At 46.4% G+C, this 111,861-nt stretch carries 133 protein-coding genes, 3 pseudogenes and 1 other annotated feature; of the genes and pseudogenes, 89 read left to right on the top strand and 47 right to left on the bottom strand.

Annotated features, from left to right (window positions below):
• The first annotated feature begins 102 nt into the window (after positions 1-102).
• The 6 genes from H9J30_RS00670 to purF all read left to right on the top strand — a co-directional run bounded on the left by H9J30_RS00670 (position 103) and on the right by purF (position 8,758).
• Entirely contained in the window at positions 103-3,384 is a 3,282-nt protein-coding gene (locus H9J30_RS00670; protein ID WP_240129257.1) for a FimV/HubP family polar landmark protein, read from the top strand.
• A gap of 102 nt (positions 3,385-3,486) precedes the next feature.
• Positions 3,487-4,272: a tRNA pseudouridine(38-40) synthase TruA gene (gene truA / locus H9J30_RS00665; RefSeq protein WP_240129256.1), complete on the top strand. Its 786-nt coding sequence runs from the start codon at positions 3,487-3,489 to the stop codon at positions 4,270-4,272.
• A gap of 53 nt (positions 4,273-4,325) precedes the next feature.
• On the top strand, positions 4,326-5,627 hold the full coding sequence (gene folC, locus H9J30_RS00660; RefSeq protein ID WP_240129255.1) for a bifunctional tetrahydrofolate synthase/dihydrofolate synthase: 1,302 nt from the start codon (positions 4,326-4,328) through the stop codon (positions 5,625-5,627).
• Positions 5,620-6,465, top strand: a complete 846-nt coding sequence (locus tag H9J30_RS00655) for an SPOR domain-containing protein (RefSeq protein ID WP_240129254.1) — start codon at positions 5,620-5,622, stop codon at positions 6,463-6,465. Before folC ends, H9J30_RS00655 begins: the two co-directional genes overlap by 8 nt.
• 109 nt (positions 6,466-6,574) lie before the next feature.
• Positions 6,575-7,063, top strand: coding sequence for a CvpA family protein (locus H9J30_RS00650; protein ID WP_240129253.1), 489 nt, complete (start codon positions 6,575-6,577; stop codon positions 7,061-7,063).
• Positions 7,064-7,243: 180 nt separating this feature from the next.
• A complete protein-coding gene (gene purF, locus H9J30_RS00645; RefSeq protein WP_011072962.1) occupies positions 7,244-8,758 on the top strand; it encodes an amidophosphoribosyltransferase in 1,515 nt (504 codons plus the stop codon).
• A 95-nt stretch (positions 8,759-8,853) separates the two neighbouring features.
• Here the strand turns inward: purF and H9J30_RS00640 are convergent, their stop codons facing one another.
• Together H9J30_RS00640 and H9J30_RS00635 are read right to left on the bottom strand one after the other, a co-directional pair.
• Positions 8,854-10,341: an alanine/glycine:cation symporter family protein gene (locus H9J30_RS00640; protein WP_240129252.1), complete on the bottom strand. Its 1,488-nt coding sequence runs from the start codon at positions 10,339-10,341 to the stop codon at positions 8,854-8,856.
• Between the two features lie 293 nt (positions 10,342-10,634).
• Entirely contained in the window at positions 10,635-10,922 is a 288-nt protein-coding gene (locus tag H9J30_RS00635) for a hypothetical protein (RefSeq protein WP_240129251.1), read from the bottom strand.
• Between the two features lie 199 nt (positions 10,923-11,121).
• Between H9J30_RS00635 and H9J30_RS00630 the strand changes: the two genes are divergently transcribed.
• Positions 11,122-13,245 carry a DNA topoisomerase III gene (locus H9J30_RS00630; protein WP_240129250.1) on the top strand — a complete coding sequence of 708 codons (2,124 nt, stop codon included), beginning with the start codon at positions 11,122-11,124 and terminating at the stop codon, positions 13,243-13,245.
• 246 nt (positions 13,246-13,491) lie between these two features.
• On the top strand, positions 13,492-14,661 hold the full coding sequence (locus H9J30_RS00625) for a porin (protein WP_240129249.1): 1,170 nt from the start codon (positions 13,492-13,494) through the stop codon (positions 14,659-14,661).
• A gap of 364 nt (positions 14,662-15,025) precedes the next feature.
• On the opposite strand, the gene H9J30_RS00620 is transcribed toward H9J30_RS00625, so the two are convergent.
• On the bottom strand, positions 15,026-16,552 hold the full coding sequence (locus tag H9J30_RS00620; RefSeq protein WP_240129248.1) for a sigma-54 interaction domain-containing protein: 1,527 nt from the start codon (positions 16,550-16,552) through the stop codon (positions 15,026-15,028).
• Positions 16,553-16,717: 165 nt separating this feature from the next.
• Here H9J30_RS00620 and H9J30_RS00615 point away from each other — a divergent pair, with 165 nt between their 5' ends.
• Genes H9J30_RS00615 through H9J30_RS00605 form a run of 3 tightly spaced genes read left to right on the top strand, consistent with a single transcriptional unit; the run spans position 16,718 to position 20,369 of the window.
• Complete coding sequence (locus tag H9J30_RS00615; RefSeq protein WP_240129247.1) at positions 16,718-18,271, top strand: flavocytochrome c; 1,554 nt, start codon at positions 16,718-16,720, stop codon at positions 18,269-18,271.
• A 35-nt stretch (positions 18,272-18,306) separates the two neighbouring features.
• Positions 18,307-19,944, top strand: coding sequence for an HAL/PAL/TAL family ammonia-lyase (locus H9J30_RS00610; protein WP_240129246.1), 1,638 nt, complete (start codon positions 18,307-18,309; stop codon positions 19,942-19,944).
• A gap of 41 nt (positions 19,945-19,985) precedes the next feature.
• The gene (locus tag H9J30_RS00605) at positions 19,986-20,369 is read left to right on the top strand and encodes a cytochrome c3 family protein (RefSeq protein WP_240129245.1); all 384 of its coding nucleotides are present in this window, start codon (positions 19,986-19,988) and stop codon (positions 20,367-20,369) included.
• 219 nt (positions 20,370-20,588) lie between these two features.
• Here the strand turns inward: H9J30_RS00605 and H9J30_RS00600 are convergent, their stop codons facing one another.
• Positions 20,589-21,878, bottom strand: coding sequence for an alpha/beta fold hydrolase (locus H9J30_RS00600; protein ID WP_240129244.1), 1,290 nt, complete (start codon positions 21,876-21,878; stop codon positions 20,589-20,591).
• Between the two features lie 179 nt (positions 21,879-22,057).
• On the opposite strand from H9J30_RS00600, the gene H9J30_RS00595 reads away from it, so the two are divergent.
• From H9J30_RS00595 to H9J30_RS00520, 16 genes and pseudogenes are all read left to right on the top strand, one after another.
• Positions 22,058-22,702 carry an MBL fold metallo-hydrolase gene (locus tag H9J30_RS00595; protein ID WP_240129243.1) on the top strand — a complete coding sequence of 215 codons (645 nt, stop codon included), beginning with the start codon at positions 22,058-22,060 and terminating at the stop codon, positions 22,700-22,702.
• Positions 22,703-23,348: 646 nt separating this feature from the next.
• A complete protein-coding gene (locus tag H9J30_RS00590) occupies positions 23,349-25,088 on the top strand; it encodes a methyl-accepting chemotaxis protein (protein WP_240129242.1) in 1,740 nt (579 codons plus the stop codon).
• Positions 25,089-25,299: 211 nt separating this feature from the next.
• Positions 25,300-26,313: an XdhC family protein gene (locus H9J30_RS00585; protein ID WP_240129241.1), complete on the top strand. Its 1,014-nt coding sequence runs from the start codon at positions 25,300-25,302 to the stop codon at positions 26,311-26,313.
• Positions 26,313-27,020: a nucleotidyltransferase family protein gene (locus H9J30_RS00580; RefSeq protein WP_240129240.1), complete on the top strand. Its 708-nt coding sequence runs from the start codon at positions 26,313-26,315 to the stop codon at positions 27,018-27,020. Before H9J30_RS00585 ends, H9J30_RS00580 begins: the two co-directional genes overlap by 1 nt.
• A 3-nt stretch (positions 27,021-27,023) precedes the next feature.
• Entirely contained in the window at positions 27,024-27,518 is a 495-nt protein-coding gene (locus tag H9J30_RS00575) for a (2Fe-2S)-binding protein (RefSeq protein WP_240129239.1), read from the top strand.
• Position 27,519: 1 nt separating this feature from the next.
• Complete coding sequence (locus H9J30_RS00570; protein WP_240129238.1) at positions 27,520-29,766, top strand: xanthine dehydrogenase family protein molybdopterin-binding subunit; 2,247 nt, start codon at positions 27,520-27,522, stop codon at positions 29,764-29,766.
• A 370-nt stretch (positions 29,767-30,136) separates the two neighbouring features.
• Positions 30,137-30,628 carry a DUF1097 domain-containing protein gene (locus H9J30_RS00565; protein WP_240129237.1) on the top strand — a complete coding sequence of 164 codons (492 nt, stop codon included), beginning with the start codon at positions 30,137-30,139 and terminating at the stop codon, positions 30,626-30,628.
• 113 nt (positions 30,629-30,741) lie between these two features.
• Entirely contained in the window at positions 30,742-32,196 is a 1,455-nt protein-coding gene (locus tag H9J30_RS00560) for a methyl-accepting chemotaxis protein (RefSeq protein WP_240129236.1), read from the top strand.
• Between the two features lie 444 nt (positions 32,197-32,640).
• Positions 32,641-33,021 (top strand): hypothetical protein, encoded by a 381-nt coding sequence (locus tag H9J30_RS00555; protein ID WP_240129235.1) that lies wholly within the window; start codon positions 32,641-32,643, stop codon positions 33,019-33,021.
• 31 nt (positions 33,022-33,052) lie between these two features.
• Positions 33,053-33,367: pseudogene (locus H9J30_RS00550) on the top strand (transposase); the annotation flags it as partial.
• A 1,291-nt stretch (positions 33,368-34,658) separates the two neighbouring features.
• A complete protein-coding gene (locus H9J30_RS00545) occupies positions 34,659-34,802 on the top strand; it encodes a hypothetical protein (protein ID WP_240129234.1) in 144 nt (47 codons plus the stop codon).
• 26 nt (positions 34,803-34,828) lie between these two features.
• Positions 34,829-35,176, top strand: a complete 348-nt coding sequence (locus H9J30_RS00540; RefSeq protein WP_240129233.1) for a hypothetical protein — start codon at positions 34,829-34,831, stop codon at positions 35,174-35,176.
• A 101-nt stretch (positions 35,177-35,277) separates the two neighbouring features.
• Positions 35,278-35,613: a hypothetical protein gene (locus tag H9J30_RS00535; RefSeq protein WP_240129232.1), complete on the top strand. Its 336-nt coding sequence runs from the start codon at positions 35,278-35,280 to the stop codon at positions 35,611-35,613.
• A gap of 231 nt (positions 35,614-35,844) precedes the next feature.
• The gene (locus tag H9J30_RS00530) at positions 35,845-36,885 is read left to right on the top strand and encodes a radical SAM protein (protein WP_240129231.1); all 1,041 of its coding nucleotides are present in this window, start codon (positions 35,845-35,847) and stop codon (positions 36,883-36,885) included.
• On the top strand, positions 36,882-37,325 hold the full coding sequence (locus tag H9J30_RS00525) for a hypothetical protein (RefSeq protein ID WP_088585403.1): 444 nt from the start codon (positions 36,882-36,884) through the stop codon (positions 37,323-37,325). Before H9J30_RS00530 ends, H9J30_RS00525 begins: the two co-directional genes overlap by 4 nt.
• A gap of 134 nt (positions 37,326-37,459) precedes the next feature.
• A pseudogene (locus H9J30_RS00520) lies at positions 37,460-37,651 on the top strand (IS256 family transposase); the annotation flags it as partial.
• A gap of 158 nt (positions 37,652-37,809) precedes the next feature.
• Here the strand turns inward: H9J30_RS00520 and H9J30_RS00515 are convergent.
• A pseudogene (locus H9J30_RS00515) lies at positions 37,810-38,124 on the bottom strand (exodeoxyribonuclease III); the annotation flags it as partial.
• A 57-nt stretch (positions 38,125-38,181) separates the two neighbouring features.
• Here H9J30_RS00515 and H9J30_RS00510 point away from each other — a divergent pair.
• Both H9J30_RS00510 and H9J30_RS00505 read left to right on the top strand, forming a co-directional pair.
• Positions 38,182-39,159, top strand: coding sequence for a transposase (locus tag H9J30_RS00510; RefSeq protein WP_240129230.1), 978 nt, complete (start codon positions 38,182-38,184; stop codon positions 39,157-39,159).
• Between the two features lie 523 nt (positions 39,160-39,682).
• Positions 39,683-40,459 carry a hypothetical protein gene (locus H9J30_RS00505; RefSeq protein WP_240129229.1) on the top strand — a complete coding sequence of 259 codons (777 nt, stop codon included), beginning with the start codon at positions 39,683-39,685 and terminating at the stop codon, positions 40,457-40,459.
• A 720-nt stretch (positions 40,460-41,179) separates the two neighbouring features.
• Here H9J30_RS00505 and xthA read toward each other — a convergent pair.
• The 10 genes from xthA to H9J30_RS00455 all read right to left on the bottom strand — a co-directional run bounded on the left by xthA (position 41,180) and on the right by H9J30_RS00455 (position 52,026).
• The gene (gene xthA, locus H9J30_RS00500) at positions 41,180-41,992 is read right to left on the bottom strand and encodes an exodeoxyribonuclease III (protein WP_099458346.1); all 813 of its coding nucleotides are present in this window, start codon (positions 41,990-41,992) and stop codon (positions 41,180-41,182) included.
• Entirely contained in the window at positions 41,992-42,291 is a 300-nt protein-coding gene (locus H9J30_RS00495; protein ID WP_011072939.1) for a YciI family protein, read from the bottom strand. The genes xthA and H9J30_RS00495 overlap by 1 nt, the downstream gene beginning before the upstream one ends.
• A complete protein-coding gene (locus H9J30_RS00490) occupies positions 42,291-42,836 on the bottom strand; it encodes a septation protein A (RefSeq protein WP_240129228.1) in 546 nt (181 codons plus the stop codon). Before H9J30_RS00490 ends, H9J30_RS00495 begins: the two co-directional genes overlap by 1 nt.
• A gap of 155 nt (positions 42,837-42,991) precedes the next feature.
• Positions 42,992-44,074: a siderophore-iron reductase FhuF gene (gene fhuF, locus H9J30_RS00485; protein WP_240129227.1), complete on the bottom strand. Its 1,083-nt coding sequence runs from the start codon at positions 44,072-44,074 to the stop codon at positions 42,992-42,994.
• 137 nt (positions 44,075-44,211) lie between these two features.
• Positions 44,212-46,434 (bottom strand): TonB-dependent siderophore receptor, encoded by a 2,223-nt coding sequence (locus H9J30_RS00480; RefSeq protein ID WP_240130034.1) that lies wholly within the window; start codon positions 46,432-46,434, stop codon positions 44,212-44,214.
• Positions 46,435-46,519: 85 nt separating this feature from the next.
• Positions 46,520-48,418 carry an IucA/IucC family protein gene (locus H9J30_RS00475; RefSeq protein ID WP_240129226.1) on the bottom strand — a complete coding sequence of 633 codons (1,899 nt, stop codon included), beginning with the start codon at positions 48,416-48,418 and terminating at the stop codon, positions 46,520-46,522.
• A gap of 4 nt (positions 48,419-48,422) precedes the next feature.
• Positions 48,423-49,061 carry a GNAT family N-acetyltransferase gene (locus H9J30_RS00470; protein WP_240129225.1) on the bottom strand — a complete coding sequence of 213 codons (639 nt, stop codon included), beginning with the start codon at positions 49,059-49,061 and terminating at the stop codon, positions 48,423-48,425.
• Positions 49,061-50,557, bottom strand: a complete 1,497-nt coding sequence (gene pubA, locus H9J30_RS00465) for a putrescine N-hydroxylase (RefSeq protein WP_240129224.1) — start codon at positions 50,555-50,557, stop codon at positions 49,061-49,063. The genes H9J30_RS00470 and pubA overlap by 1 nt, the downstream gene beginning before the upstream one ends.
• Before the next feature lie 576 nt (positions 50,558-51,133).
• Positions 51,134-51,418, bottom strand: a complete 285-nt coding sequence (locus tag H9J30_RS00460) for a DUF2798 domain-containing protein (protein ID WP_240129223.1) — start codon at positions 51,416-51,418, stop codon at positions 51,134-51,136.
• 182 nt (positions 51,419-51,600) lie between these two features.
• Complete coding sequence (locus H9J30_RS00455) at positions 51,601-52,026, bottom strand: glycerate kinase (protein WP_240129222.1); 426 nt, start codon at positions 52,024-52,026, stop codon at positions 51,601-51,603.
• Between the two features lie 554 nt (positions 52,027-52,580).
• On the opposite strand from H9J30_RS00455, the gene H9J30_RS00450 reads away from it, so the two are divergent.
• Positions 52,581-53,573, top strand: a complete 993-nt coding sequence (locus H9J30_RS00450; RefSeq protein WP_240129221.1) for an alpha/beta hydrolase — start codon at positions 52,581-52,583, stop codon at positions 53,571-53,573.
• Positions 53,574-53,681: 108 nt separating this feature from the next.
• Here H9J30_RS00450 and trpA read toward each other — a convergent pair whose 3' ends face one another.
• The 6 genes from trpA to H9J30_RS00420 all read right to left on the bottom strand — a co-directional run bounded on the left by trpA (position 53,682) and on the right by H9J30_RS00420 (position 60,675).
• Positions 53,682-54,518 carry a tryptophan synthase subunit alpha gene (trpA, locus tag H9J30_RS00445; protein ID WP_240129220.1) on the bottom strand — a complete coding sequence of 279 codons (837 nt, stop codon included), beginning with the start codon at positions 54,516-54,518 and terminating at the stop codon, positions 53,682-53,684.
• Between the two features lie 5 nt (positions 54,519-54,523).
• Positions 54,524-55,714 carry a tryptophan synthase subunit beta gene (gene trpB, locus H9J30_RS00440; RefSeq protein ID WP_240129219.1) on the bottom strand — a complete coding sequence of 397 codons (1,191 nt, stop codon included), beginning with the start codon at positions 55,712-55,714 and terminating at the stop codon, positions 54,524-54,526.
• A gap of 117 nt (positions 55,715-55,831) precedes the next feature.
• Positions 55,832-57,241 (bottom strand): bifunctional indole-3-glycerol-phosphate synthase TrpC/phosphoribosylanthranilate isomerase TrpF, encoded by a 1,410-nt coding sequence (gene trpCF / locus H9J30_RS00435; protein WP_240130033.1) that lies wholly within the window; start codon positions 57,239-57,241, stop codon positions 55,832-55,834.
• 77 nt (positions 57,242-57,318) lie between these two features.
• Complete coding sequence (gene trpD / locus H9J30_RS00430; RefSeq protein ID WP_240129218.1) at positions 57,319-58,362, bottom strand: anthranilate phosphoribosyltransferase; 1,044 nt, start codon at positions 58,360-58,362, stop codon at positions 57,319-57,321.
• The gene (locus H9J30_RS00425) at positions 58,362-58,970 is read right to left on the bottom strand and encodes an aminodeoxychorismate/anthranilate synthase component II (protein WP_240129217.1); all 609 of its coding nucleotides are present in this window, start codon (positions 58,968-58,970) and stop codon (positions 58,362-58,364) included. Before H9J30_RS00425 ends, trpD begins: the two co-directional genes overlap by 1 nt.
• Positions 58,971-58,980: 10 nt before the next feature.
• Complete coding sequence (locus H9J30_RS00420) at positions 58,981-60,675, bottom strand: anthranilate synthase component 1 (RefSeq protein ID WP_240129216.1); 1,695 nt, start codon at positions 60,673-60,675, stop codon at positions 58,981-58,983.
• Between the two features lie 51 nt (positions 60,676-60,726).
• Positions 60,727-60,834, bottom strand: a sequence feature (Trp leader region).
• 210 nt (positions 60,835-61,044) lie between these two features.
• Between H9J30_RS00420 and rnm the strand changes: the two genes are divergently transcribed.
• The 5 genes from rnm to H9J30_RS00395 all read left to right on the top strand — a co-directional run bounded on the left by rnm (position 61,045) and on the right by H9J30_RS00395 (position 65,540).
• Complete coding sequence (gene rnm, locus H9J30_RS00415) at positions 61,045-61,905, top strand: RNase RNM (protein WP_240129215.1); 861 nt, start codon at positions 61,045-61,047, stop codon at positions 61,903-61,905.
• Positions 61,902-62,522 (top strand): L-threonylcarbamoyladenylate synthase, encoded by a 621-nt coding sequence (locus tag H9J30_RS00410; protein ID WP_240129214.1) that lies wholly within the window; start codon positions 61,902-61,904, stop codon positions 62,520-62,522. The genes rnm and H9J30_RS00410 overlap by 4 nt, the downstream gene beginning before the upstream one ends.
• A gap of 188 nt (positions 62,523-62,710) precedes the next feature.
• Positions 62,711-63,499 (top strand): segregation and condensation protein A, encoded by a 789-nt coding sequence (locus H9J30_RS00405; protein WP_240129213.1) that lies wholly within the window; start codon positions 62,711-62,713, stop codon positions 63,497-63,499.
• A 3-nt stretch (positions 63,500-63,502) separates the two neighbouring features.
• Positions 63,503-64,099: an SMC-Scp complex subunit ScpB gene (gene scpB / locus H9J30_RS00400; RefSeq protein ID WP_011622248.1), complete on the top strand. Its 597-nt coding sequence runs from the start codon at positions 63,503-63,505 to the stop codon at positions 64,097-64,099.
• Positions 64,100-64,280: 181 nt separating this feature from the next.
• The gene (locus tag H9J30_RS00395) at positions 64,281-65,540 is read left to right on the top strand and encodes a tyrosine-type recombinase/integrase (RefSeq protein ID WP_240129212.1); all 1,260 of its coding nucleotides are present in this window, start codon (positions 64,281-64,283) and stop codon (positions 65,538-65,540) included.
• A 5-nt stretch (positions 65,541-65,545) separates the two neighbouring features.
• Here H9J30_RS00395 and H9J30_RS00390 read toward each other — a convergent pair whose 3' ends face one another.
• From H9J30_RS00390 to H9J30_RS00315, 17 genes are all read right to left on the bottom strand, one after another.
• Complete coding sequence (locus tag H9J30_RS00390; protein WP_240129211.1) at positions 65,546-65,758, bottom strand: hypothetical protein; 213 nt, start codon at positions 65,756-65,758, stop codon at positions 65,546-65,548.
• Positions 65,758-65,955: a hypothetical protein gene (locus H9J30_RS00385; RefSeq protein WP_240129210.1), complete on the bottom strand. Its 198-nt coding sequence runs from the start codon at positions 65,953-65,955 to the stop codon at positions 65,758-65,760. The genes H9J30_RS00390 and H9J30_RS00385 overlap by 1 nt, the downstream gene beginning before the upstream one ends.
• The gene (locus H9J30_RS00380; RefSeq protein ID WP_240129209.1) at positions 65,952-66,155 is read right to left on the bottom strand and encodes a hypothetical protein; all 204 of its coding nucleotides are present in this window, start codon (positions 66,153-66,155) and stop codon (positions 65,952-65,954) included. Before H9J30_RS00380 ends, H9J30_RS00385 begins: the two co-directional genes overlap by 4 nt.
• Positions 66,152-66,349 (bottom strand): hypothetical protein, encoded by a 198-nt coding sequence (locus H9J30_RS00375; RefSeq protein ID WP_240129208.1) that lies wholly within the window; start codon positions 66,347-66,349, stop codon positions 66,152-66,154. The genes H9J30_RS00380 and H9J30_RS00375 overlap by 4 nt, the downstream gene beginning before the upstream one ends.
• A 269-nt stretch (positions 66,350-66,618) precedes the next feature.
• Positions 66,619-66,825, bottom strand: a complete 207-nt coding sequence (locus H9J30_RS00370; protein ID WP_240129207.1) for a hypothetical protein — start codon at positions 66,823-66,825, stop codon at positions 66,619-66,621.
• Positions 66,812-67,123 carry a hypothetical protein gene (locus tag H9J30_RS00365; protein WP_240129206.1) on the bottom strand — a complete coding sequence of 104 codons (312 nt, stop codon included), beginning with the start codon at positions 67,121-67,123 and terminating at the stop codon, positions 66,812-66,814. The genes H9J30_RS00370 and H9J30_RS00365 overlap by 14 nt, the downstream gene beginning before the upstream one ends.
• Entirely contained in the window at positions 67,123-67,620 is a 498-nt protein-coding gene (locus H9J30_RS00360) for a hypothetical protein (RefSeq protein WP_240129205.1), read from the bottom strand. The genes H9J30_RS00365 and H9J30_RS00360 overlap by 1 nt, the downstream gene beginning before the upstream one ends.
• The gene (locus H9J30_RS00355; RefSeq protein ID WP_240129204.1) at positions 67,617-68,201 is read right to left on the bottom strand and encodes a hypothetical protein; all 585 of its coding nucleotides are present in this window, start codon (positions 68,199-68,201) and stop codon (positions 67,617-67,619) included. Before H9J30_RS00355 ends, H9J30_RS00360 begins: the two co-directional genes overlap by 4 nt.
• Positions 68,198-68,878, bottom strand: a complete 681-nt coding sequence (locus H9J30_RS00350; protein ID WP_240129203.1) for a hypothetical protein — start codon at positions 68,876-68,878, stop codon at positions 68,198-68,200. The genes H9J30_RS00355 and H9J30_RS00350 overlap by 4 nt, the downstream gene beginning before the upstream one ends.
• The gene (locus H9J30_RS21560; RefSeq protein WP_133179044.1) at positions 68,878-69,003 is read right to left on the bottom strand and encodes a hypothetical protein; all 126 of its coding nucleotides are present in this window, start codon (positions 69,001-69,003) and stop codon (positions 68,878-68,880) included. Before H9J30_RS21560 ends, H9J30_RS00350 begins: the two co-directional genes overlap by 1 nt.
• Positions 69,000-69,689 (bottom strand): S-adenosylmethionine-binding domain-containing protein, encoded by a 690-nt coding sequence (locus H9J30_RS00345; protein WP_240129202.1) that lies wholly within the window; start codon positions 69,687-69,689, stop codon positions 69,000-69,002. Before H9J30_RS00345 ends, H9J30_RS21560 begins: the two co-directional genes overlap by 4 nt.
• A complete protein-coding gene (locus tag H9J30_RS00340; RefSeq protein ID WP_240129201.1) occupies positions 69,686-69,913 on the bottom strand; it encodes a hypothetical protein in 228 nt (75 codons plus the stop codon). Before H9J30_RS00340 ends, H9J30_RS00345 begins: the two co-directional genes overlap by 4 nt.
• A gap of 36 nt (positions 69,914-69,949) precedes the next feature.
• Entirely contained in the window at positions 69,950-70,090 is a 141-nt protein-coding gene (locus H9J30_RS00335) for a hypothetical protein (protein ID WP_240129200.1), read from the bottom strand.
• Entirely contained in the window at positions 70,087-70,305 is a 219-nt protein-coding gene (locus H9J30_RS00330) for a hypothetical protein (protein ID WP_240129199.1), read from the bottom strand. The genes H9J30_RS00335 and H9J30_RS00330 overlap by 4 nt, the downstream gene beginning before the upstream one ends.
• Complete coding sequence (locus H9J30_RS00325; RefSeq protein ID WP_240129198.1) at positions 70,302-71,018, bottom strand: hypothetical protein; 717 nt, start codon at positions 71,016-71,018, stop codon at positions 70,302-70,304. Before H9J30_RS00325 ends, H9J30_RS00330 begins: the two co-directional genes overlap by 4 nt.
• Entirely contained in the window at positions 71,015-71,734 is a 720-nt protein-coding gene (locus H9J30_RS00320) for a hypothetical protein (RefSeq protein WP_240129197.1), read from the bottom strand. The genes H9J30_RS00325 and H9J30_RS00320 overlap by 4 nt, the downstream gene beginning before the upstream one ends.
• Complete coding sequence (locus H9J30_RS00315; protein WP_240129196.1) at positions 71,731-72,318, bottom strand: ead/Ea22-like family protein; 588 nt, start codon at positions 72,316-72,318, stop codon at positions 71,731-71,733. Before H9J30_RS00315 ends, H9J30_RS00320 begins: the two co-directional genes overlap by 4 nt.
• Between H9J30_RS00315 and H9J30_RS00310 the strand changes: the two genes are divergently transcribed.
• Positions 72,317-72,490, top strand: coding sequence for a hypothetical protein (locus tag H9J30_RS00310; RefSeq protein ID WP_240129195.1), 174 nt, complete (start codon positions 72,317-72,319; stop codon positions 72,488-72,490). The two genes, H9J30_RS00315 and H9J30_RS00310, sit on opposite strands and share 2 nt — an antisense overlap.
• A 37-nt stretch (positions 72,491-72,527) precedes the next feature.
• On the opposite strand, the gene H9J30_RS00305 is transcribed toward H9J30_RS00310, so the two are convergent.
• From H9J30_RS00305 to H9J30_RS00290, 4 genes are all read right to left on the bottom strand, one after another.
• Complete coding sequence (locus tag H9J30_RS00305; protein WP_240129194.1) at positions 72,528-73,040, bottom strand: hypothetical protein; 513 nt, start codon at positions 73,038-73,040, stop codon at positions 72,528-72,530.
• Between the two features lie 67 nt (positions 73,041-73,107).
• Positions 73,108-73,845: a beta clamp domain-containing protein gene (locus tag H9J30_RS00300; protein ID WP_240129193.1), complete on the bottom strand. Its 738-nt coding sequence runs from the start codon at positions 73,843-73,845 to the stop codon at positions 73,108-73,110.
• A gap of 58 nt (positions 73,846-73,903) precedes the next feature.
• The gene (locus H9J30_RS00295; RefSeq protein WP_240129192.1) at positions 73,904-74,182 is read right to left on the bottom strand and encodes a hypothetical protein; all 279 of its coding nucleotides are present in this window, start codon (positions 74,180-74,182) and stop codon (positions 73,904-73,906) included.
• Positions 74,175-74,597, bottom strand: coding sequence for a hypothetical protein (locus H9J30_RS00290; RefSeq protein ID WP_240129191.1), 423 nt, complete (start codon positions 74,595-74,597; stop codon positions 74,175-74,177). The genes H9J30_RS00295 and H9J30_RS00290 overlap by 8 nt, the downstream gene beginning before the upstream one ends.
• A gap of 459 nt (positions 74,598-75,056) precedes the next feature.
• On the opposite strand from H9J30_RS00290, the gene H9J30_RS00285 reads away from it, so the two are divergent.
• Positions 75,057-75,437, top strand: a complete 381-nt coding sequence (locus H9J30_RS00285) for a hypothetical protein (RefSeq protein ID WP_240129190.1) — start codon at positions 75,057-75,059, stop codon at positions 75,435-75,437.
• A gap of 231 nt (positions 75,438-75,668) precedes the next feature.
• Positions 75,669-76,316, top strand: coding sequence for a tail assembly protein (locus tag H9J30_RS00280; protein WP_240129189.1), 648 nt, complete (start codon positions 75,669-75,671; stop codon positions 76,314-76,316).
• 67 nt (positions 76,317-76,383) lie between these two features.
• Here the strand turns inward: H9J30_RS00280 and H9J30_RS00275 are convergent, their stop codons facing one another.
• The 5 genes from H9J30_RS00275 to H9J30_RS00255 are packed head-to-tail and all read right to left on the bottom strand — an operon-like array spanning position 76,384 to position 80,032.
• On the bottom strand, positions 76,384-77,235 hold the full coding sequence (locus tag H9J30_RS00275; RefSeq protein WP_240129188.1) for a DUF3037 domain-containing protein: 852 nt from the start codon (positions 77,233-77,235) through the stop codon (positions 76,384-76,386).
• Entirely contained in the window at positions 77,232-77,951 is a 720-nt protein-coding gene (locus tag H9J30_RS00270; RefSeq protein ID WP_240129187.1) for a HipA family kinase, read from the bottom strand. Before H9J30_RS00270 ends, H9J30_RS00275 begins: the two co-directional genes overlap by 4 nt.
• A 2-nt stretch (positions 77,952-77,953) precedes the next feature.
• Positions 77,954-78,850 carry an exonuclease domain-containing protein gene (locus H9J30_RS00265; RefSeq protein ID WP_240129186.1) on the bottom strand — a complete coding sequence of 299 codons (897 nt, stop codon included), beginning with the start codon at positions 78,848-78,850 and terminating at the stop codon, positions 77,954-77,956.
• A 19-nt stretch (positions 78,851-78,869) separates the two neighbouring features.
• Positions 78,870-79,295 (bottom strand): superinfection immunity protein, encoded by a 426-nt coding sequence (locus tag H9J30_RS00260; protein WP_240129185.1) that lies wholly within the window; start codon positions 79,293-79,295, stop codon positions 78,870-78,872.
• Positions 79,296-79,321: 26 nt separating this feature from the next.
• Positions 79,322-80,032, bottom strand: coding sequence for a S24 family peptidase (locus H9J30_RS00255; RefSeq protein WP_275679475.1), 711 nt, complete (start codon positions 80,030-80,032; stop codon positions 79,322-79,324).
• A 107-nt stretch (positions 80,033-80,139) separates the two neighbouring features.
• Here H9J30_RS00255 and H9J30_RS00250 point away from each other — a divergent pair, with 107 nt between their 5' ends.
• The 51 genes from H9J30_RS00250 to H9J30_RS00005 form a co-directional block, all read left to right on the top strand.
• Positions 80,140-80,343 (top strand): Cro/CI family transcriptional regulator, encoded by a 204-nt coding sequence (locus H9J30_RS00250; RefSeq protein WP_240129183.1) that lies wholly within the window; start codon positions 80,140-80,142, stop codon positions 80,341-80,343.
• Positions 80,344-80,376: 33 nt separating this feature from the next.
• Positions 80,377-80,961, top strand: a complete 585-nt coding sequence (locus H9J30_RS00245; protein WP_240129182.1) for a phage regulatory CII family protein — start codon at positions 80,377-80,379, stop codon at positions 80,959-80,961.
• Complete coding sequence (locus H9J30_RS00240) at positions 80,954-81,148, top strand: hypothetical protein (RefSeq protein WP_240129181.1); 195 nt, start codon at positions 80,954-80,956, stop codon at positions 81,146-81,148. The genes H9J30_RS00245 and H9J30_RS00240 overlap by 8 nt, the downstream gene beginning before the upstream one ends.
• A complete protein-coding gene (locus H9J30_RS00235; protein ID WP_240129180.1) occupies positions 81,148-81,525 on the top strand; it encodes a hypothetical protein in 378 nt (125 codons plus the stop codon). The genes H9J30_RS00240 and H9J30_RS00235 overlap by 1 nt, the downstream gene beginning before the upstream one ends.
• 56 nt (positions 81,526-81,581) lie before the next feature.
• Entirely contained in the window at positions 81,582-82,664 is a 1,083-nt protein-coding gene (locus H9J30_RS00230; RefSeq protein WP_240129179.1) for a replication protein, read from the top strand.
• Positions 82,645-83,196: a replication protein P gene (locus H9J30_RS00225; protein ID WP_240129178.1), complete on the top strand. Its 552-nt coding sequence runs from the start codon at positions 82,645-82,647 to the stop codon at positions 83,194-83,196. Before H9J30_RS00230 ends, H9J30_RS00225 begins: the two co-directional genes overlap by 20 nt.
• Positions 83,180-83,569, top strand: a complete 390-nt coding sequence (locus H9J30_RS00220; protein ID WP_240129177.1) for a hypothetical protein — start codon at positions 83,180-83,182, stop codon at positions 83,567-83,569. Before H9J30_RS00225 ends, H9J30_RS00220 begins: the two co-directional genes overlap by 17 nt.
• Positions 83,566-84,081, top strand: coding sequence for a hypothetical protein (locus tag H9J30_RS00215; RefSeq protein WP_240129176.1), 516 nt, complete (start codon positions 83,566-83,568; stop codon positions 84,079-84,081). Before H9J30_RS00220 ends, H9J30_RS00215 begins: the two co-directional genes overlap by 4 nt.
• The gene (locus H9J30_RS00210; RefSeq protein ID WP_240129175.1) at positions 84,072-84,656 is read left to right on the top strand and encodes a hypothetical protein; all 585 of its coding nucleotides are present in this window, start codon (positions 84,072-84,074) and stop codon (positions 84,654-84,656) included. The genes H9J30_RS00215 and H9J30_RS00210 overlap by 10 nt, the downstream gene beginning before the upstream one ends.
• Entirely contained in the window at positions 84,657-85,223 is a 567-nt protein-coding gene (locus H9J30_RS00205; protein WP_240129174.1) for a TIGR02642 family protein, read from the top strand.
• The gene (locus tag H9J30_RS00200; RefSeq protein WP_240129173.1) at positions 85,223-85,486 is read left to right on the top strand and encodes a hypothetical protein; all 264 of its coding nucleotides are present in this window, start codon (positions 85,223-85,225) and stop codon (positions 85,484-85,486) included. Before H9J30_RS00205 ends, H9J30_RS00200 begins: the two co-directional genes overlap by 1 nt.
• A complete protein-coding gene (locus tag H9J30_RS00195; RefSeq protein WP_240129172.1) occupies positions 85,483-86,082 on the top strand; it encodes a hypothetical protein in 600 nt (199 codons plus the stop codon). Before H9J30_RS00200 ends, H9J30_RS00195 begins: the two co-directional genes overlap by 4 nt.
• Positions 86,082-87,317, top strand: a complete 1,236-nt coding sequence (locus tag H9J30_RS00190) for a tyrosine-type recombinase/integrase (RefSeq protein ID WP_240129171.1) — start codon at positions 86,082-86,084, stop codon at positions 87,315-87,317. The genes H9J30_RS00195 and H9J30_RS00190 overlap by 1 nt, the downstream gene beginning before the upstream one ends.
• Before the next feature lie 60 nt (positions 87,318-87,377).
• Entirely contained in the window at positions 87,378-87,644 is a 267-nt protein-coding gene (locus tag H9J30_RS00185; protein ID WP_240129170.1) for a hypothetical protein, read from the top strand.
• Between the two features lie 5 nt (positions 87,645-87,649).
• Positions 87,650-87,850: a hypothetical protein gene (locus H9J30_RS00180; protein WP_240129169.1), complete on the top strand. Its 201-nt coding sequence runs from the start codon at positions 87,650-87,652 to the stop codon at positions 87,848-87,850.
• The gene (locus H9J30_RS00175) at positions 87,850-88,068 is read left to right on the top strand and encodes a hypothetical protein (protein WP_240129168.1); all 219 of its coding nucleotides are present in this window, start codon (positions 87,850-87,852) and stop codon (positions 88,066-88,068) included. Before H9J30_RS00180 ends, H9J30_RS00175 begins: the two co-directional genes overlap by 1 nt.
• Positions 88,068-88,277, top strand: a complete 210-nt coding sequence (locus H9J30_RS00170) for a hypothetical protein (RefSeq protein WP_240129167.1) — start codon at positions 88,068-88,070, stop codon at positions 88,275-88,277. The genes H9J30_RS00175 and H9J30_RS00170 overlap by 1 nt, the downstream gene beginning before the upstream one ends.
• Positions 88,274-88,597, top strand: coding sequence for a DUF4406 domain-containing protein (locus tag H9J30_RS00165; RefSeq protein WP_240129166.1), 324 nt, complete (start codon positions 88,274-88,276; stop codon positions 88,595-88,597). Before H9J30_RS00170 ends, H9J30_RS00165 begins: the two co-directional genes overlap by 4 nt.
• A 158-nt stretch (positions 88,598-88,755) precedes the next feature.
• On the top strand, positions 88,756-89,382 hold the full coding sequence (locus H9J30_RS00160; RefSeq protein ID WP_240129165.1) for a hypothetical protein: 627 nt from the start codon (positions 88,756-88,758) through the stop codon (positions 89,380-89,382).
• A gap of 87 nt (positions 89,383-89,469) precedes the next feature.
• The gene (locus tag H9J30_RS00155; protein WP_240129164.1) at positions 89,470-89,826 is read left to right on the top strand and encodes a hypothetical protein; all 357 of its coding nucleotides are present in this window, start codon (positions 89,470-89,472) and stop codon (positions 89,824-89,826) included.
• Positions 89,827-89,916: 90 nt separating this feature from the next.
• Positions 89,917-90,210: an AcrF10 family anti-CRISPR protein gene (locus H9J30_RS00150; RefSeq protein WP_240129163.1), complete on the top strand. Its 294-nt coding sequence runs from the start codon at positions 89,917-89,919 to the stop codon at positions 90,208-90,210.
• A 40-nt stretch (positions 90,211-90,250) separates the two neighbouring features.
• Entirely contained in the window at positions 90,251-90,604 is a 354-nt protein-coding gene (locus tag H9J30_RS00145; RefSeq protein ID WP_240129162.1) for an Aca2/YdiL-like domain-containing protein, read from the top strand.
• Between the two features lie 63 nt (positions 90,605-90,667).
• Positions 90,668-91,183, top strand: coding sequence for a hypothetical protein (locus H9J30_RS00140; RefSeq protein ID WP_240129161.1), 516 nt, complete (start codon positions 90,668-90,670; stop codon positions 91,181-91,183).
• Positions 91,184-91,415: 232 nt separating this feature from the next.
• Complete coding sequence (locus H9J30_RS00135) at positions 91,416-91,679, top strand: hypothetical protein (RefSeq protein ID WP_140906798.1); 264 nt, start codon at positions 91,416-91,418, stop codon at positions 91,677-91,679.
• Positions 91,680-91,682: 3 nt separating this feature from the next.
• Entirely contained in the window at positions 91,683-92,195 is a 513-nt protein-coding gene (locus H9J30_RS00130; protein WP_240129160.1) for a glycoside hydrolase family protein, read from the top strand.
• Between the two features lie 152 nt (positions 92,196-92,347).
• Positions 92,348-92,872, top strand: a complete 525-nt coding sequence (locus tag H9J30_RS00125; RefSeq protein WP_240129159.1) for a hypothetical protein — start codon at positions 92,348-92,350, stop codon at positions 92,870-92,872.
• A complete protein-coding gene (locus H9J30_RS21730; protein ID WP_427915895.1) occupies positions 92,787-92,975 on the top strand; it encodes a hypothetical protein in 189 nt (62 codons plus the stop codon). Before H9J30_RS00125 ends, H9J30_RS21730 begins: the two co-directional genes overlap by 86 nt.
• Before the next feature lie 13 nt (positions 92,976-92,988).
• Positions 92,989-93,258 (top strand): HP1 family phage holin, encoded by a 270-nt coding sequence (locus H9J30_RS00120; RefSeq protein WP_240129158.1) that lies wholly within the window; start codon positions 92,989-92,991, stop codon positions 93,256-93,258.
• Complete coding sequence (locus tag H9J30_RS00115; protein WP_240129157.1) at positions 93,251-93,610, top strand: hypothetical protein; 360 nt, start codon at positions 93,251-93,253, stop codon at positions 93,608-93,610. The genes H9J30_RS00120 and H9J30_RS00115 overlap by 8 nt, the downstream gene beginning before the upstream one ends.
• Positions 93,607-93,936: an HNH endonuclease gene (locus tag H9J30_RS00110; protein WP_088211494.1), complete on the top strand. Its 330-nt coding sequence runs from the start codon at positions 93,607-93,609 to the stop codon at positions 93,934-93,936. Before H9J30_RS00115 ends, H9J30_RS00110 begins: the two co-directional genes overlap by 4 nt.
• An 11-nt stretch (positions 93,937-93,947) precedes the next feature.
• Positions 93,948-94,460, top strand: a complete 513-nt coding sequence (locus tag H9J30_RS00105; protein ID WP_140906804.1) for a phage terminase small subunit P27 family — start codon at positions 93,948-93,950, stop codon at positions 94,458-94,460.
• A complete protein-coding gene (locus tag H9J30_RS00100; protein ID WP_240129156.1) occupies positions 94,417-96,156 on the top strand; it encodes a terminase large subunit in 1,740 nt (579 codons plus the stop codon). Before H9J30_RS00105 ends, H9J30_RS00100 begins: the two co-directional genes overlap by 44 nt.
• A gap of 163 nt (positions 96,157-96,319) precedes the next feature.
• Positions 96,320-97,573, top strand: coding sequence for a phage portal protein (locus H9J30_RS00095; RefSeq protein WP_240129155.1), 1,254 nt, complete (start codon positions 96,320-96,322; stop codon positions 97,571-97,573).
• Entirely contained in the window at positions 97,564-98,514 is a 951-nt protein-coding gene (locus H9J30_RS00090; protein ID WP_240129154.1) for a S49 family peptidase, read from the top strand. The genes H9J30_RS00095 and H9J30_RS00090 overlap by 10 nt, the downstream gene beginning before the upstream one ends.
• A gap of 66 nt (positions 98,515-98,580) precedes the next feature.
• The gene (locus tag H9J30_RS00085; protein ID WP_240129153.1) at positions 98,581-99,855 is read left to right on the top strand and encodes a phage major capsid protein; all 1,275 of its coding nucleotides are present in this window, start codon (positions 98,581-98,583) and stop codon (positions 99,853-99,855) included.
• 92 nt (positions 99,856-99,947) lie between these two features.
• The gene (locus H9J30_RS00080; protein WP_240129152.1) at positions 99,948-100,145 is read left to right on the top strand and encodes a hypothetical protein; all 198 of its coding nucleotides are present in this window, start codon (positions 99,948-99,950) and stop codon (positions 100,143-100,145) included.
• Positions 100,146-100,150: 5 nt separating this feature from the next.
• Positions 100,151-100,495: a head-tail connector protein gene (locus tag H9J30_RS00075; protein WP_140906809.1), complete on the top strand. Its 345-nt coding sequence runs from the start codon at positions 100,151-100,153 to the stop codon at positions 100,493-100,495.
• A gap of 3 nt (positions 100,496-100,498) precedes the next feature.
• On the top strand, positions 100,499-100,837 hold the full coding sequence (locus H9J30_RS00070; RefSeq protein WP_240129151.1) for a head-tail adaptor protein: 339 nt from the start codon (positions 100,499-100,501) through the stop codon (positions 100,835-100,837).
• A gap of 2 nt (positions 100,838-100,839) precedes the next feature.
• On the top strand, positions 100,840-101,301 hold the full coding sequence (locus H9J30_RS00065; RefSeq protein ID WP_240129150.1) for an HK97-gp10 family putative phage morphogenesis protein: 462 nt from the start codon (positions 100,840-100,842) through the stop codon (positions 101,299-101,301).
• Positions 101,298-101,666, top strand: a complete 369-nt coding sequence (locus H9J30_RS00060; RefSeq protein WP_240129149.1) for a DUF3168 domain-containing protein — start codon at positions 101,298-101,300, stop codon at positions 101,664-101,666. Before H9J30_RS00065 ends, H9J30_RS00060 begins: the two co-directional genes overlap by 4 nt.
• 94 nt (positions 101,667-101,760) lie before the next feature.
• The gene (locus H9J30_RS00055; protein WP_240129148.1) at positions 101,761-102,234 is read left to right on the top strand and encodes a phage tail tube protein; all 474 of its coding nucleotides are present in this window, start codon (positions 101,761-101,763) and stop codon (positions 102,232-102,234) included.
• An 82-nt stretch (positions 102,235-102,316) separates the two neighbouring features.
• Positions 102,317-102,811 (top strand): phage tail assembly chaperone family protein, TAC, encoded by a 495-nt coding sequence (locus H9J30_RS00050; RefSeq protein ID WP_240129147.1) that lies wholly within the window; start codon positions 102,317-102,319, stop codon positions 102,809-102,811.
• On the top strand, positions 102,706-103,002 hold the full coding sequence (locus tag H9J30_RS21725; protein WP_427915887.1) for a phage tail assembly protein T: 297 nt from the start codon (positions 102,706-102,708) through the stop codon (positions 103,000-103,002). The genes H9J30_RS00050 and H9J30_RS21725 overlap by 106 nt, the downstream gene beginning before the upstream one ends.
• Before the next feature lie 56 nt (positions 103,003-103,058).
• Complete coding sequence (locus tag H9J30_RS00040; RefSeq protein WP_240129145.1) at positions 103,059-105,803, top strand: phage tail tape measure protein; 2,745 nt, start codon at positions 103,059-103,061, stop codon at positions 105,801-105,803.
• Complete coding sequence (locus tag H9J30_RS00035; RefSeq protein ID WP_240129144.1) at positions 105,803-106,138, top strand: phage tail protein; 336 nt, start codon at positions 105,803-105,805, stop codon at positions 106,136-106,138. Before H9J30_RS00040 ends, H9J30_RS00035 begins: the two co-directional genes overlap by 1 nt.
• A 15-nt stretch (positions 106,139-106,153) precedes the next feature.
• Positions 106,154-108,268: a hypothetical protein gene (locus H9J30_RS00030; protein ID WP_240129143.1), complete on the top strand. Its 2,115-nt coding sequence runs from the start codon at positions 106,154-106,156 to the stop codon at positions 108,266-108,268.
• A gap of 2 nt (positions 108,269-108,270) precedes the next feature.
• Positions 108,271-108,930, top strand: coding sequence for a DUF4376 domain-containing protein (locus tag H9J30_RS00025; RefSeq protein WP_240129142.1), 660 nt, complete (start codon positions 108,271-108,273; stop codon positions 108,928-108,930).
• A complete protein-coding gene (locus H9J30_RS00020; protein ID WP_240130032.1) occupies positions 108,923-109,663 on the top strand; it encodes a phage minor tail protein L in 741 nt (246 codons plus the stop codon). The genes H9J30_RS00025 and H9J30_RS00020 overlap by 8 nt, the downstream gene beginning before the upstream one ends.
• A 10-nt stretch (positions 109,664-109,673) precedes the next feature.
• Positions 109,674-110,405 carry a C40 family peptidase gene (locus H9J30_RS00015; RefSeq protein WP_240129141.1) on the top strand — a complete coding sequence of 244 codons (732 nt, stop codon included), beginning with the start codon at positions 109,674-109,676 and terminating at the stop codon, positions 110,403-110,405.
• A gap of 50 nt (positions 110,406-110,455) precedes the next feature.
• The gene (locus H9J30_RS00010; protein WP_240129140.1) at positions 110,456-110,728 is read left to right on the top strand and encodes a hypothetical protein; all 273 of its coding nucleotides are present in this window, start codon (positions 110,456-110,458) and stop codon (positions 110,726-110,728) included.
• A gap of 1 nt (position 110,729) precedes the next feature.
• Positions 110,730-111,861 (top strand): hypothetical protein (locus H9J30_RS00005; RefSeq protein WP_240129139.1); only part of this gene is annotated, 1,132 nt, incomplete at its 3' end.

Genomic DNA, 111,861 nt, shown 5'->3' with positions numbered 1-111,861 from the left:
GCAGGGCTGGGATTTCTAGTTTATAGTAATCTCAATAAATACAATTGCCTAAAGCCTGTTATCAGCGAGATAACTTACATAGCGCTTCAAAGGGAAGGATTGATGAAATTTCGCACTTCGTATCTTCTTGGCCTAATGGCCACCGTTTTGGCTGTTTCTTCCACGACCTCTTTTATTGATCCTGCGATTGCTGCCGATACTCCCAAAATAAAACCTTTAAAAATCATGGGGCCAGACGGACAAATTCGTCAAGTGAATCACCAATATGGCCCTACGACTTCAAAAGACACGTTTTGGAGTATTGCGCAAAAAGTGCGCCCTGATGCCAGCGTCAGTGTTTATCAAGTGATGGCTGCAGTATTTGATGCTAACCCCCATGCCTTTAACTCCGATAGTTATAACAGCCTAGAACGTGGGATGATTTTGCTGATCCCTTCGAAAGAAGTGATGCTATCCATTCCTAATAGCGTGGCCATTGCCCGTGCTGAACGCAGTGATAAGCAAGTCCGTAATACCGCTAAAGTAGCGACTAAGCCGGTAACTAAGCCGATAACGAAGCCCGTCGTTGTTACTCCAGTGGTCGAAAATAAACCTAAGGTTGAAGTTAAACCTGAAGCGACTAAGACCGAAGTCGCTAAAACGGAGGTCGTGGCAACGCCACCCGCCACTCCCGTCGCGCCGAAGATGGCGAGTTCCGATGTGAATGCTCGCCTTGAGGCCGCGGAGAGCAAAAATTTATCTTTAACTGATGAGTTAGCCAGGGCACAAGATCAGCTCGCCGTGAGAAATGCCGATAATGAAGCCCTTAAAGCCAAAATTGAGGATTTAAATCAACAAATTGCAGTGTTAGAAGAAACTTTACAGGCGAGTAAAAAGCAAAATCTAGCACTGAAGGCCGAAGTAGAAGCCGCTCAAGTCCCATCAGAAACCGATGCGCAACCACAAATACCTTCTGAGCCTGAAGATGTGTGGCGTAACTTGATGAATAATCCGCTGCTTCTTGTTGCTGCGGCTGTGATCCCAGCATTATTGCTATTGCTGCTTGTGTTCTGGATGCTTCGTCGTAAGCGTAATAAAGAGCGCCGTGAGCTCGAAGCGCAGCAGATTGCTATGACCGCAGGCGCTGCAGGCATGGCAACGGGCGCATCTGTGCTGGCAATGGATGACGATGACATTAACGACATGGCTGTGCATTTAGATGGCGACCATGCCGATTCCATCGATAGCCTATTAGATGTCGGTAGCGTGAGTCTGCAACCCGAGCAGGAAATGACTGATGGGCATGAGCAGATGGATATTGCCTCTGAAATGTTTATCGACTCTGGTGCTAGTACCGAGGCTGCGCCGCAATTTGAAGAGGACGAAGGCCAATCCTTGGATGATCTTTGGGCTGAGGCCATGGGCGATCAAGAGGAAACCTTTGCTGAAGAAAAACTTAAATCAGGAAACATTCTTGAAGAAGAGGATCTTGATGCTTTATTGGCAGGACTTGGCTCAGATGTTAGCAATGAGCCATCAACGAATGCCGCTTCTGACACTGATAACTTTGACGAATCCGATGCCGAACTGGCAGCAGCGATTGCCGCAGAATTAGAGAGTGAACTTGAAAATAAACCGTCAGCTGAAACGGCTGACGATGATATTGATGCTTTGCTTGCAGGCTTTAACACCTCAGAAGTGACTGACTCAGCAACAGATTCTGAGGCAGACGACCTCGATGCTTTATTAGCGGATTTTGACAAGACGCCTGCTGAAGCGACGCCTGAGCTTAGCGATGAAATTGCCGCAGAATTGGATGATGACTTAGCTGCATTAGGGGTTGAGCAAACCGATGATATCGATGCCTTGTTGGCGGACTTTGATAAGCCAGCGGCGCCTGAACCGGATCTGAGCGATGAAATTGCCGCAGAGCTAGATGTCGATTTAACTGACATTGGTGTTAGTGAATCCGATGATATTGATTCGCTGCTCGCAAGTTTGGATGCTCCAATACAGCATGATCCTGTGGTTGCTGCTGCCATTGCCGCCGAATTGGAAGAAGAATTAAATACCGAGCTGCCCGTTAGTGATGATGACCTTGACCAGTTGTTGGCGGGTTTTAATGCCCAAGATACTGCTGAAGTTCAAACATCAGGTGATATAAACAACGGCCATAGCGATGAGATTGCCGCTGAGCTAGAAGCGACATTACCCGAAGAGTTGACTGCTGCAGATGATGATCTTGACTCCCTGCTCGCCGAGTTTGATGTGCCAGAGCAGGCTGAAGCCGACGCTGATGAGTTTAATTTCGACCTTGAAACCACACACCTAGATACAGAGGATAAGGCTGAGGAAGAAGACTTACTCAAAGGCATTGGTGCAGCCCATGCAATTGATGGTACGGATGATACCTTTGAGCTAAGCGACACGATTGCTGATCGTCGCGATGATGCTAACGAAGCGGCAGATGAGCCAACCTTTACGGGGTTTGCTGATAATGAAACGAATAACGTTGAGCTCGCGACTGCAACCTTAACGGCTGCGACTGCTGCCGCAGCTGCGGCTAAAGTCAAAGAAAAAGAGGCTTCATTCTTTAACGATTTAAAGGCGAACAAGAGCAAGGATCCCCATGTACTCGATTGGGATACTGAACTTAACTTTGCACCGACGTCTAGTGCAAAAAACGAGTTCCCTAAGTCTGAACCTGTGGCACCCGTGGAGCCGGCGCCCGTCGTTCCGCAAGCGGTTTCTGCACGTCAACCTTTGGAGTTTGTATTAGACGAGCCTATTAAGAAGGTAGAACCTACATTCACGGTTAACACTGATAAAAATGATGACATTGTTGATGTGGATTTAGGCCATGAGTTTGATTTAAAAGCTGGTCTAGATACTGATGATATTGATTTAACTGATGATAGTGTACTTGCCGCTTTCAGTGCCAATGTTGATATTGAGGATGAGGAGGTATTAACGCCTGAGGACAGCTTTGCCCTTGATGAAGAGCATACACTTACCGTTGATGAAGCATTAGCGGCACTGGATGCACAAGAATCTCGTAAGTCGAAGAAGTTTGTTCCTGAGCATGATTTAACCAACTTCCAAAACGAGCATGGATATATCGATATCGAAAAACTGCTTAACGATGCTGAGCAGGACAACACAGAGACAGATCTCTATCCTGAAATGGAGGTTGAGATGAGTGATGTGGGGGCGCTGATTGGTGATGCCGCGATGATCGATGTGGACGATGAAGAAAACTCCGTCAATGCCAAGCTTGATTTAGCCCGCGCCTATATCGAAATTGATGACAGTGACAGTGCTAAAGCGTTGTTACGGGAAGTTCAAATCGACGGTAACGATCGTCAGCAAGAAGAAGCTGCCCGCTTACTCAAAGAAATGAGTTAGTTTTTAGGGGATAGATTTAAGACAAACGGCGCGCAGAGCGCCGTTTTTTTTATGGGCTGCTGTGATAAAATGCGCCGCTAAATTAATTGTGAGGATGTGTGGATGCGGGTTGCATTAGGTATTGAATATGACGGGAGTGGTTATTTCGGTTGGCAGCGGCAGGCCGAAGTCGATTCAGTACAGGGGCAATTAGAACAAGCCTTATCTAAGGTGGCGAACGAACCCATCAGTTTGTTCTGTGCCGGAAGAACCGATGCTGGCGTCCATGCGACTGGGCAGGTGGTGCATTTCGATACCAACGCGGTGCGTAACGAAGGTGCTTGGACTTTAGGCGTGAATGCCAATTTGCCCGATAATATTGCAGTGCGCTGGGTAAAAGAAGTGGATGAGAGCTTTCATGCGCGCTTTTCGGCCACGGCCAGACGTTACCGTTATGTGATTTACAATCACAATCTTCGCCCAGGGATCCTGCGTCAAGGTGTCAGCCATTATCATGGCGATATCGATGCCGATAAAATGCATATCGCGGCACAGGCACTGCTCGGTGAGCAGGACTTTACCAGTTTTCGCGCCATTCAATGCCAGTCTAAAACGCCTTTTCGCAATGTGCACAGCGTTAAAGTGACTCGCCAAGGGATGTATGTCATTGTCGATATTTCGGCCAATGCTTTCCTACATCATATGGTGCGTAATATTGTCGGCTCACTGCTGGAGATTGGGCTTGGCAACCAGCCACTCACTTGGATGGCAGAGCTATTAGCATTAAAGGATAGAAACCAAGCCGCGGCAACGGCTAAACCGAACGGACTCTATCTTGTGGATGTGACCTATCCTGAGCCATATCAATTGCCCAAGTTGGCGTTAGGACCACTATTTATGCTGGATTAATCGTGCTAAGCCGTGTGAGGTTTTAAGCGCGTTTCGAAGGAAGGAATGAACAGATGACCGTAGCCCCGAGTGAACAGGCTTCAAGTGTAACCGTACCCAGTGCAAATGCGCCCCTTGAACAGTGGCTAGCGTATTTATTATCTATTCACCCGACGGAAATCGACATGGGATTAACTCGGGTTTCTAAGGTGGCACAGTGCCTTAATGTATTGGATTTAGGGCCAAGTAAAATTGTCACTGTGGGTGGCACCAATGGTAAAGGCACAACCTGCGCAATGCTGGAAAACATCCTGCGTTTATCAGGGCTGACTGTGGGCGTTTACAGTTCGCCCCATATGCTCAAATATAACGAAAGGGTGCGGATTAACGGTCAGGACGCCAGCGATGAAGCCTTTGTAGCGGCCTTTGAACAGATAGAAGCGGCGCGCGGCGAGATTTCGCTCACCTTCTTCGAATATGCGACCTTAGCAGGCTTAATCCTGTTTAAAGCGGCCAAGCTGGATGTGGTGATCTTAGAAGTCGGTCTTGGCGGCCGTTTAGATGCCACCAACATGATTGATGCCGATATTAGTGTGGTGACGTCCGTCGATTTAGATCACGAGGCCTATTTGGGCAATACCCGCGAGCTGGTCGGCCGTGAAAAGGCAGGGATTTTTCGCCAAGGTAAACCTGCGATTGTGGGCGAGCCAAACTTGCCCCATACCGTCAATGATGTCGCTCAGCAACTGGGGGCCAAGTTGTACCGCGTGGGTAATGAGTTTAGTTATCAGCAAAATGGCCAGACTTGGGATTACCAAGGGCAAGTGCTCAAACTTAAACAACTTAGCCTACCTACGCTGCCATTACCCAATGCCGCGACAGTCATTGCGATTGTCGAGCATGGCTGGCCAGAAATTGCCGCCGATATCATTGCCAAAGGTATTAGCAGCGCGCGCTTAACCGGACGCTTGGAGCAAGTCAGTGAGCAGCCGCTCATTCTGCTCGATGTGGCACATAATCCCCATGCCGCAAGGTTTTTAGTCAAGCAACTCACGCCCATCGTCGCGGGTAAGCGAGTGTTTGCCCTGTGCGGCATGCTAAAGGATAAGGATATTGGTGGTGTGTTGCCGGTGGTCTCGCCCTTAATTGATACTTGGTACTTAGTGAGTTTACAGGGAGAGCGCGGCGCGCATGCTAGCCTGTTACGCCAAACCTTAACTCAAGAGAGTAAGGCATGTGAATTTGAGGATATCGCCACCGCCTGGACGGCATTAAAAGTGCAAATTCAGCCCGATGATGTGGTAATTGTGTTTGGCTCCTTTTACACTGTGGCAGGTTTTAAGTCTCTCTTTAAGCAGGATAACCGTTTTGTCTAGCCAGTTTCATAATCGATTAGTCGGCACTGTGGTGCTGGTCGCCCTCGGGGTGATTTTTCTGCCGGATATTTTAGATGGTAAGAAAGAGCGTCAAGAGGAGCAATTTGCTGAAATACCCTTACGTCCTACGGCGATAACGCAGAAAAACACCGATGAAATGTTTGAAGTGTTATCTGCACAGGAAGTGGATGGTGAAGGGGCAGAACCTGATGAAGCATCCAGCAATGATGATACTGCGTTAGCGCAGGCGGTTGGTGCTGATTCTAAATCAGAATTGACGCCTGAATCTAAGCCTAAGCCTGAATCTAAAACTGAATTAGCGCAGGTTGTGGCCAAAGAGCAAGCTAAACCGCAGGTTGCAAAAGCTGAGCCCAAAGCTGAGGTGAAAGAGGCGAAAACGGAGACGGCAAAGGCTGAACCTAAAAAAGACTCGCCAAAGCCTGTGGTTGCGAAAACGGAACCGAAAAAGCCTGAGTCCAAGCCAACAACCGTCGCCAAAACCGAAAAAACTAAAACCGAAACCGCGAAAACAGAATCTGCAAAACCAGCCAAGGATGATGGCATAAAAGTGGTCAGCCGTGATTCATTAAAGCCTGGACTCACCCTGCAATTGGGTGCCTTTAGTAATGCGGCAAACGTGAAGTCATTGGTGGCTCAGCTGCGTAAAAGTGGTTACAAGGCCTACACCATTCCGGAGACACCTAAGGATGGCGTGTTGACGAAAGTGTTCGTTGGGCCGGATGTGTCTGAAGCTAAGTTGAAGAAAGTACAACAAGAGGTTGAAAATCTGACACGCTTGAAAGGCCGTATTGTGCCTTTTAATCCATTGGAATCTTAATCGCGAATACCGAGACTGAAATAATTTATTTGCCTCTCTAGGGGTGAGAATCGTTTCAGTCTCTGGTAGAATCGCGCCGTCTTAAAACCTATGCTGGAAAGCCATCTCAATGGTTTGGATTGATTACGCTATCATCTTCGTTATCGGGTTATCGACTCTTATCAGTCTGATCCGTGGATTCGCCAAAGAAGCCATGTCGTTAGTGGTATGGTTCGCGGCTTTCTTTGTTGCCAGCCAATTTTACCAAGACCTCGCTATCCATCTGACACAAATGAACGATGAGATGCTGCGCAACGGCGTTTCTATTGCCATTCTTTTTATCACCACCTTAATTCTCGGCGCCCTCGTCAATTACATTATTGGGCAATTAGTGGTTAAAACCGGATTATCAGGCACTGACAGACTGTTAGGTCTGTGTTTCGGTGCCATAAGGGGCGCGCTGATTGTCAGCGCGCTACTGTTTTTTATGGATGCTTTTACAGGTTCACCCAACACCCAATGGTGGAAGGACTCTGCATTAGTGCCCGAATTTGGCGTTGTGATCCAATGGTTTTTTAACTATTTGGAAAACACCTCCAGCTTTGTACCCAAACTATAAAAAGACAATAATTTATCCTAAGTGATGGAAGATAAGTCAGTGCTGAGCTCTGTAGCGCCATTGCAATAGACGCTCACAGAGGCGAAAAATGCTAGCCGAATGGCTGGGAATTTATTTCGTCTTTTACTTATATTTCAACATGAAAGGGCATAGAACATCTTACAATGAGGAAGCTTACCCATGTGTGGTATCGTCGGAATAGTTGGCCAATCATCGGTTAATCAGACCATTTATGATGCACTGACTGTGCTTCAACACAGAGGTCAGGATGCGGCAGGTATTGTCACCGTTGATCGTGGTGCTTTCAGACTACGTAAAGCCAATGGTCTGGTCAAAGACGTATTTGAAGTCAAACACATGCAGCGCCTACAGGGCAATGCGGGTATTGGCCATGTACGTTATCCTACTGCTGGCAGTTCCAGTGCGTCAGAAGCGCAGCCTTTCTATGTTAACTCGCCATTTGGGATTTCATTGGCCCATAACGGTAACTTAACCAATACACTTGAATTGGCTGAAGGCCTGATCAAAAAACGTCGTCATGTGAACACCACATCTGACTCAGAGGTGTTGTTAAACCTGCTCGCCGATGAACTGCAAAAAACCACGAGCCTCGATCTTACTGCTGACGAAGTGTTTGACACTATCGCTAAGGTTCATGAGCAGGCCCGTGGCGCCTATGCCGTTGTGGCCATGATCATTGGTCAAGGTTTAGTCGCATTTCGCGATCCTTTCGGCATTCGCCCTTTGGTGCTAGGTAAACATGAAACGCCAACTGGCACTGAATACATGGTCGCCTCTGAGAGTGTGGCACTCGATGCTGTAGGCTTTGAAGTCATGCGCGATGTGGCACCAGGTGAGGCGATTTATATTTCCCTTGATGGCAATCTTTACACCCGCCAATGTGCAAAAGAGCCAAGCTATTCACCTTGTATCTTCGAATTTGTGTATTTTGCTCGGCCTGATTCCACCATCGATAATGTCTCTGTTTACGCCAGCCGCGTAAACATGGGGGCTAAGCTTGGTGAGAAGATTAAGAAAGAATGGTACGACCATGATATCGACGTGGTGATCCCTATTCCGGAAACCTCATGCGATATCGCGCTGGAAATCGCGCGCTGTATGGATTTGCCTTATCGCCAAGGTTTTGTTAAAAACCGTTATATTGGCCGTACCTTTATTATGCCTGGTCAACAGGAGCGTAAAAAATCGGTACGCCGTAAACTCAATGCGATCAATACCGAGTTTAAAGGTAAAAATGTGCTGTTAGTCGATGACTCTATCGTGCGCGGCACCACCTCTGAGCAAATTATTGAAATGGCCCGTGAAGCAGGGGCGAAGAAAGTATACTTTGCCTCAGCGGCGCCGGAGATCCGTTTCCCGAACGTGTATGGTATCGATATGCCAACGTCAAACGAGCTTATCGCCCATGGTCGTGATGCCGATGAAATTGCTAAACTGATTGGTGCCGATGGCATTATCTTCCAAAATCTGCCGGATCTGATTGAAGCGGTAAGAATGGAAAACCCTGAGATCAAACGTTTTGAAACCTCAGTGTTTGACGGACATTACATCACTAACGATGTTGACCAATCCTATCTCGATCACTTAACACAGCTTCGTAACGATGATGCCAAAGCCGACCGTAATAAGGATATTGGTACTAACCTTGAGTTACATAACGTCTGTCATCCCTAGGTTGAGATGAATGCACTCATATTAACTGAGAGCATGTGTTAACTGATAAAAAAGCCAGTGACTAATCATTGGCTTTTTGTTTATATATCTGTAAGTTAGACTCGTTTTTCACTTTCGTTTGAGTGGTGGATAGACATAGGTTCATCCTGCGCATTTTTACGCTCAACCCAATAGTCTGCATGGGGGATCCCGAGTTTTTCAGGATCAAATTGCGGCTCAATTCCTTGTTTTTGTTGAGACTCATAATCTTTCAAACAAGTAAAGGCGACTTTTTGCAGCAGAATAATGGCAATAATGTTTAGCCAGGCCATAATCCCCACCCCAATATCACCCATGCCCCAAGCTAAGTCGGCGGTTTTTACGGTGCCATAAACGGTAGATGCCATGATGATAACTTTAAGCACAACAGTCAGCCAAGGACGATTCACTTTGCGATTGATATAGGCAATGTTGGTTTCGGCAATATAGTAATAGGCAACAATGGTGGTGAAGGCAAAGAAGAACAGGGCAATGGCTACAAACGTATTGCCAAAGCCTGGCATCATACTCTCCATGGCGGTTTGGACATAACCAGGGCCTGCTGCAACCCCTGCAATGCCAGTATAAAGCGCCGCACCATCTGGGCCCTGTACATTATACAGGCCAGTGATCAGTAGCATAAAGCCTGTGGCAGAGCAGACAAACAAGGTATCAACATAGACAGAAAATGCCTGCACGAGCCCTTGTTTCACTGGATGGCTTACCGCTGCGGCGGAGGAGGCGTGTGGCCCTGTACCTTGTCCCGCTTCGTTAGAGTAAATCCCTCGTTTTACCCCCCACATAATGGCGAGGCCTAAAATCGCACCAAAGCCTGCATCGAGTCCAAATGCACTCTTTAGGATCAATAGGATAATATCGGGTAGTTGACCAATATTAAGGGCGATAATCACACAGGCGACGATGATATAGCCCAGCGCCATAAAGGGCACCACGGTACTGGCAAACTGCGCGATACGCTTAACGCCACCAAAAATGATAAAACCTAATAGCATCGCGAGAATCGCTGCGGTGACATTTGGGTCAATATTGAAAGCGGTTTTTAAACTCGATCCAATGGAGTTGGCTTGTACGCCGGGCAGTAACACCCCACAGGCAAAAATGGTCGCAATGGCAAACGTCCATGCGTACCACTTCATGCCTAAACCTTTTTCAATATAGAAGGCTGGGCCGCCGCGGTATTCACCATTGATTTTTTCTTTATAGACTTGGCCTAAGGTTGATTCCACAAATGCGGAGCTCGCGCCTAGAAACGCCACCATCCACATCCAAAATAGGGCGCCTGGGCCACCAAAGGTAATCGCAGTGGCAACGCCGGCAATATTCCCTGTACCAACCCGACCGGCTAAGGTCATGGCTAATGCCTGAAAGGAAGATACACCTGCATCGGTGCTCTTGCCATCAAACATTAGACGGATCATTTCGGGTAAATGGCGTAACTGTACAAAGCGTGAGCGCAGGGAGAAAAAGAGTCCCACACCGAGACAAAGATAAACAAGTGCGGGACTCCAGACGATATTGTTGACCGCATTAACAATCTCATTCATATAATTCAACTCCAATATTCTGTTGTTTTTTGCAGAGTTTTTTAGATATTTGTTTGTAATTTTTGGTATTCGTAGACCAAATTGGCCTAAGATTAAGACTTGTGTGAACGTCTAAGAGCTTCAACATAGCGACTTTTTTGGTTGCTTCATAGTTAAAGTTGTTAAGCGCATGATAATTTGATGTTCTTTTTTGCGTAAGGTGTTTTGGGCGGTAAAGCTAACAGTTGCAAGTCTTCTAGATGGGGTGAACTTAGGCAAAGTTTATCGTGGCTTGAAATCCCGTGAAAATAGCGTTAGATAACGAGCCACAACAACATCCACAGTGCAAATAGCCAAGCTAAACTGCGGCGGCTAACCCTATGATTAAGCAGAAGTGATAGGCCCACTGCGGCAGGCATAAACAGAATAATACTCCAAGGGATCATTGGGGTATCAAGATTGAGTTTCTTCAACCCAAGCTCACATAGCAGGCTTAACGCTAATAGCATTAGGCTGTGAAATATGACCAATTGATTGAATTTTAATGCGAATGTGGGTTTGAACGCTGACTTTATAGGCAAGGTAGCTATGAGGGCTTGCATGGCATTCTCCTGATTTATCTCCAACCACTGACGTCATTTTAAATTTAGATGAGAATTATTCTCAACTAAATTTACACGGCTTTAGTTTTATCAGCGCATTGACCGAGATGAGGTTGCGTTAAAGTTGATACTGCGATTTGCACTCTCTCCTGCTTTGGGCTAAATTATACTGTAATTATATCCAGTATTTAGTGTAGATATGATCCTCTATATTGCCGAAAAACCAAGTCTTGGGCGTGCTATTGCCGATGTGTTGCCAAAACCCCATAAAAAGGGTGAAGGTTTTATTGAAGACGCAAACGGTAACTGTGTATCTTGGTGTGTGGGACATTTACTCGAACAGGCGGAGCCTGATGCCTATAATCCCGAGTTTAAGTCGTGGAAATTTGAACATTTACCCATAGTGCCTGAAAAGTGGCAGCTCAAACCTAAGGCTGCGACCCGCAGCCAACTCTCTGTACTGAAAAAATTAGTCAAGCAGGCTGATACCTTAGTTAATGCGGGTGATCCTGATAGAGAAGGCCAGCTATTGGTTGATGAAGTGATTGCCTATTTGGGGGTCACCGGTGATAAGTTGCAGCAAACGCAGCGACTCCTTATCAGCGACTTAAACCCTCAGGCGGTTAAGCGTGCCTTGTCGCAACTGCGCAGTAATCGTGAGTTTATTCCCTTATCAACCTCGGCATTAGCGCGCAGCCGTGCCGACTGGCTCTATGGGATGAATATGACGCGGGCCTATACCATCCAAGGGAAAAAGGTCGGCTATCAGGGCGTGCTATCTGTAGGACGTGTGCAAACCCCGCTCCTAGGGCTTATTGTTCGCCGTGATGAGGAAATTGCCCATTTTCAATCTAAACCCTTCTATGAAGTTTTGGCTCACTTAGTCACGGATAAACAGCAATTTTTTAGTGCTAAATGGCAACCTAGCGAAGCCTGTCAACCCTATATGGACGATGAAGGTCGTGTTCTTTCGAAGGGATTGGCACAAAATGTGGTTCGAAGAATTACCGATAGACCTGCCAAAGTGACCCAGTTAAGCACTAAAGACAAGCAGCAGAATCCGCCTTTGCCCTACAGTTTATCGGCGCTGCAAATTGATGCGGCCAAGCGCTTTGGGATGAGTGCAAAGGAGGTGCTCGATACCTGCCAAAGCTTATACGAGCGCCATAAACTGATTACCTATCCACGCTCCGATAGTCGTTATCTGCCTACCGAGCAACATGGGCTAGCAAGCGGGGTATTAGCGGCCATTACTGGCGGTGCGCCGGATTTAGTCGCACAGGCTGAGGCGCCGAATCCTCGGCTTAAATCTAAGGCGTGGGATGATAACAAAGTCGATGCCCACCACGCCATTATCCCAACAGAAAAACAGCCCAATTTAGGCAGTTTAAGCCAGCGGGAAAGACAGCTTTATCTGCATATTGCCCGCCAGTATTTGGCGCAGTTTTACCCTGCCTATTGCTACAGTGAAACGGCGGTTGAAGTGACGATTGAAGGTGGCCTTTTTAAAACCAAAGCAAGACAGGATAAGTCCCTTGGGTGGAAACAGTTGTTTGCTAGAGAAGAGGGCGAGCGAAAAGACACTACGACCACAGAGACCTTTGCACAAGACGACAACGATAAAGATGAAGGGGAATATGTTGGCCAGTTACCGCCTCTCATCTTAGGGAAAGTGCTTCATTGTCACCAAGGTGAATTGGTTGAGAAGCAAACCCAGCCGCCTAAAGCTTTTACCGATGCCACCTTACTGAGTGCCATGACGGGGATTAATCGTTATGTGACTGACCCTGAGATCCGTAAAATTTTAAAAGAAACCGACGGACTTGGGACTGAAGCAACTCGGGCGGGGATTATTGAGCTGCTGTTTAAACGGGGCTTTATTCAGCGTCAGGGTAAGTCGATAGTCGCTACTGAGGTGGGTAAAGGCTTAATTAATAGCCTGCCACTTAGTGCTACTACGCCTGATATGACGGCATTATGGGAGGCAAGCCTTAATGGTATTTGCCATAAAGACATCTCTTATCAAGGATTTATGCAGCCACTGCTAGGGACGCTTCATTCGTTGATCCAAAATGCTGGCGCCCAATTACCCTCAGCCCTTAATGGCCTAAAAGGACAAAACGTTAAACGCGCCGCACCTAAAAAGTCGGGGTATCGTAAATCGAGTGCTGGAGGTGCGGCAGGTGCAAAAAAATCGACAACTTTTGCGAGAAGTAATGCTTCTAAAACATCGACATTGACTCCCTCTGCCTCTAAATCTGCGAGTGCAAATTCAACAGCGCCGAAGCCACGCAGACATAAAGCGGCAGCGCCGGCTTCATGACACATGTGTGATTAAATTGTCATAGATGCAACCTATTGGGTAACGATATTTAATTTGTTCCGCGATATTTAATAACCGGCAATCACGGTATTTCGTGATTGCCGGATCCACTTCTAAAAAACACCTTGAAACTCAGCTTTTCCGCGCCGTGGCATGCTAACTGCTTTGTCTTGGCTGGATAATATAATAAGCCAATTAAATCATAAGATTATTTATGATTTAGCTGAATGAATAGGTGTAGATGATATGAAAAAGAAATTGCTTGCAGTGATGATCCCCGCGGTGCTGCTCACTGGTACAACTCAAGCGGTCGAGCTGTATAACGATCAAACCAATAGCGTCAATATGATGGGGTGGTTAGGCTTTGCGGCGTTAAATGATGGTCATGAAACTTCGGTTATCGATAACTTTTCTCGGGTGGGCTTCCGTTTCGATCGCCAAGAGAAAAACGGTTGGCATTCGTTTGCCCACACGGAATGGGGCATTAACATGGTCACCAGCGACGATGGCCTGATCTATACCCAAGGCCAAGGTGGCGGCCAATTATCGGCATCAAAAACCTCAGATTTCCTGTTCAACCGTTTAGGTTATGTCGGCATGGCACACGAAAAGTGGGGTACCCTCAGCTTTGGTAAGCAATGGGGTGCTTACTATGACGTGGCTTATACTACTGATGTGCTCAATGCGTTTACTGGCTGGTCTGTCGGAGCTTACACCTTCGGTGATGGTGGTCTGACGGGGGCGGGTCGTGCTGACGCGGCGCTGCAATACCGAAATACCTTTGGCAATCTACATATCGCTGTGCAATACGCTTCTAAGCAAAATAGCGATGTTGCACTCTATGACAACCAAGGTCATGCCTTAAATGATGGTTCAGAGCTGAGCTTCGACCCTAGCTATGGTGCGAGTGCCACTTACTACATTACCGATAAATTTAAGGTGTTAGCGGGTTTTAACCGTGGCGACTTTACTGGAAACCTCGCGGGTAAAGACGTAGATAATACCAATCAAATCATTGGTATTGGTGCGCAGTATGGTAGTTTCTATCAGTATGCGCCGGGTCGTGATGCCGATGGATTATATGTTGGTTTTAACGCCCATAAGAGTGAGCAAAATGAGTTAGTGGGTGGCGAGCTTTACGATTCTACAGGTGCTGAATTTATCGTGGCTTATCAATATGACAATGGCTTTGTGCCGAGTGTATTGCTGACCTATCAAGATCTCGATACTGATGAAAACACGGCAATTCAGGGTAAGTGGACTCGCCAGTTTGCGGTACTTGGTCTGCATTATCGTTATAGCCGCGACACCATTATGTACGCCGAAGCCAAGATTGACTTTAGCAACATGGACGATAAGGCCTATGAAGATCTGCAAGACAATAACTACGCCGTTGGTATTCGTTATTTCTTCTAAGCTCAATGGCTTGACCGACTAATTCGGTAGCACAAATCAAAGGCCACATTTTGTGGCCTTTTTCTTTACGATCCATTTTTGAGTGTTATACCAATCACATTAAATATCTAATCAGTTCAGAGCCTCATAGGCATTTCAATCCCAGGCGCATTGACGCAGAAATGGTCATTCCCTTTTAAGTCAATGCAACACCGGAGTGGGATGCCTGTGTGGCTCCCCAAGGGCGGCTGATGTTCAGTGTATGGCAACGCGCTTTATACTGCGTTTAAGGCTTAGGCAGAGCACCACTATGCCTTCACGCCTTCGCCTTGTCTAAAGCGCGTTGAATTCCCGCTGAATGAACAGATATTTAATACGATTGGTATTACACAATCCCTAACTTCTTCATTTTACTGCGTAGCGTATTGGCATTAATGTCCAATAACTCCGCTGCACCACCTGGGCCATACAGTTTGCCCCCTGTGATCCTTAAGGCATGGCTGATGTATTTTTTTGTCATCACATCCAGCGGCACTAATTTATCGGTGGCATGGCTTGGGTCGATAATCACGGTTTGATTGGATGGGGTTTTCACTTCTTCACAGCTTTGTGGTGCCAGAAAACGAAAGTCGAGTGGCCCAGCAGGATGCTGAATGATGGCGCGCTCAAGTACGTTGATAAGTTCTCGCACGTTGCCCGGCCAGCCATATTGATTGAGGATATTCAGTTGGTCTGGTGCAATTCTTGGCAACTGCGGCAAATTAAACTTGGCGCTCAGTTGCTCAATAAAATGTTGCACAAGTAGGGGAATGTCTGTGCGTCTTTGTCTTAATGACGGGATTTCGATCGGGAAAATCGCGAGTCGATACCAGAGATCTTCACGGAACACCTCTCTGTGTACCATGGCTTGAAGGTTTCTGTGGGTCGCCGCGATTATACGAATATCGAGTTGCACCGCATCGTGGCCGCCAACACGGGTGATACAGCTATTTTGTAATACTCGTAAAAGCCGAACTTGCGCTGAAAGCGGCAGCTCACCTATCTCATCTAAAAAAATCGTGCCACCATTGGCTTGTTCAAAGTAGCCAATCTTGCGGGATTCAGCACCTGTAAAGGCGCCTTTTTCATAACCAAACAGCTCGGAGTCAATCAAAGTATCAGGAATGGCGCCACAGTTTACTTTGATAAATGGTTTACCTGAACGTTCCGACAATTCGTGGATGGCATTGGCGATCACTTCCTTGCCGCAACCCGTTTCGCCCAGCATCAAGACTGTCGTATTGATTTTGGCGATGGATTGCACCTGTTGCATCACCTGTTTGAGCCCCGAGTTGGCACCCACAACGCCATTTTGAACATCTAAGGTGCGACGCAGACTGACATTTTGTTTCGATAGCGCTTCGTTTTCCTTGAGTAAATTACGGCCCCTTAGATTTAATGCCGTGATCAGCGCTAAGGTTTGCATATGCGGCGCAATGAGGTCGGCATGGCGTGGTCTAAATACGCCTGTGGTTTTGGCATAAAAGCCGACTATCCCAAGGTGAGTATTTTCTATCGACATTCGCAGAATAATCAGTGAGCGAATATGGTTTATCACTTTAGGTGCGACTAATGAAGTAACAGGATCATGCTCAATATCATTAACAATTCTGACCCTTGGGCGCTCGGGATCTTCTAGGAATTGTGCCATTTGTTCAGGGAGGGGAATGCACTTGTCTAAGGTGCAGCAATGGGTCTCATCAACATGGGCGATAAACTGTATATCATTAAATTGTTTGCGAAAAATATTCACATATAGCCCATCAATGGGCAATTCATCCCGAATAAACTCAAAGTAGCTCTGTAGGGATTTCTCCAGTTGCAGACTACTACAGAGCCTTAAGGTTGATTCGTAATAAAAGTGTTTTTCCATTGATATTTCATGTTAATCACTAAGTATCGTGATTGTAGATCTTTATATTTCGTGATTTTGTGCCTGCAATCAAAGTTCGCCACTTAAATACCTCCTTTTAGCTGCTTGGCACAGCACCTGCACTTTCAAGCTGACAAGTTCCAGTGATTATTGAAGGAAATCAGCATGAGTAAAACCCAAGATATTAATGCGGGGCGTCGCCAGTTATTAAAGGGAGGCATGGTAATGGCCGCAGGGCTGGGGGCAAGTATGGCGCTGCCTGCCACGGCAAGTTGTGCTTCAGCCCCTGTCAACTTTGATGAAATAGTGGATGTGCTGGTGGTTGGCAGCGGTTTTGCTGGAATGTCCGCAGCATTGCAAGCCCGAGAAGCAGGCGTCAGCGTGATGGTTATCGATAAGATGCCAGTGTTTGGTGGCAACTCTACCATCAACGGTGGCGCGATGGCTGTGGCGGGTTCTCCCTTACAAAAGCAGGCAGGGATTGAAGATTCGGTCGATGCTATGGTCGCGGACATGCTGCGCGCAGGTCGTGGCATGAACGATGTGGAAATGCTCAAACTGGTGTGTAACGGTACTGCCGAGTCTTGCCAGTGGTTGATTGATTACGGTGTTCATTGGAAACCCTTCGTGCAGCACTTTGGCGGGCACTCGGTACAACGGGTACTGCAAACCGTTGAAAGTTCCGGTGCTGGCATTATTCGTCCCTTGATCAAAGCCGCACGAGACAAGGGCGTTATCATGAAAAATCAGACCAAGCTCGAAGGCTTTGTACAAGATGATGCCGGACGGGTGATCGGTGTCGAAGTTCGTGAAGGTTTTTATTTTCCCAATGAGCGCACGGGTAAAATACGCCGCATCGGCGCGCGCCGTGGCGTGATTATGGCGACCGGTGGTTTTGGTCGCGATATTGAATATCGCATGATGCAATTACCTGAGTTAAACAGTGATTTAGATTCAACCAACCATGCTGGCGCAACCTCAGAGGCGCTCAAGCAGATGATGCTGATTGGGGCCAATCCCATTCATTTAGACCAAATTCAACTTGGCCCTTGGGCGTCTCCCGATGAGAAGGGATTTGGTACGGCATCCCAGTTCAATACGATTGCAACCTATCCCCACGGCATTGTCGTGGACGTGCGCACCGGAGAGCGTTTCTTCAATGAATTAGCTGATCGTAAGGCGCGGGCCGACGCCATTATGACCAGACGGGATGAAAAAGGGCAGCCTGTCTACCCCATTGGCTTTACTAATGCCACCGGTGCCAGCAAGGCGCAAACCCTTGATTGGGGCTTGAAATACAAGGTCATCAGCAAGGCCGAGACCTTAGATGAATTAGCCCAAATTTACGGCATGCCTGCTAAGGCGTTAAAGGCGCAAGTCGAGCGCTGGAACGAGGCGGTGAAGACTGGCGTCGATAAAGAATTCGATCGGCCAATGCAAGAGGCCATCGTGCTAGACAAAGGCCCTTGGTACGCGGTGCGTATGTGGCCGAAGGTGCATTACTGCATGGGCGGGGTGAAGGTAAACACCCAATCTGAAGTGCTGCATTTAGTTAGCAATAAAGCCATTCCTGGATTATATGCCGCGGGCGAGGCCACGGGCGGTATCCACGGGGCGAGTCGATTAGGTGCCTGTGCCGTGGCTGAAGGGGTCGTAACGGGGCGCAATGCAGGCCGAAACTGCGCCGCAGCGAGCGCGGTGGCACTCAAGCAAGCCTAGATTTTATTAAATATAACAAAATGTTGGAGATAATAATGAATAAATCAGTGTTGATGGCATCTCTCACCTTGAGTTTACTCTCAGGCAGTGCGTTAGCGATGGAACAAGTGGTGCTTGACGGTAAACATTTAACCCAAGATCAAGCGTGGGCAATTGCCGATGGTGCTAAAGTAAAAATTGCCCCACAAGCTAAAACCCAATTAGTGAAAGCTCACGAACTATTGATGGAAGCTGCGCGTCTTGGTAAACCCGTTTATGGTTTAACCGTCGGTGTTGGGCTTAACAAAGATCACAAGCTGTTTGATGCCAATGGCAAACTGAGTGATGCGGTGCTCGATGCTTCCAGAAGCTTTAACTTCAGCACCTTACGTGCACACAGTGCGGGTGTGGGGGAGGCTGCACCCATTCGACTCACTCGCGTAGCTTTAGCGGTACGTTTAAATACCATGCTGGCCGGACAAACCGGTGTGCAACCCGAAGTGGCTGAGCTTTATGAAGCCTATCTTAACAAGGGACTTACGCCTGTGATCCCAGCCAAGGGCACTGTGGGTGAGGCGGACATTCTACTTTCATCCCATGTTGGTTTAGCTATGATTGGCGAATGGGAAGTATTCTATAAAGGTCAGCGTGTTAGCAGTAAAGAAGCGATGGCCGATGCGGACATTACGCCATTAGTCCCAATGGGTAAAGATGCGTTGTCGATTTTATCTAACAACGCCTTTGCTGTGGCGTATGCAATGCAAGGTTACCGTGAGGCGAAACAATTATTGTCCGTGTCGCCAACTGTCTTTGGTTTAAGTTTGGAAGGCTTAAACGGTAACGTGGCGCCATTCTTGCCACAAACCAATGATATCCGCCCGTTCCCTTATATTAAAACTGCGACCAGTGACATCTTAAAACAACTTGATGGCAGCTATTTATGGCAGTTGAATGATGAGCGTCCATTGCAGGATCCGCTGAGCTTTAGAACCACGGCTTATACCTTTGCGGGTGCTGAGCAGGCGTTAGCCTCATTGGATGAAGTCATTAATATCCAAATTAACCATTCCGATGATAACCCTGCGGTGATCGTGGGCGCGTCAAACCAGTATGCGCAGTTCCCGCAGGTGGCTAAGTATATGGTTGAAGGACAGGGCGGGGTATTCCCAACCACTAACTTCGAACCTTTACCTGTGGCTCTCGCAGTGCAAAACTTGAGTGTGGCGCTGACCCATGTGTCCCATAACAGTGTGATGCGGACCATTCATTTGTCCGATGAGCACTTTACTAAGCTAACGCGCTTCTTAAGTGCGCCAGAAAACCAAGGCCATGCCTTTGGTGCTATTCAAAAAGCCTTTGTGGATATGCAAGTGCGTAACAAACAGTTAGCGACGCCAGTCTCCTTTGATGGCATTTCTATCGCCGGTGGCATTGAAGATACCTTTACTAACCTTAAGTTAGCATCAGATAACCTGATCCAAATCGTCGATAACACCCGAGTCATCTATGGTTTAGAGTTATTACACTCTACTCAAGCGATTGATTTACGTAAGCAAGCTAACCCAGATCTGCAACTAGGTAAAGCGACTCAAGCCATGTACAAGGCTTACCGTGCAAAAGTACCTTTTGTTGCAAAAGATCGCCCATTCACACCGGATATCCAAGCGTCTACTGACTTTATTACACATTATTAATTTGCGATGCGGGGCAGCATGCCCCGCCTAGGAAGACTCTGATGTTAAAACCCGTATTTATTCTATTACTCGGTTTCATGCTAGCTACACCTATGGCTGCTAATGCAATGAATATCAAGGATTACCATAAAGAGGTAATGACTGGAGCTGATGGTAAGGTCGATTGTGCGGCATGCCACGGTGATGCAAAACGTAAAACAGTTCCCGACGCAGCGACTTGCAGTAGTTGCCATGGTTCACCGCAGGAGGTGGCTAAACAGACTCAGCGCCCTGCGGATGCGGGTCACTCGGTTGAGCCTAATCCCCATGACAGCCTGCACTATGGTACTGACCTACCTTGTACTTACTGCCACCAGGAGCATAAAGAAAGTAAAGTCTATTGTAATCAATGCCATGAATTTACATATCCCCAGATGAAACGTTAATTTCATCCTTTTTAAACTCGCTCCCCTGCATTTTTTGACAGCTGTTGTCATGCACCCAACCTTGTTGGGTGCTTTTTTTCCAAAAAAAAGAGTAATCCAATTCGGATTACTCTTACGGAAAATAGGTCGTTGAACGTTGTAGCCAAAATCACTCATTTGGATGAGGAGCCTGCACACAATGACAGCTTTTACTTAATTAACCCTTAAAAAAATTAACATTTATCTTAAGATATCACCGCGGTTGAGGCTGATGAGCTTATCTAAGATCCGCTCGCCATCCATTCGAATACCATTGTGTTCATATTCTGAGGTTAACCAATACTTTAGGTTTGCAACTTGTTTGACGGTTTCAAGGCTATAGTTCATTTCGACATACATATCTTCACTGTAAATCGCCGCGGCAACGGGCACGCGGTTATGGCTAAGTTGCTCAAGGTTATAAAGCGCAGGCCAGTCTGCCTTATCGGCAAGGATTTCCGCAGCGGCTTTGAGTGGAACTAAATGGCTAAATTGCTCAAACATCCACGGGTAAATCATCTCACCAGTAAACAGGAAAGGCTTGCCAATCTTATAGTTAAATGCTGGATATTGTTCTCGTACTCGGTGTGCCGACCACTGTGAAGCGTTGTGTTGGCAATAAATGGCCTCGTGTAACAGGGCAAAAATAGGGTTAGTGTTGTAGTCGAGCAATTGGCAGAAATGATTTAAAAATAGGGGATTAACATATTCACCTTGTGGCGTGCGCACCAGTGCTTGTTCAAGCAAATAGTAAACCGACTCGGGGCCTTGCTCCATGCCTAAATTAATGCCGAGCAGTTGCAACATTTCGACAGTGAGGCGCTCACCCGTGGCTAAATATACCGAGTTCTCCAGTAAATGTTTGGCAAGGCGAGTAACGAGATGCTGTGCATCGTGGAAGCGATGAAAGAAGTCATTATTTTTAGCCAATACGCGCTGATAAGTCGCTTGATACACCTCATCACTGCTGCGTGTTAAGGAGGGAATGCCGCCAGTGATATAGGCTTCACTCACGCCTTGCGGCGCGGCGCTTAAATAATGCAGTACGCAGAAGCCACCAAAGCTTTGACCGAGGATTGCCCATTTATCCGCAGGACACAGCTGGCTGCGAATCGCTTCGGCATCACGGACAATATTATCAGCCCTAAAATGGCTTAAATATTCGGCCTGTTGTTGGGGAGGAAGGTGAGCAAGGCTTTGATAATTAATGGGGCTTGAAAGTCCTGTGCCCCGCTGATCGAGTAATAAGACTCTAAACTCTTTAAGTGCGCGGCGGATCCAGCCGCTATTGCCCGCTGGACGCATAGCAGCAAAACCTGGACCTCCTTGGAAAAAGACGATATAGGGTAATTTTTTATCTTTATTTTCAATGGCGCAGAGTTCTCGAGCGAACACGGTAATTTGCTCACCAATCGGTTGTTGGTAGTTGAGCGGCAGCGTAAAAGAGTGTTTTTTGGCGAAAACACCAGCGAGCATCATATCGGGTTTCATCAATTAACCTTAAGGGTAGGGCTTGTTGTTTATGGCAGATTGTATACAAAAGCCCTGTTGTCGCAAGTTAGGATTATTTGATTAGCCTTTGGTTGAGATCAATTTTTATTGTAAAAAATTGAGTCATGATAAGCCTCTTAGCGTAATCTATCGGCTATGGATAACACGAGATTGAAGCTATGAAGTACCAAATTATTCCTGTGACACCTTTCCAGCAGAATTGCAGCTTGATCTGGTGTGAAAAAACCCTGCGTGCCGCGGTTGTCGATCCGGGAGGGAATGTCGACCGTATTCTTGGCGAAATGGCCAAGTTGGGACTGACTCTGGAGAAAGTCCTGTTGACCCACGGTCATATCGATCATGTTGGCGGCGCTAAGTTATTAGCACAACAAACGAATGTGCCGATCATTGGTCCGCATGAGGCGGATAAGTTTTGGATTGAAAATCTGCCTAAACAGAGTCAAAACTTTGGTTTTCCCCACTGTGATGCCTTTGAGCCTGATCAATATCTGCATGATGGCGATACAGTTACTGTGGGGGAGCAAAGCTTAACTGTGCTGCATTGCCCCGGCCATACACCAGGACACGTGGCATTTTACTCGGCCTCATCCAAGCTTGCATGGGTCGGGGATATTCTGTTTAGAAGTTCGATAGGCCGCACTGATTTTCCACAGTCAAATCATCAGAGCTTGATCCATTCCATCACTTCTAAACTCTGGCCTTTAGGCGCAGATGTTGAATTTATTCCCGGTCATGGCCCTATATCCACTTTTGGTGAAGAACGTGAACACAATCCCTTTGTGGCGGATCAGTTATTGCTTTAAGTGCAGCGGCTTGGAGGCCGATATTTGTATATTGAAATAGTCCTCCCACAAATTGCACGTCGCTAAGTCAGGCACACATTTGGTATCTGGCGTGCCTAGAGCGTGTTGATGTTTCGAGATTAGATTTTGTTCGTTCTGGCAAGCACGTGCTCGCGAAACGAGGAATGATGTGTCGTTATTCTACTCAAATGACGAGCGGCTCTCATGACAGAAAGTAAGAGCAAGGGCTTGCCAGACGAGCCCTTCGGGCAGGGTTTGACTGGCGTTTCTGCTGCGTTATCGTCCGTTTATGTAGAATAACGACACTGCACAGACTTTGCCTTGCATAAATGCCAGTCAAACTGCTGCAAAAATAACCCTGAAACGTCAACACGCCCTAGCTAAATTAGCAATACAATTTCCCTGTTATAAGGTTGGCTAAACGCCATTTATGGCCCGATCTATTTTCTTTTGCGTATGACTTTTCATATTTGACTTCCATAGATATAAGCAGCTGGCACTGAGCTGCTGAATCATAGGCGATTTATACAAGTGATAATCGTTCTTAAATCAATACAATATTTTTCGAAACCTGCTTTATTTACCTTTTAGTTACATTTTTCCGACTAGACTTAATCCTGTGTTTGGATTTTCTATCGGGGTAACTATGAATACAAAAACGATGATGAGTGTTGTGTTTTTCACCATAGTCGTCAGTGCGGTTATTACGGCGGTACTGAGTTTTAATGTTAAATCTAAGATTGAACTCTTTAACGATGCGGCCAGCATTCGTTACCATTCTTATCAAATTGCCGATGAATTACGGCAAAGCTCCGATGATTTGACTCGGCTCGCCCGCACCTATGCGGTGACTGGGGATGAAAAGTACGAAAAAATGTATATGGATATCTTGGCTATTCGTAACGGCGAAAAACCTAGGCCGGAAAAATATCACCAGATTTATTGGGATCTTGTACTTAGTTATGGCGATAAACCTAAGCCAGACGGTGCTAGAGTGGCGATTAAAAGCCAAATGCAAGCCTTGGGTTTTTCCGATGAAGAATTCCATTACCTTGAACAGGCTCAGCAAAATTCTGATGCCTTAGTCGACCTAGAAGTTAAGGCAATGAATGCGGTAAAAGGGATTTTTATCGATCCCAATACCCAGACTTACAGCATTAAAGGTGAGCCCAATCTGACAATGGCGAGGGAGTTGCTGCATAGTGATCAATACCATAGAGAAAAAGCAAAAATTATGGAGCCTATTGATCAATTTTTTACCGCATTAGACAAACGCACCGATGCGCAGATGGATAATCGATTGGATTCTTTAAACATGGCGCTCAATAGCTCGCAGTTTGTACTGTTTTTAGTGATTTTAGTGGCCGTCGGCGGCTTTATGATTGTTAAGAGCAGGATTGTGACACCGCTGATAAAGACCTGTAATGAGCTACTCGATATTCAAAGGTCAAAAAATCTTGCCCGCAGGATCTCAGTCTCTACCCAAGGTGAGATTGGTGAAATCGTCAATCAAATCAACTTATTTATTTCCTCATTAGCCAGTTCTTTAGCGACAACAGATGGTATTGCTAAGGAGGTTGCTGATCTCGCTAAACAAACCAAGGCCTCGATTCAAGTCTCCCGAGAAAGCTCTAATCGCGTTGCCAAAGAGCTTGATGCCAGTGCGAGTGCTATGGAGGAAATGACCACCACCTTAGTGCATGTCAGTGAAAGTACTTCAAACGCCGAAATCCGTGCGGCTGAAAATGAAAACCATGTGGGAGTTGGTCAGAATACGGTTTCTGAGGCGCTTAATGCGATGTCTGTACTTGAAAGTGAATTTACGACTACTCAAGATTCGATGCAGCATTTAGTGAATGAGAGTACGCAAGTCAGTAATGTATTAAGTGTAATTAAAGCAATTGCTGAGCAAACAAACTTACTCGCACTCAATGCCGCAATTGAAGCTGCAAGGGCGGGAGAGCAAGGGCGGGGTTTTGCTGTGGTCGCGGATGAAGTTCGCTCACTCGCGCAGCGTACCCAAGATTCCACCAAGGAAATCGATGATATTGTCGCGAGCTTACAAAATCGCACCAATCAGGTGGGCAATTCAGTGACTCAAGCTGCCAATTTGATGCAAAAAGCCTCGGTTGAATTACAACGTATTGTGGCGGTATTTGATGATATTCGCCAAAGTACGGGTGCGATTCATGGGATCAATACCCAAGTGGCGGCATCAACCGAGGAACAGTCTTTGGTATCAAAGGATATCGCGACCAGTCTTATGGTGATCCGTGATAATTCCCGCGAGGTCTCACAAATTATTGAGCAAATTGAATCTACGTCCATAAGCTTAGATTATCAATCTCAAGCACTGCGGACTAAAGCAGGGGAGTATCAGTTTTAAGATTTAACTTTCGGCTATGGATTCGGTAATGCTGACAAGGATGTCTGCTTTTTCGTTTACCCATTTGCTGTTATTCCCGTCTTCCCCTTTTAAATTCAATTTTCCTTTGTTAGCTTGTTCTACATAAAGATAATATTTTAAACCGCTGATTTACGACAATCGGGGCATTTAACACATCAATTGGGTTAGCGAAATAGATGGGGAGTTGTTGATGGATCACCAAATGGAAGACTTATTAGAGCATTGGCTACCACTCGCAGACGATGCTTGGGTACTTGCGGTGATCACCCATATTCAAGGTTCATCCTACCGTAAACCTGGTGCCATGATGTTATTCCACGAATTTGGCCAAGGCGCAGGCATATTGAGTGGCGGTTGTTTAGAAGCGGACCTGCGCCGCCATGCACAAAATGCCATGCAGTCGCGTCAGATTGGCTGTGTTACCTATGATGCAACGGACGAATCCGATGCCAGCTACCGCTTAGGCTGTGGTGGTAAAGTCGATATCATGTTGATACCACTACTTAAAGAGAATCACGATCTTGGCCTAGTCGATATAGTGCAGGCGTTTCGCAAGGGGCAATCAGGGTTTTACCAATTGCCCTTAGTGTCCGCGGGAAGTGATGCTCGCAGTTACTCCGCGCAGTTTTATTCTTCTGAAAATGCGCCATTTTCTACGGAAGATTTTGTTAAAGCTGGCGTATTAAGTCAGCAATCAGGAGATGCATTGATCATCCCCATAAGACCGCGGTTTCATTTAGGGATTTTTGGTGGTGGAATCGATGCCAAACCTGTAGCTGCGATTGCCCACAGTTTAGGTTGGCAGGTAAGCGTGTTTGATAGCCGCACTGCTTACGCGAGAACGGCGGATTTCCCCCATGCCCATATCGTCAAACAAAGCCCAGATGATGCCACAGCCCTTATCGCAAACTTAGATTGCGCTGTGGTGATGCATCATAACCTGACTTTAGATGCGGCGGCATTAAAAGTGATTCAACCTTTTGCTCTAAAGTATGTTGCGCTTTTAGGGCCAGCCCATCGGCGGGATAAAGTGCTCAGCATCGCAGACCTTAATGTCGATTCATTTAGCGGTTTTTTCTCCGCGCCCGCGGGTCTTGCCCTTGGTGGTGAATTACCGAGTGCGATTGCATTAAGTATTTTAGCTCAATGCCATGGGGTACTTCATGGCGCGGCGTTTTCCACGCTCGATGGCATGATGCCTTAATGCAAAGCTGCCAAAGACTGCTAATTGCCGTGCTCGCGGCGGGCGAAAGTCGGCGTTTTCAGGGGATAAAGCTGGCGCAAAGTTTAGCTACGTCCACCAGTGAAGATCGTGGGCAAAGCCTATTGCAGCGCCATATTGCGTGTTTGGCTAATTTCATCTTATCACCAAAAGACAGGCGAGAATCCTTAGGCGCATTAGATGCCGAACTGCTGGTGGTGCTCGGTGCCCATCAAACATTATTGCGCCCACAACTTAAAGCCCTAGGGGCGGTAAAGCTGACGTTGCTTGATAATCCAAACTGGCAAACAGGTTTGGCATCGTCATTGCGGATTGCGGTGGACTATGCAAAAGCGCAGCAGTTTGATGGCATGTTACTCACCTTAGCGGATCAGGTTGCGCTGACATTTGAAGACTATCGGCAGTTGATTGAGACTTGGCAAACCAGTCAGCAATCTGTGGCCGCGCTTTATGCGAACGAAGCTGGGACCTTGAATGGACAAGATAAGTTGGATGAATTAGGCGCCCCTGCTATTTTTAATGCCTCAATACTCGATTTATTAACGGATTTGACCGGCGATCGCGGCGCCAAATCCATCTTAAAACAACTGGCAAATGTGGGTGAGTTAGTGGCTGTTCCCTTACCCCATGCCGCGATTGATATTGATACTAAAGCCGATCTTGCGTCGTGGTTGGCACTTAAGGAGTGAGTTATGGCAATACCATCCTCGGCGGCGAAGGACAAAAGTCTTACAACGACATCCCTAAACCTGACCATTAACGGCAGATCGTTTACTTTAAATACGGATCCCAATATGCCCATCCTCTGGGCGTTACGGGATATTTTAGGCTTAACGGGCACTAAGTATGGCTGCGGTGCAGGGCTCTGTGGCGCGTGTACCGTGCATGTAGATGGCCAGCCTGTGCGGGCTTGTTTAACCAGCGTGTCGCAGGCGCAAGGTAAGCAGTTAACTACGATTGAAGGGCTGGATAATCAAAAGCTTAAAAATGCTTGGGCTGAGCACAATGTGCCCCAGTGTGGTTATTGTCAGGCGGGGCAACTAATGTCGGCAGCGGCCTTAGTCACTCAGCATCCCAAACCGTCGGCTGAACAAATCGATGCAGCCATGTCGGGTAATTTGTGTCGCTGTGGTACCTATCCTCGCATCAAAGCGGCACTGCAAAGCTATGCCAAGCAGGAGGGCTAAGATGAGTACATTCACCGCAGTTGAAAATATTAGTCGCCGCGATGTGTTAAAACTCTTTGGCGCTGTCGGGGGCGGTCTCGCACTTGGGGCGAGTGGCCTCAGTTGGAGTCCAATGGCATTGGCACAGGATCAGCTGGCGCGGCTTAATCTGTTTATCGCCGTTGGTGAGGATGACAAGGTGTATCTCACCTGTCACCGCTCTGAAATGGGGCAGGGGATCCGCACCGGGATTTTACAAATTTTGGCCGAGGAACTTGAAGCCGATTGGGATAAAATCGTTCCTATCCAAGGGCTTGCCGACAAACGCTACGCCAGCCAAAATACCGATGGTAGCCGCAGTATCCGCGAAAACTATGACCGCATGCGTGAGATGGGGGCGATGGCCCGTACTATGCTTGAGCAAGCCGCTGCAGCTCGCTGGAAAGTGCCAGTGAGTGAAGTGCAGGCCAAAGATCATAAAGTGCTGCATGCCAAATCTGGCCGTTTTGCCCGTTTTGGTGAGTTGGCTCTCGATGCGGCCGCGTTACCACTGCCTGCTGCTGATTCGTTGCGATTAAAAGCTGTTAAGGATTTCAAGCAAATCGGTGCGTCGCGTCAGATCGTCGATATGCAGGCCATGCTCACGGGTAAAGCTGTCTATGGTTATGATATTCAAGTGGATAACATGCTTTATGCCTGCATTTCGCGCCCACCTGTATTGGGGAGCGATGTGGCAAGTCTTGACGATAGTGCGGCGCGCAAGGTGGCGGGTGTGGTCGATGTGTACCGTTTACCTACACCTAAGGGCGCTCCCGCCTTTCAAGCCTTAGGTGGCGTAGCTGTGGTAGCCACTAACACTTGGAGCGCCTTGCAAGGCCGTAAAGCGTTAAAAGTGACTTGGACTCAGTCGGCCAACAGCAGCCACGATTCTAAAGCCTACCTTAAAGAGCTGGTGGACAAGGTACAAGCTCCTGGCAAAGTGGTGCGTCAAGTTGGCGATGAGGTCAAAGCCTGGCCGAAGAACGATACCCTTAAGGCGATTTATACGGTGCCTTACCTTATCCATTCTTCCATCGAGCCGCCAGTGGCGACGGCCAATGTGACCGATAAGGGCTGTGAGATTTGGGCTTCGGCCCAAACACCGCAAAGTACCCAGCAAAATGTGGCTGCGGCTCTAGATATTGCTGAAGACGCGGTCAAAGTGAATGTGACGCTACTGGGTGGCGGCTTTGGACGCAAGTCCAAACCGGATTTCAGTGTCGAGGCGGCACTACTCTCCAAGCAATTTAAACGGCCGGTAAAGGTGAGCTGGAGCCGCGAGGATGAAATCCAAAACGGTTATTACCATGCCATTAGTGCCCAGTGTTATCAGGCCTTGTTCGATGCCAATAACAAACCCACGGCGCTACTGGCGCGTACAGGCTTCCCGTCGATCAGCTCCACTTTTGCTGAAGGGGTGGAATATCCGTCCGATGGGGAGTTGGATTTAGGTTTTGTGGACGTTCCTTTTGCTTTACCGCATTTGCGCTACGAGGCCGTTAAGGCCACAGCCCACAGCCGTATCGGTTGGATGCGCTCGGTATGTAATATTCAGCATGGGTTTGGCGTGGGCAGTTTTGTTGATGAAATGGCCCATAAAGCCAAGTTATCTTGTCCCGATATGTGGCGCAGCTTACTTGGGCAGCCAAGGCGAGAGACCTTTGAGAACCAAGGCTTTAAATATGGCAACTATGGTGAAGAGTTAACTCGCCATCCCGTCGATATTGGCCGTTATCTCAAGGTGATTGAGGCGGTAGAACAAGCACAGGCTAAGGCACCTAAAGCGGGTAAGAATCAAGGTTGGGGCTTTGCGGTGCACCGAAGTTTTGTGAGTGTGGTGGCGGTGGCGATACGGGTTGAGGTTGGTGATGATAAACAGCTTAAAGTGCTCAATGCCATTGCCGCCATTGATGCCGGCACAGTGGTTAACCCCGACAGGGTGAAAGCGCAGACCGAAGGTGCGATTGTCTTTGGTCTAAGCTTGGCGCTTATGGGGGAGATCAGTTACCAAGAGGGTAAGGTGATGCAGTCTAACTTCCATGATTATCCGCTTCTACGTTTACCTCAAGTGCCAGATATGGAGATCATCATTATCGACTCGGATGCTCCGCCTGCGGGAGTAGGTGAGCCAGGTGTACCGCCAGTAGCGCCCAGCCTAACCAATGCTATATTTGCCGCCACGGGAGTGCGGATCCGAGATCTGCCGGTAAATAAACAGTTAAAGGTGTAGTCCGTTAACAGAGCTGCAATGAGCAAAAAAGCGCCTAATAAGCGCTTTTTTCGTTTTTTTACCACAAATACATTGCTTGTTTGTAAATTTACGGGCATTAATGCCGAAAATTAGCAATAGATCAGGTTTTTGTTACCGAACTTGAGGTAATTTAACTAATATGTTTACTCAAGTGATTTAAGGTATGTGGACTCGCGTACACATTCATTTGAATCAGTTCCTAGTCGGCCTGTGAGTCAATCATTGATTGCAGATCCCTACTAAAAATTGAATGACACGGAAGTGAAGGGCGCTATAACACTAAAATACAGCCGCACCTTGAGCACATTTGAGTAGTTAACTTCCGTGAAAACAATACGAAGGGGTCATCATGGAAAATCGTTGGCAAGTCGCTATTTCAGCTGGGCTATTAGCCGCTGTCTGGTGTGGTATCGCAGATACCTTTCATCTCGTTACTTGGATTGGCTTTTTAGGCTGCAGTACGTTTTTTGCTCAGCCCAAGACGGGGTTTCAAGGCGTGATGATGGCCTGGTGTACCAATCTCTCTGGTGTTTTTTGGGCTTGGCTCATTATCAGCGGTAGCAGTTTTTTCGTCTCGCCTGTGGCGGGTTATGTGTTTACCGGTATTGCCACCTCGGCAATGTGCCTGCAGGCCAGTTATCAAAAACTCAGTTTTATTCCCGGTGCCTTTATCGGCTGTTGTATTACCTTTGCTATGGCAGGGGATGTCGCCAATATTGTGCCGCCTTTAGTGTTGGGTGCACTATTAGGTTTTTGCATGAGTTTGTTAACGGCGCAGTTAGTCACTCTTCGCCAAAAATGGTCAGCGTCAACGAGTTCTGAAATCGCCAGTGCCGATTAATCTTCCATCACTTTTATGCTCGCATGATAGCCATGCGGTAACAGAGTGATCGAATTGATGAGCTATAATGCTGATTTAGTACCCGATAGCTTTAGGTCTTAGGATATATCAAGATGAAACAAATCCAGTTTCGCACTATTGATGCCATATTGATCAAGTTCAGTCTCAACGGCAAATTTTGGATTGTCTGCTCTATGGTGGCGTTGATCACCGCGACCATTGCACTTATCAATTACCAACATGCTCACCGCAACCTCGAATCCGCTTCTTTAGCTCGAGTGCAGGCGACCGTCGATGCCTTTGCCCAAGTCGCAAATGCGCAAAAGTTGCAGGGCGATGCATTATCACAATTTGCCCGAGACAATGGGCTGAGTGTTGTCCCGCGCCAAACCGAGGCGCAGCGCCAAAGGGATAATGTAACCACTAGTGCCAGCGTGGCATCTGGCAGTGCGCTCGCACTGTCGCAAAATGTGTCCGAATGGGAAACTGATGCTCGCAGCGATGCCAACTTAATGTTTTGGCTCGCGTTAATCGGTTTATTGCCCTTATTCCAGTTAAGCTATTGGATTTCAACCTCCCTCGGCGGTGGTCTTTGGGATATGTACATGGCCATCAAACGCTTAGCAGATGGTGATTTGAGTTTTAGATTAAACTTTTTCGGTACCGATGACTTCAGCTTAATCGCCCGCGAAATTGACCGCTGCGCCGACAATATGAGCGAAATGGTGAGCGCTATCCGCAATAATGCCCAAACACTTTCCCTCGCCGCTGATGAGTTTAATCAGCAAGCAAAAATCAGCGGTGAGTTAATTGGTGCCCAGCATCAATTTTTAGATTCAGTGGCTGTGGCCATGGCGCAAATGACTTCGGCGATTGAAGAAGTGTCGGTTAATGCCAGTAACACTTCACTACAGACTAAGGACAACGCCACTCAAATGAACGCTAGCCAAGGGCGTATTAGCCATACGGTGGACAGTATTGGTTTGCTCTCAACCAAAATTGGTGCAGCCTTTTCATCGGTAGAACAGTTATCTAAGGATGCGGCGGCTATTGATGCCGTTGTAACAACCATCAATAGTATTTCTGGGCAGACTAACTTGCTGGCGCTGAATGCGGCCATCGAAGCGGCGCGTGCGGGTGAGCAAGGTCGCGGTTTTGCGGTGGTTGCCGATGAAGTGCGTACCTTAGCGGGACGTACCCAGCAGGCAACAGTTGAGATCCAAGCGATGATCGAAGGATTGCAATCAGGCACTCGTCAGCTCTCCAATATCACCACTGAGATTGTGGACCGCGCCGATGAAGGACGTAGCGCCATTATTGCCGTGGGCGACGATGTTGAAGGGATGGCGCAATCGGTTAATGCCGTATTCGATATGAGTAGCCAGATTGCCGCATCGGCGGAAGAGCAGAGCGTCGCGGCCCGCGATATCGCAGGCCAGCTTAATGAGATCCGCCATCAATCTGATACCATTAAACAAACGGCGCAGCGCAGTGTCACCCTCGCGCATGATTTGCAACATGCTTCGGTTGAACTCGAAGGGATCCTTAAGCAGTACCGCACTAGCTAAGCCGCGGCTTTTATGTAAGTGAGGTCGATTGGATCTCATGTGTATAAAAGCGAAAGAGTGGTTCGCTGGCGAGGCTTAGTCGCCAAATCTAAATAACTAAATACAAATGGCGGTTGCATCTAATGCAGTCGCCATTTTTTATGCTTATTTACATCCGTTATCGTTATTGCTTTGGCCGAGACACGCCAAAATTAACCAAAGCCTTACAGATTTTTATTTACCCTTACTGCACTGAAAATACAGTTTAGTTCTGACTCAAGTTGTTGTTAATAAAAGGTAAAAACTTTATCAGTCTAAAGCGTGACTTTGGTTTCATTATCAAAATACCGTTGGAGAGGCGCTGAAACTGGGGTAGGTTATCAGCCTTATATCCCCAGTGATTAGGGGGGGAAGGCATAAGAGAGATTTGACGAACATATGCAAAGGGTTGAGAAAGCAGCTTGCGTGGTTAAAGACACACTTGATGGCTACCAAGAGGAATTTGATGGCTTGGTGAGGGAATATGCGAATTTCTCCCATACTCAAGGTGAAGCTTACTGCGATTTTTTTGTTGATATAGCATCTATGATGAATGGTTCATGGCTATTAACGGCCGAGCTTGAGTCTGACACTATTGCTAATTTTAAATCGTTCGACTGGTACCGTATCTTGGCCATTGATGAAGCGCATACGCCAGAAGATGAACTGATCACATTGTTACAGACGGCCTATAAAGTCGGCTATCTCTGGCTAATAGAACGGTTGTCATCACTAAAACAGCAAATAGAGATGATTGAAATCCGGCTGTATCACAATGGCAGTCTTGATTATCAAGCTTTGAATTAGCGGAATGAGGTTGATTTTCCAAGCTCAATATCTGCCCTTTATTGGTAATGAGTGCGACAACCAACCCGATAGCATTGTGTTTTCATTAATGGATTATCCTCAATTGGTGGATGATACCGGCCGAATTATTCGCAATGATAAACGTGGATACATCAGTGAAAATAGCGCCAAGATACTGAACAGATTAAATATTCCCCATAACAATTGGCTCAAGCTAACCACCGAGTTTGGCAAGCTATTTCATGGTCCAGTGGGCACTCTGCAAGAACTGACCGATTATTGCGAACACTTAGAAAAGCGACGACGGCATTTTGCTAAATGCTGCCTGCACTTTTACAGCAACTGAAAACGGCTGACATCATTTCAAAAGCCCCATCCAGAGCACATCCCAAGCACTATAGGACAATTTATCTCGTCTGAAATACCCCATTTTTGAAGGGATTAGCGCAATTTATTGTCTTACATGCAGTCCCTACGACGTTGATGACTCCTACTCAAGTTATTTTAGCTCGCACAAGTTGTAGGTAAACGGAAAGTGCATTATGTTATTGATTTACTAATGGGTGGCCAGATTAAATTTAATAGGATTTTCTATAATATGAAAAAATTTATATCTCTAATCAGATGGAGGGGAATTAACTATTTTTCGTATATTTTATTAATCATTTTGATGACAATCATCGGAGCCAAGTCATTTATCAGGCCTATATACTTAACTTTTACTGATTTTAACTCGATAACTGGAAAATGTGACGATCTTTATCTTTACATATTTAGTTTTGGTTTCTGCTCGTTTGCATTTGGGTTAGGCGGAATGACAGTTTCATTAGTCAAATTATTCGCTAATTGGTCAAATTTAAGTAATCCTTCTTCGATTGCTGAAATTAAGGAGTACATTTTTATGGGCAGTGCAGTTGTGATTGGATCACTATTGGTTCTGTTACTCATGTATTTTCAGTAATTTCCCCAAATTCAAATGAATAGAAAACAAGGACAGGAACCATTAAAATTGGACAAAAAGCCTTCATTGCCCAGTGGGCATGCTGCAAGAACTGACCGATTACTGCTAACATCTCGAAAAGCGATGACGGCACTTTGCGGTAAGCTGTCAATACTTTCACAACCACTTATAGCGACTATATTTCGTCGACAACAATCTTAGTCAAATACTTCCTAAGCGATATGGGATAACTTACCTCATCTGAATACACCATTTTTTAATGAATTAGTGCTATTTTTTTCCTCAGAAGCTGCCCCTACAGCTTTTGATGACTCTCATTCAAGCCGTATTAGCCGGAGCAGGTTGTAGGCAAACTGAAGTTGTTGATTTAAAATGGATGGTCGAATTTATTTCCTTGTCTGATGAAATACCCATTTTTTAAGGAGTTAGCGCAATCTATTACACCTACGCTGTCAATGCGATGATTTATGACTCTTATTTAAGCCATTTTAACTCGGACAAGTTTTAGATAAACTGAAAGTGAATTATGTTGTTGATTTAAAATGGATGGCAGAATTTATTCTCTATTAGGAATGAACGTATACACTAATTGCATATCAATAAAAAGTATTATTGACAATGTAAAGTTTTACGCTTAGGTTCACTTTGACGGATTTAATTTTATATGGAGATTTAAATGAAAAAATTACCTCTTGCAATATTAGGTGGCGCTGCCTTATCTATTCCAGTAAAAGCCATTACAAATGATTCAGATAGTTTATATGGCATACCAGATAGCTTGTTTGAACACCCCCCGAAAATTGAAAAAATAGCCTTGTAAGGCTACCTATAAATACAGAGAAAAACTTGGCTATTAGTAATCATATTCAACGTATGTATTTAGATTCTGAATATGCTCACGATTATATTTATAATAAAGAGGCAGTTCTTAAGGGGATGGGAATATCTTTATCAGAAGTAGATACTAACCCAAGCATTAAATTTCTAGAGGTGATTAGCGATCCAAGATTTAGAGCGGCAAGCATAGCTAGGGATTATGATAACATTATTCAACTATTAGTTGATTATAATCTTGTTAATGCAGATGATTTTTCAAAACTAGTGCCTCAATACCAATTCTATATTGAGCAAAATAAAGAGGAGTATGAAAAGCTATTCCTAGCGAATGACTTATCATCAGTTCAGTTACGTTAGGTAAAGATGATTACTATACTCAGGCTTGTGTTACGTGTGTTTCTTTTGCAGCCGTTGCAGTTAATGCTGTTGCTGCTACTAACGTTGCGGTTGCGGCTATTTTGGCTGTTTATGCAGGGATTTACCTATGGGGTCCCAATCCCCAGCCTAACTCGCTGCCAAATTATCTAGATTCTCAAGAGGGTGAGTTTGGAAAAATAGCCTTGTCAAATGAAAAAATTGCTAACAACAAATGGATAGCATATTCCCTGGCGCAAGCATCAGGAGTTCCAAATTTGAATAATTATATTTATAAAGACATTGCCATAACTGAGTTGCGAGCTTTTTTTACCGCGGCGTATAACCTAGGTCTACTCAATAATGAAGACAACCTTAATTATATAATTCAATCTGCTATTAATGAACTTGATAATATTAATTTTAAAAATTCAAAGTAAGGGTAAATTACAGGGCGTCCGCATGAACGTTTTTTAGAGCCAAACAGCTATGTAGGTCGAGCAAAACGTGAGCTATAAAGACTTAATAACGCAAACTAAATTGGCTGTTATTTGCATATGTCCAGCAATGCTTATAACACGAACACCTTATGGAGAACAAAAAACAAGCACTTATGCGGACGCTCTGGAGAAAAATTAAAATTTTTTACGTTTAAATTAATGGTGAATAATATGTATCAACAATCCCCTAATATAATTACTATTCTTCCTACTTATAGGTGTACAGCAGCATGTAAAGAATGCTGTTTTGAGTCAAATCCAAACTTAAAATCTAGATTATCAAGAACTGATATTTTGGAAATAATTGATACTGGGTGCACTTCCTTTCCTGATCTTAAAATGATAGTGTTTAGTGGCGGCGAATGCTTCACCCTTAAAAGTGATCTTTATGCTGGCATTCAAGCTGCAACATTAAATGGGAAGATGTCGCGTTGCGTAACTAACGGTTACTGGGGTAATACACTTTCGAATGCAAGAACAATTGCTGAAAAGTTAAAAGACGCCGGATTAAGTGAGATTAACTTTAGTACTGGTGTTGACCATCAAGAACACGTGCCTCTTAGTTCGGTTATCAACGCTGTCCAAGCATGTGCAGAGTTAGGTATTTGGACTATGATAACAATTGAAAAGGATACTGAGACCTCATCTTGTAGGGAAACTATCAATACTAATCCTCTGATATTAGAATTATTATCAAATAGAAAATTGATGCTTCAAAATAACACTTGGATGCCTTTCAAGTTGGATTATGTAGATAGAGGTGTGCAAATTCATCAAGATGACTTGATGCAGGGCTGTGAACAAATATTTAATAACTTAGTTGTCACACCACATGGCAGGATATCAGGGTGTTGCGGTTTAACGTTTGAACACATTCCTGAGATGAAACTCGGTAGTATCGGTGATAAAGACGCTCTGAGAAAAGCTTACGATGAGCAATTGAATGATTTTTTGAAAATTTGGATTAAAGTAGATGGCCCAACCTCGATTATTGAGCAATTAATGGGTAGTGGATACATAGAAAACTCCATTGGTACAGTTTCTCACAATTGCCAATCTTGTGTGTATTTACATAAAAAACCAGAAATTGTGTCTGCGCTAAAGGAAAATTATGAAAAGTATATGTCCAATGTTCTTATTAAATATCACGCCAGCGAGTTTGTTTCCAAAAAATATAGCAAAGATAAACTTGTTATGAAGGAGATTAGATGATGAGTTACTCAAATAGTCAAATAGGGTATCCTTTTTTTATAATTTGTTTCTTTACTTTGATATTTGTTTTTGCAGTTAATAAATTCGGTTTGCAAGAGTTTAAAGGTGAAAACGATTTTATAATGTTAATATTAATATTAAGTGTTGCACTTTTAATGACCTTTAGGTTAAGAGTGAGTATCGAAGATAAACAACTTACTCTAAGTTACGGAATTGGATTATTTAAAAAGAGATTTGATCTTTCAGATGTTAACAATGTGTCTATAGTAAGAAATAAGTGGTACTGTGGTTGGGGAGTGCGAATTTCATCTGAAGGAACTATATATAATATATCAGGTTTCGAAGGTGTTAAAATTGACTTCCGCTCAGGTGTTTCAATCGTAGTTGGAACTAATAAGCCACTGGAACTATATCAAGCACTTAAAAAGTTTACCTCCTAATGTATCGCGGCTAGTGAAAAGCACTATTGTTAAAGTGCTTTTCACTGTTTAGTTCCCGCATATGCATGCAACTAGCACGGTAGTGTTCAAATTTCTGTGTCATTTCTTTAAGCATACCAAAAATGAGATGATTTATGACCATGCCTACTTTTGATATCAATGCTGCAATTCAAGTACTACGTGAAGGTAAAGATCTGACTGGCAAAGATGGCATCTTACCCCCTTTGATTAAGCCTCTCACTGAATCGGCGTTGGTGGCAGAGCTGGATAATCACTTAGCTGCCACTGAAGGTGCAAATCGTAAAAACGGTAAAACCACTAAAACGAAGGCTGTTCATAATTCTGTGTCAGGTAATATTCACCGTGTCGTCGAGCGAATACCATAGCTTGCCTATGGACTCTGTACTTAAATAGCTAACTCCCAAACAAAAACATCGACCTAGGCCGATGTTTTTATATCGATTAAAGAATTCACTCGAGCGAGTTAGGCTTCTTTAAAGGTGCTCCAAATTGGCGCGTGATCTGAGGGTTTATCGATGCCGCGCAGATCGTAATCGACGTCGGATTCGACTAAACGCGCAGCCAGTGACGGCGTGGCCAAGATCACATCGATGCGTAGGCCGCGGTTATCATCGAAGCCTTTGCTGCGGTAATCGAACCATGAATAACGCTCGCTGCGGTCGGGGTGCAGTTGACGGAAGGTATCCACTAATCCCCAATCCTGCAGGGTTTTGAGCCATTCACGCTCTTCGGGTTGGAAGCTGCATTTACGGTGGGAAGTTGGACACCCAATCTTAATAGTGCGGTAGCTAACCTCCGACTATGCTTTGGTTAAGCATTAAACATGGAGGTTTGTATGCCCCGTCCTCGCCGAACTCAAATAAGTCTTGAAGACACTCCCTATTACCATTGCTGTAGTCGCGTAGTGCGGCGTGCTTTTTTATGTGGTGATGATGCCTATTCGGGTAAAAACTATGACCATCGCCGTGGTTGGGTAGAATCGCTACTGTTTGAACTTGAAGCTGTTTTTGCTATTGATATCGCGGCCTTTGCGGTGATGTCGAATCATCTGCATGTTGTGCTGCGAGTCGATATCGAGACGGCCAATCGTTGGACAGACCGCGAAGTGCTTGAGCAGTGGCATAAGTTGTTTAAAGGCGATGAATTAACGCAAAAATTCGTTAAAGGTGAGTTAGTTGAAGCGCATGAGGTGAGCAGATTAAAGCACTCAATTGCCCTTTATCGCAGCCGTTTGTGTGATATTTCATTGTTTATGCGCTGCCTAAATGAACCGATTGCAAGACAAGCAAATCAAGAAGATAACTGTACAGGCAGGTTCTGGGAAGGTAGATTCAAATCCCAAGCCTTACTGGATGAAGCCGCGGTATTAGCTTGTATGACTTACGTCGATTTGAATCCCATCAGAGCACAACTCGCTGATACACCAGAACAATCTGACCATACCAGTATTCAGCTACGTATTCGGGCCGCATTAAAAGGTGAGCAGCCGAGCAATCTCCTGCCTTTTATTGGTAATGAGTGCGACAACCAACCCAATAGCATTGCGTTTTCATTAATGGATTACCTTCAATTGGTCGATGATACTGGCCGAATTATTCTCAATGATAAACGTGGATACATCAGTGAAAGTAGTGCCAAGTTACTGAACAGATTAAATATTCCCCGTGACAATTGGCTCAAACTGACAACCGAATTTGGCAAGTTATTTCATGGCCCTGTGGGCACACTGCAAGCACTAACCGATTACTGCGAACACTTAGAAAAGCGACGACGGCATTTTGCTAAATGCTGCCAGCACTTTTACAGCAACTGACAACGGCTTATATCACTTCAAAAGTCCCATCCAGAACACATCCCAAGCACTATGTGCCCATTTACCTCGTCTGAAATGCCCCATTTTTTAAGGAATTAGCGTAATTTTTTGCCTTAGATGCTGTCCTAGCGTTTGTTGATTACTCTCATTCAAACCATTTGAGCCCGAGCAGGTTGTATGCAAGCTGAAAGTACATTATGTTGTTGATTTAAAATGGGTGGCCGGATTTATTCTATGGGATGACTTACCTCGTCTGAAATACACCATTTTTTAATGAATTAGCTCAATCTATTGCCTCAGATGCAGTCTCAACGACTTTTGATGACTCTCATTCAAATCATTTGAGCTAGAACTGGTTGCAGGCAAACGAAAAGTGCATTATGTTGTTGATTTACAATGGGTGGCCCGATTTATTTCTTTTAGATTAAAAGCTGATAAGTTCTTTGCAATACATGCATACTGGTCTAATGAGGAAAACGCGCATGCGCACTAATAAAATGTTAAGTAGACAAGGAAACTCAGAATGTATATCAAGTATTTCATCATCATTACCGTCTCTCTCTTAATGATGGGTTGCCAATCAACTCCAAAAGGTGGTGCCATCCCGATTAAGTCCGCAAAAGAAATAAAGCTAGATGTTTTGAACATCGAATGGAGCGATTTTAGTTTGGCTCCAGGCGATAGAAGAATCAAAGGTACAGGTTTTGTGGTCGCAAATTGGTCTGAGTCTTCTAATGATATTGGTCTATATTTTGGTGCTTTAGGCGTATTAGCATCTGATTTATTGAATGAAAAAAGCTTAGAAGGAAGCCTGGAAACTGAGCTAAAAGAAAATTTTGACTTGGCTAAAATACTGTTGGATTCGCTAAATTCACACCCTGAATTAACATCGGAAATAAAGTCCATTCACTTAAACGCTAATTTAAAAAATCAAGTAATAACACTTGAGCCATGGTGCATTATATTTTCCAATGAAACAGGTATAAATTTTGTCCCACAGCTTAAAGCCATATTAAGATCTGAGTCTGGAAAAGCAATTTGGGAAGGAAATTATGGACCAATAAGCACAAACAAACCATTTGCGCTAAAAAACTCAATGACGAGCGAAGATATAAGTTTATTAAAAGCCAGACTAAATAAAGTATACGGAGAAATTACAAACCAATTGACAGCCAATATCCAAGGTCAGACTCATTATGTTAGCGAAGACGAAAATAAAAAGCTTACCGAAGAGCTTATGATTAATTTGGATAGTCAGCTTAGTGAAAGTCTACTTAACAAGCAAATTAATAAGGACTAAAACATGCGGGCTTTCCCTACGCTCAAATTTAGCCCACATTTTTTAGCCTGTTATTTGAGCGTTAGCCCATAGAAATTTTCATCCGAAACTGACAAGTTAGAGTTAATAACCTAACTCATTTTTGTCCCTTTTCTTTTTACGTACATATCGCAAATGGGTAGTTAAAATTGGCATTGGGGCACCAGTGACCGTTGGCGACATGGATGTCGCCGTCGAGCCTATAGGGATATATTCACGGCGAGTCACTGGGGAAACAATGACAATAAACTCCATAAATAGATAAAAAGGTTAATCGCTTTTGTCCCAAAGCATGCTACGTATTTCTTTAAAGCAAACAGACTTCGCCGATGCTAAACAGGTGAGCCATGGCAATTAGCGAGACGACCGTCCGCCCCACATGGCCGCTCTTTGGCATCCACGCCATCGCGGCATTCGTGAATCCATTCATATCAGACGGGGCGGCCCTGCATCCACAGATGGACTTGAACAACATCCGTGTTTAACGGCCATTTCGCCATCGAATGTCGTGCAATGCAGGGACGCATGAGAACGACCATGGCTCTCGTTCATAAGCTTAGAAACCCTAGGTGTCTATTCACCGTGTCGTCGAGCGAATACCATAGCTTGCCTATGAAGCTTGCGCTTAACGTACTCACTCCAAACAAAAACATCGACCTAGGCCGATGTTTTTATATCGATTAAAGAATTCACTCGAGCGAGTTAGGCTTCTTTAAAGGTGCTCCAAATTGGCGCGTGATCTGAGGGTTTATCGATGCCGCGCAGATCGTAATCGACGTCGGATTCGACTAAACGCGCAGCCAGTGACGGCGTGGCCAAGATCACATCGATGCGTAGGCCGCGGTTATCATCGAAGCCTTTGCTGCGGTAATCGAACCATGAATAACGCTCGCTGCGGTCGGGGTGCAGTTGACGGAAGGTATCCACTAATCCCCAATCCTGCAGGGTTTTGAGCCATTCACGCTCTTCGGGTTGGAAGCTGCATTTACCGGTTTTTAGCCAACGCTTGCGGTTGACTTCACCGATGCCGATATCCAAATCGATGGGCGAAATATTGATGTCCCCAATAATGGCGATATCTTCATCGTTGCTATGATTAGCGTGCAAATGCGCCATTAAGTCCTGATAAAACTTACGCTTAGCAGGGTACTTAGTCGGATGGTCAATGCTTTCGCCCTGAGGGAAATAACCATTCAGCACAGTTAACGGACGGCCATTTGCCTGCGCAAAGGTGCCGATAATCATGCGGCGCTGGGCATCTTCTTCATCGGTTGCAAACCCCTTTTGCACCTTCAGTGGGGCGACTTTGGAGAGCATGGCTACGCCATAGTGCGCCTTGCCACCGTGGTAATGCACGTGATAGCCCATGGCCTCGACTTCGGCGAGCGGGAAGGCTTCATCATGCACTTTGGTTTCTTGCAGGCCGATAATGTCGGGCTGATGGCTGTCGATTAACGCTTGCAATTGATGCAGGCGAGAACGCAATCCATTGATATTGAAAGAAACGATTTTCATTAAGGCAGAACTCGTTTGAAGGGTTTTACCACAACGCTTTGATATACGCCCGCAGCGAAGTAAGGATCGGCATCAGCCCACGCCTGAGCTGTGGCTAACGAATCGAAATCCGCAACCACTAATGAGCCGCTAAAACCCGCATCACCAGGGTTTTCACTATCGATAGCGGGGTGTGGACCGGCAACGAGCAAGCGACCTTCATCGGCCAGTTCCTGTAAGCGTGCTAAATGCGCAGGGCGCGCCGCTAAACGTTTTTCTAAGCTGTTCTCAACATCTTGAGCTGAAATCATATACCACATTATTTGAGTTCCTTGCGTTGATCTTCGGGAAGATGTTTATAAAGGTAAAAGACGGTGATTACGGTATTAATCAGGGTTAAGGCGGTGAGGCCAAATACTTTAAAGTTCACCCAAGTTTCTAATGGCAGGCTAAAGGCGACATAGATATTGACTAGGCCACAGATGGCAAAAAAGCTTACCCAGTACCAGGTTACGTGTGCCCAAATATTATCGGCAACCTTCATCTCTTTACCCAACATCGACTTTAAAATTGACTTGTTGAGTAGTTGGCTCACGCCAAGGGCTAGGGCAAATAACGCATAAATAATAGTGACTTTCCACTTGATAAAGGCATCGTCATGGAACACTAAGGTGAGGGTGCCAAACACTGTCACCATAGCGAAGGTAATAAGGTGCATCTTCTCGAGTTTTTTGTATAGCGCGTAGGTCACGACTAATTGCAGTGCCGTAGCAGCGATTAACGCGCCACTGGCGATGTAAATATCGTAAAACTTATAGACGGCAAAAAAGATAACGAGGGGCAGAAAATCAAGCAGTTGTTTCATAAATAATCGGGTTTAGAAGACTTGAGCCTGAGTGTAGCATGGGGGGCGAGAGGGAAAAAGCCGTGAGAGGGCACCGATTGCGATCTGTGGCATGAAACCCGCGCAATCTTATGTGAACTCGCACGTTTGTTGCGCACCTGCTGTGTCGATATCGTTTAACCTTGGGCTGCCCGACGTGCTTGGGTGCGTGCAACTAATGGGCAATCACCGCATTGATGACTATTGGCTAATTGATTTCGCAAGCAGCAAACACGGCGAGTACACCCTGAACTTGGCTCGCAAGCGGGAGCAAGATTAATGCTGTTATAAAGTGGATTTACAGTGCCATCGGCAAAGGTATTTGTTTGAAAAAGTCGTTGCGTTAACTGATTAAACTGCTGCATAGGCAGGGCCATTTCACCCAAATACCAGTGAATAAGGTAGCCTAAATGGCTCCAATACAGTTTGGCGGGTGTTGGGCTTAAACCGGTTAATCGCTCAACGCTTGGCGCTAGATTAGTTTGAATAAATTGGATAATTCGCCGCTCTACCAGCCGTTCATCCTGTAATGGTGATTGGTTATTACAGGTTAATAAGCCGCGAGCTTGATTAAGCTGCTGTAACTTGTACTCAGATTTATTGGGTGTTGGGATTGGTCGATTCGTCCGATTAAGGGAAAACTCAATGTTTGCAACTCGACCTGAATCGTGGGGATGAATAAAAAATTGCTGGGGTAACAAATCAATTTCTTCAATAGATTTAGCCATCTGCATTGAGGTTGTCACTTGAACAATCCATTCAAGCATCGGCGGTACTAACAGTCCAAAATACCATTGTCCCCAAAGTGAGTGCAGGGCTTTGGAGCTGTGACTATGGCAAAGCAAGGTTTTAGCATTTGCTGTTTGCTGTGTGGCGGATATTTTCGCCGCGGTCAATGGTGGATAAGCCTTGGCAAAATTCAGTAATAGCTGCTGATACACGGCTGGTTGACTCCAAGTGTCAAAACTGAGTCCTTGGGGTTTGGTCGTGGCTACAAAATGCTGGGCATAAAAGGGGGCCTGCTGCGATAGTCGCTGATTAAATTGCTGTGCGACGTGGTTTAAATCCATTTGCTTTAAAGCTGATTGAGTCAAATGCGTTGTCGTTAAATGTGGTGTCGTTAAATGGATTGGTACTGATTTTACCGAGGTAATATTCGCCGAGAGGGTGATTTCAGCGGATTGGGTTTGGGTTGGAATCGCTTCTCCTTGGCGCGCCATAATGACTCCTTGCTGGTAGAGGGATGATAAATTGCGGTGAGCTTAGGTGGCTCACCGCCGTGTTGGGTTGACTTATCCTTTATGAGCAATGGTTTGTTCAAAAAGGTCGGTTAAAACGCTCAGTTAAAAGCACTGAGTTAAAAACGGTAGTCCAAATTCACACTCACGCTTCGCGGCGTACCATATTGAAACTGACTAAATTGCCCTACTTGGCTGTAGTAGGTTTTATCCAAGGCGTTGTGGACATTGGCGCTCAGTTTTAGCTGCTCGGTAAAGGCATAACTTGCCATGAGACTGGCCAATGCATAGGAGCCTTGATCCACTTCAACATTTACTGGTGTTGGTGGCGGAGTTTTGATTGTCATATAGACTCGGCTTTGCCAATTAACTCCAGCGCCGAGCTGTAACTTGTTCCAATCGCCGCTAAAGGTGTAAGTGGTAAAGAGTTTTAGCTGCTGGCGGGGGGAAGTAGTGTTGATGCGCTTGCCCTTAGGATCATCGGTGCTGAATTGGGTGTAGCCGAAGTAGATATTCCAGTCATCGGTGATTTTGCCTGTGGATTCAAACTCAAAGCCTTGGGTTTGGGTGCCGTTAACCTCTCGATACACTGGGATGGTGGTGCCTGGCAACACATCGCCAGTGCGTTCGCCAACATTGTCTTGGCGAATTTCAAATACCGACAACGACATATCTAAGCTTTCATCCATCAAGCTGGCCTTAATGCCCGCCTCGTAGTTTTTACCTTTGACGGGATCGATGTAACTGGCATCGATCCGCTGCAAGGTTTGTGGCGCAAAAATATCGGTATAACTGGCGTAAAGGGAGTATTGCTCGGTCAGCGCGTAGGTCAGGCCAAGATAGGTTGTGAGTTCATTGTCGACCTTAAAATCATACAAACTGCCAAAGTTATTTTGGTCGGTTTGCCACTGATTTAGACGAAGGCCGGCTAATACGGCCAAGGCATCGGTCAGATTAAGCTGCGTGGCCACATAGGCGGCGCTTTGCTCGGTTTCACCGAAGGAGCCCGTGGTGTGAGTCTCCTTCCACTGCGGTTTTGGATACTGGAAGTTGGGATCGCGAAAGTCCCCCAGAGGCGGCACTGCGGCCGTTGGATAATAGTACGGGTTGGCAAACTCTTGGCGCTGACCCGTCCAGCCAAAAGTGAGTTGATGTTCTCGGCCAAACAGGGCAAACATTCCCTGTGCCCGTAAGTCGAGGTTATGTTGGCTGCGGCTACCGTCAATATAGGCGATTGAGCCTGCGGTTGCGCCTATGTTCGTTACCGGATTTGGGTAGCCTGTAGCCCACAGCACGTTATATTTCAGCGAGTTATCGCCGTAACTGTAGGTGCCTTTTAGCTCCCAACCGTTTTCAAAACGATGTTCAAGGCTGGCGAAGGTATTAAGCCCTTGGGTATGCGCCGAGGCCCAATCGGGGGCGGTGGAAGTGGCGCGATCGTAATTTGTACGGCTGCCATCACTGTGGAACAGCGGCAGACCGCCGGACATAGTGGCTTCGGGCGTGGTGTCTTGATAATCCACTCCTAAGGCCAGCAGTGTGCTGTCGGTAATATCGGCTTCAACAATGCCATAGAGGGTGGTGCGTTGTTGCTGGTATCTGTCTTGGAAGGATTCTTTATCTTGATAGGCGGCGACAACACGGCCACGAATGCTGCTACTGTCAGTTAAGCCGCTGGATAAGTCGACCATGCCGCGCATATTGTTCCATGAGCCGACACTCACTGAGGTGTTGCCCATAAATTCTTGTGTCGGGCGTTTACGCACAAGGTTAATCGCAGCCGAAGGGTTACCTGCACCTGTCATTAACCCTGTGGCGCCACGGACAATTTCCACCCGCTCGTAGATGGCGGTATCGATAAGGTTATCGCCGTAGTTAAAACGGGTGTCATAGGTGGTGGGCACGCCATCGTAAAGAATGCTGGTGACTGCAATCCCGCGGGAGCTGATGCTGTATCTGTCGTTGTCCATTGGCCGGGCATTGATACCGGCCACGCTGGTCATGGCTTCAATTACGCTGTTTAACTGCTGATCTTGCATCATTTGGCGAGTGACCGAGGTGACGGATTGCGGCGTCTCTAAATAAGACAAATCTAGGCCCGTAGCCGTGTTCATCGCTGGGGTTTTGTAGCGCTTATCGTGGAGATCCTTAGCACCAACGACATTAATGATTTCAATGTCTTTGGTGGATTTCTTCTGGGTATCGCTGGCATCGGCATAAGCATAGGGCATGCTGAGTATGGCGGAGCAAAGAATAAGCTCTGGGCGTTTGATGGCAAGTTGGCAGTGCGCAGCGAGTCGGTTGAGGGGGAAGGTTTTCATAATAATGATCTTAAATTCCATTTTGGCGGTTTGATTGACTAGGTTGTTTTTGGGCACAGATGAGTGCCCAGAGTGGGCGCAAGACCCACTCAAGGTTAAAAATGCTTTAGGGTTTGGATTTAACTTCTTGATTAAAAATATTAAAGGCATGGCTTTGCCTGAAGGCTGCCAGCGGATTAACAATTTCGCCCGCAAAGCGCAGATTTTTTTCCCTGTCGGCAAGGTCAATCATCTGCTGGTTGTTATTGAGCTGAATGCGATTAAGGCAAGTGCGCACGAAGCTGTCTTTAAAGAGATCGTACTGTGCAAATTTGTTCGCCAAGTGCGGATGTTGCGTTTGATAGTCGCGTACATTGTCTGCCACAAGCTCCCAAAATAGCGCTTCGCTGACTTCGGTGTGCTTATCCAAAATGGGCGCTAAATAACGGAAAATACAGTCGAAAATATCGAGCAGGATATAGTTGAGCTTCATCTCCTCCTCAAGCTCGACCGCAAGGCGCTGCACTTCTTGCGGCAGAGGCTCGTTGCCGTTGAGTACAGCGACTTCTTCCCCGATATCCTTCATCAATATTTTGACCGGGATGCCGGCATCCAGCACTAAAATCAGGTTCTCACCATGGGGCATAAACACCAGATCGTAGGCGAAGAAGGCGTGCAGTAATGGCGATAAGTAGAGCTTGAGATAACGCGTAACCCACTCCTTGGCGCTTAAGCCCGAGTGCGCGATTAAGGCGGCAAGCAGGGCTTGCTCCTGATGATCGACGTGTAATAGCGCCGCCATGGTCATCAGGTTTTGCTGCGGCTCAATATGCGGCAGTGGGCTTTCGCGCCACAGCGCTGACAGCATTTTTTTATAGGCGCTATCTTGGGTGAGGGCTTCTTCGTAATACCTGTGGTGATAACCAATCGCGGCGATTTCTTTGAGGATCACAAAACCTTGCTCGGCAAAGTAATCATCACTTTCGATTAGGTTTGCTACCCAAGCGTTGATCTGCGGAGTGCAGCTCATATACAGCGGGGACAGGCCGCGCATAAAACCCATGTTTAAGATGGAAAGGGCTGTTTTGACGTAGCACTTTTGCGGCGCGCTTAAATTAAAGAAGGTGCGGATCGATTGTTGAACTTGATAGCAATCTTGGCTCTGGCCAAGATAAATAATGTCGCCGCGGGCGATTTCACCAGCAAAGGTGCGGGCAATTTTTTCGCGCCATTGCCACGGATGAACGGGCATAAAATAAAAGGCATCGCTTGTTTTCCCCTGTGCGATTAGTTGTTGCTGAAACTCGGAGAACTGTTCGCCAAGCTCCTGTTTTAGCAAGGTATCATGATCTAATCCTTCAAGGGCGGAGAAGGTAGTTTTGTCCTTAGAAACGGCAATCCACAGGAGTTTTAGCGCAGTGGCACTCTCGGGGGCAAATTGATAATAGTCCTGCATATCAAAACCAATGCGGCCATTGTTGGCAATAAACACCGGATGTCCTTCAGTCATGCCCGCCTCTAACGTCTGATAATCCGCAATAGCAAGTTTGGCGGCAGGGATAGCCTGATGGGACAACTTGTAGGCCTTGCTGTAGAGGGTGCTGGTGATTTCTTCAAGGTAAGTGGGCAACAGGGTTTCACTCATACCAAGCACATTTTTTAAGTTGATAATTAGCCTCATGGCATCGAGTGGTCTTTCAGTGCCCGCACTGGTGACTCGAATAGAATCCGCGGCGATTTCAAGGTGGTCGAGCTGATAATGGCGCGCGCTAAAGTAATACGTGCTGTCATTTAACCAGAGCTCATAGTGGTTTATCTTTGCGCCTTGGGCGTAAATCTGTGGGGTGATGATCTTCTCATGGGTAAATTCGCAGAGGATTTTCTTCACCAAATGGCGGTTAGCCGCCTGCCAATGCTGGGGCGTTAAATGGGCAGGCACATGGGGGTAAGAGGGTAAATCCTCAATATTCGGCAACTTGGTGTGGGCGAATGGTTTGAGTAATAAGGCGTTAGTGGCTAAGTTCATCGGTTCACCTACAAAGTGATAAGGTTGAAAGTGACTGGGTGACAGGGCGATTTTTACTCGGCAATTGGGGGGCTTGAGTTGCCGTCTGGCGGCTTTGGGCACTGCAAAAACCTAAAAACGCAGCTTTGGTACTGAGTTGGATGGCTTTTTGATAACGGATCCCAATCTGGCAATTTAAGCGGTGAATTTTGTGATTTTGCTGATCCGGCTCAACTACCAGTCGCGTAAACGCGAGTGTTTCAAGAACAAGTTGGGCGATAGCCGCCATCACTTTGCGGGATAAGCCATGAACGGGTTTGCCTTCAATCGGCGCAAGGATTAAATGCATACCGCAATCGAGCGGCTTAACCTGATAGTGCTGACCAATTTCGTCATGGGCTGGATCGTAGAGTTCTACCATAAACAATGGCTTTGCCTGCCATTCCCCAATCAGCACTACTTTGTGTTCCGAGGGCGCCATAGCGGCTGTAATAGTTGCTTGCGTCATCCCCTGCATGCCCCAAAACTTGGCATAGTCTTGGTTAAGCCATGACTGCAGCATAGGAATATCTTGCTCAAGGTTTAGGGGTTTAAATACAAACTCATTGATTACAATGTGTTTTGAGAGTGAATCTGCACAATGTCTGCTCCATTGGCTAGCCATTATTGAGCCTCCTTATTTGGGGCCATTAAGGCCGATACATTGCCGCCAGTGGGAGTTATCCGTAGTGCTGTTTGTGGCTTAATACTGGGTTGTTGCACGGACTTTGCTGATGGATTTAACTCCTGACGAGTCTTAGAAGGCGCAATCTCTGAGTGAGTGTTGCTCTCAAGCGGTTGCCTTTTCGCGTCGGCGATATTGCAGGGGGCGAAGGTTTGGAAGGCGATTCGTGTTTCAATCGGATAGGGCGCGTAACCCAAAACCGCTTGCAGAATCGTCGCGTTGCGATAGCAGCCCATTCCGAGATCCGGCGAGCTAATGCCGTGGGTATGCAGCCCTGCATTTTGAATAAAAATATCGCCTCTGACATCGATACCATAGTCACGCTGAATGGCGAGTTGGCCGTGATCATCAAATTCGATTTGTGATTTAATTCCTTGAATAAAATCAGGTAAACGGTATTGATAGCCAGTGCCTAAGACGACGGCGCCCGTCTGTTGCTCGAGGGCATATTCCTGCTCAAGGTGCTTAAATTGCAGCTTGAGTTTGTCGCCCGAGGTGTCGATTGCGGTCAGAGCGACATTGGTCAGTAGTTGGCATTGGATGTTACTGATTAGGCGCTTTTGGTACAGAAGATCATAAATATCGTTGATTAATTCGGCATTGATCCCCTTGTAGAGGGACTTTTGCTCCGCGATTAAGCGATGGCGTTTTTCCGACGACAATTCGTGGAAATAATCCACATAATCCGGCGAGGTCATCTCTAGGGTGAGTTTAGTGTATTCCAGTGGATAAAAGCGTGGCGAACGGGTCATCCAATTTAGTTGATAATCATAAATATCAATATCTTGTAGAAGGTCGTAAAAGATTTCCGCTGCACTTTGACCACTACCGATCACTGTGATGGCACTTTGGCTTTGTAGGTAGGTTTTTTGCTGCATATAACTGGCGCTATGCATAACCCGAGGGTCTTGAATTGGGCAATTATCGGGTAGATAGGGCGTTGTGCCTGTTCCTAATACCAATTTGCGGCATAGATAGGTCAGGGATTTACCACTGCGTCTATCAATAGCGGTGACAGCGTAAATCTCTTCGCCGGCGTTGTAATTCACCTGAGTGACTTTAACACCAAAGTTAAGATTGCTGAGCTGCTTACTAACCCATTGACAATATTGATTATATTCATGCCTTGGGAGAAAAAAGTTTTCACGGATATAAAAGGAATAGAGTCTGCCTGTTTGTTTGGCAAAGTTAAGATAACTAAAACGACTTGTCGGATCGGCCATAGTGACCAAATCGGACATAAAAGGTGTTTGTAATCGAGAGGAGTTGATCAGCATTCCGGGGTGCCAATCAAACTCGGTTTTTGCATCTAAAAACAAACAGCTTAAGTCATTAATAGGTTCACACAGTGCCGCCAGTCCTAGATTAAATGGGCCTATGCCAATGCCGAGTAGATCGTAAATCGTACGATCAGTTTCCTTTTTTGGGGTAGTCACTTACGCCTCCTTAAATTCCTGCTAAAACGGTTGCAGCCACCATTGACTGTTTGGCTTGCAGATGAGTGGATCGCTCTACAGATGCCATGTAAGTCATTCCATTGTGTTGCTAAATAGAGATTTTTCCGTCTTATTTGCTGTTACAGGTTCACTACAACGACGAATAAATTAGCATCTTAAAAATTACAAATGCAAATCATTCTCATTTGTGGGTTGTCGGATGAGTCGTACTTTTGACTGGTAAATAAGGAACTGAAATACGGTTTTCGGTGAGTTGATAAATTGGGAAGAAGGAAGGTTTAATAGGTGTCTAAAAGTATTGTTATAAATATTATCTATTTAAAACATGCTGTTAAGTTATCATGCGGTTGGTGATTTCTTTGCCTTAATCGCTTTTGATTGCTTTGGTGTGAACAACGAAAGTGTGAATAACTGCCGAGTGTAAATCGACTGTAAATCTGAATTGCTCTGCCAAAGAACACTGCGAGTCAGCGATAAAAGAGTGGCTCAGCAAACGCAAAAGCCATCTTAAAAATGGCTTTTTGTAGAGTCAAAAGAAGGGAAGATTGTTTGAGTTTAAGGTAATTGTACAAAAGCCGCGGTCAGTTTACGCACTAGGGGTAATACCATCAACAGAGTGGGGAATGCCACCACCCAAGAGATAAACCATGCGCTCAACCAGAGCTCAACAAATTGTGCTGATGCGCCGACACCGTTAAAAGTACTGATCCCAGAAACGATACAACTCATTAAAATAGAAAGAAAAAATGGCATCACAACTGTGGCGTATTTTGCGGGTAACTTTGGTGTACCAAAAATAGTGCGGCTTTTATTCGTTGGTACAGAGTGTGAGCTGGACATGGGAACCTCAACAGGGTGTGATTTCGGCGAAAGAGCTTGCAGATTAGTACTTAAGATTTACATATATTCATGTAAACCAAAGCGCAATCCGTTCGCCATTTTAGGGGCAAAACATGGTAAAAGCTATGCTGATACTGGTCGTTTTGCGTTGGGCTATTAAGGAGTTCGAATGGTTTTATAGCCTATGCTTGCCAATTGGTTGCCCATAACTCCCCGGTAACGTTCACCCAATGACCGCGAGAAATCGGTGAAGTACCTAGCTCATTATCAAAGGGCAAGGTAAAACTTGAGCGCAGTAAGTAAACCGTATCATCGGGTGTTTGGGTGATTTCTACAATTTGTCCTGATGCTTCAAAGTGACAATTATGTTTGGGAAATTGCAGACTTTGGCGATGTTCAATAATGTCAGTTTGCAAATTTGCCTTGGCTAAACGGCCAAACAGTTCAACCGTTACCCATTGATTAATGGGGAAACGTTGCTTAGCTTGTTGATCATTACCCTGATAGTAAAACCAAACAGGTGCGCCATTGTCACATTGTGCGGCGACTTCACCTTGAAAACCACAGCCCCAAGGGCTGACGTCGAGAATATAGATTCTATACTGCATAAAAAGTCCATTTTCCATAACAAAACGTAATATTTCCAGTGTTAGAGTAACACTGCCAAGCTTAAATATGACACTTGCTCATGATTATAAGCTACCGCTTTGGCAGTTTTACTAAGCTCAAGGTTTCAAGTTGCAATGGTTTTATGCTGTATTGTGGGCTCAAGCAGAAAGGTGAGTTGTCTTCATTGTTAATGTTGTGCTCGAGTTTGCCTGAGCGAACAACATCCAATCTCCAAACGTCAATGCATACTTCTTTGTGGCACAAGCACATGGGTAAATTTTGTAAATCGACTGTTCACACTGGGCGGCAAAACATCAAAATCCGATATTTGGTAAATGACATTAATTGTCATTTGAGAGCGCATAAAAACCATATAGTGAAAATCCCTGAGCAGAATGAAGTGGAGATGCGACTCGCAATCCTAACAGTAACATACTGATTTAACATCATCTGTGCACAACATGCGCCGTTATTAAGAACTCAATATTTGTCTAATAGGAAGCCATATCCAGTGCAGCACTTTTTATCCTTATTTATTTTATTTTTGGCAAGTATGACATCGACTTCACTCACGGCAGTGGAATATCAAAGCAAACGATTGGAGTCTAGGCTGCTCAAGGAGACCCGGGAGTATGTGATTGCGCTTCCTGAGGGATATGCACAATCGCATGAGGCGTATCCAGTTGTTTATCTCCTTGATGGTGAAGAGCAATTTGACCATATGGCTAGCTTGCTAGAGTTTTTAAGCCACGGCACCATGCCACAAATTCCCAAGGTGATTATCGTTGGGATCCATAATACTAATCGGATGCGGGATTACACGCCGACCCATACTCTGGTGTTACCGAGCGGCAAAAAAGGCAATCTTCAATATCAGCATACGGGTGGCGCGGGGCGTTTTTTAGACTTTATTGAGCAGGAATTAGCGCCTAGCATTGAGAGTCAGTTGCGCACAAATGGTATCAATGTGTTAGTTGGTCACTCCTTTGGCGGTTTAGTGGCCATGGAAGCCCTACGTACTGACAGGTCGCTTTTTTCAGCCTATCTCGCCCTCGATACTAGCCTGTGGTTCGATAGTCCCCATTATCTGACGTTATTGGAAGAGCGAGTTGTAAAAGGGGATTTTAAGCAGAAACAACTCTTTATGGCGATAGCGAATAATCCCTTGTCACCGGGATTTGGTGTGTCTTCTTACCATAAGGATTTAAATTTGGCATTCGCCGATAAGCTAACAAAGCTTGCCCCCAAAGGACTGGGTTTTATGGCCAAGTATTATCCCGAGGAGACGCATCAGAGCGTGAGTCACATTGGCTTGTACGACGGGATCCGTCATCTGTTCAAAGACTTTGCCATTGATATTTATTCTGACACTTTCAGTAAACAACAAGTTATCGACCAGTATGGAGTATTGTCAGAACGTTTTGGGCGTAAAGTCACCCCGTCTCAGCAATATCTCGAGCAACTGATCCAATATAGCGATAGACAACAGCTAACCGAGCGCAAGCAAATGCTTGAGGGGTTACGCCAACACTTTGCCAAGGATTAAGCTGTTTTATAAACATGAGCACTGGCGCTCAAGAGGCCTGTGCTCATGGGGTAAACAGATTGTTGTTATCGACTAAGTTGTTATTATCGACTAAGTTGTTGTTATCGATTAGGTTGCCGCTTTCATGTCGCGGGTAAATTCGCCTAATGCTGCGAGCAGTTTCACTTCATCCTGTTGATGAGTTTCGATAATTTTCACCACCGCTGAGCCAGAGATTGCACCTGCAGCGCCTGCTTTGATGGCGGCGCTCACTTGAGCAGGTTCGGCAATCCCAAAACCTAATAGCGGCGGCGGGGCATTAAACTCTTGTAATTTGGCTAATATCTCTTCGACAGGCGTACCAGCTTTAGTGTCGGTACCCGTTACGCCAGCGCGCGACAGCAAATAAGTATAACCTTCACCACTTTGGCTGACCTTCGCAAGGGTGTCGCTGTCGACATTGGGCGGCGCAATAAAAATGGGCGCAATGCCATGGGCTTTGGCTGCTTGGATAAAAGGCGTGGCTTCTTCTACTGGCACATCGGCAATTAACACTGAATCCACGCCCGCTTGCTGCGCTTTGGCATAAAAAGCATCGATACCATTGGCAAATACGAGGTTTGCATATAGCAATAACCCAATCGGCAACTCTGGGTATTTAGCGCGAATTTGCGCTAATAGGCTGAAGCACTGCGTGGGCGTTGTACCCGCGGCTAAGGCTCTGAGGTTTGCGCCTTGGATCACGGGACCATCGGCGAGCGGATCGGAGAAAGGAAAGCCCAGCTCCAGCGCATCGGCACCGTTTTGCACTAGGGTGTCGATAATCTTAAGTGACAGCTCAGGACTAGGATCGCCTAAGGTGACAAAGGGCACAAAGGCGCCACGGCCTTCGGCTTTTAAACGGCTAAACGCTACTTGATAACGGCTGGCATGATGAGGGATAGTTTGGTTAGAAATGCTGTTCATCTTAGTTATTCCTCTTTACCGTTTAAAATGTCTGACACAGTGAAAATATCCTTATCGCCTCGGCCTGAGAGGTTGACAACCAAAATGGTTTCTTTAGTGCACTCTTTCGCCAGACGCAGTGCATAGGCGAGGGCGTGGGCCGATTCGAGCGCCGGAATAATCCCTTCACAGCGCGCGAGCAGTTGGAAGGCTTCTAGGGCTTCATCGTCTGTGGCCGATTCATAGCGGGCACGGCCGATGGCGTTCAAATGGGCGTGTTGCGGGCCAACGGATGGGAAGTCAAGGCCTGCCGAAATTGAGTAAGATTCTTCGATTTGGCCCTCGCGGTCCTGCATGAGTGGTGCTTTCATGCCAAAGAAAATCCCCGTTTTACCGTGCTTTAACGGCGCGCCATGCATATGGGTATCAATACCTTTACCCGCAGGCTCGACGCCAATCAGCTCGACATTGGTTTCATCTATAAAGTCGGCAAACATACCAATGGCATTAGAGCCACCGCCGACACAGGCGATCACCGCATCGGGCAGGCGACCTTCGCGCTCAAGTATTTGTTTTTTGGTTTCTTCACCAATAATACGTTGGAATTCACGTACGATGGTCGGGAACGGATGTGGTCCTGCTGCAGTACCTAAAAGGTAGTGAGCCTTTTCATAGCTACCTGACCAGTCGCGCATCGCCTCGTTGCAGGCATCTTTTAAGGTGGCAGAACCCGAAGTCACAGGGATAACCTCCGCGCCCATCAGCCGCATTCTAAATACGTTGGGAGATTGGCGGGCCACGTCTTTCGCGCCCATATACACTTTACATTTTAACCCGAGCAGTGCACAGGCCAGAGCCGTGGCAACACCGTGTTGGCCCGCGCCGGTTTCGGCAATAATTTCCTTTTTACCCATACGCTTAGCTAATAATGCTTGGCCCAATACCTGGTTGGTTTTATGGGCACCGCCATGGAGTAAATCTTCCCGCTTAAGGTAGATTTTCACCATAGGGTTAGGGCTTAAATTGCGGGTTAAGGTGAGTGCAGTAGGGCGACCCGCGTAGTTTTTTAGTAAGTCAGTAAACTCGGCTTGGAAGGACTCATCGGTTTGCGCTTCAACAAAGGCACTTTCGAGTTGCTTGAGGGCTGGGACTAAAATCTGTGGTACATACATACCACCGTATTCGCCGAAATAAGGGTTAAGCTTTAACTGTGACATACCTTGTTCCTTATCCTATTCATTTATTTCGATAGCGTTGGTTATTAACGGCTATCGATGTATCAATCTTTTCTGCTTAATGGGTGCTAAACATCGCTTAAATGCGCTTTAGTCGGATCAGAGCCTTAATTGGGCAAAGGCTGTTTGGATCTGTTCTGCAGATTTAACGCCGGGGGCGGTTTCGAGGCCAGAATTAAAATCTAAACCGTAAAATCCTTGGGCATTGGCGTTGGCGGCATTGCTGGCATTAAGACCGCCAGCCAGTAAGGCTTTTGCTTTATGGGCAAGAGGTAAGTGCCAATTAAAGGGCTGCCCCGTGCCACCAAAACCTGCATTATTTTTACTATCAAACAGATAACGCTGTACTCCTTTGGGCATGGCACCGAGTTCGCCGCTGTTGGCGTCAACACTGACCGCTTTCCAAATGTGAGTCTTAAGTCCAGCTTGTTGTAACAATTGAGCAAGTTCACTGATTTCTAACTCGGTTTCACTGCCATGCAGTTGCACGGCGGCTAAATCACATGCTTTGGCGATACTTGCGATCAGCTCTGGCTCGCTGTTAACAAACACCCCGACAAATTCAATGGCGGGCAATTTGGCTGCGCGGTATTGCTGTACAAGGTTTCTGGCTGCTTCTTGGCTTACCGCTCGTGGCGATTTTTCAGCAAAGATGAGCCCAGCAAAAACAGCGCCCGCATTGGCCGCCGCTTCAATATCCTCAAGGCGGGTGAGGCCGCAGACTTTATTGTGACCGAAGATCAATTTACGACAGGCTAAATCAATATCTTCTTCGGCCATAATCGAGCTGCCGACCAAGAAGCCATCGACCAGTGGACTTAAGCGGCGCACTTGGTCATTGGTGTAAATCCCTGATTCGCTGATCACCACGCGATCACTGCCAATATGGGGCGCTAAGGCCTCTGTGGTGGCAAGATCAGTACTTAAATCCCGTAAGTTACGGTTATTTATGCCAATAATAGGTGCATTTAAGGCGATAGCGCGCTTAAGTTCTTCCTCATTGCTGACTTCGGTTAATACATCGAGTTGATATTTGGCCGCTTCACTGGCAAGTTGCTGATATCGCTTATCATCGAGCACTGAGAGCATTAACAGAATCGCATCGGCGCCCTGATGGGCCGCTAATTTGATTTGATACTCATCAACAAAAAAGTCTTTACACAGAATCGGTTGGCTCACTTTTGCCCGCACTTTAGGGATATAGTCCATATCACCTTGGAAAAATTGCTCATCGGTTAATACCGAGATCCCCGCAGCATACTTGGTATAAATCGAGGCGATGGCTTCGACATCAAAGTCTTTACGGATTAAGCCTTTGGAGGGACTGGCTTTTTTGCACTCTAAAATATAGCCAGCCTTAGTGGCTTTTAACGCGGCAAATAGACTACGGTCCGAGATCTTGGGGGTTAAGCTGTCTTCAGGAAAGCGCAACTTAAGGGCGGCGATATGGGCGGCCTTGGTATCGACGATACGGGTTAAAACGTTGGCTTTTGTAGTGCTGGTTTGCATGCTACCCCTTACATCCAGTGATGTTTGATTATCTTGCGAGCGATTTGCGTCGGGTTGTTGAACCTGTGCCATGGTCATTATTCCTGTGCTTCGCTGCTGACTGTAGCGAGCTTATTCAGTAATTCAAAGGCTTTGCCGCTTTTTATGGTGCTGAGTGCAAGGGCTGTCCCCATTTTTACTGACTCCGCCCGGCCACTCAGATATAAGGCACAACCCGCATTGATGGCAACCGCATGGGTGTGGGCATCGCTGCCTTGTCCTTGCAAAATAGATTGCGTGATCTGGGCGTTTTGCGCAGGCTCTCCGCCTTCAAGTTCGCTAATTTGGTCTTGTGGCACACCAAAATCCGCTGGTGTTAATTGATATTCAATAATCTCACCGTCTTTAAGCTCGGCGACCTGTGTGCTGCCATGGAGCGCGACTTCATCTAAACCACTGCCGTGTACCACCATGGCTCTTTGGGTACCAAGGGCTTGCAGCACGCGGGCGATGGGTGTCACCAGTTCTGGGCTGTAGACCCCGAGCAGCATAAATTCGGGGCGCGCTGGGTTAATCAATGGCCCTAACACATTGAATAAGGTGCGAGTTTTAAGCGCTTGGCGTACGGGCACTGCATGCTTTACGCCGCCATGGTAGTGGGGCGCGAACAGAAAGCACAGATTGAGTGATTCGAGGCAGTGGCTTGCAAGCTCGGGTGACATGGTTAAATCGATGCCAAATTGGGCGAGTAAATCTGACGAGCCCGATTTGCTCGAGACGGAGCGATTACCGTGTTTCGCCACTTTTGCACCAGCGGCTGCGGCGACGAAGGCGGCAGTGGTAGAAATATTGATGGTATTAAAACCATCACCACCGGTACCGACAATATCGATAATCCCTTCAGTCCGCTTAGATGCGGGAAAAGGGAAAGGTTTAGCCGCAGCGCGCATCGCATCGGCGGCGCCACTGATTTCAGCAATGGTTTCGCCGCGAATTTTAAGGGCCATTAACATGCCAGCCATCACGGTTTCATTCATTTCACCTTGGATAAGGGCGCTAAAGAGGCTGGCGGTTTGCTCGCGGGTTAATGCCTTGCCCTGAAACAAAATATCGAGCAGGGGCTGGATTGATGTCGTACTCATTATTTAGCTCCTGCGTGGTGACTTGTCATTGCTTGGGTCAAATAGACTAAAGTTTGGGTTAACAATGTGCTGCCTAAGGTGGTGAGGATGGATTCGGGATGAAACTGAAAACCTACCGCCCTGTGTTTGGCATGCAAAATTGCCATAGGCATATCATCGGTGGTGGCAATAACATCAAGACAATCAGGTACTTTTGTGGCTACTAAGCTGTGGTAGCGGGCGACAGGTAAGGGCGAAGGTAAGTTAGCAAACACGCCTTTACCATTATGGAAGGTGGGGCTGGCTTTACCGTGCACCACAAAAGGCGCGCGCTCCACTTTACCGCCGTAATATTCCACCATGGCTTGATGACCCAGGCAGATCCCCAGCATAGGCACTTTGCCCGCGACTTTGTCTATTAGCGCCATCATGGAGCCCGCTTCATGGGGTGCACCTGGGCCTGGCGATAAGACTAAGGCGCTAGGCTCGGTTTCCGCCAACAGCTTGTCGGCAATATAGTCGGCGGCAACATCGTTACGGTAGATCACCACTTCACAGCCAAGGCTTCTAAATTGGTCGACTAAGTTGTAGGTGAAGGAGTCAAAGTTATCGAGTAAATAGAGTTTCATGTTTGGCTCCTTATCCTTGCTGCACTGTTGTTTGAGTATTGGCAGATACTTGGTGGGTTTCATCCAAGCCTGCGCCCATTTTGATGGCCGAAATCACCGCCTGCGCCTTTTGGCGGGTTTCATCGGCTTCACTTTGGGGATCGGAGTCAAACACCACGCCAGCTCCCGCTTGGATATGGGCTACACCGTCTTTCACAAAGGCGGAGCGGATCACTATGCAGGTGTCCATATCGCCAAGGGCGTTGAGGTAACCTACGGCGCCGCCATAGCTGCCTCGGCGGGTCTTTTCTGCATGACGCACTAATTGCGAAGCACGTACTTTGGGCGCACCAACTAAAGTGCCCATGTTCATGCAGGCTTGGTAGGCGTGGAGCGCATCTAAGTCTTGGCGTAATTGGCCTGTAACGCGGCTGACTAAGTGCATCACGTGGGAATAACGGTCGACTTTAAGTAACTCGGCAACTTTGCGGCTGCCGCTTTGGCTGATACGGGCGATATCGTTGCGAGCCAAATCGACCAGCATTAAATGTTCAGATAACTCTTTTTTATCCAAACGCAATTCGAGTTCGATACGGCTATCGAGGTCGAAATCAATCTCGCCGCTGGCGGTTTTGCCGCGTTTACGAGTGCCTGCAATCGGGTAGACTTCGACCTGATTATTGCTGGCTTCATATTTCAGCGCACTCTCGGGCGAGGCGCCAAACAGGGTGAAATCATGGCCCCTAAAATAAAACATATAGGGGCTGGGGTTGGTTAATCGCAGCGCGCGGTAAGCACCTAAGGTATTCGGGCAGGGCAGGCTAAAACTGCGAGAAGGCACCACTTGGAAGATATCGCCGGCAATAATGTGTTCTTTTAAATCGATAACAGTTTGTTTAAAGGCCTCATCACTGACATTCACTTGCTCTGTGGCCGTTATGCCAACAAGGGCGGGCGTAGGTGTTGCACTCTTGGCTAAGGCTTCACATTGGGCGCGGATGTTTTCAACTCGCTCGGCTAAGGCTTGGGTCACCTCGGAATGTTGTGCTGCGCCTTCACTGAAGTTGTGGGTGATAATCTCGGCTTGTTTTTGCTTGTGATCGATAAGAATTAAGGTTTCGGCGAGATAAAATAAATAATCAGGACAATCATTTGCACCATTAGGGGCTTCTGGCAGCGGCTCGACGGTATCAATCAAATCGTAGGAAAGCACGCCACCTAAAAATAAGTCTTCGAATGCTGGCGTCTGACCACAGTCGATATGCTTTACAAACAAGCGCAAACCATCGAGGGGCGAGGTGGATTTTAAGCGTGCATCTTCATCCTTAAGTTCAGTATCTTTTTGCAGCGTGACTATTAGGCTATGGCCATCGTGTTGGCATTGAGTTTGGCTTGAGCGAGCAGTAAAAAATTGCTCGATGGGGGCGAGTAAACTGACGCCATTGTCACTCAGTGCGCTAAAGCGTAAACGATAACCATCGCAGCGGATCATCAGCGCCGCATGGGTCATCACCATGCTTTTAAGATTTTCCTTACTATTGATTTCCGCTGATTCTAACAACATGGTATGGGGCGCATCTTGGGTGATGTGCTGGTACAGACGCAGTGGATCGCTATGGTATGCCAGCGTTGCCTTAAGCGAATGTGAGCGTGCGAATGTCTGTTGAGACGAGGCAAAATTTTCGCCATCAACTTGGGTAACCTGATTAAATGTCTTTAGGGTCATGCTTATCTCGCTTTTTATCCGTTTACCGCGTTGCAGACATTTTTCGCACCAACAAAAAAGCCCGCATTTCTGCGGGCTTTTTTGTTGATTCTGTTACTTTCAAATGAGCACAGAGCTTCACACTACCCGCTAAGTTGGGAAGTGCCACCACCAAATGATGTTGAAAGAAGCGTTAATCTGAGTCATTCAAAAGGGTCTCAATAATTCGTTAGTTGAGCTATAGAAAACATGAGCCTGAGGCGAAAGTCAATTGAATATTTTTCAAAATGATGGATTAACGTCGCTAAATCACTGTACCCAATGCCATTCCTACTCGATAAAGTGTGAGATAAATGCACATTTAATCTTAAATTCACGTACAATAACGGCATGAATACTCAAAGCATATTGGCTGACTTGCACAGCCACACGACCGCATCCGACGGTCATCTCACGCCGTCCGAGCTGGTCGCCAGAGCCCTTGAAAAGGGCGTGCAGTTATTTGCGATTACCGATCACGATACGGTTGCAGGCTTAAGTGAAGCCCGCGCCTTCAATCAAGCGCAGGCCGAACCGTTAAAACTCATTTCTGGGGTTGAGATCTCAACTCGCTGGAATAGTTACGATATTCACATTGTGGCGCTCAATTTTGATGAGACCCATGCCGAGTTATTAGGCTTTTTAGCACATCAGCGTGAGTTACGTGAGCAGCGCGCCGAAGAAATCGGCCATCGCTTGGCTAAGGCGGGGATTGAAGGTGCCTATGAGGGCGCTAAAAAACTTGCCGCAGGAGCCGCTTTAAGCCGTGGTCACTATGCGCGCTGGCTTGCCGATAATGGCCACGCGGTGGATATGCCAAGTGTGTTCAAACGTTATTTAGCTCGCGGTAAAACTGGCTATGTGCCCAATAATTGGGGTGATATGGCAAGCGCGATTAAGGTGATCCACAATGCGGGCGGGCTAGCGGTATTGGCCCATCCGAGCGGTTATAAGTTGTCGGCTAAATGGTTAAAGCGTTTAGTGCGGGAGTTTAAAGCAGAAGGCGGGGATGCCATGGAAGTGGTGCTCGGCCAACAAACGGTGGATGATAGGGCCAATTTAGTGGCGCTGAGTGTCCAAAATCAGTTGCTTGCATCGATAGGAAGTGATTTTCACTTTCCAAGTAATTGGATTGAATTAGGTAAAAATCTCTACCAGCCTCAAGGTATTGATTGGGTCTGGCAGTCGGGATCTTGGGTGGAACGACCATGAGTCAGTTTTTTTATGTACACGAAGTAAATCCACAGGCGCGTTTGATTAGTCAAGCCGTGGCTGTGCTTAAGTCCGGTGGGGTGATTGTATATCCAACCGATTCGGGTTATGCCCTCGGTTGCATGATCGGTGAGAAAGACGCGATGACGCGTATTACCCGCATTCGTCAAATCGAACACGATCATAATTTCTCCTTGATGTGCCGCGACTTATCCGAGTTAGCGACCTATGCCAAGGTGGATAATCAGGCCTACCGCATCTTAAAAAGTTGCACACCAGGGCCGTACACTTTTATTTTTAAGGCGAGCAAGGAAGTGCCCCGTCGTCTGCAAAATGACAAGAAGAAAACCATTGGTATCCGCGTGCCAGACAATGTGATCGCCTTGGCGTTGCTCGAGGCGTTAGATGCGCCGCTGATGTCGACCAGTTTGGTGATGCCCAATAGTGATTTTGCTGAGTCTGATCCTGAACAGATTCGTGACCTGTTAGAGCATCAAGTGGATGTGATTATTCACGGCGGTTATTTAGGTGAAAAGCCGACCACAGTGATTGATATGTCTGAAGATGGTTTCGAAGTGCTGCGTGAAGGCGCGGGCGATGTTACCCCATTTCTCTAACCGCGATTTACCCTAAGATATTAAGGCGATAAAACCATCATTTGACAGTGTTATCGCCGCTCAATTGCGGGTATAATCGCGCGTTTGGCGTGGGGGCGCTTGCATAGCGAGCTTAAGCCGTGCTCATTGCGGGTTCGAGTCAGTCATCACAGCCGTTTAAAAACGATTGTTTTACATGGGGATAGCGGATGCAGGGCACGCAACAAAGTTTACCCTTAGCCGTTGTTCGCGGTCAGGCGATGACCGAAATGCCGCAGGATTTGTTTATTCCACCTGAGGCGTTAGAAGTGTTCTTGGAGTCCTTCGAAGGGCCGCTCGACTTACTTTTATATTTGATCCGTAAGCAAAAATTAGATGTTGTCGATTTACCCATTTCGCAGATCACCGCGCAATATTTAGAATATATCGCGATGCTCACTCAGGCGCGTATCGAACTGGCCTCGGATTATTTGGTCATGGCGGCAACACTAGCTGAGATTAAATCCCGTTTGCTGCTGCCGCGTATGGTGGCGGAAGATGAAGTGGAGGAAGATCCGCGGGCGCAGTTGATCCGTCAATTGAAGGCCTATGAGGTGATCAAGGAAGCCTCGCAAAAAATTGATGATTTACCTCGGCTTGAACGCGATGTGTTTCAAGCGACCGCGGCACCTTCACCGAATATTAAACCTTTGGTGATCCCGCCTGATGTATCGTTATTTGAAATCGCCCGCGCCTTTGGCGAAGTGCTTAAACGTATCGATGCCAATGAGGATCATCATGTTAAGCGTGAACAGTTATCTACCCGCGAGCGCATGAGCCAAATTTTAGCCATGCTTAATAGCGAGACGTTTACGCCCTTTGAGCGTTTATTTAGCGTCGAAGAAGGCCGCGCCGGGGTGGTGGTGACCTTTTTAGCCTTGATGGAATTGGTCAAAGAATTATTAGTGGAATTGTACCAAACAGAGACGTTTTCAACTATTTACGTAAAGGCCTATTAATTGATGCAGATAAATCCAATTCAATTAAAACAGCTTATTGAAGCGAGTCTGTTTGTATTGGGGAAACCCTTGTCGGTGAAAATGTTGAAAGAAACCGTGTTGGCGGATTTCAGCGTTTCCAGAGACAAAATCAAAGCCGCATTGGAAGAGCTGCAGCAAGATTATCAGGAACGGGGTGTTCAACTTGTGAAAGTGGCTGGGGGTTATCGCTTCCAGACCTTGGAAGTCCTGAGCCCGTTTTTGCAGCCCCTGTGGCAGGAAAAAGCACCCAAGTATTCGCGGGCAACATTAGAGACGCTGGCGGTGATCGCCTATCGTCAACCTGTGACCCGTGGCGATATTGAACAGGTGCGTGGTGTGGCCATTAGTAGCCACATCATCAAAAGTTTGTCAGATAGACATTGGATTAAAGTCGTTGGCCATAAAGAAGTTCCGGGGCGACCCGCACTCTACGCCACGACCTTAGAATTTTTAGCCTATTTTGGCTTAGATACCCTAGCGGATTTACCTGCGCTTACGGATACTGAGTCATTGCAGGCGGTATTTTCGGGTTTGAAAGTAACGCCTGAACAGTCAGAAGAGCAAGATACTAATGAGTGATTTAAACACTATTGTTTCAGTATCATTCATTGCCTTACGTTTTTCCGCTAATTCTCTTTGAAACTATTAGTAAAAATGGATTTTTCATTGAAAAGTTTTTCACTTTCGTTCGATTCTATTCTTGATATTTGTGTACATATTTGCGTACATGAAAGACTCATGTACAAGATGGAGAAAGGTTATGGCACTTTCTGACTCATGGTTAAAAGCAAACCTGAACAAAGTCGCTGATAAGCCTTATGAGAAAGCAGATCGTGACGGCCTTAGTGTTAGGGTTTCCGCTAAGGGCGCAATTACTTTTCAAATGCGCTACCGCTGGGCAAGCAAGGCGGCGCGGGTTGATATTGGGCCTTATCCTTTGCTCTCGCTTAAAGAAGCCAGAGAACAGTGCGAAGTCTATCGCAAGTTACTACTGGATAACCTAGATCCACGGGAATATAAACGCGATAAAGCGGCAAAGGCCGTATCAAACGAAGGCTCAGTCGAGCAAGTTTTTAGGGCATGGCATAAGTCACAGTTTAGTGATGGCCGTGCTAGCGTTAAAGACAGTACCGCGCATGAATATTTGCGTGCGCTTGAGATCAACGTATTCCCTGTGCTTGGTAAAAAGCAGGTTGACCAAGTAACCTTGCATCAGTGGCTAGATTTGTTTGAGTCTATTGCCGCCAAAAAGCCAACTATTACTAATCTAACGTTAACAGTGAGTCGCAGGGCGCTAAAATGGGCTGTTCGCCGCCGAATTATTAGCGCTAACGAGTTAATGGGTATTGAGTCAAAAGAAGATTTAAATATCTCTCGCAAAAGCCGTAAGCGCACGCTTAGCGATGACGAACTCAAGATTATTTTGCAAGCCATCGATAACGCCAAACGTCAGCGCCTTGGTAACCGGATTATGGTTTTTATGGCCTTATTCTTTGGCTGTAGGATCGGTGAATTACGATTGGCGCAGAAAGCGCATTTTGATTTTACTAAGATGATCTGGACGGTGCCGGTTGAAAACCACAAGACAGGGTACAAGATGCAGCGGCCGCTATTGCGGCCGATCATCGACGAGATAGTACCATTGCTTGAGCTAGCATTTTCACTCAGCCCTAACGAGCTGGTGTTTCCGACAGAGAAAGGCTGGATATATTCGCAGGCAGCGACAACACGCATGTCTAACCCAATAAACACCTGGGCTAAGCTGAATGGTACGCCGTTAAATGAGTGGTATTTGCACGATTTGCGCAGAACGCAGCGCACTAACATGAGTAAGATTACTACTACAGAAGTGGCCGAAACCATGCTGGGGCATAAACTAAGCGGGATTCAGTCGATTTATGATCACTACGACTATTTAGAAGAACAAGCTAAGGCATATCGAATTTGGTGGCAGAAGCTGCAGCGACTCAAAGATCCCGCAGCATACCACAACGTGGTTGAGCTTAAGGCCGCGCAGTAACGGCCTCATTGTTCGTTCTCGTAAATCCACGCTTTAACTTCTTGAAAGTTGTACTTATTTTTAAAGTGCGGGTTAGTGGTTGGTTTTGGGAAGTCTTCTAACTTAAATAGTTGATACAGCTTAGTTGTGCCAATACCCAACGCTTTTGCAAGTTGAGCTGGCGAGAAAAACTGCTGCACCACTTTACCCTGCATAGCATCTATTTCTTGCTGAAACATTATGCACCGTCCTTATTTTTACCAACTGTTTTGACTTTGGCATCAGGTTTCACGTCGATGTACCACGCTTCACCTTCTGCGTTAATTACGATAAAACGCCAACCGAAAAGCCATTTAATCGCTATTTTTTTGCCAATCCATGCGAATAAAATCCAGATAATAGGAAGCAGAAAAAGACAAATAAAAAAAGTGTTCATGCTGCACCTGCCTTATCATCAGGCAATGGTTTAAATTCAACTTCGGCTTCTCTAACTACTGGCTTGCTTCCAGTATAAAAATTATGAATCCAAATAAGTGATTCGTATTTTGCTATAACTTTGCACATACACCAATTTAGAGCACCTTTCCTTTTGTAAAGGCAGGATTTACCTGTTTCAGGAATATATTCATCCATCATGCAACTCCCTTGTTACTTACCAAACCTTGTATTTTAAGCCTTTCAATCACCGCTTGTTCGCGGCCTTGTGTTGTAGATAAATCGTATTTAGGGCGCTGGCTGAGGATTGACACTTGATTCTTAAGTTCTGCAACTTGGGCTTTTAGCTGCTCGTTCTCAGCGATAAGCAAATTCATGCGATCATTTAGAGTCATGCTGCACCTGCCTTGGCTTATGCCATACTTCCCATGTTTTAGCCTGAAACATACCAGCCAAAATTTTAAATGTTCCTAATAAAATAAGTTTCCAAAACGCCATAATGACGTAGACTAAAAACATAAAAACATAAAAACATTCAAACAAATCACCGCTAAAATAGTGGGCAAAGTCATTAACACCATTAAAGTTCTTCTAATGCCGTTATGTTTGATTGTGCCAATATATTTAGGTCTTAAACCTTTTTTATCTTTAGTAAACTCAAACATCACTCACCATCCTTATCACGCTGCAATTGCCATAATGTTTCATTGAAATTATCAAAGTCAGTGCAATCAGGATCATATGGGTTTATCACTTCAGGTAAGTTTTCAAACATGAGCTTTGCTAATTCTTGAGCAGTGTCATATTCAAAAACAAAACCACCTTCTTGATACCGCCACTTGCAAACTTTGGTTGCTTTAGCAGTCATCATGCACACTCCTTAAACAACCTTCGTTTTCATCTTCAATCCACTCACCAGAGTCGAGTAACTCCTTAGTACACTGACTACAAATCTGGCGGGTATCTCCCTCATGCTCGATATACGTTGGCCTGTGCTGCTCACAAAAATAACCTTCGCAGCTAATCTCATCTTTTCCATGCATCCCGCCACATGCATAAGCAAGACCTCGGTCGATTTGAGTATGGCAACCTGGGTGATCACAGGTTGCTGTAAAGACATAGCCAATTGGCCTGCCTTTACTGTCGGTACCACAGTTAGCCCATCCCATCACTCACCATCCTTAGCTGATTTTACGATGGCTAATATATTGTCCATCTTGCTTTTGGCCTCTAGGCGTTCCTCCATCCATTGTTTTAGGAATGGTTTGCTTGCTTGGCCAAGTATGAACATTAAGCCGCCTTGCATTTCAAACTCACCGCACTGAGCACTCAAGACATGCAGGCACCAATCAGATTCACCTTTGGCTGTTAGTTCTACCTCCTTGCAATCTTTGCTTAGGTGGTAAAGCATTTGGCTCACAGTGAATCCTAGATACTTGCTCTTATCGTCAGGGTGAACAATGGCTTCTAGTTCCTTTAACTGCGTTTCCAACTGGTCACGCTCTGCGGTGATTACTTCGAGCTTTTCACAGGCCGCGACTAAGGCATTTAGCGCTTTGTCGAATAACGCTGGCAGTTTTTCAGCATTAGCTTCTTTCTTAAGCTGTGCGGCTTTGGCCTGCTCCATGATCATGCCTAAAGTGAAATCTTCCATATCTAAGCTCATGCTGCCTCCACGTCTTTGATTTTCATTATTTGCTTAGCGCGAGCACTGATAATCTCTGCCGCATCATCCATGGCTCGCGCTTCTTGTAGATAATCATTGTCGAACGCGTTTTCTGATGCTTCATTAAGCACTGCCACTAATTCGTTCACGACACTAGCCTTGATTGCGTTAACCGCATCAACCAACAGCATTGGTGACTCTTGGCGTTGGTGCAGCATCATGGCGAAGTTGGCAACGTCCTCGAAAGTGCCATAATTACCTTTGGTTAGGTGCTCAACTAACATTGTCGCAAGCTGCTCGCCTGAACACTGCGCTGGATCATCCCAACCGCTGCGGCCTCTAGCTCTGGCGTAGGCCATTTTTACCCGCATAGCGTTGGTGAATCTGTCGATGCCGATATCATCGACATGCGTTGATCTTTCCAGCTGCATGGCTTGAACTTGGTCTTTCGATTGCTGAATCTCGGCACCAAGCTTTTGCTTGAGGTGATCGTGCTCAATGGCGGGAACGTAAACCCCAAGGCCTTCAACATTGATTTTTGTTGAACCGTTGCCGTCTAATAACACTCTGCGTTTGGTCATGCTGCACCTCTCTCACTTTCCCAGTCTTGCTTTTGTAGTTCACCAATAAAATTGAGAACTTTCCGTCTATGTTTGCGATCTACTGAAACAGAGTTATCAAGCCTTTCTTTTAATTCGTTAATGCGTTTTTGTTGCTGCGTTTCAATTCGATACATTTCACGCAATTTCTGATTAAACTGCTCAATATCTCCTAGACGAGATAACAGCTTTACAAGCAAGAACATTTCTCTATCTCGGTCTGATTCGAATGCGTCGCTTTCGAGAGCATCATTGCGATTACTCATCCTTACTTCACTGCAGAATCCTTTCACGCATTTGGTGCCTCCGCGCTGGGTTACGTATACTAAGCCCCACTTTTCAGGCACTTCTTCAGGCTTAATCAAACCCTCTGGGCAAAGGTAAAACCGCCACTTACCCATACCCAATGTTTCACCGTTGCGGTGTGGTTTATTTCGATCAGCAAGAAAGTCACTACGCGATACCTTTACTTCAACGATTATTGCGCCGTCGTTATAACCTGCCGCCCTAAAGCCAATTGCATCAGGTATCTCGCCACTCCAACCACCTTGCATTTCAGACACAGCAACATGGCAGCAAGGGCCGCCATTACTATTCGTTTTTTTCAGCCAGCGTACAGCGATATCGCATAGATTCTTATGAGTCATTTCGATAGCCATCACTTACCTTCCTTCTTTAATTCTTCTGCCAGTTTTTTCATAAACTGTTGGCAGCTGCATGCTTGTTTTCGTGGTAGGGCGTACCACTGTTTAAGGGCTTCACGGATTGCGGTTGATTGCTTCATGCTGCATTCTCCCGCGCTATTTGATCTTCGATATCGAGCTGTTGCGATGGCGCTAACTCAACGGTTGATTGCTCTGGCTTTAATGGGATATCTATCGAGCCTTTAACTTCATTCCCAAACACATCCCAGCCTTTGGTTTTGGTTCTGGCGAACATTTCAAGGCGAGGGACATCACCCATGAGCTCGACGCATTTATCGCGAAACTCATCTGGCTTTTGGCTGTGGCGAATGTTTTGATAGGTGCCCACGTAGCAGAGGTGGGCGAGCACTTCATCAAGGCTTTGTGGATCGTAATTGCCCACGGCGCGAACGCTGCGACAAGCTGGCGTTGGTTTGCCTTTGATAGCGATAATGGCCGACTCGCTACCTGCGCGGGTCCAAAAGCCCATGCCAAAAAATGGGTTGTTGTTGACCGTTAGCTTGTTCCAGACAAAGCCATTCATATTTTTAAGGCTGAAGCCCCAGCTTTTAACCAGATCAATGGCATCCTGCGGCATAGCGCCCACATACCACATCACCAGCACACAGTTATCATCGGCAATGCTGCCCACATCGAGGCGTTTTAAGTCCTCGGTGCTAGTGACGGTGTACTTGGCTTGGGCGCTGGATTTCATCGAGCCGCCCGTGTTTTGGTTGCTAAAGGCCCATGGCGGATCGGCGTAAATCAGCTGATATTTTTTGCTCATGCTGCATGCTCCTTTGAATTGCTGATTGCAGCGCTAAGCTGCTGCTCAAGTTCTTCATTCATTCCGATTTCATACAGATAGTTGGCGGCGCGGCTAACTAGCTGCTCAAGCTCGGTGATCCGCGCGTTGGCTGCGGCTAACTTGGCAAGATGCTTTTCCCAGTCGAGTTCTTTGATGGATTCGATAATGGCCGCTACTTCTTCGAGGCGTTCTTGGCCGCGCACAAAGTTAGAGAGCTGAACATCGTGCCTTATCGCTGCTCACCATGGAGCGCTCTCCAGATAGGTAACGGTGTAATGCAGCATCAATGCGTTGATTAGGTTTTCTGAGTTGATTTTGGTCAGTGACAGCATCAGCTCGATGCGCTTTGGCGATTCAAAGCCAGGTATTAAAAGATTCATGCTTCACCGCCTTTAATGCATGAATCAATACCGTTGTATTTTTTAAAATCATCACAAACGTAATTACTCATTTCTTCAGGTTCGCCCCATTCACTTTCTCCGCTTCTCTGGCAAATACGGTATTCAGATTCAGCATCGAAAATATTGAACCGACAATTTGCACAAGACCTCGTATGTATTCGCCGCACATTTCTTGGTTTAGTTATTTGTTTCATGCTTCACCGCCTTGGTACTTGCCTTGATTGCTTGAGAGCAGGGCAAGCGTTAGCGCTGCTTTGTCGTACAGGCCTTGCTCGATAAAAGCAATTGAGATTTGCTTTAGCTGGTCGTCGGTTTTGTTGTACCAACCTGTTAGCTCTGCAATTAACTCGATGCCAGCGACATAGTTATTTCTGCTTTTAGTATCTGGGTTTGGCTGGTAACAAATTAAGCGGCCAACTGCGCCAAGGAAGTAGGCGACGCGCTCCATGTCGTAGTGATTTGCGTTGTCTTGTAAGCCATACTTTTTACATAGTTCTTGGTAGTGATAAGCCTCGATACCTGACCATTCATTATCACGATAAACTTTCTGAACTCTGGCCTCTGCTTCTTTGGCAATCTGTTTATATAGAGAGTCGCTAGCTTTGTAAGGCAGCATGCTATGGACAACCACGCCGCCATCCCATTCACCTTCGAAGCTTTGTTCGCTCCAATATTCGACTTCAGCTTCGTAAATGCCTGGGCGAGTGTTTGGATCAATTTCAATCCCAATATCGCCAATGGCGCAGAGGATGCCGTGGTTTTCAGAATTATCGTAAATCACCGCATCATCAGTGTTTTTAGGCACAAATAAGATTGCGGTGTGACGGATATTGCAGAAGTGACGATTAAGCGCTTTATTCCAATCGGCAATGTCTTCTGGTGTGTAAATCAATGAGTTAGGGATCATGCTGCTTCTCCTTCAATCTTGGCCTTGCTCATTTGCTTGGCTAGCTTCACCTCTTTGCAATTGTCATAAAGGTTAAAGCCACGGTTTTCGGCATCTGCTTCGGCGCAGGTGTAAGCCTCGTATGGGTTGAATCCCCAAGTGATGGCGCCACAATGTGGGCAGTTGCCGCGAGTTTTGCCCGTGGTTTGGCGGTGGCGTTTGCGCTTAGGTTTGCGGATGCCTGCGGCGGTGATCATCTTGCGTTCGTTTATGTTGGCGGCTTGAAAAGTCCGGCGAGCGATGGCGTCGATTTCTGCTTTGGCGAAGATTTCAGTTTTAATGCTGGGCTTTAGTGACTGTATGTCTAACGCCGCTTGATAACTAAATATCGTTGCGTCTTTGTAGTTAACATCGCTAAATCCAAACTGAGATAGCCAGTAAACATCGTTTCCATCCCAGTTGTCCTTAAAGCTAATAACGTATAAATCGCACCCGACTTTTGCGCCATTTAATGGCAGGTATTGGTTATCAACTCGCACTGTTGCCAGTTGATCCACAAGCTCTTTGCAAAGCGGAACGTCAGTGTGGCGGCTGTTAAATTGCCGCTGAGCTTCTTCAAGTGTGTAAACATGCGCCTTGTCTAAATCGCTTGTATAGCCGCAACCATCTTTAGCCCAAAACAGGCAGGTGCTGCCGACATTGGTGCGCGAGTCGCGCAGGTAGAATAATTGGCTCATGCTTTCACCTCTGGCGTGGTGAGTGACATAATCCAATTGCGTAACTGGATCATCTGTGGGCAAAACACCATTGATTCGACATAGGTGTAAAGCCTTGGATAGTCGTGCTGCTTACGGGCGATAAATGCCTTGGCATCGGCTTCAGTTAGGCAGGTTTTGATTACTTCTTCCGTTTCTTGAAGGTGAAACTTTTTAAGCGGATCAGGTAGCTGGTCGTGATCTGACTCAACATTAAATTCATCGATAAATGCGTTGATAAACACTTCATCAAATGCATGAGTAACATCGTGACAAACTTCATCAATGTCGTTATCAAACAGCCAATTGCTACACCATTGATGGTCGTTTTCAACTAACCATTCAGCGAGTGCTTGCTTGATATCAGATTCATCAGACCGATATAGCGTAGTGCCACCATCGGTATCAGCAATCTCCCAGTGATGTTCGTCATAGCCTTCTTCGGTTGGCAAATAGCGCTTGCAGCGTACTTGCCAAATAGGCTCGGCGGTGCAGCGGTTAGACTGCTGGTGCATTTGCTGTGACATTTCGAGCAGGAATGCAGGGATTTCAATTTGTTGGCTCATGGTGACGTCCTTATCTTTTAACCAAGAAACGGTGCAGGCCTTTGGCTGCGCGAATGGCGACGGCGCGGTTGGTGGTGAACTTGCCGCCTGGCAACATCCAACCGTCTTTATCTGCGACGATATGGCCGAGGCCGATCTTGATATCGCGGTGTTGGGGTTTGTCGTGGGTTAGCATGCTCTATTCCTTGTTTCTTGAATGGCGGCAACTATCAAGCTGCGCTTGCTTGTGCTGGTTGCTTGGATGCCTTTTTGCCTGCGGTGTACTCGTTTTTTGCAGCTTGGTATTCGCTGCCGAATATTTCAGTGGCATCGATAAGGGGTAGGCTGGTGTCGAGGTAAATCACATCGTTGTGCAGGAACATATCCAGCCGACTAAATAGGCAATCCCCATAACTTACGCCCAGCGATGCTAGCAAAGGTTCGCGTGAAACTGGCTCAGGTTTCATGGCGTTGTAGGTGGCTTTAATTGCTTCTAGCGCTTCACGATCTGCGGCTTTTGGTTTGCCGTATTTGGGCTCAGAAGCAAAGCAGTTAGTCGCTTTCGGCTTAAACCATAAGTGGTTGTTTTCAAGCTGGTTAAAGTTGTGAAAGTTGATACCAGCAAACGACACTTTATCAATTCGGTTGCTGAAAATGGGTTCACCGCCAAAGTGGTTAGCTAGCACTGTGGCTTGCTCAATTAAGGCCGATTTTGCTGCGTTAAAGTCTTTAAATGCTTGCACTGCGGTTTCGTTGCTGATTTTGAAGTAGCTAATGATCTATTCCTTCTTTCGTGAATGGCGGCAACTATCAAGCGGCGCTTGACTGTTCAGGCTCTGGTGAGGTGGTTTGAGTGGCGGATTCTGGCGCTGGCTCGACTGGCTGATGGCCTGCAAAGTAAACAAAATCGGCGGGAGGAACGCGTTCTGATTCGTCCAAGGTCATGGGCATGATCATTGCGACGATTTCTTTTTTTAAGCCCATGACTGCAATCAGCGAATTCTTTTCTGATACGTGCAAAACAGCACCGTTAATCTTGCAGTAATTCAATTTTGATAGGCGGCTGAGCAGGTTTACATTCATGCCAATCGTTGATGCTGGCTTTAAGTTTTCATCACTTAGCCGTGATTTAAAGAGTTTGCCTACATTTGGGTAACGTGCATCGATGGGGTTAATAAACTCAATGTGAGTAATAAACTTACGTTCCTGATTGTCCAACGCTTCAAAGGTGGTGAAGGTGTCAATGATGTCGTAAATCGATGTGAGCATGGCCACGCCATCGTTGATAAAGATGTTTTGTATGGAAGGTAAATGCTTTTTGTTGGCGGCTTTTAGCAACTCTTTGCTGATTGGGTAAATGTACTCGCCATCGCTAAAACCATCCTCGTCATGGATAGTGACGAGGCAATGGCCGTCTGTGGCGGTGAGGATTACGCCTTTTTCTGGGTGGGGCTTTACGTGAAAGCCGTTGAGAAAGTAACGAACATCCTGTTTTGCGGCGAACGCTGCCAGCATTGGCAGGTATTGAATGTTGAATTTGGTTTTCATGGTGATTGCTCACTAGGCTGAGATGGAATTGATGAACTTGTAAGGATTACTTACAGGTTTAATTTGATGTGCTGGCGAGTTGTGCATATTGATCGTCAAGCAGATCTTGTGCGCTGCTGTAGCCGTGTTTTTGCTTTATCTGCTGCCAGCTTTCGATATGACGCAACCAAACATTCTTCGATTCTGGATAGTCGATAATCAGCTGGTTTAATTCGGCTATTGAGCGATCACAGTAAGCGGCCATGGCGTTGCCTTTGGCTTGCCGTTCTTGCTCTAGCTCATTTGCAAGCATGGCGACTAGGGCGTCGCTAGTGGCGTGGGCTTGTGCATCAAACATGGCTATCTGCCTTAATCATTGGCTGGCTTGCGTGATGATTTGCGTGATGATAACTGCGGTTGAGCCAGCTGATGGACCTATCGCTTACCGTGATATTGATTGCTGGTGGCTCGGCGATGCGGGTGAGTTTTACGCGGCCGCTGCGGCTGACTTGGATGTTAGCCACTTCGTTTAATTTCGTGGTTTTTAGCGGGGCTTCGTCCAGTTTGGTGACGTGGTAGCGCTCGCGGAAGGCATAGCTGCAAACATGGCTTTGCAAGTAGGCCTCGAGTTCGTTTTTACGCTGGATCACCGTTGGGCAATGCATTAGATCTGGCAGTTGAGCGAGGCGACAGGCAATGCTGAGATGTAACAGCAGTTGCGATTCTATGGGTAGCAGTGGGGCGCAGTGATGCGCTGCGATAGGGTGGGACATAGGTCACCTCGCATGGTTGATTGTATGAATTAGGGTTGTTTGATTGGGTTGGTTTTGTGCTGCGCTGTTGGCGCTGGCACGGTTTAGAGCAAATCGAAGGGGATTAACTTGGCTAATAGCATTAGCACTAGGTCGATAAAATCAGGTTGTTGGGCTTTCTGTTTATAGGGAGTCATGGCGTTGCGTCCTGCAGTTTAACGGGGCAACTATCCGGTTATTCCGGATAGTTGGGTTTAAACGTTGCCGGTTACGTCATCCGGCGCCCTAGTGCCGTCGTGCTGTCGCGTCATGCCGCTAATAACAGGTGTGCAGCCTCTAGGCGTCTGCACTGCTTTACCTGCATTATTTTTGTTATTAACCCTGACCAGTGAATGACTCTGGCTAGCAACACTTGTGCTACTCGGGGCATCTCTTACGGGTTGCTCGCAAAGTGGCCGCTTTTAACGGCTAGTTAGTTACATGGGCTTTTCCTCTGTTGGTATGCCTACTGACGCCGCAGGCTGGCTTGTAAGTCGCATTAGTGAAGGTGGTTGTTTAGTCGATGGCCTTTCGACGGCTTTATCCCATGGAGAAGCCCTGCAGCTGCACAGTCAATCCACCTTCCCAATGCAACCTGATTTTACAGGTGCATGGTGTTCTTACCTCACCGCCAGAACGGGGCGGGGTTGTGCGCGTTGCGGGTCATGCTCGCAGAACGTGATCAAGTCACTTAGCCGCCGCTGGTTGTTCCAGCGTTTTATCCCTTATCTGGGGGAGCTGCTATCCGGTCGCCGCAAGAGGCACACAAGTCTGTTTACGCGGATTACTGTTCTCCGCCGCGTGTTCCTCGGAGTGACCTAGTCCGCTCTAGGCGGGTTTAGTCGTTCATGGGCCATTCTGTTAAAGAGCGTGATTAGAATCTTTTCATTTTCGTTCTAATCGATGCTCAGAGTTTAGTTTAATAAACTTTCATGTCAATAAAAAAGTTTATCAAAATAAACTTTTTGTTTAGTGTATTATTACTAGGGTGAATATTAGGCAATGTTTGATTGGTTTTAGATGCCATTAGGTTGGCTATTAGAGGTGGTGATCATGGATAAAAATCAATGTACAACTATCAAGTTATCAGGCTCGCTGGCAGCAAAGTTTGGCCGTGAACATAAACGCTTTCTTGATACAGGCACGACGACTGAAGCTTTTAGCTCCCTTAAAAATACCCTGCAAGGCTTTGAGTTATTCATCAAAGAACAGGCAAAGCTCGGCCTGCGCTATGCGATTTTTCGTAATGGCCACAACACTGGGCAAGATGAATTTGATTTAGCCGGCACTCGCGAGATCAGGATTGTGCCAGTCATTGCGGGGAGTAAGCGGGGTGGGGTGCTACAAACAATTATTGGCGCGGTAATGATAGTTGCTGGCGTAGTCTTATCATTTACGCCGCTTGCAGGTGCATCACCTTACTTAATTCAAGGTGGTATTGCGGTAATGGCTGGCGGTGTAATCCAAATGCTATCGCCACAAGCCAAAGGGTTAAAGGGCAGGGAAGCGGCGGAGAACGCGCCAAGCTATGCTTTTGGCGGGGCGGTAAATACTACAGCAGCAGGGAATCCTGTCGGCATTGGTTACGGTAAGCGCCGTATTGGTGGCGCAATTATTAGCGCGGGAATTTATGCCGAAGATATCGCAACCACTAAGCGACCGATACAATCAGGCGGTGGTAATGGCACGCAAGAACCATAGATTATTGTTGTTTGGTTAAGCATAAAACCCGCTTTCGCGGGTTTATGTTATTTAAGTTAACTTTGGACTAGGTTAATTGGAAAGGCTTTTCTTCTGGTATTTGTAGCTGTTTTGCAAATTGATAAATCGATTTTTTATCATCGAAAGGTAGTATGTTTACCTCGAGCTCACGCATACCTTTTTCGACAACATTGAATGCATCTTGTAGATCATCATTTTTATTTTTTGTAGGACTTTCAATGGCAAACAACATGTGCTGTGGCTCGACTGTTTGGAAGTTGAGTAAACGCTTTACGCGATTTATCCATTTTTCTCCGTGCTCCAAGAGATTTATTGGTTTGTCATGATCAAAAGCTAAAGGCTTAATGACTTTAAGACAGTTTTGGACATTAGCTACAAATGGCATATTTATAGCAGTGTTATACTCACCCATTAATTGTTTTTTTGTAAAACGAGCAGTTCGTACATTATTACGAAGGTCAGCGCGTAGAATTTTTTCCATCACTTCTTCGCGATATTCTTTATCATTAAAGTTTCTGCCAACATAATGATTGTACAGTTCATCTAATGCTTGTTGTGGTTCTTCCGTTGCGATTGCTCGCAGCTCTCCAAAGCGAAGAATGCTCTCTCGCTTTCTAGTTACTTCTTTAAAGAAGTTGAGTTGGTCTTTGCCGTATAGGTTTGTGCCAAGCTTGGTTACCCGCTGCATTTCATCATTGAAAATTGCAATCGTATCAGCGTAGAGTCTGCCTTCTAAGTCATCGAAAAAGTTAGACACTCGGGCAAACCGAGCGGGGGCAAGTTTATAGCTAGCATAGTAATTATGTGGAGAAAATAACACGAGTCCAACATTGGCGAACTCTTCTGTTTCCAGGAACGGCATAAAGCGAATGATGGCGTAATAACATATAGTGTTCACTTTAATCCCTCCCAAAATTCAGCCTGTGTGTATGCTGTTAATGTTAACCTTAGTTGGTTTAGGAAGCCATCCTCTGGGACCAAATTATCTAACCAGACATCTGGAATGTATTTGATGCATTCATCAAACCCTTTTAATGCATCGTCGAATTTGGGTTCGTAAATCGAGCGATCAAACATCCTTGGTTGTTCGATATTCCAAAATCGGCTGGCAATATGCAGTTGTTTATGATTATTAATCGAGAAGCTTGTGTCGAAGGCTAGGTTATGATCTACAACTACCGCTGCTTTTGTTTGCATGTCGATAAAAAAGTTAGGATTTCCCCCTAAAGGCGACAAGGACCTATCTGCATTTTTTATCCAGTAATCAAAAGCGTATAAGTCTAGCATCGTTTGAGTATCAAGTTTGTCCAGTTGGCTGTAGAGGATTTCCGACAATCCACTCACATAGGTAGAACCGAAACAATCACCTATGGTAAGGCTGGGATTTTCACCAAACTGACTGAAAATTGATGGCACATGGATAATGACTGGCTTTGGTATAGGTAATCCAAATTGAATTCCAATATTGGCACAAACCCATTCTTTAATCAGCCCTTCGTAGGTCGCGTCGAGTCCTTTTACCACATATTGTTTACCGTCATTGCAGTTACAAAGGTAAGGCGAAGTATAACCTTGTTCGAACCTTCTAATAATTTCAGTTACTTCAATAGTCATTGCTATCCTTTAGTTAGCTCCATAAATTCATCTTCATCTAAAATCTGAATATCAAATCCTTCGTCAATTAGATCTTGTGCCTTTAGCTGCTTGCTGGATATGCCACTTGGACCAACTAGGTTTTCGTCCTGCTCGCCAACGACTAAGTAATCGGTCTTTTTAGATACTCCTGTTTTAATTTCAAGCCCAAGTTCTGCTGCGGCTTCAAAGGCTTCTGCTCTGGTAATGGACAACTCGCCAGTAAAAACGATAGTTTGGCCGTATAGTTTGCCATCTTCATTAGGTGGGTAGGCTTTGTGATCCGCGCCTTTGGGTTTGCCAAATGCCGATTTAGGTTTTATCTCGTTAATGTGCCCAAGGGTTACTGCTGCACACATAAACACTCGGCCAGCTGCAATCGCATCAGCTTTAGCTCGGTGCGCTTCATCAAGTTGGATATTGCAGTGCTGGGCTACTGTAGCTAATTTGTAGTTTGGCAAGCTGAATGCCGCTTTTGCCAGATTTAATGCACAGTGGTAGTGGTTATTAAGCACGATGCCAACATTAGCGAACTCTGCATCTAAAAAGCCTTTATCAAATTTGGCGTTGTAGGCCACTATAGGTAGATCACCGATAAAGGCTTTTAAGTCGTGTGCCAGTTCTGCAAAGGGCGGTTGGTCTACCAGCATCTTGTTGGTGATGCCTGTGATATTGGTTATTTTGCGAGGCAGTTTTACCGCAGGGTTAATCAATGACTCAAATACAGGGTGATCGTTAGATAGCAGATCAAATTTAATTGCGGCAATCTCGATTATCTTGTCCGTTTCCGCCTCAAGCCCTGTGGTTTCGGCATCTAATGCAATAAATTTGGTAGGTATATAGGGGTGTTTTGCTAAAAACTCTGCGGTTTCCTTATCCATTTTACTATTCCTTTAGTGTTCAAACTTCACTACCGCAGTGTTTGCATTTTTTAGCGGCCATCAATATATCTTCTGCACAATAAGGGCATTGTTTAATTTGTTTTGGCGCTTCGGTAATGGTATGTGCTGATGTTGGCGCCGGTTCCGGTGCTGCAACGTTAACCGTTTTTATTGGCTCATGACTTTTTAGCGCCCAGACTAATGCAACAACCCAACCTACAAGTGTCCAGCCTAAAAAAAGGTTTAACGCGAATATTGAATAAAAGTTAGGTTGTTTATGAAAGTGGGCTTCATACATTGGGTAGAAGTAAAGCGCAGGAGCAAAAAGAAAAAATGAAGCGGCAGCAAAGGTACCAAACTCATTAAGCTGGTTAGCAGGTGATTGCCCCATGCTGTAACTATATGCAGTGAGAAAAATCAAAGATAACAATCTAATTAGAAACATTTAAAATCCCTTTCATTATTTAATATTCAATTATTCCAAACGTTTAGCACTGACCACCAGAACACCCAGCCGATAATTTTGATCTCGGCTGCTTTTTCTGTGGAGATAAATTCATCGGGGAATTCATCGTTGTTATAGCTTTTAATGCGAATGCCACCGCCAGGGGTGCGATAGAGCATTTTGACTCGCAGCATGCCATCGTGATCAATGGCGTACATCTCACCATCAATAATCGATTTTTTACTGGTGTCGACGCCAACGGTAGTGCCGTGGCGCAGCACTGGCAGCATGCTGTTGCCGCTAACGGTCACACAGGCCGCGTGGTGCGGTTCGACTCGGCTCTTTTTAAGGGTGGATTTTGCAAAGCGTAGTTTGCAGCCGCCGTTCTCTTGTACAAATGTAGATCCGCTGCCTGCAGCTAATTCGACTTCACGGTAAAACGGTAGTGCCACTTCATCATCCCTTAATGGTGTATCGCCATCCCATAGCTCAAAACCAGCATGCCACTCGGCATTTGATTCACGCACCTCTATCTTTTCTGCTTCACCGCTTAGCAGCCAATCAGGGGAGCATTTTAAGCATTTAGCCAGCGATAATAAGTTCTCACCAGAAGGTTGTGTTGTGCCATTTACCCAATGACTAATCGCACCTTTAGATGCACCTGTTTGTTTTACTAAGTCAACGGATTTCAAGCCTAGTGCTCGCATCCGCCTCTTGATTCGTTCTGACGTGTCCATGTTAAGCAATCTAAACCTTTTAAGGTTGAAAGTCCTATACAAAATAAGTTTACTGATCTAAACTTCTGTTCAATTCGTTAAACGTTACTTCCAAGCTGGAATTTAATATGAAAAAAACTGACGCGATTAAGTACTTCGGTTCGAGCATCAAGCTCGCAGAGGCGCTTGGACTTAATAAGTCTGCTGTTTCCCAGTGGGGCGAAGAGGTTCCTGAGCTTCGTGCGTTTCAGCTTGAGCGCTTAACGGGCGGTGAGTTGAAGGTTCATGCTGATAAAGCCATTGAGTCTACGTCTTCACCTCGGGTTGCTTAACTGCTCTTGTTAATGACAAGGATATCTAACGCTATGACTAAGAACACATTAAAGCGCGAGTCACTTTTATGTTCCGATCCACTCTATGCCGCCCATGCGCTTGGGCATGATTACGGGGTGGATAAGCTGGCTAAGGATTTATTCCAACAGCCCGGGGTGATGTACAACAAGTTAAACCCTGAGAACGACAGCAATCACCTGTATTTGCGCGATGCGATACACCTGACTGAGCTGGCCGACGATGACCGCATTCTCTCTGCGTGGTGCCATAGCCGCGGCGGGGTGTTTGTAAAGCTGCCTGAGTCGGTTAACTGCGATGAAGAGTTGAGCGATCAGCTGTTATTGATTAGCGAGCAGATGGGCATTGCACTGGCAGAAATTCGCGACTCCCGCGCTGATGGGGTGATCACACCTGATGAGTTTGAATGCATTAGCCGTGAGCTAACCAAAACCGTGCGTGAAGTGCTGTCGCTTAAAGCGGTAGTGAGTAGCCAAGTGCGGGAACTGCCTTGTCCTTGTCTTCAAGAAAGCCCTCGTGATGGAGTGATTCGCACAACAACGATTAGCGATCCATTCCCAATCAATGAATTCAAAAAGGGCGGATTAGTCAATGATTGATGTTATTGATGATGCCGCTATCGAGCATGAAGCGCATATCAAGGCCGCTTTAACTGTTCGCCAACCAACACTGCCTTTTACTGGCCTATGCCATTACTGCAAGGCAACTGTTTTAACTAATCAACATTTTTGTGATGCCGACTGCCGCTATGACTACGAGCGGTTAAAGGCGAATGGGAGAGTGTGATGAGAGCTTATGACCCTGTGATTGCTGTAAAGGTTGAATCAAATCAGTTAAGTGATAAGTGCGCTGATAAATCCATTATTCCTGATGTTGGCGTTAAACCAAAATTCCCTAATTGGGATGCGTTAAATGATGTTTGCAAACACCTCAGTGGTAAGTCCGGTGATATCCCCCATACACCTGAAGAAGATGCTGAGTTCGAGCGCTTAGCGCGTAATCAGCAATTGTCTGATTTTGCTCGCATTGAACGCAATCATGAAATTGCATTAATGGCGAATGTTATCCGCAGTACGGTGCGCACTCATAGCGCTGAGGGTATTGCAACACGGTTGTTTGAGGCGGGTTATCGCTTTGATAGTTCGGCTGTGTGTTTGAAATAAGAAAGCCCACTAGAGCTGTGGCGGCTGTGGGCTTAATACCAAGTGAGGCAAAAACAATGGTACTGGAATCAATTGATAGCGTCAATCATGGCGCTGGTGGCAGTAATGTGGTGCCGTTACGGCCCGTTGCTGAGCACAAACAGCAAACGCGGGGTGGGGTGGTGAAAGCAGATTTGGATGATGGTTATTTACGACTCTCCAATACGCTGGTGGACGCCCTGTGCCGCACGAAATTAAGCGATCGTGAGAGTCGTGTGGTGTTTGCTGTAATGCGTAGAACCTACGGTTATGGCAAGGCCACTGATTGGGTATCTTACAGTCAAATAGAAGAAATGACTGAGATTGATACTGACAACGTATCGCGGGTGATTAGCGGCTTATTAAAGCGCAATGTGCTGATAAAAGAGGGTAAGAAAATCGGGGTTAACCCGACGGTTTCTTCTTGGACTGATAAACCAACAAAACCAAAAACTGTCAGTTCTGACAGTGAAAATGACCTGTCTATTCTGACAGTAAAAACTGCCTATTCTGACAGTGAGACTGTCTATTCTGACAGTAAAACCTGTCTAGATAGACCCCCACAAAAGAAAGACAATATAACAAAAGACACAATACAAAAGATCTCTTCGTCGCACATTGCTGACGCAATGGCCGACATGCAGGTTAAACCCGATGCTGCGATTAAAACTCCCAATGGCAAGCTTTGGGGTAGTGCAGATGATTTAACTTGTGCTGAGTACATCTTCAACAAAGTTCTGATTGTTAACCCCACTGCAAAGCAACCGAATTGGCCTGATTGGGCTAACCAGGTGCGTTTAATGCGCATGCAAGACAAACGCACTCACCACGAAATCTGCAAGCTGTTTAAGTTTGCCAATACCGACTCATTTTGGGCTAGCAATGTGTTATGCCCAAAAACCCTCCGTAAACAATGGGACAAACTAAACGCCAAACTGCTAGCGAGATCATCACATGAAACCACTTCAATCGATTCTGCCGGACACAATCAACGCTATGAGAACCCAACAGCCAGAGTCTTCCGCGAACTACGGGAAATGGCAGAGCAACTCGAGCATTCAGCAGATCACCACTGTGGTGGCAACACAATTGATGCCGACTATGAACCTGTACAGCCGTGATTTTAGCAATCGCTTTGGTGCTGAGCTTGGCAGCGTAGTGCAGGAGTTTGTTAAGCAAATCGGTGAGGCTGGCTTGAGTGTGGCTGAGGTGATGATTGGCATTGAGGCCTTTAAACAACGCGCTGCAACTGCGCCTTGGAGCGTGAACCCTGCCGAGTTTGTGGCGATGTGTACGCCTACGCCTGAGCAGCTTGGATTACCTAACGCTGAGCAGGCTTACCGCGAGTGTTGCGCCCATGGTCGCTGGCCGAGTGAACACAATTGGAGCCATGGTGCGGTGTTTGCCGCTGGCCGTGAAACAGGTTGGTATGAGCTGCAAAACCGTACTGAGCAGCAAACGTGGCCCTTGTTTAAACGCAACTATGAGGTGATGTGCCGCAGGGCTGTGAAGGGTGAAAGCTTTGATGCCTGTATCCCTAAGGCGCTTGCCGCCCCAGTAAACAATCCCGTTGAAAGCCAAAAGGCTTGCTCGATTATCGCTGATTTGCGCCAAAAGTTTGGGCTAAGGACTGCCAATGGCTCTGGCAATTAAACACCTCCCAGCTGATGCGCCCGATTTTTATTCGGCTTTGGTGAGCGATGCAGTGGCGATACCTGTTGTGCAAGAAGCGGTTAACGATGCGGTGTTGTTTGTACCTAAAGCGGTAACTGCCGCTGAGTTACGGGCCCAAGGTTTTTTGCGTGAGCGAGAACTGCCGCAAATATGGCATTGCCGCGGTGGTGAGTCGGACATGGAGAAGATTGAAAAGCATATGTCGGTGATCCCTGCTGAGTTTAAGCATTCCGTTTGTATCGAGTACGAAAGGATATTTGCTCAGGGTGGGCCAGCTGCGCGTAAACAGGCTAATCAGTTTTTAGTAAGGCAGTCAAAGCGGTTTAGAGGGGTGGTGGGGGTGGTGGTGTGATTCGTATTGGTATTGATCCTGATTTGACTAAAAGCGGCGTGGCCACGGTGGTTGACGGCAAGATCCAGCTGCTTAAGAGCATGGGTTTTAGTGAGTTGATTGAGTTTGTTGTTAGCAGTGCTGCGAGTTCGCCTTGCACTGTGTTGCTCGAAGATGTGGATAACAAAAAGCCGGTATTCGCCAGCAAATTGAAAAAGACCAAGAAAGGACAAGACCCGTTACTTGCCTACGTTGGCCATGCCCCAAGCCAAGGCGGTAGCGAATTTAAGATCAATATGAGCAAGGCTGAGGACTTGGGCAAGGTTAAGGCCACAGCCAGATTGATTAAAGAAGTACTCGAGGGTAAAGGCATTACCGTGACTTTAGTTAAACCGCTGCGCGGTCCTGTTAAACAGGCCAAGGATAGCAGCGTGTATTTTAACAAGATCACCGGCTGGACTGGCCGCAGCAATGCCGATACTCGCGATGCTGCGCTAATCGCCTTGTTTGGCAAGGGGGATTTATGCCGTTAAAAGCCCCATTTGCTGAGCGCTTGGCGCGTGGTGTTGAGTTGTATGTAAACCAAAAGATGACGCTTTTAGAGAGCTCTGCCGCTGCGCCTGTGTGCCGTAAAAAACTCTCAAAAGAGTTAAGCGATCGCGGGTTATTGCGCCGTGAGCCTAAAAAGGTCAGCGAAAGATTAGAGAAAGCGATCAAGTTGTATGTTGATGAAAGGCTATCTGCTTATAACGCAGCAACCAAAGCAGGCGTTGGCCAAAGCGGCCTATTAAAAATATTAAGAGAGCGCAATTTACTGCGCAATTCTACCGAAAAGAGCGCTGCCAACTTAGAGCAAGCGATTGCCTTTTATATTGCAGGTGACTCGATTCTTACCGCCGCCCGCCAAGCCAAGGTTGGCAACCAAACCTTAGGCAATGCGTTAAGTGCCCGTGGATTGCTGCGCAAGCATCCAGAACGTAAGCCAAATAGCACTGTATCTCGCCAAGATCCACTTGAGTCGGCCGAGAGCCGTGTATCAAGCATGGCACTGAGCATTATTCATTCCGCTGCCCGTGCTGCGGCTAATCACCAAGGAGAGGCTAGATAAATGATTTCAATTGAGCGCTTGTTTGAGCTGCTATCTCCACGCGGGTTATCGGTTGGTACGGCTGGCGGTAAAGGGGTTTTTAGTAAGGAGGATGCTATGGGTGTTGTTGCACAGGTACAGGGTAAGTACCCCGTTGGGGTGAAGGTGTTAGAGGCGACCATTTGCGGCGATGTAGATGCCGAAGATGTACTGGTTAAGGCGCTATGTAAGCAGTATGAAGTGGATTTTAGGCCTGTTGCCGCTTCGGCCTTAGCAAAGCTTGCCGTAAATGAAGTGTGCGGTACCCGTGTTTGCCCTAAGTGTAAGGGTACAAAACTCAACTATCACCGCAATGGTGAGTGCAAGCATTGCAGCGGTACCGGAAAGATGTTGAACACTGTTGAGCAGCTGACTAAATCGTTTTGTGATTTGAGTGGCGCCAAGATCACGACAGAGCAATTTAGCCAGCATTTTTACGACAAGTATATGAGTGGCGTAGATGCACTACATCAGCACGAACATGATGCCGCTCGCTTTGCTAAAAAAGTGCTGCGGATGGTTGGCGAAGAAATGGGGCTAGCTGGTTGATGAAAGCACCTGACAACAGAGAAAAATTTAAAGACGTGGCATGGACTCAAGGCAGAGTACTTGAAACAAGAACAACTCGGCGTTGGAGCAAGCAAGATATTGAATTAGCAAGCCGTATAGAGCGCAGAACCGCATTTGCTTACTTTTTTGCCCATGATCAAGGTCGCAGCCGTGAATTTGTCTATCAATTTGAAAGCGTTGAAGAGTGTGTAAGCGCGATAAAGGCGCATAACAGCGATTTGGAAAAGGCTTTGTCACAATGATTGAAACGGTAAGCGATTTAGTTAAACGGCTTAAGGCGGAGGCAGAGCAACTCGAGTCTATGGGCTCGGTTGATCTGGCCTGTGGCGTTGAAGCGGCGGTAAGGGTGATCTGTAATGAACTCGATGGACGCCTGCCCATTGGTAATGCCGATTATCACCGGATTGAGCCGTTAGAGCGGATAAATAAGCGCTTGATGTCAGCGCTGGCAACGCAGTCATCGATTAATGAACGGTTTGATTTGCACTGTAAACAGCAGGTGTTATCTACGCCTGAATACAAGGCTTTGGTGAGTGCTAAAACGGCCATCCATCAGCAGATTAATTCGTTGCCCAAGTGCAATGCCTGCCGCGGGGTTGGCAAAGTTAAGCCGATGTTCGAGCTGTACCCGTGTGATAAATGCGGCGGTTCTGGCGTTGATTTAGCGGCTAATGGCGAGCTGATTAAACTGCAGCAAGCGTTGATATTGGCTGAGTTTGAGTTGATTGAAAAACTGACTGCAGCGCTGTTTAAGGTTGGGTTATCAGCTGCTGATAAAGAGGCGATCTCGGTTGAATATTTTTATGCCGATTGCCGAACTAACCTGAGGTGCGACTGATGGCCATTGCCTGTATTGCCTTAAGTGATGCCGCCATTAAACGGGCTGTTGCCGATCACTCGATTACCGAAATTAGGGACCCACGTTATCCGCTACGGTTGCGCCTTGGCAGTTCGCGCAGTCGTGGCAGTTGGTATTTAGTCACTAATAAAGAGGGCAAGGCAAATTGGTCAAAGGTTGCTAACTGGCCTTTGGTGAGTGCTAAGGCGATCATCGATGATTTGCCAACCTTGAGCATTCAGCATCGGCAAGATCAAAGCGCGAAGGTGAATACCTGGTTAAGTTGTGGTGGCTTGCTGAATTGGTATTTAACCCGGTCACAATCTGATACTAGCTTATCGATTAAACGGCGCCGCAATATCAAATGCACCATCGTTAAGCATTTATTGCCGGTGCTAGGCGAGGTGATGCTGAGTGAGCTCAATCATCATAAGGTCGATGAGCTATTAATTTGGCCTCTGCAGGCGCGTTATTCTATTGGCAGTGTTCGCCAGTATTACGCCGTGCTGCGCAAGGCATTTAAGCAAGCGACGGTGCTTAAGTTGATTACTGATGATCCGTTGGCATCGTTAAGTTTTACGGATTTTATTGCTACACCAATCGCCACCAAACCACCTCAATTGCAGGCAACGGATTTGCCTAAGCTGCTTAGTGATCTTGATACCGCCAGTGATAGTGCTGCATTGCTGGTGTTTATTATGTTGGCCTACGGTACCCGCATTGGCGAAACCCGCTTGCTTAAGTGGAGCTATTACGACGAACCCAATGCTAAGTTGGTGATCCCCGCCAATATCACCAAAACCCATGCTCAACTGACTATCCCTATCTCTGGACTGATGGCCGATGTATTGCGCTGGCATAAGTCAATCCAAGCCGCGACAGGTTATCGAGGCGGGTACCTATTTCCGCATCCTTGCCGTAACACTGGCTTAGATGAACGTGGTGCCAATAGTTTGGTTAAACAGGTGAGTGGTGGTGAATGGACGGCCCACGATTTACGCAAGCTAGCTCGCTCATGTTGGGCTGATTTGGGTATCGATTACATGGTGGCCGAGCAGATGCTAAACCACTCCATGACCAAGCTAGACCAAGCCTATATTCACACCTATTTAGCTGATCAAAAGCGTGAGGCTATCGAGCTATGGCATAAGCATTTGCTGTCGATTCATCACCTATTTGCTGAGCGATTAAGTCAAGACAGTTTCAAGATGAAAAATATTAGCAAAACAGCTTAAAGCCTTGTGGGTTGTGGCTTTCAAGGCGATTTATGCATCTTCAAAAGAGGAAGATATTTAATGAGTAAGACAATCGTTTTGATTGGTGGTGATGGTGTAGGTAAGTCGATGCTTAGAAGGGTATTAATGGAGTTAAATCTAAAGTTAGATCTAAGTCATAAAGTGGTAATAGCAGAGTCAAATCGCGTGACGAAGGTTGACGGTGATGTTTCTTGTTCGGTGGAGATAACCTTGCCAGATTGCCTAAAAGAGCCTGCTGAAATTCGCCACTTAAGCCGCCGTAATAAATCAGACAGAAAGCGCAATCGCGCAGACAGATGGAGATAACCGCAGTGAGTAAAGTCGCATCTTTTAAACCTTTCCATCATGGCGAAAACAGCTTTGTTGTTCTGGATAGAATCAAGCATTTTAGTATGCATAGTAGTAATGGCTTCAATGGTACCAAGATTCACTTTGATGACGGTACCGATCTGTTAGTTGGCGAATGGCCTGAGGCAGTGCGCGATGCAATCGAGCAAGCAGGGGAAGAGTAATGGCAATTAAAAATGAACTAAAACCAAAAGCTTTAATAAGCATCAATCCTCTGTCTGATTCTTTAGAAGTAGAGGATTTTTTCAGTGAAGAGGATATTTGCCGATCGTTTGGTGTTCCTACGAAAAATTCATTCGTTGGAGTGGATTTCGCAAAAAAAGACACGCTTGATAGAAATGTAACGGTGCTTATTTCCACAGAACAGGCAGGAGAAGATTAATGGCTTGCGATATTTGTACTGCTAAAAAGCCAACCACTGCGCTAAGTGGACAGTACCAAACGGCCGACATCAAAGAAGTCTGCCAAGAGTGTTTGTCGGATATCACTAAGCAGCACGATAAGATCAGAACCCATTGCATTGGGTTGATTCCGATATTTTTTAAGCGCTATGTAAAGCTATACAAGTTTACTAAACGGGGTGGTAAGTGATTGCCACCTACATCGCTGGCCCAATAAGCGGCAATGTCGAGATCAACAAGCAGGCATTCTTTAAAGCGGCCGAGCAGTTGGAGGCAACTGGCAGAGTAGTGCTGCACTCTGCTGGCCTGCCGTTTGGCCTAACCGAACCACAGTACATGGATATCTGTTACGCCATGATCCGCGCTTGCAGTGAGATTGTGATGTTGCCGGGTTGGCGCAGGTCTGCCGGTGCCACTGCCGAGTATTACTACGCCAAGAAGATAGGGCTTAAGATCGTGTTTGTCCCAACAGGAATAGACATTGAACGCGGTATGAGTTTAGTATCGTGACAGCTTAAATCAGTTAAGTGATAAGTAATAAATTCAGCTATATGTGATCAATTCAGCTATATAGTTAAATTTCACAAAATCAATAGTTTAGCTAAACGTTTTTAATCAAAAAGCTTTCAATTAAACTGCTAAAAGATTAAATTTGTCAATCAAATAAATTGAAATTATCGAAAATGGCAGGGATTGAGCGCGACTACACCGATCATTATTTTTACTCGCTGCACGTACTGCGATGCGTTGGCCGAGTGCAGCATGGTCGCAACTCTGTAAAAGTGTGGCTCTGCCGCTGTATTTGCGGAAATACCCTTGAAGTTGATCAAGGGTCACTCGTTAAAGGCCACGTTCCAGCGTGCAAAACCTGCCGCCGTGGCCCGTGCGTGATTTGCGGAGCCCCAATTATAAATGATGATTGGGGGGTTAAGCGCACAACATGCTCTGAACTGTGCCAGCGCGAACAGCTAAAAGCCAAGCACAAGCGCCGCTACTATAAATTGATTGGGATAAATCCTGATCACAACAAGCAGCGGCACAGCGCAAGGCGAGCTGCCGATCACATCTATGAGCAAAAACGCTATCAACTGCGGCTTAAAAGACTGCACGCGTTACCCGCTGATCAGCAACAACTCATCATTCAAAAGCAAAACGAATACAGCAATGTTTGGCGTTCTGCTTATGTTAAAAAGCTAAAAGAATCAGACTATAACGCTTATCTTGCTTATCGAAAAACACTCAACGCCTACTTTAGAAATTGGTACAAGAAAAATAAATTGAAAAATAATTTATAATTCGCTTGCTATCGGTCGCAGTTGCGACCATAATATATTTAAAGGTTCGGCAAGGGTCGAATCAACTCAACAAAGTGAGATAGCAAAATGAAAAAATCAGAAATCTTCAAAGCAGCACACGAAATGGCTCGTGGCACAGTTAAAGCCGTTGGTAATTACGCTGTAGCATTTAAACTAGCTCTTAATGCAGTTCAAAATCACTTAAAAAACTGCAAAGGCGAGCTAGCTCCACGTGATCGCGCAAATCGTTTCGCACCAAGAGTGCGCTTAGCACCGACTTACACCGCTTCACATATCGCCCAATACATTAAACAAAACTCTCGCGTTTTGCGTGTATTCACTTCACTAACTGCGTATAACGAAGAGTACGCAGCAGGTAAAGTCGGCAAGTTCTGGATTGATGCAAGCGTTGCAGATGGTTTCTTAACTTACGAATATTTTTAATAAAACAATTGCAATCGGTCGCGATTGCGACCATAATATATTTAACGGTTCGGGAGTGGCTCGAATCGACTCAAAAAAGTGAGATATATCATGACTACATTCCGCATTGAAAACGTCCGCATTGAAACAATCACTGACTTCGATATGGTTAAATTTGATCTAGTCACCGATCTTGGCCGTGTTGAATTAGCTGAGCATGTTAACTATGACAGCGAAGGTGATTTTAAATCTGTTGAATACACTGACAGCAATATTCGCTACAACATGGTTGATGAACTTTGCTCAGTGTTTGATTTAACTGATAAGCCTTCACTAATGCCTGCTATTGATTATGTCCCGTTTGGTTACATCATCGAAGCAGTTGAAGAAATTTTAGAAGCATAATCATTAAGGGGCTTAGCGCCCCTTTTTTATAGAGGTTTTTATGACTAATACCGAACTTAAACAGCTGCGCACATTATTATTTTTAGATGTGACAGAGGCCGCGCAGCACATAGGAGATTGCGAGCCTAGAACTTGGCAGCGCTGGGAAAAAGGCGATAGAGCAGTACCAGCGGACGTTGCGCAAACTATGCAAATGTTGGCACTCAACCGCGTTGAGTTGCTGCAAGTTGAATACTGTGCAGATGATCCGATGTATCAGTATTTTGCAGAGTATGAAGATTTTAAAGCCGTCACTGGCGCAAGCGTGCTCAAGTGGCGTTTAGCGCAATCAGTATCTGCTCAACTTGTGAGTGAGCAACAAGCAGATATTTGGCGAGCAGAAGAAACTATTTAAAAATCTAAGTAGATAAAGCCCTCTAACGAGGGCTTTTAAATTACAAATACGGCAAGGTGTAAAATGGAATATAAAAGAATATATATTTCAACACATAAGCAATATCCAATCGAGCAAGAAATACTTGCTAGATTGCATTGTATTAGTTGCGATAAGGTCGAAAAGTGGCTAGATAAGCAATGTGACGATAGCCCAGATTTTTCAGCGATATATGAGCTTCACATGCTAATAAGCCGGCTTGAATTGGCAATGCCTCACGATTTACTTAAATGTGTGCTTAGATCACAAAATCGCGTTGTTGAGCTTATTGAAAGTCTCGATAAAAACCCAATCACAAAAGAAAAGATCTCAAAGCAAAAGCGCACAAGAACGCGGCGAGCAGTTTACTACTACAACAAAAAGCCACTTTATTCGCGAGAAATAGCAAAGAAGCTTGGGCTTGATATATCGCACTCTACGATTATTGCAAAAATCAGAGCGGCGGGTTTAAAAGTCGGAGATTCTATTGATGCTGTCGATTTTTCAAGAAAGCGAGCAGAAAATAAATCGAAAAGCAGCAAGCTAAGATTGTTGGGTTAAAACTTTTGCATCAACAAGCCCTCGATTGAGGGCTTTTTTGTCTCTTGTAACTGAAACAATCCACAAAATCGGTTTAACAGAATGATTTACCCAAGCATTAAGTTTTACTATCCTGCTATAACAATGCGGGTTATAGCATCTAAAGCCACCAGAACGGTGGCTTTTTGCTATCTGTACCTTTGAGTTTATTCAAGCCTCGGCCATCGCCGGGGCTTTTTGTTTTGGGGCATCTATGAATAAGATTTTGATGAGTGTTACTAATCCAAATGGATTCAAGCTCGAGTTGCTGCTTAAACAACTGCAAGAAGAAGTCGCTGAAAAGACGGCGCGTGTTGCACATGATAAAAGTGAATTAGCAGAGAAGGTTAAGTCAAACAATCTTCAAATCATCAAACTATTATCAGAAGCTGAAGCGTTGCAGGTAGAAAGCTTTAAGCTCATGGCTGCCAAAGCACCAGATACAGGTCCGTTAGGTTCCCCACGGATTGGTAAGTAAATCATGCGCAATAAGGTATTAGTCACAGGACTGAGCTTATCAGCTGCTGCACTGATCACCTTGGTTTCATCTGAAGGGTTCTCGCCTGTTGCTGAGATTCCGGTTAAAGGTGATCGGCCTACATTTGGGTTTGGGTCCACCTATCATGCAGATGGACGACCAGTACAGTCAGGCGAAACCACCACCCCAATTAACGCACTTAAAATCGTTAAAGCACATATCGGTAAGGATGAGCAACGCTTTCGAGCAAGCCTTCCGAACGTGGAGCTCAACCAAGCATCTTACGATTTTTACATCGATTGGACGTACCAATACGGCATTGGCCGTTGGTTAGCCTCTCCGATGCGTGGCCATCTCATCCAAGGTGAATATAAACAATCATGTGATGCGTTGCTGCTGCCACAGTATCGCACCGTCGCTGGCTATGACTGTTCAACGCCTGGCAACAAGCGCTGCTATGGCGTGTGGCTGCGGGCGCAGCAGCGGCACCGCGACTGCCTAGATGCTCTCAATTGAGATTAGTAAATTATTGAAAATTAAGCATTTTGCAGTTTAAGGGGTGGGGAGGGTCAAAACTTCAGGGCTTTTGCCTAACTGACCGTGCGCATCCAGTTTTATGCAAAACCGCGAAATGAGACCTTTTTTTCTGGCGAATTTAGGCTATAAAAATGCTTTCAACATTATCAAGTAAAATCATTGCCTTACTTATCGTTTTGCTGATTGTTTTGATAGGCGTATTCACGGCCTTTTTTGTGATCAATAAGGGGCAAATTGCGCTATTAAATGCAAATTTGGATAAATCTGAGCTTGCCCGTTCCGAGCTGCAAAAAAATTTATCATCGGTGACTTCATCACTCGAAACTGCAGAAAAAGACAAACAAACCTTGCTCGGCAATCTTGCCTTGCTGGCCAAGGCCTTGAGCGATCGTGAAAGGTCACGAAATGAGATTAAGCGCGAGTTCGAGCAATCCACCAAAGAGTTAACTCAGGTATTCGAAAGGTCCAGCGATGAAAAAACGCTATCTTGGGGCGCTACTGTTATCCCTGATGCTGTTAACAGCGTGCTCGAGCAGTCCGCCAGATGTGCTAACCGTTACCGTAACCAAGATTCAGTATGTTTTTCCGCCCAAGGAACTGATCAGCCAGTGCATCGTTCCGCCGTATTCCAGCAAGAAAAACCAAGATCTTTCTGAATACAACATCTCGTTGATAAGAGTCATTTCTCTATGTGACCTCGATTGGTTGTCACTAGAGAATTGGATTAACGAGCAAAAGTCGAAACTGTCTACCGAGTGATCGGAGGCTAATAATGAATATCAAACCCTTGGCGCCAATTATGGATAAAGCAACGACAACTGGAAGCTATGTCGCTTCAATCTCAACAGCAATAGGCGGCTTTTTGTCACTCAACAATATTGCGTTGTTGCTTGGTATCGCATCAACAGTCGCACTTTTCCTTGTTCAATATCGTCGAACACAAGAGAAGCGTAAGCAGGACAAGGAATTTCACGAAGCCAGAATGGCCGCGATCAAAGCTGGCAACCTAAACGTAATCAATATGGACGATAGAAATGAATAAAGTCGTGGTGATCTTCAATGGCGCCATCGTTTCAGTGCCAGCTATCGAATCCAATATTGGCAATGGTCAAAAAGAATTAGTGCCATTGGTACCCGCTGATTGGGTAAATGTAACGGCATTAAATTCCACATACCCAGCATTTCAGGGCAAAACCAAGCCGCCAGTTATCAAACAAAGCAAGCAAGACGATTTAATCAACTCGATGCAAGCGCTAACCGCAGCCATGACTGCCCAAACCACAGCTATCAGCCAGCTGGTAAATAGTAATCTGGACATCGTTGATCAAATGATTGCCGCAGAACCAGTTGAAGAAACAAAAACAGCTTATTTGGATGGCTCCGGCGAACTATGAGCCAACCCAGCTGGCGCGATGACAAACGCAAAACCGCCGAACGCGGTTACGGTGGACGCTGGCAAAAAGCCCGTGAAACCTTTTTAAAGCGCAATCCGCTGTGCTGCTTCTGCGAGCAAAAAGGCATTATCACCGCCGCAACAGTAGTGGACCACAAAACGCCGCACAAAGGCGACCAAGCCCTATTTTGGGATACCAATAACTGGCAACCGCTGTGCAAGCCTTGCCACGATAGCACCAAAAAAATAATGGAGAGCAGGGGCGTAAAGCTTGGCGCAGACGAAAGCGGCAAGCCAACAGACCCAAATCACCATTGGAACAAGTAGTGAGGTAAAACGTGGCAGTAGGACGAAAAACCACGCCAACCGCGCTCAAGCTCGTTACAGGCAACCCAGGCAAACGGCCGCTCAATAAAAAAGAGCCAAAGCTAGAAGCGGGTATCCCGCGAATGCCGGCTTATCTCAGCCCAAGAGCAAAAGCAGCATGGAAAAAGCTAACAAAACTGCTTAAAGACATGGGCGTGCTCACGCTGGCCGACGGCATGGCGCTTGAGCGGTTGTGCGACGTCTACTCAGAAATCCTCGACCTGAGGGACGAAATAAAACAAAACGGCCGAACGTACCAAAGTATCAAAATCATCGGCGAAAACATCGACGAAGATACCCGCGAAGTCACCCAAGTCGAGCAAATGCTAATGAAGGCAAACCCAGCCGTGCAAATGTTGGCCGATGCCGACAGGCGATTTAAGGCCTATCTCGTAGAATTTGGGCTAACCCCATCGGCCCGTAGCAAAGTACAGGTAACTGATGGCGACAAGAAAAAAGACGAGATCGACGAATTCTTCGGATAACGTAGAAGATCGCGTCACTCGTTGGGCAAAACAAGTCGCATCAGGAGAGTTCCTCGCTGGCCCCGATATCCGCAACGCCTGTAAGCGGCACTTAAAAGATTTAGAAACAGGTCACGAACGTGGTCTTACTTGGGATTTAGCAGCCGCAAACCGCGCAATCAGCTTTTTCCCAAAAGTATTGCGCTTAAGTGGTGGTGATCACGAAGGCAAGCCATTTGATCTGCTCGACTGGCAAGCATTTATTGTCGGCTCGCTGTTTGGCTGGAAGGATGCCGACGGTACCCGCCGTTTTCGCATGTGCTATGTCGAAAGTGGCAAAGGCTCTGGTAAATCCCCGTTAGCCGCAGGTATCGGGCTTTACGGTTTAGTGGCAGATGGTGAGGCCTCCGCCGAAATTTATGCAGCGGCCACCAAAAAAGATCAGGCCATGGTGTTGTTCCGCGACGCGGTTTCCATGGTTAACCAATCGCCGCAGTTAAGCTCAAGATTAAAAAAATCGGGTACCGGGCAAAGCGTTTGGAACCTTGCCTATCTCGCTAAAAACTCATTTTTTAGACCAATCAGCTCCGACAACGGCCAATCAGGCCCTCGTCCGCACATGGCGCTGATTGACGAAGTACACGAACACAAAAACAACAACGTCGTCGAGATGATGCGTGCTGGTACCAAAGGCCGCAAGCAAGCGTTGATCTTCATGATCACCAACTCAGGCCACGACCGCACCAGCGTTTGTTACTCGTACCACGAATACGGAAAAGCTATTTGTGCGGGTACCAAAGAAGATGATTCCTTCTTCGCCTTTATCTGTTCGCTAGATGAAGGTGACGACCCAATTAATGACGAAAGTTGCTGGCAAAAAGCTAACCCATCACTGGGGCACACCTTCACGCATAAATATCTGCGCGAACAGGTCACCCAAGCCAAGGGCATGCCAGCAAAAGAGAGCATTGTACGGCGCTTAAACTTCTGCCAATGGGTAGATAGTGCCTCGCCTTGGCTATCCGCCGACACATGGATGGATTGCGAAGATGATTTTGATATCAGCGAGCTATACGGCGAAGAATGTTACGGCGGACTCGACTTATCCGGTACCCGCGACTTAACCGCCTTAGCGCTTTACTTCCCTCGAGTAAAAACGCTGTTAGTAGACTTCTGGACACCCAAAGACACGCTACTGGATCGCGAGCGCACCGATAACGTCCCGTACTCGGCATGGCTAAGGCAAGGATACATTCACGCGCCACCAGGTCACGCAGTTGACTACAGCTTTGTGGCCGAACGCATTGCCGAGATGTCAGCACTGTTTGAGATAAAAAGCATCGGCTTTGACCAATACCGGATCCACTACCTCGAGCCGGAACTGGCCGAGACAAACGTATTTATCCCGCTGGTTAAGCACGGGCAAGGTTACTACAAGGCATCAGAGTCAAATCTTTGGATGCCGCGCTCAATTGAGCTATTCGAAAAGCTGATCACCAGTAAAGAGATCAGAATCAAAACCAATCCATGCCTAAGGTGGAACGCCGCAAGCGCCGTGCTTGAGGCCGACGCCAAAGACAACCGTATTTTTACAAAGAAAAAATCCACAGGTCGTATCGACGGCGTAGTCGCCGCCGCCATGGCCGTGGGAACGGCTGACCCAGTAAGTGATGCTCAGTCAACTTCAGTTTACGAGACTTCGGACGTTCTATGTTGATTTATATCGCTTTCATTATTGGTATAGCGGGGGTTTTATGCGTGTCTTACGGCGCGTGGCTCCTGCTTCCTGCGGCAGGTTTTATCACGCTTGGTTGCTTATGCCTGCTTTGGTCATGGATGGTGACTCGAGCTATGAGCACAACCAAAGGACCAGGTGAATAATGTTTATTCCACAAATGTTCAAGGGCTCACGTCAGCAAGGTAACGACTGGTGGCGATGGGTTAGCTCTATTAGTGGCAGCTCTACCGCATCAGGTATCCATGTCACGCCAGAAAAGGCGCTAGCGCTTTCTGCTGTACGAGCTTGCGTTACCTTATTGGCCGAATCAGTTGCTCAATTGCCCTGTGAGCTTTATCGCCGCGAAGGGGATGGCCGAGTCAGAGCCACAGATCACCCGCTATACGACATTATTCACAACCAGCCAAACCAAAAAGACACCAGCTTTGAATACTACGAGCAATCAATGGGCTGTCTTGGTCTGCGCGGCAATAACTTCGCGTTAAAAGAATATGATAGCGATGGTTACATCAAAGAGTTGATCCCAATTAATCCTGACAAAGTTCAGGTATTAAAAGGGCCTGACGCGCTGCCTTATTACCATCTAATCGACTTAAACGAGACGTTGCCAGCAAGATTAGTCCATCACATCAAGGGATTTAGCCTTGACGGTTACATTGGTCTATCACCCATTCAAACCAATGCCGATGTATTTGGGTTGGCGTTAGCGACAGAGCAGCACGCAGGCAATGTCTTTGCCAACGGCACCACGCTCAGCGGCGTTATTGAGCGCCCACATGAAGTAAAAGCGATTGACTCTCAAGACAAAATTGACGCGATCCTAAATAAATTTAAAGAGCGTCATTCAGGCCTGCGCAATGCGTTTTCAGTGGCCATGCTCCAAGAGGGCATGAGCTACAAGCAGCTATCAATGGACAACGAAAAAGCCCAGCTGCTCGAGAGCAGGGGCTTTGGTATCGCTGAAGCTTGCCGCTTGTACAAAATCCCGCTGCACATGGTGCAGATGACAGAAAAAACCACCTCTTGGGGTTCAGGCATCGAGTCAATGTCACTTGGCTATGTAATTTACTCTTTGTTGCCATGGCTAAAAAGGATTGAAGCGGCGCAAACCCGCGACTTGCTACTGCCATCAGAACGCGGCCAGTACTATATCGAGTTTAACGTGCAAGGGTTGCTGCGTGGCGACCAAAAATCACGTTACGAGTCTTACGCAATTGGCCGCAACTGGGGCTGGTTAAGTGTGAACGATATCCGCCGCCTTGAGAACATGAGCCCAATCAAAGGCGGAGACACCTATTTAACCCCGTTAAACATGGTACCAAGCAACTCAGCGCAACAACACCTGAACGCCACACCAGCGCAAATGCAGCAAATCGAGGCAATACTATGCAAGTAAACTACCCCAATTTAGCCAGCATGGTATTCAATACCCCATTGCTAGCCACTAGAACTGCAGTTGATGCCGTAAAATCAGTCCTGATCCCGCGCATCACTGGCAACTTGTCAATCGACATCCCATCACTGCAACAAGAGCAGCAACCGCCAGAGCGACTTGCCACCATTGCGGATGATGACTGCGATGTTTCAGGAATGTACACCATTGCAAATGGCCGAGTAGCGGTTATTCCTGTTCATGGCCTGTTAATGGCCCGTCGTGGTCACATCGCCGGCGCCTGCACCGAGTTAAACAGCTATGAAAAGCTGCAAGACCGTATGACACGGGCGCTTAACAACAATATTGTCGAAGAAATCGCCTTAGATTTTAATACTGGCGGCGGCATGGCAGTTGGCTGCAAAGAACTGGCTGATTTCATCTATCAATCGCGCCAAATCAAGCCCATTAATGCGATCGTCAACTACAGCGCCTATTCCGCTGGCTATTTTAATGCTGCAGCGTGCTCAAAAATCATTGTATCCGCAACCTCAGGCGTAGGCTCAATCGGCGTGATTATGGAACACATGGAAGTCAGCAAATTAGAAGAAAAAGAAGGCCTTAAATTTACAACATTCTACCGTGGCGACCATAAAAATGATGGTAGCCCACACGAACCTATCACCGAGCAAGCTATTACCGAAATTAATGCTCGCCTAGACGAAACCTATCGAATGTTTACCGAGTCTGTCGCGCAATACCGCGGCATGGAAGTGCAAAAGGTCATCGATACCCAAGCAAGACTCTTTGGCGCAAGAGAGGCCATCACAATGGGGCTAGCCGATGAGCTAATGACGCCATTTGAAGCCATTAACGCCATTGCAAAACCCTACATGACGCAAAGTCGTCCAACAAGAAGCATTGGCATGCAAGCCAAAGCGATGAATATCAAAAACCAGCTCTAGCCACGCGGCGGGGCAAACAATGTGCAGCCTATTGGCTGCATTTTTTTCACCTGAAGGAGCTTTACCATGTTTAAAATCGAAGAACTTCGCCGCCAACGCGCTGAGATTAACGCTCAAGTGCAATTGCTAGCGGCAAAAGACGCTGAGGCCTCTTTGAGCGCTGAAGAGTTAACTCAATTCGAATCCTTATCTAAGGAATTTGATGAGATTACCGCTCAAATCGGCCGCTTAGAGGCCGCAGAGCGAATGAATGCAACCCATGCAAAACCAGTTGGTAAAAATGGTTCTGCTGCGGTTCACACTAAAAAAGAAGCCGAGCAGTATCAAGGCGCGACATTTGCACGTTTAGCAATGTCGATCGCGGCTTCAAAAGGTGATTTAGAAGGCGCTGCGCGTTTTGCTAACGACACCATTGGCGATGGTGATGTGGCTTTAGCGATTCAAACCTCCGCTGGCTCAGGTGGCGCATTAGTGCCTCAAAATACCGCGTCGGAAGTTATCGAGCTATTGCGCAATCGCACCATTGTTCGCCGCTTAGGTGCGCGCTCAATGCCATTGCCAAACGGTAATATGTCATTGCCACGTATGAGCGGTGGTTCAACTTCATCCTACGTTGGAGAGGGCAATGATGTTTTATCATCCAATGCATCACTGGACGATGTTAAATTGTCAGCCAAAACCATGATCACCTTGGTGCCGATTTCTAACCAGTTGATTGGTCATGCTGGCCGCAATGTTGAAGCCTTAGTGCTGCAAGATATGCTGGCATCAATGGCAGTGCGTGAAGATAAAGCCTTCTTACGTGACGATGGTTCATCATCAACACCAAAAGGCTTTAAAAAGACTGCCACGGATGCAGGCCGAACCTTAGCATTCACTGGATCAGCAGATTTAGCCAACATTGATGCCTACCTCGATAAATTGATCCTTAAATTGATGGAATCAAACTCGCTGATGATCACACCTGGTTGGGGTTTATCGCCACGCAGCTATATGAAGTTGTTCGGCCTGCGTGATGGTAATGGCAACAAAGTTTACCCAGAAATGTCCTCTGGCGTGCTGAAAGGCTTCCCAATTCAGCACACCAACACCATTCCATCGAACCTTGGTGCCGGCACAAACGAAACCGAAATTTACTTTGCTGACTTTAACGATGTGCTCATCGGTGAAAGCGGCAGTTTCAAAATCGACTTCAGTAGCGAAGCAACCTACAAGGACGATCAAGGTAACTTGGTTTCAGCGTTCAGCCGCAACCAATCGTTAATCCGCGTAGTTACCGAGCACGATATCGGCTTCCGCCATACCGAAGGTCTGGTATTAGGTACTGGCATTACTTGGTAATAAGAGCTTGGTAATAAGCGCTTAGTAATCAGTTAACTGATAAGTAACTAATAAAAATGGGGCGTTTGCCCCATTTTTTAGAGGAAATTGCAATGGCAAAGCTACCTGTAAAAAAAGAAGACTCGACTGAAGCTGCAAAAGTCGTCGTTTTATTCACCAAACCATGGACCCGTTATTCACCTGACGATGTCGCAGGGTTTGACGCAGAAACCGCAGAAAAACTCATTGATATTAAGGTTGCAGAACCTTATGAAGCTGCTGCAGAGCAAGCCGAAGGCAAACAGGAGTAAGCGACATGCCGCTGATCACCATTGAAGCTGCTCGGCGGCAAGTTAACCTGCTCGAGTCAGAAACCTTTCAAGATCAATATTTACAACAATTAATGGCCGCAGTTGAGGCGCATATTCGACGCCGATTGAACTGCACCTTTTTTGAGACTGCGGCCGAATATGAAGCGGCAGATCCAAAGCCACCAAAGGCAATCATCATAGAAGAAAGCCAAGACTTAACCCATGCAGCGTTATTGCTATTGGCGCATTGGTTTACTAACCGTGAGGCCGTATCAACGGTGCAAATGGTTGAAGTCCCCGCAGCATTCGAAAGCCTTATCTTTGAATTTAGAGACTTGGCAATAGGATAAGCTATGGCAAGCGGCAAGTTACGGCATTTAATCGATGTTTTTAAATCGCAAAAGCAGCAAGACCCACTAACAGGCGAAATGAAAAAGAATTGGGTGCTAGCATTTCAAACCATGGCCGATTTTATGCCGCTTTCAGTTAAAGACTTTATTGCTGCATCGGCTGCACAGTCGCAAATTTCAGGCAAGTTTGAAATCCACTTTAGACCAGAATTCCCAACTGAGTTTCGCATTCGCCACGCAGGCAAGGTGTACAAACCGGAAGGCGTTTTACCTGATAGCCAATCAGGCCATAAACGCATAATCATTCCGGTGTCAGAAACAAATGACGTTTTAGTAGGTTAACCATGGCAACCTCAGATTTCAGCATTGTTGGCTTAAAAGAAGTCAAAGCCAAAATGAACAAGGTTAGCCAAACAGTGCTTGATACAGGCACACGAGCGGCGCTACGCAAAGCCGCTGGCATTGTAAAAAAAGCGGCGCAACAAAATGCGCTGGCAGTGGATGACCCAAAGACAGGGCGGCGGATCCGCGACAACATCACCCTACAGTTTGCTAGCCGACTATTTCAACGCAATGGGGTGATTATGTATCGCGTTGGTGTAGCAACCAATCGCGGACGCATTCCAACGCCAAATGCCGACGAAGGCGCACGCGGCAATACCCCACACTGGCATTTAGTGGAGTTCGGTACCGAACGCGCCCAAGCACAGCCATTTATGCGCCCAGCGTTGACTAACAATATCAACCAAGTGATAAACAGCTTTACCTTTGAATTTGATAAAGAACTCGATAAGGCACTTTCATGAGCACCGCGCCAATTTTTGTGGTTTGCAGTAATAGCCCAGAGGTCACCGCGCTACTGGGCACTAACCCAGTAAGGCTTTATCCGTTTGGGCAAGCAGAACAAAACGAGCCAAAGCCCTATGCCGTTTGGCAAGTGATCGGCGGTAGCCCTGAAAATTATTTAGCTGGCAGGCCAGATACAGATGCATTTACCCTGCAGGTGGATGTATACGCCGACTCAGGCGCCACCGCCTCAGCAGTGGGTGATGCGATTCGCCACGCCATCGAACTTGATGCCTACACCACCAATTACAACGGTGATGACCGAGACAAAGAAACCGGCAATTACCGCCACAGCTTTGATATTGATTGGCTAGTCACTCGTTAGCCTTAAAAACCACAAAGCAACTTAAAACCAAAAGCCTCTGCAACTTCAGGGGCTTTTTTGTATCTGCCGCAAGGCTATTGTTAGGAGCAACAACATGAGTATGAAAACGCAGGGCACCCAGCTCTATGCAATCGATCCGGCAGATGATTCTGTTTTAGCGATCATCGCCGTGACAAGTATCGACGGTATCGATAGCCCAGTTGATCCCATAGAAACCACTCCGCTTGAAGCTGATGCCCGTGAGTTTGTGGCTGGCTTAAAATCACCAGGCGCAGCTACCTTTGGTATTAACGTCGACCCAAAGCACGAAGCGCATTTACGTTTGCATCAACTAAAAACCGCCGGAACTACCATTAAATGGGCGCTTGGCTGGTCAGATGGTAAAGATATCGCGCCAACCGTCGCTGCCAAAGCCCTTGTACTGCCAACTACCCGCACATGGATCACCTTTGAAGGCTTTATGACGGCCTACCCATTTACTTTTGCGCAAAACGATGTGGTTAAAAGTACTATTGGCATTCAAGTCTCTGGCGATCCCAAGCTTACCCCTGCAGCAACAACGCCTTAATTTTGGTTAAACCATCCGTAAAGCCCACCTAACCGTGGGCTTTTGCTTTTTATCTTAATTAACTTAATCCTAAGGAATAATCATGGAATTAAGTGTTGCAAGCCTTATTCAGTCTGGTTCTTTTGCTCAAGCTAAACCAGAACGCCGCGAAATTTCCTGGATAAACCCCAATGGTGAAACCCATAAAGCCACCGTTTTTATTCGTAAAGAGTCATTCGCCACCGCGCAAGCAGAATCCAGCAATTTAAATCGCGGAACTGACTGGTTAACTGCTCGAATCCTTGGGAGTGTGGTTGATGAGCAAGGTAAACCACTATTTGAAGCTGACGATATTCTTGGCAATGAAGCCCATGGCCCGATTTGCGACTCTTTAGGTTACGCCTTAATTGGCGCCATTAACGAGGTTAACGGCATTGGGTTAAAGCCTGACCCAAAAACCTTACCGCCGACCACGAATTCTGGCACGAGCTCGTGCTCGCAGGAGTCGGCGGACGAACTATCGAAGAAGCCCAGCAAAACCTCACGCACCGAGAAGTCATCGACTGGATCGCCTACCGAGCAAAGTTCGGCCCCTTAAGTATTCAGGCGCGGCAAGAGCGCATTGCCGCAGCACAAATGCATCACATCAACACCATTCACGGCGGCAAAGCCAAGTTTGAAGATTTTATGATCTTCAGTCAGTTAGACGAGGCAGAGCAGTCAGAAGCCACCGTTGACGATGTGTTAATGATGCTCAAAGCCAGCGCAATTAAAAAGCAAACCGATTAACAGCAATAAGGCCAAGGATGGCCACCCACAAAGCAGAACACCAAGCAGGAATTCCCATGGCGAATAAGTCACTCGGCACACTCACGCTAAACATGGTTGCCGAAACAGGCAGCTTTGTTGAAGGCCAAACTAAGGCAGAACGCGCCTTAGCAAAAACCGAAGCGGCAGCTGCAAAACAAAAAGCCGAACTTAACCGCTTACTTGGGCAAATTGATCCGCTAGTTGCTGAGTACAGCAAGCTAGACAAAATGGAGCAGCAGCTACGACGCCACCGTGAATCTGGCTCTCTAGGGCAAACGGAATACGATACCTACAGCAAAAAAATTGCGCAGATGCGCAGTGAAGTAGGTAAAGCCAGCATTGAATTTGATAAAAACGGCCTATCAGCAAAACAAATGGCCTTTGCTACTCGCGGCTTGCCTGCGCAGTTCACCGATATCGCGGTTTCCTTGCAAGCTGGGCAAAACCCGATGACGGTATTCTTGCAGCAAGGTGGTCAGCTTAAGGATATGTTCGGTGGTATTGGCCCAGCGGCTAAAGCCATGGGCGGGTATATTATGGGTTTAATCAACCCATTTACTATTGCCGCCTCTGCAGCGGGTGTAATGGCATTAGCCTATTATCAAGGCAGCGTAGAAGCCGACAGGCTGCGCAATGCGCTGATATTGACGGGCAACTCAGCGGGTGCAACCTCTGACCAACTCATGGGCGCCGCCAGGCGTATTGATGCCATTAGCGGCACTCAACGCCAAGCCGCCGCAGCACTGGCCGAGGTCGCCAATACTGGCAAGTTTACTGCCAGCCAAATTGAGTTAGTTGGCCTTGCCGCCGTGCAAATGGAAAATACCACGGGTAAAGCGGTTGCTGATACGGTGGCAGAGTTTGTCAAACTGGTCGATGACCCGGTAAAAGCCGCCGAAGAACTCAACAAAAAGTTTAACTTCCTCAGCGCATCGACTTTTGAGCAAATTGCCGCTTTAAAAGAAGCGGGTAAATCCACTGAAGCAGCGGAACTGGCCTTTAGTGCCTATAGCAATGCCATTGATCAGCGCACCAAGGAGATCACCGGCAACCTAGGCACGATTGAAAAAGCATGGAAGGCGATTAAAACGGGTGCCGTAGAGTCGTGGGATCAAATACTTAATATTGGCCGTGCAGACACGCTCGAACAGCAGTATTCAGCATTATCAAAACGTATCGAAGATCTACGCCCTAAAACAAAGCAAGGTGAATGGGGTTACGGCCTAGCTAGGGAAGAATTAAAGGCACTGGAAGCTGAACGTGATTCAGTGATGGCGCTTATGAAGGCTGAACGTGACCGCAGCGCAGAGCAGGAAAAGCGAGCCAAACTAAACCAAGACTCCATCGAAGCCCAACGTGCTATTGCCAAAGTCACAGAAGAAAGCCTTACAACCGAGCAAAAACGCAATAAGGCAATTAAGGAATACAACGACAATATCGAGAAGGTACGCAAGGCCGATCCCAATAGTGCCTTGCTCAATGCTGATAAAATTAAACGTGATCTGGCCTCGATTGAAGAAAAGTTTAAAGACTCTGCTAAAACCACCAAAGCCTTTGCTGATGATGCCGCAACTAGCTACCTTATGCGCCTGCGCGAAACTCAAGCAAGTTTGCAAGGCCAGCTAGACAGTAACACTAAGCTCACGCAATCACAAAAAGAGCTATTGCAGTTTGAGCAACAAATCGCCGACATCAAAAACAAAGATGTACTCACCGCCCAGCAAAAAAGTCTGCTCGCTGAGCAGTCGGTGATCCGCGCCCAACTTGAAAAAAATGTCGCCCTCGATGAAGAACTTAAAAAGCGTAATGAAGCGCTGCGCCTGCAAAGCTACAGTGCCAACCTTGCCGCCAACTTGGCCGCAGAACAACAACGCAATGCCGACAAACTCGCCAGTTTTGGCTTAGGCGATAAAGCCCAGCAACGCCTAGGTGATCGCCAAAGCATTGAGCGCGATATTGAACGCGCTCAGGGGAAAGCATTATCAGATAACCTCGCAGGCCGCACCACTGCCGAAGAGTACCAAGCCCAGCTTGCCATGCTTAAGCAAAACCTCAGCGACCGATTAGCCGCGCAGGACGAGTACTATATCGCCCTCGACGCCAAACAAGCCGACTGGACTAATGGTGCCCGTTCATCAATGCAAAACTACATTGATGCCGCCGCGGATATGGCAGGCCAAACTGAAAAGCTATTTGATAGCGCCTTTGGTGGCATGACAGACGCCTTAACCGACTTTGTAACCACGGGTAAGGCCGACTTTGCCGGGTTAGCTAAGTCTATCTTGTCAGATCTCGCCAAAATCGCCATGCAAAAGGCGATTGCAGGTATCGCCAGCAACATTTTTGGCGGATTTGCTGAAGGTGGAGCCGTTGGCTATTCATCCGGCGGTTACACGGGCGCAGGTGGTAAATACGAGCCAGCTGGCATAGTCCACAAAGGCGAGGTAGTTTGGTCGCAACGCGATGTAGCCCGTGCGGGTGGTGTGGCCACGGTCGAAGCCATGCGCAAAGGTCACAAAGGTTATGCGGACGGCGGTGTAGCAGGCGGCGCAGCCTATAACGGCGTGCCAGCAGCGGCCATGGCTGGCGCAGGTGTAGTGCATGTTGAAGTAAATATTGATCAAAGTGGCAACGCTACCACCACGGCCGATACGCCAGCATTAAGCCAGTTCGGCAGCGAGCTCGGCAAGTTTGTTGAGCAAAAATATCGCCAATTGCTAGCTAATGACTTAAAGCCTAACGGCCAAATTGGTCGCACGATTGCGGGAGGTTATCGTTAATGCCGCAAACATTCACATGGGCACCAGATAACGGCGCCACAGGCGACACCCAATACCGTACTCGCACCGCTCAGTTTGGTGATGGCTACCGCCAATCAGTAGGCGATGGCATTAACAGCAAAGTGCAAAGCTGGCCGCTGACGTTTACCAAAAACAAAGCCACGGCCGAGGCGATTGTCGCCTTTCTTGACGAACACCAAGGCGCTAAGTCATTTATCTGGACGCCGCCACTTGGCACTGCATCACTTTGGCAAGTTAAACAGGTCACTAACACACCATTAGGCGGCGGTATGTATCGCATTGCCACCACTTTTGAACAAGCATTTCATCCTTAATTAGGGCGCAATCCAATGGCATTTGAAACAATTAATCTAGGCACCCAGCCAGCGGGCACGGGTGGCGATACCGCTCGATCAGCATTTGAAAAAACCAACCGCAACTTTTTAGCCGCAGAAGTACTTTCCGCCGCCATGTCACAAGCGCAGTTTGAAGCGATTCGGGCGCAGAACAAAGAGCGCTATGCCGCGAGTGCGTGGGTTAGTTTTGGTAATCATGAATCAGGCAAGCAAGTTAACGAATGCAAGCCAGGGCTTTATACCGCGCTAACTACACCAAATACCTTGCTTATTGGTAAAGCTGGTGGGGTAGGTGGATCTAAAACAGATAATGCATCGGTACACATTGACGGTATAGTTTTCAACTTAACTAATCAATTTGTACTAACTCTGCCATCACATCCAACCTCTATTTTACCTGAACGCATGGATATGTATGGCATTGAGGCAGAAAAGGTTGAGATAAGCGCAGCATCACCTAATGCTTATCAAGGCGGGTTGCGTGGCGTAGGTGCAGCAGTAAACCTATTTACCGCGACAGACCAGCAGAAAAAAGATTTCTTCTCGGCCAATGCCAACACCACCTATATCGGCACAGATGGAAAAATCTATCAGTGGCAGCTATACAAGGTTTCATTTGCTGGCACGACTGATGGTGTGCCATCCCCAACTGAACAAGGATACACACTCAATTCATTTGGCGATCTATGGCTTAAAGAAGGTAAAAACCTGCTCTATTTTGGCAATGTGCTCCGTTTAAATGATGGCGGATATCATCCATCATTCAACCCGCTAGGTGCTGCAAAATTTGTTGGCGATACTTTTTGGCACAACACCGCTGCTAGCATCACATCAAAAGCAGATTGTTTTGATCCTGCAAAATTGCTTGCTGGTTCTGGTTCTATTGCCAGCGGAAAATCTGGACGTCCTGAAATCGGTGGGCGCTATTACGACGCTATTTATGCAGATGGTTTTGGCGGCGTATGTCGTGATATGCGCTACTCGGCTAATGGAGTTGAAAGCTTTGATTATGAAGGAGCAGCCCATAAAGTTGATAATGGTACTTATCGAGGTTTTGAATATTTATCATTTACCAAGGTTAATGATCCAGCAACGCAATTAAACACCTTAATTAATGATGGTGCTTTATATGTAACTGATTCAAATCAATGGAATATTGGTGATTATTTAACTTTTACATCAAGTAATGGTTCAAAAAAAGACGTTAAAATCTGGGCAAAAGGAAGCGGTGTTGGCGCTGGTGAAAATTGGATTAGATGGGATACTGCTTTATATGGATCTATTACAATCAACAAGGATGAAGTCATTTATCCAATTCAGCGGCGTGAGTTGCCTTATTATGCTGGCGGATCATTTTTAGCTACTGAAATAGCAGGAAGTGCTAATAATATATACTCAACACCTCAACTAAAAAATGGGTGGATAGGTGGTTTAGTTGTTAATGCGGCATCTGTATGGGAAATGTCAAGAAAAGCCATTAAAGCAAGCGCTATACAGGTGTTCTCACTAAACAATGGTTCTACTTGGAGTGTAGCAAATCTAAATATTGAAGGACCGACAAATGGTACTCCTTCTGGATCGGCTGAGTTGGTGTGGATTTCTCAATATCAAGCCTTCGCTAAACAAACTGAGCCAGCACAAAATGCTGCACTAGCTAGCCTAGTACCATATAACGTCTTTGCATCTTCAGATTATCGACCTGAAAACGGCGCACTGCTGGGTGAGTCGTTAATTGGCAAAGTCTTGAAAAACAATTCAGGTGTAACAGTTAATAATAAGTCGCTATTATCCTGCGCCATCGATGGAACTGGTAAATTAACTTCAGCAAGCAACTTTGACGGGGTTACTCATTCACCGCTAACTCTTGGAGCGCCAGCCAATAATTCACCGGCGTTTAAGGTGGTTAGCTATCTCGCCAATATTAATCAGCAAGCAGTTCCTCATTTTGCTTATACCGAGCTTAGACATAACGGCACAAGCTTTGGCGATGATGGCAAGCAAACTATTGTCGATAACCAATCAACCAAGCCCAATGATCATGGGGTGACTGTAGTTGTTGGCACAGCTCGCCTTCGTGAGCCTCTTGGCTGGTTTAAAAATAAGGTGTAATCATGGAAATGTTTTATGAAGATGTCACCACTGGCGAAAATGGTGCGCAAACATTGCCAGAGAAGGTTATTAAGCAAAGGCCTTATGCCGTGTCACTCGATGATGTGTTTCGAGTGACTAGGCTGCATGCCGCTAATCCCGCCATGCATCATGTGATCAATAAGTTTATCGAGCTATATGCAGTCACGCTGCAATGGGATTGGTTCGAGCAGTATCAAGCATGGCTTGCGCGTAAAACGCATGCTGAGCTGAATGCGCCAGCGCTACCGATAGATGAGCAAGAACAGCAAGTGATTGAGCAGCCATTATTTGCAGAGCCAATGCCAGAACGCCCACAACATAAAACCATCGAACAATATCGCGCTGAAATACTGATAGATGGCATTAGCATTGAAGAATACCTATTTCGCACTCAACGGGCCGCGGCGGTTAACTCTATTATCGTAGAAGTTGATGGGCTGATGTTTGATGGTCATGAAGAAGCACAACGCCGTATGCTGTCTGCAATGCACACCTCTGATGAGGAAGGTATAACCTCAACCATTTGGCGCTTAGCAGATAACACCGAAGTGGCGGTTACTGTGGATCAAATTCGCCAGGCGCATAGCTTAGCGATAATCGAGCAAGGCAAGCTATGGACCAAAGGTGGCGCTGATGCTTAGTGCTGATATTCAAACCCTAGAACCGGGCAATGAGATTATTCTCTACGAGATCGACGGTACCGCCTTTGGTGCCGATATCCTGCGCTTTCATTCACATAACCTTGCATACACAGAAGCTGAGTTAACCCAAGCAGCACAAACACAGCAACCTCTATCCGCAAAGGTAATTTATTGGCAGGGTGAAGAGTACAGCCCGTGGCCTGCGCAGTTAGAAGGGGTTGAGGTCAACTCCGACGGTTCACCCAGCACGCCAACCCTAACGGTGGCTAACCTCGATGGCAGCATCAGCGCCTTGTGTTTGTACTTTCAAAATATGGAGCAAGCCAAGGTAACGATACGCCGAACGCTGGCAAAATATCTTGATGCCGCCAACTTCCCTAGCGGCAATAGCGAAGCGGATCCTACTCAAGAAGCGGTTGAGATTTGGTATGTCGATAAAAAGGTCAACGAGGATAATGTTGCCGTTACCTTTGAGCTGTCTAACCCTGCTGACCTTTCAGGCTACAAAATCGGCCGACAAATGACCGCCTATTGTTACTGGTGTCAGCGTGGCGAATATCGCGGTGCAGATTGCGGCTACACGGGTGAGGCCATGTTTACCGACGAAGACCAACCAACCGACGATCCTGCACTCGACCAGTGCTCAGGCACAATCAAAGGCTGCACCTTACGCTTTGGCGAAAATGCCGAACTACCCCACGGCGGCTTCCCAAGCGTGAGGCTAATACGTTAAGCAGGTCCAAATGCATCCAACCATTTTACATGCCTTTAGTCAGCATGCGGACAGTTGCTACCCTCACGAGTGTTGCGGCTTGCTTATCCGGCAAGGCAATAAAGCGCGATATGTGCCATGTGAAAACAAGGCAACTAACAAAGCAGATGAATTTGTGATTGATCCGCAGCAATACGCGGATATTGACGAACAAGGCGCAATCATCGGTATATGCCACAGCCACCCAAACGCCAGCAGCAAACCCAGTGAGCGCGATCGCGCCATGTGTGAGGCTAGCGGCTTGCCTTGGCATATCCTCAGCTGGCCTGACGGCGACTTACGCACCATAGTGCCAACGGGTGAGCGAAAACCGCTACTTGGCCGTCCGTTTGTGCATGGTGTATGGGATTGCTATAGCTGCGTGCGCGACTGGTACAGTGAGGTGCAACAAATCCATTTGCCAGACTTTTCACGTCAAGACGGCTGGTGGGAAGGCGAACAAGAGCTATACCTCGATAACTTTGCCAAAGCGGGATTTGTGGCGCTGCCAAATATCAATCTAGCCGATCTGCAAATTGGCGATGTGATACTAATGCAAATCCAAAGCCAGCGAGTAAATCACGCTGCTGTTTATGTTGGCGAAGGCAAGATCCTGCACCATCTCTATGGCCGCCTTAGCCGCTACGATATATATGGCGGTTACTGGCAACGCAACACCCGCTTGATAGTGCGTTACTCCAATAAACCGAATGATAAAAATTAAGCCACCAAATCGGTGGCTTTTTTTATTGCTAACTTGATTAAGGGGGCACCATGCCGACTAAAGATATCAAAATCATAGATACCGATGAATATGTATCTGTAAACCAGCTTTACAATATTCCCGCCGGTACCGCCTTCAGTATTCAAGTGCAATTTATGTATGGTATTCGGGTGCATTTTGGCACAGCAAAACCGCCAGTTGACACTAAAGCCTACCGCATTGTCCCAGCGCGATTAACCGATATTTTTTATGTCGAGCAGGGCAGTGAAGAACTGTTCGTCTTGGGCCATGCTGCTCCAGCACATATACAAGTCGAGGTGTAATATGGGCGGCTACTTTGGGAAGAATGGTGCGGGTGGTGGCGGTGGCTCTTCAGATCTTTTTAAATATGACAAAGAGCGAGATCGAACTATTTCGAAATCACCATTAGAGCTGCAGTCGAATGCGCTCTTTTTTGGTAAAGATTTCGGCTTAAGCAATGGCGTTAACGCTATTGGCGCTAAGTTGGCTGACAATAAAAACGGCTTGGTGCTGATAAACCGTTTCGATCCTGCAAATGGTAGTTATAGCAATCCTAAGTTTTATTCGCTTGGCAAATCAAAACAGTTAGACGTCAATCTAAATGCAACTGTAGTGATGGATTCACCAATTAACGTCAATTACACAACAAATGGCAACAACCTAACATACTCATTTATCATCATGCCAGCGAGTGCTGGTCGTATGCGCGTTCAATACTGGCTAGGTAACGATGACACCGGATCGCCAGTTGTTGACTTTAATGTTGACATTACTCAGCATCAAGTTGACACAAGTCAGCAAGTTGTTGTTAAACCTAACTTTTACATTATTGAAGGCGGAACGCCGTTGTTTGTGCGTTTCAGCGGCATAAAACTCAAAGGGAACGGTACTATTCCTTGGTTTGTCAGCAATATCCTTCCTTATAAAGAAGTTACAATCAACGGCCACGTTGAGCACGTAAAAGCCGATATGGACGTTGTAATCGGCTGTGACTACGCGCTAGATCCGCTGGAGGTCGTGAAAGAAACGCCAAATGTCCATTGGTGGTTTACGTTTACATCCATATCTGAGCGAGACATTTATTACTCAAATAACCCAAGTGAAAAGTTCGTTGACGCGTGGTGTTCGGTAGATAATCAGGTGACTGGCGATGCTGATTACTACAAATGGAACGGCGCTGAATGGATTCTCTATGACCCGAACCAAGTATTAACATTAAGAGTTCCAACCACTTTTACCGACAGATTCCGCGCGTTTGATTTTCGTGGGCAGTTTAGCGCAACAGCTTACGCGCTGATTGATTTTACTGATTTCGGCCAAGGGATTGTAACTATGAACAACCCTAAAGATGACATTGAGTTTTTCTATATAAAAGGTGCGCAGGGATCAAGTCAGCACGGATGGTTTTTGCATGATAAAGTTTCAAACGTTCGGA

The organism is Shewanella cutis, assembly GCF_022410515.1.
Classification (GTDB): domain Bacteria; phylum Pseudomonadota; class Gammaproteobacteria; order Enterobacterales; family Shewanellaceae; genus Shewanella; species Shewanella cutis.
This window is presented reverse-complemented; position numbering and strand designations above follow the sequence as displayed.

Coding starts and splice junctions, on each gene's coding strand:
- H9J30_RS00670 (WP_240129257.1), top strand. CDS start 103: ATGAAATTTCGCACTTCGTATCTTCTTGGCCTAATGGCCACCGTTTTG.
- truA (WP_240129256.1), top strand. CDS start 3,487: ATGCGGGTTGCATTAGGTATTGAATATGACGGGAGTGGTTATTTCGGT.
- folC (WP_240129255.1), top strand. CDS start 4,326: ATGACCGTAGCCCCGAGTGAACAGGCTTCAAGTGTAACCGTACCCAGT.
- H9J30_RS00650 (WP_240129253.1), top strand. CDS start 6,575: ATGGTTTGGATTGATTACGCTATCATCTTCGTTATCGGGTTATCGACT.
- purF (WP_011072962.1), top strand. CDS start 7,244: ATGTGTGGTATCGTCGGAATAGTTGGCCAATCATCGGTTAATCAGACC.
- H9J30_RS00640 (WP_240129252.1), bottom strand. CDS start 10,341: ATGAATGAGATTGTTAATGCGGTCAACAATATCGTCTGGAGTCCCGCA.
- H9J30_RS00635 (WP_240129251.1), bottom strand. CDS start 10,922: ATGCAAGCCCTCATAGCTACCTTGCCTATAAAGTCAGCGTTCAAACCC.
- H9J30_RS00630 (WP_240129250.1), top strand. CDS start 11,122: ATGATCCTCTATATTGCCGAAAAACCAAGTCTTGGGCGTGCTATTGCC.
- H9J30_RS00625 (WP_240129249.1), top strand. CDS start 13,492: ATGAAAAAGAAATTGCTTGCAGTGATGATCCCCGCGGTGCTGCTCACT.
- H9J30_RS00620 (WP_240129248.1), bottom strand. CDS start 16,552: ATGGAAAAACACTTTTATTACGAATCAACCTTAAGGCTCTGTAGTAGT.
- H9J30_RS00615 (WP_240129247.1), top strand. CDS start 16,718: ATGAGTAAAACCCAAGATATTAATGCGGGGCGTCGCCAGTTATTAAAG.
- H9J30_RS00610 (WP_240129246.1), top strand. CDS start 18,307: ATGAATAAATCAGTGTTGATGGCATCTCTCACCTTGAGTTTACTCTCA.
- H9J30_RS00605 (WP_240129245.1), top strand. CDS start 19,986: ATGTTAAAACCCGTATTTATTCTATTACTCGGTTTCATGCTAGCTACA.
- H9J30_RS00600 (WP_240129244.1), bottom strand. CDS start 21,878: ATGAAACCCGATATGATGCTCGCTGGTGTTTTCGCCAAAAAACACTCT.
- H9J30_RS00595 (WP_240129243.1), top strand. CDS start 22,058: ATGAAGTACCAAATTATTCCTGTGACACCTTTCCAGCAGAATTGCAGC.
- H9J30_RS00590 (WP_240129242.1), top strand. CDS start 23,349: ATGAATACAAAAACGATGATGAGTGTTGTGTTTTTCACCATAGTCGTC.
- H9J30_RS00585 (WP_240129241.1), top strand. CDS start 25,300: ATGGATCACCAAATGGAAGACTTATTAGAGCATTGGCTACCACTCGCA.
- H9J30_RS00580 (WP_240129240.1), top strand. CDS start 26,313: ATGCAAAGCTGCCAAAGACTGCTAATTGCCGTGCTCGCGGCGGGCGAA.
- H9J30_RS00575 (WP_240129239.1), top strand. CDS start 27,024: ATGGCAATACCATCCTCGGCGGCGAAGGACAAAAGTCTTACAACGACA.
- H9J30_RS00570 (WP_240129238.1), top strand. CDS start 27,520: ATGAGTACATTCACCGCAGTTGAAAATATTAGTCGCCGCGATGTGTTA.
- H9J30_RS00565 (WP_240129237.1), top strand. CDS start 30,137: ATGGAAAATCGTTGGCAAGTCGCTATTTCAGCTGGGCTATTAGCCGCT.
- H9J30_RS00560 (WP_240129236.1), top strand. CDS start 30,742: ATGAAACAAATCCAGTTTCGCACTATTGATGCCATATTGATCAAGTTC.
- H9J30_RS00545 (WP_240129234.1), top strand. CDS start 34,659: ATGAAAAAATTACCTCTTGCAATATTAGGTGGCGCTGCCTTATCTATT.
- H9J30_RS00530 (WP_240129231.1), top strand. CDS start 35,845: ATGTATCAACAATCCCCTAATATAATTACTATTCTTCCTACTTATAGG.
- H9J30_RS00525 (WP_088585403.1), top strand. CDS start 36,882: ATGATGAGTTACTCAAATAGTCAAATAGGGTATCCTTTTTTTATAATT.
- H9J30_RS00510 (WP_240129230.1), top strand. CDS start 38,182: ATGCCCCGTCCTCGCCGAACTCAAATAAGTCTTGAAGACACTCCCTAT.
- H9J30_RS00505 (WP_240129229.1), top strand. CDS start 39,683: ATGTATATCAAGTATTTCATCATCATTACCGTCTCTCTCTTAATGATG.
- xthA (WP_099458346.1), bottom strand. CDS start 41,992: ATGAAAATCGTTTCTTTCAATATCAATGGATTGCGTTCTCGCCTGCAT.
- H9J30_RS00495 (WP_011072939.1), bottom strand. CDS start 42,291: ATGTGGTATATGATTTCAGCTCAAGATGTTGAGAACAGCTTAGAAAAA.
- H9J30_RS00490 (WP_240129228.1), bottom strand. CDS start 42,836: ATGAAACAACTGCTTGATTTTCTGCCCCTCGTTATCTTTTTTGCCGTC.
- fhuF (WP_240129227.1), bottom strand. CDS start 44,074: ATGGCGCGCCAAGGAGAAGCGATTCCAACCCAAACCCAATCCGCTGAA.
- H9J30_RS00480 (WP_240130034.1), bottom strand. CDS start 46,434: ATGGAATTTAAGATCATTATTATGAAAACCTTCCCCCTCAACCGACTC.
- H9J30_RS00475 (WP_240129226.1), bottom strand. CDS start 48,418: ATGAACTTAGCCACTAACGCCTTATTACTCAAACCATTCGCCCACACC.
- H9J30_RS00470 (WP_240129225.1), bottom strand. CDS start 49,061: ATGGCTAGCCAATGGAGCAGACATTGTGCAGATTCACTCTCAAAACAC.
- H9J30_RS00460 (WP_240129223.1), bottom strand. CDS start 51,418: ATGTCCAGCTCACACTCTGTACCAACGAATAAAAGCCGCACTATTTTT.
- H9J30_RS00455 (WP_240129222.1), bottom strand. CDS start 52,026: ATGCAGTATAGAATCTATATTCTCGACGTCAGCCCTTGGGGCTGTGGT.
- H9J30_RS00450 (WP_240129221.1), top strand. CDS start 52,581: ATGACATCGACTTCACTCACGGCAGTGGAATATCAAAGCAAACGATTG.
- trpA (WP_240129220.1), bottom strand. CDS start 54,518: ATGAACAGCATTTCTAACCAAACTATCCCTCATCATGCCAGCCGTTAT.
- trpB (WP_240129219.1), bottom strand. CDS start 55,714: ATGTCACAGTTAAAGCTTAACCCTTATTTCGGCGAATACGGTGGTATG.
- trpCF (WP_240130033.1), bottom strand. CDS start 57,241: ATGCAAACCAGCACTACAAAAGCCAACGTTTTAACCCGTATCGTCGAT.
- trpD (WP_240129218.1), bottom strand. CDS start 58,362: ATGAGTACGACATCAATCCAGCCCCTGCTCGATATTTTGTTTCAGGGC.
- H9J30_RS00425 (WP_240129217.1), bottom strand. CDS start 58,970: ATGAAACTCTATTTACTCGATAACTTTGACTCCTTCACCTACAACTTA.
- H9J30_RS00420 (WP_240129216.1), bottom strand. CDS start 60,675: ATGACCCTAAAGACATTTAATCAGGTTACCCAAGTTGATGGCGAAAAT.
- rnm (WP_240129215.1), top strand. CDS start 61,045: ATGAATACTCAAAGCATATTGGCTGACTTGCACAGCCACACGACCGCA.
- H9J30_RS00410 (WP_240129214.1), top strand. CDS start 61,902: ATGAGTCAGTTTTTTTATGTACACGAAGTAAATCCACAGGCGCGTTTG.
- H9J30_RS00405 (WP_240129213.1), top strand. CDS start 62,711: ATGCAGGGCACGCAACAAAGTTTACCCTTAGCCGTTGTTCGCGGTCAG.
- scpB (WP_011622248.1), top strand. CDS start 63,503: ATGCAGATAAATCCAATTCAATTAAAACAGCTTATTGAAGCGAGTCTG.
- H9J30_RS00395 (WP_240129212.1), top strand. CDS start 64,281: ATGGCACTTTCTGACTCATGGTTAAAAGCAAACCTGAACAAAGTCGCT.
- H9J30_RS00390 (WP_240129211.1), bottom strand. CDS start 65,758: ATGTTTCAGCAAGAAATAGATGCTATGCAGGGTAAAGTGGTGCAGCAG.
- H9J30_RS00385 (WP_240129210.1), bottom strand. CDS start 65,955: ATGAACACTTTTTTTATTTGTCTTTTTCTGCTTCCTATTATCTGGATT.
- H9J30_RS00380 (WP_240129209.1), bottom strand. CDS start 66,155: ATGATGGATGAATATATTCCTGAAACAGGTAAATCCTGCCTTTACAAA.
- H9J30_RS00375 (WP_240129208.1), bottom strand. CDS start 66,349: ATGACTCTAAATGATCGCATGAATTTGCTTATCGCTGAGAACGAGCAG.
- H9J30_RS00370 (WP_240129207.1), bottom strand. CDS start 66,825: ATGATGACTGCTAAAGCAACCAAAGTTTGCAAGTGGCGGTATCAAGAA.
- H9J30_RS00365 (WP_240129206.1), bottom strand. CDS start 67,123: ATGGGATGGGCTAACTGTGGTACCGACAGTAAAGGCAGGCCAATTGGC.
- H9J30_RS00360 (WP_240129205.1), bottom strand. CDS start 67,620: ATGAGCTTAGATATGGAAGATTTCACTTTAGGCATGATCATGGAGCAG.
- H9J30_RS00355 (WP_240129204.1), bottom strand. CDS start 68,201: ATGACCAAACGCAGAGTGTTATTAGACGGCAACGGTTCAACAAAAATC.
- H9J30_RS00350 (WP_240129203.1), bottom strand. CDS start 68,878: ATGGCTATCGAAATGACTCATAAGAATCTATGCGATATCGCTGTACGC.
- H9J30_RS21560 (WP_133179044.1), bottom strand. CDS start 69,003: ATGAAGCAATCAACCGCAATCCGTGAAGCCCTTAAACAGTGGTACGCC.
- H9J30_RS00345 (WP_240129202.1), bottom strand. CDS start 69,689: ATGAGCAAAAAATATCAGCTGATTTACGCCGATCCGCCATGGGCCTTT.
- H9J30_RS00335 (WP_240129200.1), bottom strand. CDS start 70,090: ATGAATCTTTTAATACCTGGCTTTGAATCGCCAAAGCGCATCGAGCTG.
- H9J30_RS00330 (WP_240129199.1), bottom strand. CDS start 70,305: ATGAAACAAATAACTAAACCAAGAAATGTGCGGCGAATACATACGAGG.
- H9J30_RS00325 (WP_240129198.1), bottom strand. CDS start 71,018: ATGATCCCTAACTCATTGATTTACACACCAGAAGACATTGCCGATTGG.
- H9J30_RS00320 (WP_240129197.1), bottom strand. CDS start 71,734: ATGAGCCAATTATTCTACCTGCGCGACTCGCGCACCAATGTCGGCAGC.
- H9J30_RS00310 (WP_240129195.1), top strand. CDS start 72,317: ATGGTGACGTCCTTATCTTTTAACCAAGAAACGGTGCAGGCCTTTGGC.
- H9J30_RS00315 (WP_240129196.1), bottom strand. CDS start 72,318: ATGAGCCAACAAATTGAAATCCCTGCATTCCTGCTCGAAATGTCACAG.
- H9J30_RS00300 (WP_240129193.1), bottom strand. CDS start 73,845: ATGAAAACCAAATTCAACATTCAATACCTGCCAATGCTGGCAGCGTTC.
- H9J30_RS00295 (WP_240129192.1), bottom strand. CDS start 74,182: ATGTTTGATGCACAAGCCCACGCCACTAGCGACGCCCTAGTCGCCATG.
- H9J30_RS00290 (WP_240129191.1), bottom strand. CDS start 74,597: ATGTCCCACCCTATCGCAGCGCATCACTGCGCCCCACTGCTACCCATA.
- H9J30_RS00285 (WP_240129190.1), top strand. CDS start 75,057: ATGGGCTTTTCCTCTGTTGGTATGCCTACTGACGCCGCAGGCTGGCTT.
- H9J30_RS00280 (WP_240129189.1), top strand. CDS start 75,669: ATGGATAAAAATCAATGTACAACTATCAAGTTATCAGGCTCGCTGGCA.
- H9J30_RS00270 (WP_240129187.1), bottom strand. CDS start 77,951: ATGACTATTGAAGTAACTGAAATTATTAGAAGGTTCGAACAAGGTTAT.
- H9J30_RS00265 (WP_240129186.1), bottom strand. CDS start 78,850: ATGGATAAGGAAACCGCAGAGTTTTTAGCAAAACACCCCTATATACCT.
- H9J30_RS00260 (WP_240129185.1), bottom strand. CDS start 79,295: ATGTTTCTAATTAGATTGTTATCTTTGATTTTTCTCACTGCATATAGT.
- H9J30_RS00255 (WP_275679475.1), bottom strand. CDS start 80,032: ATGGACACGTCAGAACGAATCAAGAGGCGGATGCGAGCACTAGGCTTG.
- H9J30_RS00250 (WP_240129183.1), top strand. CDS start 80,140: ATGAAAAAAACTGACGCGATTAAGTACTTCGGTTCGAGCATCAAGCTC.
- H9J30_RS00245 (WP_240129182.1), top strand. CDS start 80,377: ATGACTAAGAACACATTAAAGCGCGAGTCACTTTTATGTTCCGATCCA.
- H9J30_RS00240 (WP_240129181.1), top strand. CDS start 80,954: ATGATTGATGTTATTGATGATGCCGCTATCGAGCATGAAGCGCATATC.
- H9J30_RS00235 (WP_240129180.1), top strand. CDS start 81,148: ATGAGAGCTTATGACCCTGTGATTGCTGTAAAGGTTGAATCAAATCAG.
- H9J30_RS00230 (WP_240129179.1), top strand. CDS start 81,582: ATGGTACTGGAATCAATTGATAGCGTCAATCATGGCGCTGGTGGCAGT.
- H9J30_RS00225 (WP_240129178.1), top strand. CDS start 82,645: ATGAACCTGTACAGCCGTGATTTTAGCAATCGCTTTGGTGCTGAGCTT.
- H9J30_RS00220 (WP_240129177.1), top strand. CDS start 83,180: ATGGCTCTGGCAATTAAACACCTCCCAGCTGATGCGCCCGATTTTTAT.
- H9J30_RS00210 (WP_240129175.1), top strand. CDS start 84,072: ATGCCGTTAAAAGCCCCATTTGCTGAGCGCTTGGCGCGTGGTGTTGAG.
- H9J30_RS00205 (WP_240129174.1), top strand. CDS start 84,657: ATGATTTCAATTGAGCGCTTGTTTGAGCTGCTATCTCCACGCGGGTTA.
- H9J30_RS00200 (WP_240129173.1), top strand. CDS start 85,223: ATGAAAGCACCTGACAACAGAGAAAAATTTAAAGACGTGGCATGGACT.
- H9J30_RS00195 (WP_240129172.1), top strand. CDS start 85,483: ATGATTGAAACGGTAAGCGATTTAGTTAAACGGCTTAAGGCGGAGGCA.
- H9J30_RS00190 (WP_240129171.1), top strand. CDS start 86,082: ATGGCCATTGCCTGTATTGCCTTAAGTGATGCCGCCATTAAACGGGCT.
- H9J30_RS00185 (WP_240129170.1), top strand. CDS start 87,378: ATGAGTAAGACAATCGTTTTGATTGGTGGTGATGGTGTAGGTAAGTCG.
- H9J30_RS00175 (WP_240129168.1), top strand. CDS start 87,850: ATGGCAATTAAAAATGAACTAAAACCAAAAGCTTTAATAAGCATCAAT.
- H9J30_RS00170 (WP_240129167.1), top strand. CDS start 88,068: ATGGCTTGCGATATTTGTACTGCTAAAAAGCCAACCACTGCGCTAAGT.
- H9J30_RS00155 (WP_240129164.1), top strand. CDS start 89,470: ATGAAAAAATCAGAAATCTTCAAAGCAGCACACGAAATGGCTCGTGGC.
- H9J30_RS00150 (WP_240129163.1), top strand. CDS start 89,917: ATGACTACATTCCGCATTGAAAACGTCCGCATTGAAACAATCACTGAC.
- H9J30_RS00145 (WP_240129162.1), top strand. CDS start 90,251: ATGACTAATACCGAACTTAAACAGCTGCGCACATTATTATTTTTAGAT.
- H9J30_RS00140 (WP_240129161.1), top strand. CDS start 90,668: ATGGAATATAAAAGAATATATATTTCAACACATAAGCAATATCCAATC.
- H9J30_RS00135 (WP_140906798.1), top strand. CDS start 91,416: ATGAATAAGATTTTGATGAGTGTTACTAATCCAAATGGATTCAAGCTC.
- H9J30_RS00130 (WP_240129160.1), top strand. CDS start 91,683: ATGCGCAATAAGGTATTAGTCACAGGACTGAGCTTATCAGCTGCTGCA.
- H9J30_RS00125 (WP_240129159.1), top strand. CDS start 92,348: ATGCTTTCAACATTATCAAGTAAAATCATTGCCTTACTTATCGTTTTG.
- H9J30_RS00120 (WP_240129158.1), top strand. CDS start 92,989: ATGAATATCAAACCCTTGGCGCCAATTATGGATAAAGCAACGACAACT.
- H9J30_RS00115 (WP_240129157.1), top strand. CDS start 93,251: ATGAATAAAGTCGTGGTGATCTTCAATGGCGCCATCGTTTCAGTGCCA.
- H9J30_RS00110 (WP_088211494.1), top strand. CDS start 93,607: ATGAGCCAACCCAGCTGGCGCGATGACAAACGCAAAACCGCCGAACGC.
- H9J30_RS00100 (WP_240129156.1), top strand. CDS start 94,417: ATGGCGACAAGAAAAAAGACGAGATCGACGAATTCTTCGGATAACGTA.
- H9J30_RS00095 (WP_240129155.1), top strand. CDS start 96,320: ATGTTTATTCCACAAATGTTCAAGGGCTCACGTCAGCAAGGTAACGAC.
- H9J30_RS00090 (WP_240129154.1), top strand. CDS start 97,564: ATGCAAGTAAACTACCCCAATTTAGCCAGCATGGTATTCAATACCCCA.
- H9J30_RS00085 (WP_240129153.1), top strand. CDS start 98,581: ATGTTTAAAATCGAAGAACTTCGCCGCCAACGCGCTGAGATTAACGCT.
- H9J30_RS00080 (WP_240129152.1), top strand. CDS start 99,948: ATGGCAAAGCTACCTGTAAAAAAAGAAGACTCGACTGAAGCTGCAAAA.
- H9J30_RS00075 (WP_140906809.1), top strand. CDS start 100,151: ATGCCGCTGATCACCATTGAAGCTGCTCGGCGGCAAGTTAACCTGCTC.
- H9J30_RS00070 (WP_240129151.1), top strand. CDS start 100,499: ATGGCAAGCGGCAAGTTACGGCATTTAATCGATGTTTTTAAATCGCAA.
- H9J30_RS00065 (WP_240129150.1), top strand. CDS start 100,840: ATGGCAACCTCAGATTTCAGCATTGTTGGCTTAAAAGAAGTCAAAGCC.
- H9J30_RS00060 (WP_240129149.1), top strand. CDS start 101,298: ATGAGCACCGCGCCAATTTTTGTGGTTTGCAGTAATAGCCCAGAGGTC.
- H9J30_RS00055 (WP_240129148.1), top strand. CDS start 101,761: ATGAGTATGAAAACGCAGGGCACCCAGCTCTATGCAATCGATCCGGCA.
- H9J30_RS00050 (WP_240129147.1), top strand. CDS start 102,317: ATGGAATTAAGTGTTGCAAGCCTTATTCAGTCTGGTTCTTTTGCTCAA.
- H9J30_RS00040 (WP_240129145.1), top strand. CDS start 103,059: ATGGCGAATAAGTCACTCGGCACACTCACGCTAAACATGGTTGCCGAA.
- H9J30_RS00035 (WP_240129144.1), top strand. CDS start 105,803: ATGCCGCAAACATTCACATGGGCACCAGATAACGGCGCCACAGGCGAC.
- H9J30_RS00030 (WP_240129143.1), top strand. CDS start 106,154: ATGGCATTTGAAACAATTAATCTAGGCACCCAGCCAGCGGGCACGGGT.
- H9J30_RS00025 (WP_240129142.1), top strand. CDS start 108,271: ATGGAAATGTTTTATGAAGATGTCACCACTGGCGAAAATGGTGCGCAA.
- H9J30_RS00020 (WP_240130032.1), top strand. CDS start 108,923: ATGCTTAGTGCTGATATTCAAACCCTAGAACCGGGCAATGAGATTATT.
- H9J30_RS00015 (WP_240129141.1), top strand. CDS start 109,674: ATGCATCCAACCATTTTACATGCCTTTAGTCAGCATGCGGACAGTTGC.
- H9J30_RS00010 (WP_240129140.1), top strand. CDS start 110,456: ATGCCGACTAAAGATATCAAAATCATAGATACCGATGAATATGTATCT.